This window comes from Streptomyces sp. NPDC058691, from assembly GCF_042714775.1.
GTDB lineage: Bacteria > Actinomycetota > Actinomycetes > Streptomycetales > Streptomycetaceae > Actinacidiphila.
This window is the reverse complement of record NZ_JBHXSO010000007.1, coordinates 1-107,705: the sequence shown is the minus strand read 5'-3', so window position 1 is coordinate 107,705 and position 107,705 is coordinate 1. Positions and strand designations below refer to the sequence as shown.

General features: G+C 71.5%; 97 protein-coding genes, 1 tRNA gene and 1 pseudogene. 41 read left to right on the top strand and 58 right to left on the bottom strand.

All coding sequences use genetic code 11. The annotated features are described in order from the left end of the window. Positions 1–125: 125 nt before the first annotated feature. The 5 genes from ACFWVC_RS07430 to ACFWVC_RS07410 all read right to left on the bottom strand — a co-directional run bounded on the left by ACFWVC_RS07430 (position 126) and on the right by ACFWVC_RS07410 (position 3,465). Positions 126–758, bottom strand: coding sequence for a DUF4253 domain-containing protein (locus ACFWVC_RS07430; RefSeq protein WP_384279926.1), 633 nt, complete (start codon positions 756–758; stop codon positions 126–128). 72 nt (positions 759–830) lie between these two features. Next, positions 831–1,517: a hypothetical protein gene (locus tag ACFWVC_RS07425; protein ID WP_384279922.1), complete on the bottom strand. Its 687-nt coding sequence runs from the start codon at positions 1,515–1,517 to the stop codon at positions 831–833. Between the two features lie 155 nt (positions 1,518–1,672). After that, positions 1,673–2,404: a hypothetical protein gene (locus tag ACFWVC_RS07420; RefSeq protein ID WP_384279918.1), complete on the bottom strand. Its 732-nt coding sequence runs from the start codon at positions 2,402–2,404 to the stop codon at positions 1,673–1,675. Positions 2,405–2,589: 185 nt separating this feature from the next. Then, the gene (locus ACFWVC_RS07415) at positions 2,590–3,219 is read right to left on the bottom strand and encodes a class I SAM-dependent methyltransferase (protein WP_384279914.1); all 630 of its coding nucleotides are present in this window, start codon (positions 3,217–3,219) and stop codon (positions 2,590–2,592) included. A 72-nt stretch (positions 3,220–3,291) separates the two neighbouring features. Beyond that, positions 3,292–3,465, bottom strand: coding sequence for a hypothetical protein (locus ACFWVC_RS07410; RefSeq protein ID WP_384279911.1), 174 nt, complete (start codon positions 3,463–3,465; stop codon positions 3,292–3,294). A 240-nt stretch (positions 3,466–3,705) separates the two neighbouring features. Here ACFWVC_RS07410 and ACFWVC_RS07405 point away from each other — a divergent pair, with 240 nt between their 5' ends. Beyond that, complete coding sequence (locus tag ACFWVC_RS07405) at positions 3,706–4,284, top strand: hypothetical protein (protein WP_384279908.1); 579 nt, start codon at positions 3,706–3,708, stop codon at positions 4,282–4,284. Positions 4,285–4,952: 668 nt separating this feature from the next. Here ACFWVC_RS07405 and ACFWVC_RS07400 read toward each other — a convergent pair. Next, positions 4,953–6,407 (bottom strand): MFS transporter, encoded by a 1,455-nt coding sequence (locus ACFWVC_RS07400; protein WP_384279905.1) that lies wholly within the window; start codon positions 6,405–6,407, stop codon positions 4,953–4,955. A 160-nt stretch (positions 6,408–6,567) separates the two neighbouring features. Here ACFWVC_RS07400 and ACFWVC_RS07395 point away from each other — a divergent pair, with 160 nt between their 5' ends. From ACFWVC_RS07395 to ACFWVC_RS07380, 4 genes are all read left to right on the top strand, one after another. After that, positions 6,568–7,008, top strand: a complete 441-nt coding sequence (locus ACFWVC_RS07395; protein ID WP_384279900.1) for a MarR family winged helix-turn-helix transcriptional regulator — start codon at positions 6,568–6,570, stop codon at positions 7,006–7,008. A 464-nt stretch (positions 7,009–7,472) separates the two neighbouring features. After that, positions 7,473–8,489, top strand: coding sequence for an SDR family NAD(P)-dependent oxidoreductase (locus ACFWVC_RS07390; protein WP_384279896.1), 1,017 nt, complete (start codon positions 7,473–7,475; stop codon positions 8,487–8,489). Between the two features lie 138 nt (positions 8,490–8,627). Continuing rightward, positions 8,628–9,194, top strand: a complete 567-nt coding sequence (locus tag ACFWVC_RS07385; RefSeq protein ID WP_384279894.1) for a TetR/AcrR family transcriptional regulator — start codon at positions 8,628–8,630, stop codon at positions 9,192–9,194. Positions 9,195–9,306: 112 nt separating this feature from the next. Further along, positions 9,307–9,900: a TetR/AcrR family transcriptional regulator gene (locus ACFWVC_RS07380; protein ID WP_384279891.1), complete on the top strand. Its 594-nt coding sequence runs from the start codon at positions 9,307–9,309 to the stop codon at positions 9,898–9,900. Positions 9,901–9,918: 18 nt separating this feature from the next. On the opposite strand, the gene ACFWVC_RS07375 is transcribed toward ACFWVC_RS07380, so the two are convergent. From ACFWVC_RS07375 to ACFWVC_RS07365, 3 genes are read right to left on the bottom strand one after another with little or no spacing between them, the layout of a single operon-like run. Beyond that, positions 9,919–11,154, bottom strand: a complete 1,236-nt coding sequence (locus ACFWVC_RS07375) for an acyltransferase (RefSeq protein WP_384279887.1) — start codon at positions 11,152–11,154, stop codon at positions 9,919–9,921. Continuing rightward, positions 11,151–13,319, bottom strand: coding sequence for a bifunctional polysaccharide deacetylase/glycosyltransferase family 2 protein (locus tag ACFWVC_RS07370; RefSeq protein WP_384279882.1), 2,169 nt, complete (start codon positions 13,317–13,319; stop codon positions 11,151–11,153). Before ACFWVC_RS07370 ends, ACFWVC_RS07375 begins: the two co-directional genes overlap by 4 nt. A gap of 45 nt (positions 13,320–13,364) precedes the next feature. Continuing rightward, positions 13,365–13,703, bottom strand: coding sequence for a hypothetical protein (locus ACFWVC_RS07365; RefSeq protein WP_384279877.1), 339 nt, complete (start codon positions 13,701–13,703; stop codon positions 13,365–13,367). 218 nt (positions 13,704–13,921) lie between these two features. Between ACFWVC_RS07365 and ACFWVC_RS07360 the strand changes: the two genes are divergently transcribed. From ACFWVC_RS07360 to ACFWVC_RS07345, 4 genes are all read left to right on the top strand, one after another. Beyond that, positions 13,922–14,923, top strand: a complete 1,002-nt coding sequence (locus tag ACFWVC_RS07360) for a glycoside hydrolase family 26 protein (RefSeq protein WP_384279875.1) — start codon at positions 13,922–13,924, stop codon at positions 14,921–14,923. Between the two features lie 285 nt (positions 14,924–15,208). Further along, positions 15,209–16,696: a PQQ-binding-like beta-propeller repeat protein gene (locus tag ACFWVC_RS07355; RefSeq protein ID WP_384279873.1), complete on the top strand. Its 1,488-nt coding sequence runs from the start codon at positions 15,209–15,211 to the stop codon at positions 16,694–16,696. A gap of 91 nt (positions 16,697–16,787) precedes the next feature. Continuing rightward, positions 16,788–17,651: a class I SAM-dependent methyltransferase gene (locus ACFWVC_RS07350; RefSeq protein WP_384279871.1), complete on the top strand. Its 864-nt coding sequence runs from the start codon at positions 16,788–16,790 to the stop codon at positions 17,649–17,651. A 144-nt stretch (positions 17,652–17,795) separates the two neighbouring features. Further along, a complete protein-coding gene (locus ACFWVC_RS07345) occupies positions 17,796–19,133 on the top strand; it encodes an MFS transporter (RefSeq protein WP_384279869.1) in 1,338 nt (445 codons plus the stop codon). A gap of 58 nt (positions 19,134–19,191) precedes the next feature. Here ACFWVC_RS07345 and ACFWVC_RS07340 read toward each other — a convergent pair whose 3' ends face one another. Next, complete coding sequence (locus tag ACFWVC_RS07340) at positions 19,192–21,180, bottom strand: DUF1996 domain-containing protein (RefSeq protein WP_384280128.1); 1,989 nt, start codon at positions 21,178–21,180, stop codon at positions 19,192–19,194. A gap of 236 nt (positions 21,181–21,416) precedes the next feature. Here ACFWVC_RS07340 and ACFWVC_RS07335 point away from each other — a divergent pair, with 236 nt between their 5' ends. Further along, positions 21,417–21,776: a hypothetical protein gene (locus ACFWVC_RS07335; RefSeq protein WP_384279866.1), complete on the top strand. Its 360-nt coding sequence runs from the start codon at positions 21,417–21,419 to the stop codon at positions 21,774–21,776. A 33-nt stretch (positions 21,777–21,809) separates the two neighbouring features. On the opposite strand, the gene ACFWVC_RS07330 is transcribed toward ACFWVC_RS07335, so the two are convergent. Then, positions 21,810–22,823 (bottom strand): alcohol dehydrogenase, encoded by a 1,014-nt coding sequence (locus ACFWVC_RS07330; RefSeq protein ID WP_384280126.1) that lies wholly within the window; start codon positions 22,821–22,823, stop codon positions 21,810–21,812. 218 nt (positions 22,824–23,041) lie between these two features. Here ACFWVC_RS07330 and ACFWVC_RS07325 point away from each other — a divergent pair, with 218 nt between their 5' ends. Then, on the top strand, positions 23,042–23,431 hold the full coding sequence (locus tag ACFWVC_RS07325; protein WP_384279864.1) for a hypothetical protein: 390 nt from the start codon (positions 23,042–23,044) through the stop codon (positions 23,429–23,431). On the opposite strand, the gene ACFWVC_RS07320 is transcribed toward ACFWVC_RS07325, so the two are convergent. The 4 genes from ACFWVC_RS07320 to ACFWVC_RS07305 all read right to left on the bottom strand — a co-directional run bounded on the left by ACFWVC_RS07320 (position 23,432) and on the right by ACFWVC_RS07305 (position 25,650). After that, positions 23,432–23,851, bottom strand: coding sequence for a hypothetical protein (locus tag ACFWVC_RS07320; RefSeq protein ID WP_384279862.1), 420 nt, complete (start codon positions 23,849–23,851; stop codon positions 23,432–23,434). A 65-nt stretch (positions 23,852–23,916) separates the two neighbouring features. Next, positions 23,917–24,342 (bottom strand): organic hydroperoxide resistance protein, encoded by a 426-nt coding sequence (locus ACFWVC_RS07315; RefSeq protein WP_384279860.1) that lies wholly within the window; start codon positions 24,340–24,342, stop codon positions 23,917–23,919. Positions 24,343–24,546: 204 nt separating this feature from the next. Further along, a complete protein-coding gene (locus tag ACFWVC_RS07310) occupies positions 24,547–24,960 on the bottom strand; it encodes an SRPBCC family protein (RefSeq protein WP_384279858.1) in 414 nt (137 codons plus the stop codon). A gap of 66 nt (positions 24,961–25,026) precedes the next feature. Next, a complete protein-coding gene (locus ACFWVC_RS07305; RefSeq protein WP_384279855.1) occupies positions 25,027–25,650 on the bottom strand; it encodes a flavodoxin family protein in 624 nt (207 codons plus the stop codon). Positions 25,651–25,830: 180 nt separating this feature from the next. Here ACFWVC_RS07305 and ACFWVC_RS07300 point away from each other — a divergent pair, with 180 nt between their 5' ends. Beyond that, positions 25,831–26,685, top strand: coding sequence for an MBL fold metallo-hydrolase (locus tag ACFWVC_RS07300; protein ID WP_384279853.1), 855 nt, complete (start codon positions 25,831–25,833; stop codon positions 26,683–26,685). A gap of 21 nt (positions 26,686–26,706) precedes the next feature. On the opposite strand, the gene ACFWVC_RS07295 is transcribed toward ACFWVC_RS07300, so the two are convergent. Further along, entirely contained in the window at positions 26,707–27,342 is a 636-nt protein-coding gene (locus tag ACFWVC_RS07295) for a CGNR zinc finger domain-containing protein (protein ID WP_384279851.1), read from the bottom strand. Between the two features lie 111 nt (positions 27,343–27,453). Next, positions 27,454–28,443: a zinc-binding alcohol dehydrogenase family protein gene (locus ACFWVC_RS07290; RefSeq protein ID WP_384279849.1), complete on the bottom strand. Its 990-nt coding sequence runs from the start codon at positions 28,441–28,443 to the stop codon at positions 27,454–27,456. Between the two features lie 162 nt (positions 28,444–28,605). Between ACFWVC_RS07290 and ACFWVC_RS07285 the strand changes: the two genes are divergently transcribed. Both ACFWVC_RS07285 and ACFWVC_RS07280 read left to right on the top strand, forming a co-directional pair. Next, positions 28,606–29,238 carry a TetR/AcrR family transcriptional regulator gene (locus tag ACFWVC_RS07285; RefSeq protein WP_384279847.1) on the top strand — a complete coding sequence of 211 codons (633 nt, stop codon included), beginning with the start codon at positions 28,606–28,608 and terminating at the stop codon, positions 29,236–29,238. A gap of 308 nt (positions 29,239–29,546) precedes the next feature. Next, positions 29,547–30,368: an SDR family NAD(P)-dependent oxidoreductase gene (locus ACFWVC_RS07280; protein ID WP_384279845.1), complete on the top strand. Its 822-nt coding sequence runs from the start codon at positions 29,547–29,549 to the stop codon at positions 30,366–30,368. 109 nt (positions 30,369–30,477) lie between these two features. Here the strand turns inward: ACFWVC_RS07280 and ACFWVC_RS07275 are convergent, their stop codons facing one another. Together ACFWVC_RS07275 and ACFWVC_RS07270 are read right to left on the bottom strand one after the other, a co-directional pair. After that, entirely contained in the window at positions 30,478–31,068 is a 591-nt protein-coding gene (locus tag ACFWVC_RS07275; protein WP_384279843.1) for a flavodoxin family protein, read from the bottom strand. Positions 31,069–31,516: 448 nt separating this feature from the next. Next, the gene (locus ACFWVC_RS07270) at positions 31,517–31,780 is read right to left on the bottom strand and encodes a hypothetical protein (RefSeq protein ID WP_384279841.1); all 264 of its coding nucleotides are present in this window, start codon (positions 31,778–31,780) and stop codon (positions 31,517–31,519) included. Positions 31,781–32,048: 268 nt separating this feature from the next. Between ACFWVC_RS07270 and ACFWVC_RS07265 the strand changes: the two genes are divergently transcribed. Next, complete coding sequence (locus ACFWVC_RS07265) at positions 32,049–32,291, top strand: DUF5302 domain-containing protein (protein WP_384279837.1); 243 nt, start codon at positions 32,049–32,051, stop codon at positions 32,289–32,291. 170 nt (positions 32,292–32,461) lie between these two features. Here ACFWVC_RS07265 and ACFWVC_RS07260 read toward each other — a convergent pair whose 3' ends face one another. Both ACFWVC_RS07260 and ACFWVC_RS07255 read right to left on the bottom strand, forming a co-directional pair. Then, complete coding sequence (locus tag ACFWVC_RS07260) at positions 32,462–32,593, bottom strand: hypothetical protein (RefSeq protein ID WP_384279834.1); 132 nt, start codon at positions 32,591–32,593, stop codon at positions 32,462–32,464. 285 nt (positions 32,594–32,878) lie between these two features. Then, positions 32,879–32,953: transfer RNA gene (locus tag ACFWVC_RS07255), tRNA-Thr, on the bottom strand. A gap of 109 nt (positions 32,954–33,062) precedes the next feature. On the opposite strand from ACFWVC_RS07255, the gene ACFWVC_RS07250 reads away from it, so the two are divergent. Both ACFWVC_RS07250 and ACFWVC_RS07245 read left to right on the top strand, forming a co-directional pair. Next, positions 33,063–33,233, top strand: coding sequence for a hypothetical protein (locus ACFWVC_RS07250; protein ID WP_384279831.1), 171 nt, complete (start codon positions 33,063–33,065; stop codon positions 33,231–33,233). A gap of 227 nt (positions 33,234–33,460) precedes the next feature. Continuing rightward, on the top strand, positions 33,461–34,246 hold the full coding sequence (locus ACFWVC_RS07245) for a hypothetical protein (protein ID WP_384279827.1): 786 nt from the start codon (positions 33,461–33,463) through the stop codon (positions 34,244–34,246). A 69-nt stretch (positions 34,247–34,315) separates the two neighbouring features. On the opposite strand, the gene ACFWVC_RS07240 is transcribed toward ACFWVC_RS07245, so the two are convergent. Next, positions 34,316–35,239, bottom strand: coding sequence for an SDR family oxidoreductase (locus ACFWVC_RS07240; RefSeq protein WP_384279825.1), 924 nt, complete (start codon positions 35,237–35,239; stop codon positions 34,316–34,318). Between the two features lie 86 nt (positions 35,240–35,325). Between ACFWVC_RS07240 and ACFWVC_RS07235 the strand changes: the two genes are divergently transcribed. Further along, positions 35,326–35,892, top strand: a complete 567-nt coding sequence (locus tag ACFWVC_RS07235) for a TetR/AcrR family transcriptional regulator (RefSeq protein WP_384279823.1) — start codon at positions 35,326–35,328, stop codon at positions 35,890–35,892. A 149-nt stretch (positions 35,893–36,041) separates the two neighbouring features. Continuing rightward, positions 36,042–38,078, top strand: a complete 2,037-nt coding sequence (locus ACFWVC_RS07230; RefSeq protein WP_384279819.1) for a S9 family peptidase — start codon at positions 36,042–36,044, stop codon at positions 38,076–38,078. A gap of 46 nt (positions 38,079–38,124) precedes the next feature. On the opposite strand, the gene ACFWVC_RS07225 is transcribed toward ACFWVC_RS07230, so the two are convergent. Then, positions 38,125–38,841 (bottom strand): tetratricopeptide repeat protein, encoded by a 717-nt coding sequence (locus tag ACFWVC_RS07225; RefSeq protein WP_384279815.1) that lies wholly within the window; start codon positions 38,839–38,841, stop codon positions 38,125–38,127. Positions 38,842–38,943: 102 nt separating this feature from the next. Between ACFWVC_RS07225 and ACFWVC_RS07220 the strand changes: the two genes are divergently transcribed. Continuing rightward, a complete protein-coding gene (locus ACFWVC_RS07220; protein WP_384279811.1) occupies positions 38,944–39,558 on the top strand; it encodes a hypothetical protein in 615 nt (204 codons plus the stop codon). Positions 39,559–39,747: 189 nt separating this feature from the next. Then, on the top strand, positions 39,748–40,500 hold the full coding sequence (locus ACFWVC_RS07215; protein WP_384280124.1) for a hypothetical protein: 753 nt from the start codon (positions 39,748–39,750) through the stop codon (positions 40,498–40,500). On the opposite strand, the gene ACFWVC_RS07210 is transcribed toward ACFWVC_RS07215, so the two are convergent. The 8 genes from ACFWVC_RS07210 to ACFWVC_RS07175 form a co-directional block, all read right to left on the bottom strand. After that, on the bottom strand, positions 40,484–41,836 hold the full coding sequence (locus ACFWVC_RS07210) for an aldehyde dehydrogenase family protein (RefSeq protein WP_384279807.1): 1,353 nt from the start codon (positions 41,834–41,836) through the stop codon (positions 40,484–40,486). The genes ACFWVC_RS07215 and ACFWVC_RS07210 overlap by 17 nt on opposite strands. A gap of 28 nt (positions 41,837–41,864) precedes the next feature. Then, positions 41,865–43,631, bottom strand: coding sequence for an asparagine synthetase B family protein (locus ACFWVC_RS07205; protein WP_384279803.1), 1,767 nt, complete (start codon positions 43,629–43,631; stop codon positions 41,865–41,867). A 63-nt stretch (positions 43,632–43,694) separates the two neighbouring features. Then, positions 43,695–44,219: a hypothetical protein gene (locus ACFWVC_RS07200; protein WP_384279800.1), complete on the bottom strand. Its 525-nt coding sequence runs from the start codon at positions 44,217–44,219 to the stop codon at positions 43,695–43,697. Between the two features lie 64 nt (positions 44,220–44,283). Then, positions 44,284–45,129: a hypothetical protein gene (locus ACFWVC_RS07195; protein ID WP_384279796.1), complete on the bottom strand. Its 846-nt coding sequence runs from the start codon at positions 45,127–45,129 to the stop codon at positions 44,284–44,286. Between the two features lies 1 nt (position 45,130). Next, entirely contained in the window at positions 45,131–46,237 is a 1,107-nt protein-coding gene (locus ACFWVC_RS07190) for a hypothetical protein (RefSeq protein ID WP_384279792.1), read from the bottom strand. Next, positions 46,234–47,295, bottom strand: coding sequence for a hypothetical protein (locus tag ACFWVC_RS07185; RefSeq protein ID WP_384279789.1), 1,062 nt, complete (start codon positions 47,293–47,295; stop codon positions 46,234–46,236). Before ACFWVC_RS07185 ends, ACFWVC_RS07190 begins: the two co-directional genes overlap by 4 nt. Next, on the bottom strand, positions 47,292–47,954 hold the full coding sequence (locus ACFWVC_RS07180) for a cupin domain-containing protein (protein ID WP_384279786.1): 663 nt from the start codon (positions 47,952–47,954) through the stop codon (positions 47,292–47,294). Before ACFWVC_RS07180 ends, ACFWVC_RS07185 begins: the two co-directional genes overlap by 4 nt. Before the next feature lie 293 nt (positions 47,955–48,247). Continuing rightward, positions 48,248–49,045, bottom strand: coding sequence for an inositol monophosphatase family protein (locus ACFWVC_RS07175; RefSeq protein WP_384279781.1), 798 nt, complete (start codon positions 49,043–49,045; stop codon positions 48,248–48,250). 140 nt (positions 49,046–49,185) lie between these two features. Here ACFWVC_RS07175 and ACFWVC_RS07170 point away from each other — a divergent pair, with 140 nt between their 5' ends. Next, positions 49,186–50,814, top strand: coding sequence for a hypothetical protein (locus tag ACFWVC_RS07170; RefSeq protein WP_384279777.1), 1,629 nt, complete (start codon positions 49,186–49,188; stop codon positions 50,812–50,814). Between the two features lie 91 nt (positions 50,815–50,905). Here the strand turns inward: ACFWVC_RS07170 and ACFWVC_RS07165 are convergent, their stop codons facing one another. Next, positions 50,906–53,917: an AAA family ATPase gene (locus ACFWVC_RS07165; RefSeq protein WP_384279774.1), complete on the bottom strand. Its 3,012-nt coding sequence runs from the start codon at positions 53,915–53,917 to the stop codon at positions 50,906–50,908. Positions 53,918–54,179: 262 nt separating this feature from the next. On the opposite strand from ACFWVC_RS07165, the gene ACFWVC_RS07160 reads away from it, so the two are divergent. After that, positions 54,180–55,166 carry an endonuclease/exonuclease/phosphatase family protein gene (locus ACFWVC_RS07160; protein ID WP_384279771.1) on the top strand — a complete coding sequence of 329 codons (987 nt, stop codon included), beginning with the start codon at positions 54,180–54,182 and terminating at the stop codon, positions 55,164–55,166. On the opposite strand, the gene ACFWVC_RS07155 is transcribed toward ACFWVC_RS07160, so the two are convergent. Further along, positions 55,153–55,758 (bottom strand): TetR family transcriptional regulator, encoded by a 606-nt coding sequence (locus ACFWVC_RS07155; RefSeq protein ID WP_384279766.1) that lies wholly within the window; start codon positions 55,756–55,758, stop codon positions 55,153–55,155. The two genes, ACFWVC_RS07160 and ACFWVC_RS07155, sit on opposite strands and share 14 nt — an antisense overlap. Before the next feature lie 135 nt (positions 55,759–55,893). On the opposite strand from ACFWVC_RS07155, the gene ACFWVC_RS07150 reads away from it, so the two are divergent. After that, positions 55,894–56,901 (top strand): aldo/keto reductase, encoded by a 1,008-nt coding sequence (locus ACFWVC_RS07150; RefSeq protein WP_384279761.1) that lies wholly within the window; start codon positions 55,894–55,896, stop codon positions 56,899–56,901. A gap of 61 nt (positions 56,902–56,962) precedes the next feature. Here ACFWVC_RS07150 and ACFWVC_RS07145 read toward each other — a convergent pair whose 3' ends face one another. Beyond that, positions 56,963–57,496 carry a kinase gene (locus ACFWVC_RS07145; protein WP_384280123.1) on the bottom strand — a complete coding sequence of 178 codons (534 nt, stop codon included), beginning with the start codon at positions 57,494–57,496 and terminating at the stop codon, positions 56,963–56,965. 154 nt (positions 57,497–57,650) lie between these two features. Next, a complete protein-coding gene (locus tag ACFWVC_RS07140; protein WP_384279757.1) occupies positions 57,651–58,937 on the bottom strand; it encodes an MFS transporter in 1,287 nt (428 codons plus the stop codon). A gap of 289 nt (positions 58,938–59,226) precedes the next feature. Here ACFWVC_RS07140 and ACFWVC_RS07135 point away from each other — a divergent pair, with 289 nt between their 5' ends. From ACFWVC_RS07135 to ACFWVC_RS07110, 6 genes are all read left to right on the top strand, one after another. Then, positions 59,227–60,231 (top strand): LacI family DNA-binding transcriptional regulator, encoded by a 1,005-nt coding sequence (locus tag ACFWVC_RS07135; RefSeq protein ID WP_384279754.1) that lies wholly within the window; start codon positions 59,227–59,229, stop codon positions 60,229–60,231. Positions 60,232–60,509: 278 nt separating this feature from the next. After that, positions 60,510–61,856: an ABC transporter substrate-binding protein gene (locus tag ACFWVC_RS07130; protein ID WP_384279749.1), complete on the top strand. Its 1,347-nt coding sequence runs from the start codon at positions 60,510–60,512 to the stop codon at positions 61,854–61,856. 7 nt (positions 61,857–61,863) lie between these two features. Next, positions 61,864–62,811 (top strand): carbohydrate ABC transporter permease, encoded by a 948-nt coding sequence (locus tag ACFWVC_RS07125; RefSeq protein ID WP_384279744.1) that lies wholly within the window; start codon positions 61,864–61,866, stop codon positions 62,809–62,811. After that, entirely contained in the window at positions 62,808–63,665 is an 858-nt protein-coding gene (locus ACFWVC_RS07120) for a carbohydrate ABC transporter permease (protein ID WP_384279738.1), read from the top strand. Before ACFWVC_RS07125 ends, ACFWVC_RS07120 begins: the two co-directional genes overlap by 4 nt. 58 nt (positions 63,666–63,723) lie before the next feature. Continuing rightward, entirely contained in the window at positions 63,724–66,462 is a 2,739-nt protein-coding gene (locus tag ACFWVC_RS07115; RefSeq protein ID WP_384279733.1) for an alpha-mannosidase, read from the top strand. A gap of 216 nt (positions 66,463–66,678) precedes the next feature. Beyond that, the gene (locus ACFWVC_RS07110) at positions 66,679–69,687 is read left to right on the top strand and encodes a glycoside hydrolase family 2 TIM barrel-domain containing protein (protein ID WP_384279729.1); all 3,009 of its coding nucleotides are present in this window, start codon (positions 66,679–66,681) and stop codon (positions 69,685–69,687) included. Positions 69,688–69,766: 79 nt separating this feature from the next. Here ACFWVC_RS07110 and ACFWVC_RS07105 read toward each other — a convergent pair whose 3' ends face one another. After that, positions 69,767–71,056: an MFS transporter gene (locus tag ACFWVC_RS07105; protein ID WP_384279724.1), complete on the bottom strand. Its 1,290-nt coding sequence runs from the start codon at positions 71,054–71,056 to the stop codon at positions 69,767–69,769. 257 nt (positions 71,057–71,313) lie between these two features. Between ACFWVC_RS07105 and ACFWVC_RS07100 the strand changes: the two genes are divergently transcribed. Then, the gene (locus ACFWVC_RS07100) at positions 71,314–72,510 is read left to right on the top strand and encodes an alpha/beta hydrolase family protein (protein ID WP_384279720.1); all 1,197 of its coding nucleotides are present in this window, start codon (positions 71,314–71,316) and stop codon (positions 72,508–72,510) included. Between the two features lie 320 nt (positions 72,511–72,830). Here the strand turns inward: ACFWVC_RS07100 and ACFWVC_RS07095 are convergent, their stop codons facing one another. Together ACFWVC_RS07095 and ACFWVC_RS07090 are read right to left on the bottom strand one after the other, a co-directional pair. Then, positions 72,831–73,271, bottom strand: a complete 441-nt coding sequence (locus ACFWVC_RS07095) for a protein phosphatase (RefSeq protein ID WP_384280122.1) — start codon at positions 73,269–73,271, stop codon at positions 72,831–72,833. Between the two features lie 426 nt (positions 73,272–73,697). Further along, positions 73,698–74,422, bottom strand: a pseudogene (locus tag ACFWVC_RS07090) (FAD binding domain-containing protein). Positions 74,423–74,709: 287 nt separating this feature from the next. Here ACFWVC_RS07090 and ACFWVC_RS07085 point away from each other — a divergent pair. The 3 genes from ACFWVC_RS07085 to ACFWVC_RS07075 all read left to right on the top strand — a co-directional run bounded on the left by ACFWVC_RS07085 (position 74,710) and on the right by ACFWVC_RS07075 (position 79,497). Further along, positions 74,710–75,270: an NADPH-dependent FMN reductase gene (locus ACFWVC_RS07085; RefSeq protein ID WP_384280120.1), complete on the top strand. Its 561-nt coding sequence runs from the start codon at positions 74,710–74,712 to the stop codon at positions 75,268–75,270. 153 nt (positions 75,271–75,423) lie between these two features. Further along, positions 75,424–77,001, top strand: a complete 1,578-nt coding sequence (locus tag ACFWVC_RS07080; protein ID WP_384279715.1) for a serine/threonine-protein kinase — start codon at positions 75,424–75,426, stop codon at positions 76,999–77,001. A 168-nt stretch (positions 77,002–77,169) separates the two neighbouring features. Next, positions 77,170–79,497, top strand: coding sequence for a SpoIIE family protein phosphatase (locus tag ACFWVC_RS07075; RefSeq protein WP_384279713.1), 2,328 nt, complete (start codon positions 77,170–77,172; stop codon positions 79,495–79,497). A gap of 14 nt (positions 79,498–79,511) precedes the next feature. Here the strand turns inward: ACFWVC_RS07075 and ACFWVC_RS07070 are convergent, their stop codons facing one another. Then, complete coding sequence (locus ACFWVC_RS07070) at positions 79,512–80,048, bottom strand: winged helix-turn-helix transcriptional regulator (protein ID WP_384279708.1); 537 nt, start codon at positions 80,046–80,048, stop codon at positions 79,512–79,514. 81 nt (positions 80,049–80,129) lie between these two features. Here ACFWVC_RS07070 and ACFWVC_RS07065 point away from each other — a divergent pair, with 81 nt between their 5' ends. Then, complete coding sequence (locus ACFWVC_RS07065; protein WP_384279703.1) at positions 80,130–81,287, top strand: methyltransferase; 1,158 nt, start codon at positions 80,130–80,132, stop codon at positions 81,285–81,287. A 295-nt stretch (positions 81,288–81,582) separates the two neighbouring features. On the opposite strand, the gene ACFWVC_RS07060 is transcribed toward ACFWVC_RS07065, so the two are convergent. Next, positions 81,583–82,077, bottom strand: coding sequence for a hypothetical protein (locus ACFWVC_RS07060; RefSeq protein WP_384279699.1), 495 nt, complete (start codon positions 82,075–82,077; stop codon positions 81,583–81,585). Between the two features lie 534 nt (positions 82,078–82,611). On the opposite strand from ACFWVC_RS07060, the gene ACFWVC_RS07055 reads away from it, so the two are divergent. The 3 genes from ACFWVC_RS07055 to ACFWVC_RS07045 all read left to right on the top strand — a co-directional run bounded on the left by ACFWVC_RS07055 (position 82,612) and on the right by ACFWVC_RS07045 (position 84,201). Further along, complete coding sequence (locus ACFWVC_RS07055; RefSeq protein WP_384279694.1) at positions 82,612–82,986, top strand: hypothetical protein; 375 nt, start codon at positions 82,612–82,614, stop codon at positions 82,984–82,986. Between the two features lie 198 nt (positions 82,987–83,184). Continuing rightward, positions 83,185–83,565 (top strand): ArsR/SmtB family transcription factor, encoded by a 381-nt coding sequence (locus tag ACFWVC_RS07050; protein WP_384279689.1) that lies wholly within the window; start codon positions 83,185–83,187, stop codon positions 83,563–83,565. A 210-nt stretch (positions 83,566–83,775) separates the two neighbouring features. Then, positions 83,776–84,201: a hypothetical protein gene (locus ACFWVC_RS07045; protein ID WP_384279685.1), complete on the top strand. Its 426-nt coding sequence runs from the start codon at positions 83,776–83,778 to the stop codon at positions 84,199–84,201. An 88-nt stretch (positions 84,202–84,289) separates the two neighbouring features. On the opposite strand, the gene ACFWVC_RS07040 is transcribed toward ACFWVC_RS07045, so the two are convergent. Next, a complete protein-coding gene (locus tag ACFWVC_RS07040; protein ID WP_384279680.1) occupies positions 84,290–84,496 on the bottom strand; it encodes a cold-shock protein in 207 nt (68 codons plus the stop codon). A gap of 304 nt (positions 84,497–84,800) precedes the next feature. Here ACFWVC_RS07040 and ACFWVC_RS07035 point away from each other — a divergent pair, with 304 nt between their 5' ends. Further along, entirely contained in the window at positions 84,801–85,049 is a 249-nt protein-coding gene (locus ACFWVC_RS07035; RefSeq protein ID WP_384279675.1) for an SCO5918 family protein, read from the top strand. 51 nt (positions 85,050–85,100) lie between these two features. Here ACFWVC_RS07035 and ACFWVC_RS07030 read toward each other — a convergent pair whose 3' ends face one another. The 3 genes from ACFWVC_RS07030 to ACFWVC_RS07020 form a co-directional block, all read right to left on the bottom strand. Beyond that, positions 85,101–85,346 carry a hypothetical protein gene (locus tag ACFWVC_RS07030; protein ID WP_384279671.1) on the bottom strand — a complete coding sequence of 82 codons (246 nt, stop codon included), beginning with the start codon at positions 85,344–85,346 and terminating at the stop codon, positions 85,101–85,103. Positions 85,347–85,509: 163 nt separating this feature from the next. Next, the gene (locus ACFWVC_RS07025) at positions 85,510–86,082 is read right to left on the bottom strand and encodes a TetR/AcrR family transcriptional regulator (RefSeq protein WP_384279666.1); all 573 of its coding nucleotides are present in this window, start codon (positions 86,080–86,082) and stop codon (positions 85,510–85,512) included. A gap of 121 nt (positions 86,083–86,203) precedes the next feature. Next, positions 86,204–87,169: an SDR family NAD(P)-dependent oxidoreductase gene (locus ACFWVC_RS07020; RefSeq protein WP_384279663.1), complete on the bottom strand. Its 966-nt coding sequence runs from the start codon at positions 87,167–87,169 to the stop codon at positions 86,204–86,206. 473 nt (positions 87,170–87,642) lie between these two features. Between ACFWVC_RS07020 and ACFWVC_RS07015 the strand changes: the two genes are divergently transcribed. Further along, positions 87,643–89,379 carry an MFS transporter gene (locus ACFWVC_RS07015; protein WP_384279660.1) on the top strand — a complete coding sequence of 579 codons (1,737 nt, stop codon included), beginning with the start codon at positions 87,643–87,645 and terminating at the stop codon, positions 89,377–89,379. Positions 89,380–89,450: 71 nt separating this feature from the next. On the opposite strand, the gene ACFWVC_RS07010 is transcribed toward ACFWVC_RS07015, so the two are convergent. The 7 genes from ACFWVC_RS07010 to ACFWVC_RS06980 all read right to left on the bottom strand — a co-directional run bounded on the left by ACFWVC_RS07010 (position 89,451) and on the right by ACFWVC_RS06980 (position 98,006). Further along, positions 89,451–90,074 (bottom strand): TetR/AcrR family transcriptional regulator, encoded by a 624-nt coding sequence (locus ACFWVC_RS07010; RefSeq protein ID WP_384279657.1) that lies wholly within the window; start codon positions 90,072–90,074, stop codon positions 89,451–89,453. Next, the gene (locus ACFWVC_RS07005; protein ID WP_384279653.1) at positions 90,071–90,742 is read right to left on the bottom strand and encodes a hemerythrin domain-containing protein; all 672 of its coding nucleotides are present in this window, start codon (positions 90,740–90,742) and stop codon (positions 90,071–90,073) included. Before ACFWVC_RS07005 ends, ACFWVC_RS07010 begins: the two co-directional genes overlap by 4 nt. A 188-nt stretch (positions 90,743–90,930) precedes the next feature. Beyond that, on the bottom strand, positions 90,931–92,190 hold the full coding sequence (locus ACFWVC_RS07000; protein WP_384279648.1) for a VWA-like domain-containing protein: 1,260 nt from the start codon (positions 92,188–92,190) through the stop codon (positions 90,931–90,933). Next, positions 92,187–93,449 carry an AAA family ATPase gene (locus ACFWVC_RS06995; RefSeq protein ID WP_384279646.1) on the bottom strand — a complete coding sequence of 421 codons (1,263 nt, stop codon included), beginning with the start codon at positions 93,447–93,449 and terminating at the stop codon, positions 92,187–92,189. Before ACFWVC_RS06995 ends, ACFWVC_RS07000 begins: the two co-directional genes overlap by 4 nt. A gap of 64 nt (positions 93,450–93,513) precedes the next feature. Beyond that, positions 93,514–94,866, bottom strand: a complete 1,353-nt coding sequence (locus ACFWVC_RS06990) for a hypothetical protein (protein ID WP_384279644.1) — start codon at positions 94,864–94,866, stop codon at positions 93,514–93,516. Positions 94,867–94,997: 131 nt separating this feature from the next. Then, positions 94,998–96,563 carry a hypothetical protein gene (locus ACFWVC_RS06985; protein ID WP_384279642.1) on the bottom strand — a complete coding sequence of 522 codons (1,566 nt, stop codon included), beginning with the start codon at positions 96,561–96,563 and terminating at the stop codon, positions 94,998–95,000. A 252-nt stretch (positions 96,564–96,815) separates the two neighbouring features. Further along, positions 96,816–98,006 (bottom strand): MFS transporter, encoded by a 1,191-nt coding sequence (locus ACFWVC_RS06980; protein ID WP_384279640.1) that lies wholly within the window; start codon positions 98,004–98,006, stop codon positions 96,816–96,818. A gap of 73 nt (positions 98,007–98,079) precedes the next feature. Here ACFWVC_RS06980 and ACFWVC_RS06975 point away from each other — a divergent pair, with 73 nt between their 5' ends. After that, on the top strand, positions 98,080–99,054 hold the full coding sequence (locus tag ACFWVC_RS06975; RefSeq protein WP_384279638.1) for a transcriptional regulator: 975 nt from the start codon (positions 98,080–98,082) through the stop codon (positions 99,052–99,054). A gap of 24 nt (positions 99,055–99,078) precedes the next feature. Here ACFWVC_RS06975 and ACFWVC_RS06970 read toward each other — a convergent pair whose 3' ends face one another. The 7 genes from ACFWVC_RS06970 to ACFWVC_RS06940 form a co-directional block, all read right to left on the bottom strand. Further along, positions 99,079–100,710, bottom strand: a complete 1,632-nt coding sequence (locus tag ACFWVC_RS06970) for a glycoside hydrolase family 13 protein (RefSeq protein ID WP_384279635.1) — start codon at positions 100,708–100,710, stop codon at positions 99,079–99,081. Continuing rightward, positions 100,707–101,924 carry a Gfo/Idh/MocA family oxidoreductase gene (locus tag ACFWVC_RS06965; protein ID WP_384279633.1) on the bottom strand — a complete coding sequence of 406 codons (1,218 nt, stop codon included), beginning with the start codon at positions 101,922–101,924 and terminating at the stop codon, positions 100,707–100,709. Before ACFWVC_RS06965 ends, ACFWVC_RS06970 begins: the two co-directional genes overlap by 4 nt. Further along, positions 101,921–102,937: a glycosidase gene (locus ACFWVC_RS06960; RefSeq protein ID WP_384280118.1), complete on the bottom strand. Its 1,017-nt coding sequence runs from the start codon at positions 102,935–102,937 to the stop codon at positions 101,921–101,923. The genes ACFWVC_RS06965 and ACFWVC_RS06960 overlap by 4 nt, the downstream gene beginning before the upstream one ends. Positions 102,938–103,015: 78 nt before the next feature. Then, positions 103,016–103,915, bottom strand: a complete 900-nt coding sequence (locus ACFWVC_RS06955) for a carbohydrate ABC transporter permease (protein ID WP_384279630.1) — start codon at positions 103,913–103,915, stop codon at positions 103,016–103,018. A gap of 1 nt (position 103,916) precedes the next feature. Continuing rightward, the gene (locus ACFWVC_RS06950) at positions 103,917–104,876 is read right to left on the bottom strand and encodes a carbohydrate ABC transporter permease (protein WP_384279625.1); all 960 of its coding nucleotides are present in this window, start codon (positions 104,874–104,876) and stop codon (positions 103,917–103,919) included. A 9-nt stretch (positions 104,877–104,885) separates the two neighbouring features. Beyond that, the gene (locus ACFWVC_RS06945; RefSeq protein ID WP_384279622.1) at positions 104,886–106,160 is read right to left on the bottom strand and encodes an extracellular solute-binding protein; all 1,275 of its coding nucleotides are present in this window, start codon (positions 106,158–106,160) and stop codon (positions 104,886–104,888) included. A gap of 127 nt (positions 106,161–106,287) precedes the next feature. Beyond that, positions 106,288–107,319: a LacI family DNA-binding transcriptional regulator gene (locus tag ACFWVC_RS06940; RefSeq protein WP_384279618.1), complete on the bottom strand. Its 1,032-nt coding sequence runs from the start codon at positions 107,317–107,319 to the stop codon at positions 106,288–106,290. Positions 107,320–107,705: the final 386 nt, after the last annotated feature.

The window sequence follows — 107,705 nt, the reverse complement described above, 5'->3', positions numbered from 1 at the left end:
GGCCCGCCGTTACGCCCTTTGGGTTTGACCGGTCAAACCCCACCAGGCCCCCCCGTACGCCGCGGGGGCGGCCGCCGCGGCCGCGTACCACCTGCCGGCGGGGGCGGCGGCCCTCGCGCGAAGGCCTAATCCCACCAGAAGGACCACACCTGCTTGCCCAGGATCTGGTTCGCCGCGTAGGCGCCGAGGGTCTCGTCCCAGCCCTGGGTGATGTTGTCGGGTGCGAACGCGAAGTGCTCGGCGGCTATGGCCTCGGCTTCGGCCATCGTCGTTACGGGTGCCGCCACAGAGACGGTCACGCGATCGTCCTCAAGACCGATCAGCCGGATACCGAAGCGTTCCTCCCAGGACCGCAGGACTGTGCACATCTCCGCCATGTCAAAGGGCCAACAGCCCTCCAGGCCGCGCTCTTCGGCCAGGGCGGGCAGATCCGCACCGCGGTACGCCCGCTCCAGGAGGGCCATCTCCCGCTCGCCCTCGTCATCGTCATCGGCCTCGTCATCGGCCTGCTCCATCAGGCCGGCCAGTGCCCGCTCCGCCAATTGCCCGGCATCCGCCCAAGGGCCGGCCGGCGCCGCCGCCAGTCCGGGCCACTGGGTGCCGAAGGGGAAGACGACCTCTTCGAACCGGGCGGGCTCGCCGAAGGTCTCGACGACCTCGTCCCTGCCGGGGTGGCCCTCACCGGCATGCGCGATCTCCTCTTGGGCGTACCTCTCCCAGCTCTCGCCCAGAATCCGGTCCGCTGTCCGCTCGTGCACCACACGTTCCCCACCTTGTCTTGTCTGTGAAATCGTCCACGGAGGGCGCGCTCTCCGAAGTCGCCCCCTCCCTCAGCCGGACAGCGCCTCGGTCAGCTTCTCGAGCTGGGCATCGACGATCCGCCGGGGCACGTCTGTGGGTTTGTTCCTCACACCGGCGAGGTTGGAGGCGAACGTCGTGACCGTCGTTCCGTTCCGGACGAGTAGGTAGGAGAAGACGACGGAATTCGCGGGGCTGATGTCGTTGGCGGGCATGTTCAGCGTCATCCGGTACGAGAGGGCGTCGTCCCCCAGGGAAGGAACCGGCAGCTTCTGAATGTGCGAGTACGTCCAGCCGCTGATGGTCGAGGTCAACGCGAACGCTGTGCACGTGTCCAGCGCACCGCGCAGCTCCGTCATGACCTTGACCGAGTCCTGCTCCCTGTAGGAATTGAGCGCCACTACCGTGGTCTTGTGGTCACGCTGCGTGCTGCCTACCAATTTCGCGACCTGCCAGACGGGCTGGTACCTGCCGACGTACCCGATCATGTCGTTCAGCGGCTTGCACTCCGCGGGGTCGGGAGCCAGCTGGCTCACCATCGGCTGTCCGGCTCCGACCTCGCCCACGACGGGCGAGACCTCGAATCCGTCGAGATCCCCCGGCGCCAGGGCGATCCGCTCCAGCTCCTTTTGTCCCCACACCTTCACGGGCGCCGCAGTCGGCTTCCCGGCAGGTGCGGCATCCGTGGCGCCCCCGTGCCCGCAGCCGGCAGCGGCCACAGCCAGTACGCACCCGGCTACCGCTGCCCGCGACATCCTTGCACCCACGTTCCCCACCCGGTTCCCATGACGTGCCGACGCAGCGCGGCAGTCGCGCGGCACCGGCGATTGACAACGGATCTTGATTCGCCCCCCAGGGCGTGGCTCACGGCACTTCAGGCGCTCGCCGGAGCGGCGACCGGTTCGGGCTCGCCGAACCGGGAGAGCGTGACGACATTGTTCAGCGGGGTCCTGCCGGCCACGACGACGCTGCGTTCAAAGCGCACGACGCGGCCCTGAGCCGTCACCCAGATCTCGCAGTCGAAGGAACGGGTGTGGGACGCGACCAACTCGTGGTGGAAATCCGGGTCCATCGTCGCCAGCTGGTCGGCCAGGATCGTTCCCGCGAGCCGGTGGACGGCCACGCCGGCAGTGCGCTCGAGGCCCTTGTCGGCTCCCGGGCGTGCGGCCAGCAGCTCGGCGTAGCCGGAGAGGTTGCCGAGCGGAAGACGACCATTGACGGCCCCCGGCAGGGCTTTCCACCTCCCCGGGCGGCCGTCGGAGCCCTGGAGCCTGACGTACGCGTGCTCCCCGGTGTAAAGCGCCTCCGACTCACCGTAGCGGGCGTTGCGCACAGTGAGGTGTCCGGTCACCGGACCGTTGAGGTTCAGCCGGCCTCGGGAGACAACGGACGGTAGGCCGTTCCCGGTGGACTTCAAGGTCACGGCGGCCGAGTAGCGCGCCGGGTCGGCGTGGGCCAGCGCGTCGGCAACGTCGAAGTCCGCGACGGACGGGCGGGAGGCGGCTTCCTCGTCCTGCCGGCAACCGGACAGCCCGAAGAGGCCGGCCAGGAGAATGGCACCGGCAGTGGCAGCAAGGACGGAGCGGGGAATTCTGGGCTGCTGCATGACGGATGCGTGCTCTCCTGCGGGCGGTTGCTGTCGGCGGGCGGACTCTACCTGCAACGGTCCCGGCCTCGCGAACAAGATTCACTCCGGTTCAACCGCACACACACGGAGCTTTGGTGTGCGGTACGGCCGGCCCTTCCGACGCCGTGCGGCCTCCCCGCCGTGATCGGCGTCGGCCGCACGCTCTATTGGCGGCGGGCCAGCAAGTGGGCGTCGAGGAAGCCCCGCTCGGAGGCCGGGTCGTGGACCAGTCTCGCGAGCGTGAAGAGCCCCGCCCCGGCCAGCAACTCGGCGAACCGGTCCACCGGCCAGCTGTAGGCGGGCGTCACCTTGTGGTCGAAGCGGACCGGATCCGGTCCGTCGGTCGCGTAGAACGAGACCAGGAGCAGGCCCCCTTGTGCCAGGACACGCACCTGCTCGGCGAGCAGCGCGGGCAATTCCTCCGGCGGGGTATGGATCATCGAGTAGTGGGACAGCACGCCGCCGAGGGAGCGGTCCTCGACCGGCAGGGCCTCCATCCGCGCCTCGTCGAACCGCAGCGCCGGATGGGCCCGCCGGGCGTGGTCGACCATGGCCGGGGAGAGGTCGAGGCCGAAGGCTTCCAGCCCCAAGTCGTGCAGCATGGACGTCACGTGGCCCGGCCCGCACCCGACGTCGGCCGCCCGCAGGTTCCCCGTCCCACGCACCAGCTCGGCGAAGGTGACGACCATGGACCGCGCGAACGGCCGCGTCTCCAGCCCATCGGCGAACATCGACGCGTACAGCTCGACGACCCCGTCGTAGGCCGCCCTTGTCTCGTCCTGGTGTCCCATCACGGGGATGAAGCTAACACCCGCGCCGTTCGCGGCCGTAGCGGCCGCACACCACACACCGTTGTCATCACACTGTCAGTGCTTGAAGGTGTCTTTCGCGCCCTCCTTCGCACTCCGCATCCTGCCCCGCGCTTCGAGGGCCGCGCCCTTCGACGCGAGGGTGTTCTTGTGCATCGCGTGGGCCCCCTTCCGCACGATCTTGCCGACGACCTGTTCGGCCTGGGCCTTGACTTTCTCTCCCGCGCTCATCTCGGCACCTCCGCGGACTCTCACTGGCCCCGTGCCCGTGAGGCAGGCGGTAAAACCACCCCGCGATCACCCCTGCGCAAAGGACGGCACCCCCCGATGCGACACTCTGCGGGCCAGGCGGCCCAGGAGGGCCGGACGGCAGAGGGAGACCCGTTGAGACTCGTCCCGTTGGCGACTGCCGCGACAGCCGTCACGCTGCTTTCCTCCTGCACCACGCAGGGGCAGGAGCAACCCCGTTCGATGGCTGTGCAGAGCCACTCCCCGGCACCCGCGAGCGCCCCCAGGTGCGCGGCCGACTCGTACACGTGGTCAAAGGTCACGTACCGGAAGGTCCTGGCAGGTGTGTCGGAGCCCCAGGAGGTCGAGATACCCGCCCACGGATCTGCGAAGCTCCGGCTCGAAACCCAGCCGGTACGTGACCTCGTGGCCAGGGTGACGGCTGGGACGGTGGAGGCCGGGGTGAATCCCAGGGATGCCGTCACTTCTCTAGAGGAGAAGACCGGGGAGGTCCTGGCCCTGGTCGGCGTCGGGAACCGGTTCAGAATCCAGAAGCAGGAAACACACTGGACCATGGAGGTCCTCAACGAGACCGCCGTTCCCGACCGGGGCCGCTTCCTGCACGCGGTCGTGGCACAGGAGGTGGCGGCCACGTTCTCCGCCGCCTGCCCCGGAGGAGTCGTGCGCGGCACACTCACGACCTGGGCGGAGGTCGGCATGGGGGCCGAGATCAAGTGCGGGTTCACCAAGTATTTGAAAGGGGCGACCAAAGAGGCCGAGCACAGGGCCTGCGCCTCTGAGAGATCGTCTCAACTGGCTTGATCACTAAGCTGGCGGCCGTGATGAGTACGACATGACCCCGGGCGAGACAGTCAGCCACGACGTCGAGGTCTGACGTCAAGCGTCACCTGACGCCAATCCGCCCCGTAAGGCCTCAACCGAGACCCGACAGCGGCTGCTCGTGTCCTGCCGCTGTTTGGAGCCTCTACTCTTTCCGAATGCTGGTTCGCGGTGCCGCCTTCGCCCGGCGGAGACCTGGCCTGGCAGCGGCCTGGTGCCTGACATTGCTTGTCGTGCCGGGCCTTACCTGGTGCGCCACTCGACCTGTTGTACCGCCGTGCATCTTGTCCGTCTCGGGACCGGCGGGTTGGGAAAACGGGCGGCTGACCGGCACGGCGAAGCAACTGCTGGAGCCGCAATACCAGCAGTCCTTGGCATCCGGACGCTGCAAGCCGCCTGCTGCCCGATGGCGCGATTGGGTGGACTGATCGGGGGCGACAGGCTCGTGCGTCATTCCGTGGCCGACTACCTTCTCGGTGGAGACGGCAGGGTCGACGTCCTGGAAGTTCACTGAACCGCGGTCACTGTAGGAGTCCTTGGGCGTCAACGGTCGCCGGCCATCCCATGGACAGCCGCAAAACGCGATGGTTCCGCCCGCCCGCGCGTGGACGCGCGTGGGCGGGCGGAACCGTGCCGTGCCGTAGGGCGGTTCAGGACTCGAGGGCGGCCTGCTGGGGCACGGGGGCCGGCGTGGCCTCCGCGTCTCCGGACGCCTTGCGGGCGGCCGGGATGGCGACGGCGATGAGAGCGGAGACGAGGGCGATCCCGCAGCCGATCAGCAGTCCGGTATGGAAGCCGCTCTCGGAGGTGAAGGTGTAGCCGCCCGCGGTCGTGGTCATGTGGGACAGGACCACGCCGATCACCGCGGCACCCACCGAGGTGCCGAGCGAGCGCATGAGGGCGTTGAAGCCATTGGCGGCGGCGGTCTCCGAGACCGGGACCGAGCTCATGATCAGGGCGGGCATGGAGCCGTAGGCCAGGCCCACGCCGCTGTTGACGACCATGATGGCGAGCATGAGGCCCCACGCGGTACCCGTCAGCACCAGGGACAGCCCGTAACCGGCGGCGAGCACCAACGCGCCGCTGATCAGGGTGAACTTGGGGCCGCGGGCATTGGTCAGTTTGCCGCCGAGCGGGGAGACGATCATCATCATGATGCCGCCGGGCAGCAGCCACAGGCCCGCCGCGAGCATCGACTGGCCGAGGCCGTAGCCGGTCGCCTTGGGGAACTGCAGCAGCTGCGGGACGACCAGCATTCCGGCGTACATGCCGAAGCCGACGAAAACCGAGGCGACGTTCGTCAGCAGCACCCGGGGGCGCGCCGTGGTCCGCAGGTCGACCAGCGGGTCGCGGGTGCGCAGCTCCCACCAGCCCCAGGTGACCAGCAGGATGACGGCGGCGGCGAGCAGGCCGAGGGTGGTGGCCGAACCCCAGCCCCAGTCGGCGCCCTTGGAGACCGCCAGCAGCAGGCAGACCAGGCCCGCGCCGAGACCGAGGGCGCCGGGGATGTCGAAGCGCTGGCCCTTGGCGCCGGCGGGGACCTCGGGGATGAAGAAGTAGATCAGTACGGCGACGACGACGGCCAGGCCGGCGGAGCCCCAGAAGAGCACGCGCCAGTCGGCGTACTGGGCGATGGCCGCGGCGATCGGCAGACCGAGGCCACCGCCGATACCCATGGACGCGCTGACCAGGGCGATGGACGAGCTGAGCTTCTCGGCGGGGACGACGTCGCGGAGCAGGGCGATGCCCAGCGGCACCATGCCCATGCCCATGCCCTGCAGCCCGCGCCCGACGATCATGGGGACGACGGAGGAGGAGAGGGCGCAGACCACGGACCCCGCGACCAGCGGCACCGAGCACACCAGCAGCATGCGCCGCTTGCCGACCAGGTCACCGAGGCGCCCGAAGACCGGCACGCAGACGGCCGCCACGAGCAGAGTGGCGGTGATCACCCAGGCGGCGTTCGAGCCGGAGGTGTGCAGGATCTGCGGCAGCTCGGCGAGGAGCGGGGTGACCAGGGTCTGCATGATCGCGGCCGTGATGCCGGCCAGTGCCAGCGTGGCGACCACACCACCCGCGCGGGCTGTGGGTTGGGGGGCATTCACGATGGCACTCCTCGCACGAATGTCGGACGCTCAGGACATGCATCGTACATAGGAAGTGCATCGCACACATGATGTGGCTGGTGCACGCGCTGTGAGAGGATGGATACGGGTCCCGAACAGGCACACCGGCGGCCCGGCGAACGGCAGGAGGCTGAAGCACATGGGCAGGCCCACCCACGAGGTCGAGTACGAGCAGATGCTGCTCAGCCGGCACGAACTCCTGCGCCACAGGGACAGTTCCCTGGAGCGCAGCGCGTACATCCTGCTCAGCCGGATCCGGGTCCAGGGGCCCATGTCGATCGGCGAACTGAGCGACGCCTTCGCGCTCGACGCGTCCACTCTCAACCGGCAGACGGCCGCCGCGATGCGCGCCGGGCTCGTGGAGCGCATCCCGGACCCCGAGGGCGGGATGGCCCGCAAGTTCCGCATCACCGACAAGGGCGCCCGCATGCTCGACGAGGAGCGCGACAGCATCATCGGCGGCCTGGGCAAGGTCATGGCCGACTGGCCGGACGAGGACATCGCCGCCTTCGCCGCTTATCTGAGGCGCTTCAACACCGACATCGAGCGTCTCGGCGGGCGCCCCTGGCCGCGCCCGTGAACCTGACGGAGCACGGCATTCCCGCACCGCGGCAGGGGCCCGGCCGCCGGAAATCCTGAGGAGAGCGATTCGCACCGGGGAAACCCGCCGCGAACCCCCTGCCGCAGCGCCGCCGCACGGCCCATGCGCGTGTGACGCGCATCGGCATCCAGATCACCACGGCCAGCCGAACTTTCACGCATACCAGGCTCCACACCCCTCCCCGTCCTCGTCGTCGATCGCGGCGCGGCCATCCGCGCACGCTCCGGCCCCGCCCCCAGCCCCGTCCCGGACATGGGCGATTGCCAACCGGAGGGGCCTCCGGTACGTTGGGCAAGGCGAAGCGGAGCCCCCTCCGGAATGGAGCGCGCGCCCGCGCCCGCGTCTGCGTCTGCGTCCGCATCCACGCCCGAGCCGACAGCCCGGCCGCCCGCGCACCCACCGACACATCGAGAAAGCGACAGCCCGCACCAGGAGTGCCGACCATGCCCACGCCCCAAACACCCCTCACCGGCAATCCGTTCGACGCCGCTTCCACCGCCGAGGACGTCGCCGAAGGGATCGACCTGACCGGCAGGACCGCGATCGTCACCGGCGGCCACTCCGGCATCGGGCTGGAGACCACGCGCGTCCTGAGCCTGGCCGGCGCCGAGGTGGTCGTACCGGTCCGCTTCCCCGAAAGGGCCGCCGTGGCGCTGCGGGGTGTGCCACGGGTGCGGATCGAGCGGCTGGATCTCGCCGACCCCGCCTCCGTCGACGCCTTCGCCGGGGCGTTCCTCGGACTCGGACGACCGCTGCACATCCTGGTCAACAGTGCCGGGATCATGGGCATACCTCTGTCCCGTGACGCCCGGGGCCACGAACTGCACTTCGCCACCAACCACTTGGGGCACTATCAGCTCACCGCCCGGCTGTGGCCCGCCCTGGTCCGGGCAGGGGGCGCACGAGTGGTCGCCGTGTCGGCCGCGGCCCACCGCTACTCCCCCGTCGACTTCGCCGACCCCCACTTCGAACGCCGCGAGTACCAGCCGATGCTCGGCTACGGCCAGTCCAAGACGGCCAACATCCTCTTCGCCCGCAGGCTCGACGAACTCGGCACCGACGACGGCGTGCGCGCCTTCTCCGTTCACCCGGGCTCGATCCTGGGCACCAACCTCAGCGGCTTCGCCACACCCGAGTCCCTTCGGGGGCTGGGGCTCATCGACGACGAAGGCAACCCGGTCATCGACCCGTACGCCGGCAAGAAGAACGTCGAGCAGGGGGCCTCGACCACCGTCTGGTGCGCCGTCAGCCCCCGGCTCGACGGAATGGGCGGCGTCTACTGCCTCGACAACGACATCGCCCCCGTCGCCGCGCCGAGCGAGCACGACCCGCGGCAGCACGGCGCCCGGCCGGTGCCGCCCACCGGGGTGTCCCCGCACGCCGTGGACCCGGAGGCCGCGATCCGTCTGTGGCACCTCAGCCGCGACCTGACCGGGACCGATACGGCCCGCCTCCAGTGAGCGGGACGAGCTCGGCAACGGCCGGTGCCCGCTACGGCAAGGTGTGCGAAAATGAACCGGAGGGGTCTCCGGTTGCCGCCCGCCGGACATGACGGAGGGCCTGCGTCAAGCCCCCACACAGAACGGATCTCCCCCGCCGTGACTCCGCGACAGACCCGCTCCGACGCCATCGCCAACCGGGACCGCATCCTCACCGTCGCGCGGGAGGCCTTCGCCGACGCGCACGACACCTCCCTCACGGCGATCGCGAAGCAGGCCGGCATCGGGATCGGCACGCTCTACCGGCACTTCCCGACCCGGGAGGCGCTCATCGTCGAGCTGTACCGCCACGACATCCAGCAGGTCATCGACCGCGCCCCAGCCCTGCTCGCGACCCTCCCTCCACTGGAAGCGCTGCGCGCCTGGTTCGAGGAGGTCGCCCGCTACGGCCGGCTGAAGTACGGAATCGCCGAAGTCATCCACGCCGTGACCGACGGAGGACTCGACGACCCCTTCTACGACCCCTTCGTCCACGCCATCGGCACCCTGCTCGACGCCGGCGCGGCCGAGGGAACCCTCAAGTCCGGCCTCGACCCGGAAGACGTGCTGTTCCAGCTCAGCGTGCTGTGGAAGATCAACCCTGCCAAGAACACCGAAGCACGCGCGTCGCGCATTCTCGACCTCATCGTCGACGGCCTGCGCACCCCGTCGGCAGGCGCCCGCTGACGGCCACTGGCCTCCCCTTCCGTGCTTGCGGACGGCGCGGCGCAAGCCCGGCCGGGCCGAAATCCACAAACGAGTCAAGCCGTCTCATAAGCCGGACTCATAGAATGTGCCCGTGAGCAACCCGACCGACCCCCGCGCCGCGCGCAGCCGGGCAGCGATCCTGGTCGCCGCCCGCTCGTTGCTGCTCGACGAGGGCCCCGCCGCGATCACCCATCAACGCGTGGCCCAGAAGGCCGGCGTCGGCCGCGCCACCGTGTACCGGCACTGGGCACAGCCGGGGCACCTGCTCCATGACGCCATGACGGGCATCGAGATGCCGTTCTTCCACGAGCCGGAGACACCGGTCCGCCCGTGGCTGCGATCCCACCTCCAACGGCTCGCCGACGCGCTGACCACACCCCAGATCGCCGGCGTCCTGCTCACCCTGATGCAGGGGGCGCTGCGGGATCCCGCCATCGCCGTACAACGCGACGAGTGCTACGAGGACATCAGCGGAAAGCTCAGGACCGCGCTGGCACTGGCCGTGGCGAACCGGGAGATCGAGTTGTCCGCCGACCCCCACGACCTCTCGACACTGCTCGTCGGCCCGATCCTCTACCACACCACGATGCAGGCCAGAGCCGTCTCCCCACAGCTGATCGAGCAGCTCATCGACAGCCTGGGAGAGTGGCACGAGGACCCCGCTCCCCGAGCGGCCCGGCCCTGAGGTCTGTGAGCGGCGTCCCTACCCCCGGCGCCGCCGCCCCCGGGCCTTGCGGGGGTAGGGGAAGAGCCGCGGGCGGCGCCGGGCGGCCACGTCCTCGACCCAGCCGAAGAGAAGGATCGCGAGAGCGATCAGCGGGATGGCGACGATCAGCGGGAACCACTGGCTCCGCAGCAGCCACTGCATGTGGCCGTAGAAGAAGTCGTTGCTCCACAGCGGATCGATCAGCGGCTCGCAGAGCACCAGCGCGACGCAGTGCCACAGGTAGACGGTGACGGCCCGCGAGTTGAGGAGGCTGATCAGCCCGTTGAACCGCTCCAGGGGTTTCGGCCACTGCTCCCAGGAGGGGCTGAGGTGGAGCAGCAGGAGCACGCAGCCGAAGGACCAGATCGCCTGCGCCAGCGGAACCGCTTCGAGGTCGGCGCCGATCCGGGGGTCGTCCACCGGCTGTCGCTGCAGCCACCAGTATCCGGCGACAAGGACGAACGGGGCGAGGGAGGGGACGACGTACTGCGGGATGCGCCGCAGCAGCCCCTCGTGGTGGGCCATGCCCAGCAGCCAGCACGCGCCGAAGGTGGTGAAGTCGGTGGCGGTCTCCATGATCCGGCCGGACTGGTCGATCAGGCCGGAGTTGAGGAGGGCCGACAGCGCCAGCGGGGTCAGCAGCGTGACCCAGGGCAGCCGGCGCATCGCCTTGAGCATGAGCGGCGACAGCAGTACGAACCAGAGGTAGGCACGCAGGTACCAGAGCGGGACGGTGATCTGCTCGGCCCAGGTCGTGGGCAGGTGGCCGCCGAAGCCGTGCAGCGAGTCCGCGAAGGGCGGGGTGCTCAACGGCAGGATCCAGAAGGCCAGTTCGCCCCACCACCGGTTGGGGTGGCCGCTCGCGTGCGGACCCCAGCCGTCGATGATCATGGCGGACACCACGACCGCGCCGAACAGCCACATCGGCGGCAGCAGACGCCGCACCCGGCTGCGGATGACGCTCAGCGCCGGACGGCTGAGCGACCGCGCCATCAGCGAACCCGCCAGCGCGAACATCACGCCCATGGAGGGGAAGACCAGGGGCAGCCAGGTCCAGCTGAAGTTGTGGTAGATCACCACCCGGACCAGGGCCAGGGCGCGCAGCAGGTCGAGGTAGCGGTCCCGGCCCGGCTTCGCGGGCGCCTGCGCGATCTCGGGAAGGTGGGGGACGCGCAGCGTCAGGGTCTTCGAGGAGTCGCCGACGTCCGCGGCCCCGAGGTCGACGGTGCTCACGTGGTCATCTCCGAGGTGGTGACGTCAAGGCCGACCTCTCCGGTGCGCCGCAGCTTCTGCCAGCGCAGCCGGCCGCCGGTCAGGGCGGTTATCCAGGACTGGAGCAGGACCATGTACATGAGCACGCGATAGACCACCTGCTGTACGGGCAGGGTGATCAGGTGCCAGGCCTTCTCGCGGTCGAGGTGGAAGGACCACCAGGCGCAGAAGCCCTGGAGGGTCAGCACCGCGAGCCAGGCGCCCAGGCTCTTGTACGGGTCGACGAAGAACACCCCGTACACCATCGCGATGTCGATGGCCGGCGCGAGCAGCGGCGTGAGCACCATGAACAGCGCGACGAACGGAAGGCCGACGCGCCCGAAGCGGCCGGCGGCGCCGCGTTCCAGCACCGCGTGGCGGTGCTTCCACATCGCCTGCATGGTGCCGTAGCTCCAGCGGTAACGCTGGGACCACAGCTGGCTCATGCTGCCGGGCGCCTCGGTCCAGGCACGGGCGTTCTCGACGTAGACGATCTTCCATCCGCCCCGGTGCAGGGCCATGGTCACGTCGGTGTCCTCGGCGAGCGTGTCGTCGCTCATGCCGCCCACCTCGTCCAGGGCGCTCACGCGGAACGCCCCGACCGCTCCGGGGATGGTCGGCATGCAGCCGAGCACGTCGTACATGCGCCGGTCGAGGTTGAAGCCCATGACGTACTCGATGTGCTGCCAGGCGCCGATCAGGGTGTCCCGGTTGCCGACCTTGGCGTTGCCGGCCACCGCGCCGATGCGGGGGTCGGCGAAGGGCTGTACCAGCTCGCGGACGGTGCCGGGTTCGAAGACGGTGTCGCCGTCCATCATCACGACGAGGTCGTTCGACGCCGCGGCCACACCCGTGTTGAGGGCCGCGGGCTTGCCGCTGTTCGGCTGGCGGATCAGCCGGACCATCGGCAGGTCCATGCTCTCCACGATGGCCGCCGTGTCATCGGTCGACCCGTCGTCGACGACGATGACCTCGAGCGGATGGTCACTTCTGGCCAGCGAGAGCAGGGTGTTGGTGATGCACTCCTGCTCGTTGTACGCGGGGACGATCACGGTCACCCGTTCGGTCACGGCCGGTCCCCAGGAGAATCCGGGCTTCCGCGTCCGCCGCACGTGGATGAGCGAGAGCACCAGCATCAGCGCGAAGCGGGCGAAGACCAGAACCCCGACGACGGCGAGGAGTACGACCAGGAAGGGCATCACCCGCATCGAGAAGGCGGTGCACCACAGGAACGCCTTGCCGGCCCACAGGTCGTAGCCGGTGACCGGGGTGTTCGCGGGGGCCGTTCCCAGCGCCTCGCTGATGGTCTTGAACTGGTATCCCTCGGCCTTGAGTTTGTCGATGATGATCGGGAGCGCGGCCAGCGTCTGCGACCGGTCGCCGCCGGCATCGTGCAGCAGGATCATCTCGCCCTGGCCGGCCAGGTCCGGCAGGGCCGCCTTGACGATGGCGTTCACACCGGGACGCTTCCAGTCGTCGGTGTCCTTGTCGATGAAGGCCGTCAGGTAGCCGTGCGCGCCGACGTCCTTGGTCACCGGCCAGGACCAGTCGTCGAGCGCGTCGGCGGTGGACGAGTAGGGCGGGCGGAAGAGGGTGGAGTGGATTCCGGCGACGCCCGCCAGGGCGAGCTGGGTCTCACCGAGCTCCCAGGTGAGCCGTGTCCCGGAGTGGAGCGCGAGGTCGGGGTGGGTGAAGGTGTGCAGACCGATCTCGTGGCCGCCGGCCACGATCTTGCGGATCAGCGCGGGGTTGTGGGTGGTCATCGACCCGGTGACGAAGAAGTCCGCACGGACGTGGTGTTGCTTGAGCACGGCGAGGATCCTGGGTGTCCACTGGGTGGACGGGCCGTCGTCGAAACTGAGCACGACGGTCTTGTCGGGGATCGAGTAGCTGACCGGCTTGTCGTTCCTGGCGCCGCGCGCGTCGACGAGCGGACCGCCCACCAGCACGCTGCGGGGCACCGCGTCCTTGTCGACGGAGACCGCGATGCGCTCGTCGTGGAACACCTCGTTGCCGGCCATCCCGCGGAGCACCAGCAGCGCCAGCAGCGTCGCCAGAACGGTCACCGGCAGGAAGAAGCGCAGCGGGGGTGCGGCGAGCCGGCGTGGCCGCAGAAGGGACTGCCGTTGGCGCTGGTGGCGTGACATGGATTTCCTGGTGTGTCGCGTGCTGCGGTCGGGACGTCGTGGCTGTCACGGAGTCGGGGTGGGGGCCCCGGAGGGGGTCGCCGCCTCACCAGGAGCGCCGGTGGGGACGCCGGTGGGGACGCCGGTCATGGGCGTGGCTCCCAGCGGCGCGGCAGGGGGCGGTGCGTTGACGTACTGGCCGGGTTCCGCGGTGTCCGCGGTGGACGGGATCGAGAAGGCCGGCGCGTGCGACTGGGTGCCGACCAGGCCGGAGATCATGGCCAGTACGAAGCCGACGAGGACGACGCCCAGCAGCCAGCCGAGGCCGCGCAGGCGCCGGCCGCGACGCCCCGTGCGGTCCACGAAGACAGGCGAGGTCTCGGCCTTGGTGAGCGTGCTGGTCAACGGGAGACCTCGGGCTTTCGGTGAACGCGTCGCCGCGGAATCGGTCGATGCAGAACCTAGTCCAACCACCCGGCGAATAGCGGACTATATGTTCGATTTGCCGGATCCCTCGCCCAACTATGTGATCGCACCGAGATGAAAGTGTGTAGATCCTACTCACGTCTCCTACACTCCCGGAGGTCAAGCCCATTGCCGCCTGCCGGATCGGATCGCCTCGTATGCCCAGCCCTCACCGCTTCGGCCGTCTGGTGACCGCCGTGGCGCTCGCGGTCGGCGTCTCGGTCCTCGCGTGCGCGTGCGAAGGACAGGCCGCCGGCGGAGCGTCCCCCAGCGCCCGGGCGACGCGCTTCGACGTCTCGTCCCTGCGGCACCATCCGACCGGCCGCATGCTGGGGGTCGTCGACGACAAGTCCCCCTGGCAGTACGGCATCGTCACCACATTCACGCGGCAGGCCGGGCGCGCCCCCGACATCCGCGAGTACTACGGTTCCTGGGGCGAGGACTTCGACACCGAGGGCAACGCCTTCCTGTGGCAGCACGGACAGCTCCCGATGCTGGAGTTGACCCCCTCGGACACCCCCCTGGCCGATATCGCCCAGGGCGCGGACGACGCCTACCTCCGCCGCTTCGCCCGCCAGATCGCCGCCTACGACGGCCCGCTCGCCCTGTCCTTCGCCGGTGAGATGAACAGCCCCTGGAACTCCTGGGGGCCCGGCCACGCCACCGCCGCCGACTTCGTCGCGGCCTGGCGGCACATCCACGACGTCGTCCGGAAGGCCGGCGCGGAGAACGTGATCTGGGTGTGGAGCCCGCATGTGGTGGACTCGGGCTCCCCGACGCGACTTCGCCCGTACTACCCGGGTGACGCCTACGTCGACTGGGCCGGCCTCATCGGCTACTACGGGCCGGTCGACGGCACCGCGTTCTCCAGCCTGTTCACGCCGACGCTCCGCGAGATCGCGCGCTTCTCGGACCGTCCCGTGCTGATCACGGAGACCGGTGTGGCCGAGAGCGGCCGCAAAGAGGCCCAGATCCGCGACCTGTTCGTGGAAGCCGCGAAAGCGGACGTCATCGGACTGGTCTGGTACGACCAGCGCAAGAACTGGCCCGGCAGTTCCCTCCCGATGGACTGGCGGATCGACACATCGGTGGGCGCCCAGGCCGCCTTCCGCGTCGAGTCGGAGCGCGCCGGCTTCGGCCACCCACTCAAGGACGACTGAGCCAAGAGGCGGACCGGTCGGGCGAACGCGCGACCGGCACGCCTCCGCGATGACGCGTCCGGGCAGCCGAGGCCCGGCGCGAGGACCGAGCAGAGCGGAAGTACGCGGATGACGACGGATGGGCCGCCGGGACAGGGCGTTCCGCGCGAATACCCGGGCCGGGGTTCCCGGCCGCCCGGACAGGGCGAGCCCCAGCCCGAGCCATGGCAGGCATGGCCGGCCTGGTCCGCCGAACCGCGGTCCGGCAACTCCCGCCACGTGTCAGGGGATACGTACGCAGAAGGCGTGGCGAACACCGTCCCGCACATTCCGGAACACCCCTGGCCCGACCCGGAGCCCGCGCCGGACGCCCGCGAACCGTTCCCGGCATGGACCGGCGGCTCCGGGGCTCGGGCGGACGAGTGGGCGCAGGTCCCCGAATGGGCGCAGCCCTCCCCCGGGGCCGTCGCCCCGCGGTCCGCGGCCGCCCCGGCCCCGGTCTCGGTCTCGGCCCCGGTCCCGGTCCAACAGGCAGCGCCCCTGCCCGTGCCCGTACGCACCCAGCCGGCGCGCGGGCCCCGCAAGGGCAGGCGCGTGGCCGGCGTCGCCCTCACGCTCGCCGTCCTCGTGGCCGGCGGCGCCACCGCCGTCGCGCTGGAACGCAAGGACGCTCCCCCTGTCGCGTCCCGGCAGCTCACCCAGGTGTGGCAGGTGTCCGCGCCGGCCGCCGACGACACCTTGATCGGGAGCTGGGTCACCCGGAAACTGCTGATCCGGGCGAGCACCCACGGCGGCGTCCGGGCCTACCACCTGTCCGACGGCAGCCAGGCGTGGAAGGCGGCCCTTCCCGAGCCGGCGGCCACCGTGCCCTGCGCCATGTCACCCACGATCTCCACGGACGGGATCGGGACGATCGCGTTCGGCACGGACGGCAACTCCTGCACCTCACTTGCGGGCATCGACGCGGCCACCGGCCGGATCCTGTGGAGCAGCCCGCTGGTCGACCGGGGGCACCGCACGCCGACCGCCGCCCAGACGTATCTCCAGGGCGAGGTCGCCACGATAGTGAGCGGGAACTTCCTCGGCGGCCTCGACGTCCGCACCGGTCGCCCCGTCTGGGGCTACCGCGCCCGGGGCCACTACTGCAATGTCCGCGCCTCGGGCAGCGCCGGCGTCGTGGTCGTGGACGACTACTGCGCCGACCGCACCGACAAGTTCACCCTCCGCGCCTACGACGGCAAGACCGGAAAACTGCTCTGGGCCCTCCCCCAGCGCACGCACACCGATGTGCTCCACGCCTTCTCCGGCTCCCCGCTCATCGCTTCCCTGCACACGCCGGACGAGGACAGCACGCGGGTCTTCACCGCGTCGGGTGGCAGCCGCAAGCTGGCCGTGGGCAACTCCCAGACGCTTCCCGGGAACGACACGGACGCCGACCACTCCGCCCGGCTCGCCGGAGACGTCCTGGTCACCCCGGCGCTGGCCGCGGACCACCTGGAGGTCGACGCGTTCGACGTCACCACCGGCGCCAGGCTCTGGACCCTGCCCTCGGCCGCGCTCGCCACCGCGGTGGCGGGGGACGACTCCGTGTACGCGGTGTCCTCCTCCGGATCCCCGCAACTGGTCCGGCTGGAACCGCGCACGGGCCACGTCACGCCCGTCGCGACCTTGCCGTCCGGGGTCGTCGGCTCCGACGCCCTCCACACGGGCACCGTGTACGTGCTGCCGGACGACGGCGGAGTGCTGGAACTCGGCGCGCAGGGCAAGAGCGGCGGGGCGCGGATGTACCGCTGATCCCGGACCGCACGAACCGTGACAACGGGCAAGCCAGTGCAATCATCGAGAGCTGAGCTGTTCCGGAGCGCGGTGAAGGCGGTGGACGAACGTGACACCGGCCGGCTGGGAGTGGGACGAGACGCTGTTCTCGGGCGCCGCCCCCTACTACCGCCGCGGGCGGCTTCCGTACGCTCCCGGGCTGGTGGACACGCTTGCGGAGGTGCTCACGCCCGGCGGAGACGGGCGCCTCATCGACGTGGGGTGCGGACCGGGCACTCTCGCCCTGAGCCTGGCGCATCTCTTCGGCGAGACCGTCGGCGTCGACCCGGACCCCGGGATGATCGCCGAGGCCGAGCGCGGTGCCGCCGGACTCGGAGTGAGTGACAGGACGCTGTGGATACGGGCCCGGGCCGAGGAACTGCCCGCGGGACTGGGCACGTTCACCGTCGCGACCTTCGGCCGGTCCTTCCACTGGATGGACCGGGTCCTGGTGGCGGTGACCATCCGGGACATGCTCCGGCCCGGCGGGGTGCTGGCGCACGTCTCCGACGCGAAAACCGAGTCCTGGCCGATCGACGGCCTCCCCTATCCGGCCGTGCCCTACGCGGCCGTCGGCGAACTGGTCAGGCACTACCTCGGTCCGGTCCGGCGCGCGGGCCGGGGGACGCTCCCACAGGGAACGCCCGGCGACGAGGCCGCGGTCCTCACCCGCGCGGGATTCTCGGGACCGCGGCGCCACCTCGTCCTCGGCGGGCAGGCACTGGAACGCACCCGCGACGACGTCGTCGCGTGGGTCTTCTCCATGTCGTACTCCGCGCCGCACCTGTTCGGCCCGAGCCGGGACGACTTCGAGAACGACCTGCGACGGCTGTTGCGGGAGGCCTCCGACTCGGGCCGGTTCAGCGAACGCCGACCGGGCACCGAAGTCTTCGTCTGGCGGAAGGGCGCAGCGCCGACCGAGGTGCCCCTTTGACTTTGAGGATGACTGCCATCATCCTGAAATTCGGATGATTCACATCATCCAGGCCGTCCCGGTCCTGAACGGGCTCCGGCCCGAACAGCACGCCGCTGCCTGCCTTGGCAGACGCCCCACCAGCCAGGAGAGCACCCCCACACCATGAGCCACGCAACCACCGCGCGTCACGCCGCCCACAAGCCCCGGCGACACGGCCCGGGACCGCTCGCGTCCCTCGCCCTGCTCGCCTCGATCGTCGTGTCGCTGCTGGCCGCGTCCAGCGCCCCCACCCCGCTCTACGCCGTCTACCAGCGGCACTGGGGCTTCTCGCCGATCACCACGACCGTCGTCTTCGGGGTGTACGCGCTCGCCGTGCTGGTCTCGCTCCTGGTCTTCGGCAGGATCTCCGACCACATCGGCCGCCGGCCGGTCCTGCTGGCGGCACTGGCCGCGCAGGTCGTGGCGATGACGGTCTTCGCCACCGCCGGCGGGGTGGGCGCACTGCTGGCCGCCCGTGCCGTCCAGGGCGTGGGCACCGGCGCGGCGCTGGGCGCGATCGGCGCCGGGATGCTCGACATCGACCGGAACCGGGGCGGCTTCCTCAACTCTTTCGCGCCCGCGGTGGGCACCGCCGGCGGGGCCCTGCTGTCCGGGCTGATCGTGCAGTACCTGCCCGCCCCCACGCACCTCGTGTACCTCGTCCTGCTGGGCGTGTTCGCGTTGCAGGCCCTCGGCGTGCTCGCGCTGCGCGAGACGGCGAGCCGCACACCGGGCGCGCGAGCCGCCCTGGTCCCCGAGATCAGGCTGCCCAAGGCCGCCCGTACCCCGGTGGCGATCGCCGCCCCCGTGCTGTTCGCGGTGTGGTCGCTCACCGGCTTCTACGGCGCGCTGGGCCCGGCCGTCATACGGTCCCTGGTGCACTCCACCTCCGTGGTGTGGGGCGGGCTGCCGCTGTTCGTGCTGGCCGGTTCCGCGGGCCTGGCCGTCCTGGCGCTGCGTGCGGCCGCCACCCGCACGATGATGTTCCTCGGCATCGGAGCACTGGTCGCCGGCCTGGCGATCACCCTGGTGTCCCTCGGCTCCGGCACCGGCGGCACGCCCGCCGCGACCGGGTTCTTCGTCGGCACCGCCATCGCCGGTTTCGGCTTCGGCAGCGGCTTCCAGGGCGGCCTGCGGATGGTCGTCCCGCACACCGCACCGCATGAGCGGGCCGGTGTCCTGTCCCTGCTGTACGTGGTGTCCTATCTGGGACTCGGGGTTCCCGCCGTCATCGCGGGCGAGCTGATCGTGCACGGCGGCGGCCTCCTGCAGACCGTCCGCGAATACGGCACCGCCGTCGTCCTGCTCGCCCTCGTCGCGCTGACCGGCCTGCTGCTCAGCGGGCGCCGCACGCAGCCGGCGGCGGTGATCCCCGCGCAGGCCGGACCGGCACCGCGGGCCACGCCCGCGCCGGAGGTCGTCCGCGCGGGGCTGCCGGGGCTGACGCGGCGGTCCCCCTGACGGCCGGGCGATGTGCCGGCCGCCAGGGGGATCCTGCCCGTGGCTCTCGAGTGCGCCGTTACCGGGAACCGCGCTTGACGCTGCGCAGCAGGACGAATCCCGCGATCGCGAGTACTGCTCCGAGCGCGGCGGGCCACAGGTTGGCGCCGGTGTCGGCCAGCCCGCCGCCGATCTCCTGTTGGCCCGCCTGCCCGGCCGGGCTCGGGGCCACCACGGCGGCGGGAGTCTCCTCGGCCGTGCCCGCGCCCGACTGGTGGTCGTGGTGGTGCTCCTCGGGGACCACGGCTGCCGGGTCGTCCGTCGCGCCCTGGGTCGCCGGCTGCGGCGTCGGATCGGCCTTGGGCGTCACGGTGCCCGGGACGGCGGGTGCGTCGTCCCCGGGCTGCCCGTCCTCCGGAGCGCCCGCCGAGGGCTCGGCGCCCTGGCCGTCGTCCCCGGGGTCGCCGGGTTCCTGGCCGCCGTCACCGCCGGTCGCGTCACCGGGGGCGTCCGTCGGCGCGTCCGACGCCGTCGGCTGCTCTGTCGGCTGCTCCGTCGGCTGGTCCGAGGGCTCCTGCGACGCCGTGGGCTGGTCCGTCGGCTCGTCCGAAGGCTCTTCCGAGGGCTGCCCGCCGGCGCCGCAGGTGCGGCCCTCGTTGATGCAGTCGGCCGCTTCTCGCATCAGCTTCTCGTCGAAGATGTTGATGAAGTCGCCGTGGTCCGTGACCGGCTTGTGCAGATTCTCCGGGAACGAGTCCACCGCGAACAACGGGACCGTGCGCCCGCCGTCCGCCAGGCTCGGCGCGTCGACGTCGTAGACGATGCGCTGGACCAGTTGCGGGATGGCGACGAATCCCTGGGGGCAGTTGCCCGCGGGGTCGGCGAACGCCACATGCGTACGGTGGTTGGCGCTGTCGACGTTCCGTCCGTCCCAGCAGCTCTGGAACCTGAAGGTCCGCACCACGTCACTGCCGCTGGGGCACAGCGGGTACTTGTCCTTCAGCTGCCGGTCCTCGAGACCCGTGCAGCTCCACGACGCGTTGGCGTTCGCGGGGCCGTTGACGAACGCCTTGGCGTCACCGGTGATGATGCGCAGCAGGCGCGGCATGGGCGTGACCTTGGTGAGCGGGTTGCCCACGAAGGTGAGCGTGACCTGCTTGGGCGTGACGATCTGACCCGCGTTGCCCTCGGTGCCACCGCCCGGGGCGTCGGCGTCCCGTTCCTTGGTGCCGTTCTGCAGGCGCAGCACGGGCCAGTAGTACGAGGACTTGTCGCCCTTGTCCTGGCAGCTGCTGTCGGCCTTCGCCAGGTCGTCGATGGTGGCGAGGCCGTTGTTGGCCTGGTTGCCGACGTAGTCGTGGAAGTGGTGGGCGCCGTTGGTCACCCCGGGCGCCACGATGATGTTGTCGGAGTTGAACAGGCCGCCCGCGTTCACTCCGCAGGCGGTCACGAACGTGCCCGGCGAGGCGTCCGACGGCCGCGGGGTGCGCGGGGCGTCCGACGGCACGCTCATGATGTCGGCGAAGTCCGCCGCGACCGGGCCGTTGCCGCCCTGGCCGCCACCGCCCTGGCCGCCCTGCCCCGGGGCCCCTTGGCTGTTCTGGCCGCCGGCCGGTGCGGTCGGCGCGGCCGACTGCCCGTCGGCCGGCGGGCTCTGGCCCTCCGCGGCGCGCAGGCTGCACTCCGCGAGGCCGTCGACGCCCTGGGGGCGGTCCCCCTCCCGGTCGATGGCCTCCAGGATCCGCGCGATCGTCGCGGCCCGCTTGTCCTTCAGCGGGCCCAGGATGGCGTTGTCGGTGAAGGCGGGGTCCTGCTGCTGGGCCGCCGACGATTCCTTCAGCCGCTGGTAGGCCTCGGCGATCTGCCCGTCCAGAGCGGCGAGTTCCTTGTCGACGCTCTCCTTCGCACCCTCCGGCACGGAGGTCAGCGCATTGCCCACGTCCGGGCAGTCGACCGTGACGGCCTGCCACCCCGGAGAGGCCGCTTGCGTGTCCGGAGCGCCGGTCGCGTCTCCCTCGGTCGCGGAGGCGAAGACATTCGCCGTGACCAGTACCCCGCCTCCCAGCATCAGGGCGACGGCCACGAAAGTGCCGCTCCGCGTACCGGTAGCGCGTCTGCGCGTGTTGCGTCCCAAGGAAATCCTCCTGCGCCCGATGATGACGGCCTGACACAGCAAGCCACCGCCTCATACGCAGACGACCCCACTGGCGTTCAATCGCCCCGGAAATAAACGCAAGTTGGCCGGAGAAACACGCGCTCCACGGCGTCGGGACCACCCGAGCACGGCACGGCACGCCGGGCCGCATGAGTGCGAGGATCGGCACCATGGCGACCCCGAGCTATATCGACTGCTGCGCCGAACCCGGGCTCGACTGGGTGCTGACGCTGCATCAGTCAACGCACGACCAGGAAACCTTGCTGCGGTGCACGGCCTGCCGGGCCTTCTGGTTCCACCGTTTCCACGAGTACGCCGACTGGGCGGGCGGGAACGACGACCTGACGAGCTGGTACAGCCGGCTCACCGCCACGGAGGGCGAACGGCTCCGGGACAGCGCGAACCCGTCGGGCGAGGACCTGTCATTCCTGCGCACCCGGCCGAGCTGGATGGACGACGCTCAGGGAATCCACCAGGTCGAGGGCGCTCCCGACCGGCCGTACAGCTGACGGCGGCGCCGCCCGGGCGGGCGGCGGGGCGGCTCAGGGGACGATGACCATGCGGAAGCGCGCGGCACCGGACATCATGCGTCCGAACGCCTCGTTGACCTCCTCCAGCGGCACCGTCTCGGTCATCGGGCGGACCCCGGCGAGCGCGCTGAAGTTCATGGCGTGCTCGACGTCGCGCGAGGTGCCGGAAGGGTGCCCGACGACCGAACGGGACGTCAGGATCAGCTGGGCCGGGGTGATCGGCATCGGTTCGGGGGCGATACCGATGACGATCAGCTCCCCGCCGGGCCGGAGCCCGTCGACTCCCGCCGCCATCGCCTGCGAGTTGGAGGCCGTGGCGAGAACGACCGTCGCACCGCCGAGCGCCTGCAGGGCCTTGGCCGTGTCGGTGGAGGAGCTGTCGATGTAGTGGTGCGCGCCGAGTTCCACGGCCAGGTCCCGCTTGTCCTTGCCACGCGCGACGGCCACGGTCTCGAAGCCCGACTTCGCCGCGTACTGGATCGCCAGATGGCCCAGCCCGCCGATGCCGATCACGGCGACCACGTCGCCGGGCCGGGCGATGCTCTTCCTGAAGGCGTTGTACGTGGTGACGCCCGCGCAGCCGAGCGGCGCGGCGTCGACGGCCGTCAGGCCCTCGGGGATCCGGGCCAGCGCGTTGACCGGCGCCACCATGTGGGTGGCGTAGCCACCGTCGTAGGCCCAGCCGGGCACCTGGAGATTCCGGCAGTCGATGAAGTCGCCCTCGCGGCACGGCACGCAGTGTCCGCAGTGACCGCCGAACCAGCCGACCTCCACACGGTCGCCGACCGCCCAGTGCCGCACGCCCTCACCGAGGGCGTCGATGCGCCCGGCCACCTCGTGGCCCGCGACGAGCGGGAAGGAGACGCCGGGGTAGGCGTTGTGGACGAAACCGGCGTCGGAGTGGCAGACGCCCGACGCCTCGACGGCGATCCGGACGTGGCCGGGGCCGGACTCCGGGAGTTCGCGCTCGACGATTTCGAATGGTCCGCCCGGTTCGGAGACCTGGGCCACCCGCATGGAGTTCATCGCCCGTCCGGTGTGTGAGGGGTGCGGCACGCAAGGCGTCGTTCCCGCTCATCGTGGCACGGGGGTCCCGCTCGCGCGCGCCGGGCGCGGGCCCTCCCGGACGTCCGCGCCGACGTCGTCCCGGCCCGCCGGCCCGCTCCCCCGGCGCCCCGCCTTGCGCGCCGGCACGGCGCGTGGCAGCCTGCCCCGCCGAGGGACGGAGCCCGGGAGGCCGAGCCATGACCGACGAGACCGTTTACGTGAGGTTCCAGGCGACGGTGCCGAACGCGCGCGGCCGATATCCGGGACTCTTCGCCCTGGCGAACGGCCTGGGGCGCAGCGGCGTCCTCAGCGCGGAGGACCACCGGTTCTGGCGGGAGAACAACGCCTGGTACGAAGCCAACTTCACGGATCCGAGCACCGTGGACCCCACCGTGTACGACCGGGCGATCAACCCCGGAGCGGCTGCCTGGTTCAAACACACGGCAGGAGAACTGCTCGACCGTGCGACCGGCTACCTGGAACTCCTCGCGAGGCACGCGGTGGCGTGCGAGCGACTCGAGTCGTCACGCCCGGGGCGCATCATCTATGAGGACGACCATCAGATCGTGGTCGTCCCGCACAGCTGATCACTCGGCCTTCAGCGGTTGCCGGTAGGACTTGCGCAGGGACGAGGCGGCGAGCGGGAGCAGCCCGGCGAGCAACTTGCCCTTGAGTGTGCCGGGTTCGCGGGTGAGTTCGACGTCGACCCGTGTGCCGTCACCTTCCGGGGTCAGCTGGAAGACCCATCCGCCGCCGGGCCCGAAGACCTTCGACTCGTGCGTGGTGATGGTGACTCTTCCTCTTGCGGCGTCCCACTCGTAGCGCGCGCGTTCCCACGCGGAAGTGGTTCCTTCGGTCACTTCGGCCCACGTGTCGCCGATGGCGTGGATCGTGACGGCGTCGATCGTCGGCCAGTTCTCGGCGCGCGAGGGGCCGAAGTCCGTCAGCACCGCCATCGCGTCGGCGGGGCTGAGCGAGGAGACGAGATGGAAACGCGCGACTGACATGTGGGTGTCCCTTTCCTGGAAGGCGATTGCTCTCGGCCGACGGCCGGCTGCTCGGTGCGGGCGGGTCAGACCGCGGTGGCGTGGATGGTGACGGGGATGTTGCCGCGGGTGGCCTTGGAGTAGGGGCAGGTCTGGTGGGCACCCTCGGCGAGGGCGGTGGCGGTCTCCTGGTCGACACCGCCGATTTCGAGGTTGAGCACGGCGGCGAGACCGAACGCGCCGGCGTCGTCCTGGGCGAGGGTGATCTCGGTGGTGATGGCGGTGCTGGTCAGCTTGATCTTGCGCTGTGCGGCCACAAGGCGGAGAGCGCCGAGGAAGCAGGAGCCCCAGCCGGCGGCGAAGAGCTGCTCGGGGTTGGTGGCGTCACCGGCCCCGCCCAGCTCCTTCGGGAGGGACAGGGTGCTCTGCAGGAGGCCGTCGTCGGACTGGACACGGCCGCCGTTGCGGCCCTCGCCGGTCACGTTCACAACAGCGGTGTAGTTGATCGCCATGATCTGTCTCCATCTTGTCGCCGGGAGGAGCCTGAGCGTCACCCGTTCAGGCGGTGATGCGATCTTTGCAGTGTCGTGCGCCACCTGTCAAACAGGTGACGGACGGAAATCGCCCGACAGGCCCGGAAACGCCGGACGCGCCGTCCGGGGCGATTCCCGGACGGCGCGTCACATCGGGCGGGCAGGGACCTCACCGCCCCCCCCTCAGGCACCGAGGAGGACGAAGACCCGGTCCAGGCAGGCCTGGTAGAAGCCGCTCATGGCCGCCTGCGCGGCATCCTCGGGGACGCCCGGCGCGGGGTCGAAGGAGGCCGTCCATTCGATCGCCGACCGTCCAGGACCGGTCTCGACGACCGTGATGCGGGCTTTGAAGTCGCGGACGGGAACCGGACCGGGGTCATCGAAGCGGTAGTGGTGGAACCGCTGCCCCTCCTCCAGCAGCCTTTCCACGAGCGTGGCTCCGTCGTCCAGGGTGACGGTGCGTGTGCGGCGCCCGTCGTCCCTGACGGTGGCGGCCACGCCGGGCATCCACCGGTCCACGGCATAGAAGTCCCCGATGAGGTCCCACACGGCGGACGCGGCCGCCTCGTAGTCCTGCTTCTGGGTGAACGTCGTCATGATCCTGCTCTCGATTCTCGGAAAGGCACGGGCGACGGCCGTCTCCGCCGCGCCGGGCGGCGGTCGTCAGGCGTTGACGCCGGCCGAACCGGCCAGAACGGCGCGGCCCGCGACGAACGCCGCGACCTGCCCCGCGACGCGTGCGCCGAGGTGTTCCGCGGTGGCGATGTCCGAGCCGTGGACCGCGTCGGGTCCACCGTCCAGCGGGGTCGACGCGCCCGCGCCGATCCAGAAGCCGAGCCGGTTGAGGTCGTGCTCGTCGGCCTCCAGGGCGTTCCAGCCGGGGGCGAGGCCCAGGGTCACCCAGATCATGCGGTGCTGCGCCGCGAAGGCGGCGAGGAAGGTGAGCGTGTTCAGCTTGTCGCCGCTCTTGGAGCCCGAGTTGGTGAAGCCGGCGGCGATCTTGTCGGCCCAGTCGCCGGCGACGAACCGCTTGCCGGTGGCCTCCGCGAACTTGTGGAACTCGGCGGACGCGCCGCCCATGTAGGTGGGCGATCCGAAGATCACGGCATCGGCGGCGTCGAGTTCGCTCCACTGCTCGTCGGTGATGGTGTCCACCGCGACGAACGAGACCTGCGCACCGGCCTTCTCGGCACCGCGCCGGACCGCCTCGGCGAGGACGGCGGTGTGGCCGTAGCCGGAGTGGTAAGCGACTGCGACGCGCGGCCGAGGGGGGACGTACTGGGACATCGAGAATTCCTAGCCTTGATGAATGTCTGGTTTCCAAAGTAGACCACACCTTCACCAGTGACCTAATCACCGATGTAGATCAAGCATCGATCAGCATCCCCGAGCTCCCGCCACGACCGATCCGCCGGACTTCGACATAATCAAAGTGCGAATGCTTATGACGTCAGGAGGAGAGGAAGTATGAACAAGGCTCTGTCCTATGAGGTGTCGGTCGCGCCGCAGATCCCCCAGTCGGGGCGCGGTCCGCTTCCCGACGGCAGTCGCCGGATGTGGTCCCCGATCTCCTCCACGCTGATCAGCGGCGAGCGTGAAGCGGTGCTCGTCGACCCGCCCATGACGAGCGAGCAGGCCGCGGCCGTCGGCGACTGGATCGCGGCGTCGGGCAAGCGGCTGGCGGCGATCTACGTGACCCATGGGCACGGGGACCACTGGTTCGGGGCCATCCCCCTCGTGGACCGCTTCCCGGACACCGAGGTGCAGGCGACGCCCGGCACCATCGCCCTCATGGCCGCGCAGGCGGCGCCGGCGTTCCGGAAGTCGTTCTGGGACCTGGTGTTCCCCGGGCAGATCCCGCAGGGGATGGTGGACGCGATCCCTGTCGGCGCGGAAGGCTTCGAACTGGAGGGCCACCGCCTGGTGCCGATCGAGGTCGGCCACACCGACACCGACGCGACGACCATGCTGCACGTGCCGGATCTCGGTCTGCTCCTGGCCGGCGACGCCGTCTACAACGGCGTCCACCCGTATCTCACCGAGTCCGGCGGGCTCGCCGGCATCGACAGCTGGCTGGCCGCCCTCGACACCGCCGAACGCCTCGCCCCCCGCGCCGTGGTGGCCGGCCACAAGGACCCTCGGTCGCCGGACGCGCCCCGGCAGATCGCGGAGACCCGCCGATACCTTCAGGACGCGCGCCGGCTGCTCCCGGAGGCGGGCGGCGCCCAGGAGTTCTTCGACGCGATGCTCGCGCTGCACCCGGACCGCATCAACTCCGGCGCGCTGTGGGGTGCGGCCGTCACGCTCTTCCCCACGCGGTGAGTGCCGGGCCGCCTCGGCGGCTCACTGCGCCGAGGACAGCCCGCGCTCCTTCAGACGGGCCCGATAGGCCCGCACGTTCTGGGTGTTGCCGCAGGTCGACACATCGTGCCAGACCCGTGAGCAGTTCTTGGAACGGTCGTAGAACGCGCCGCGGCAGCGGGGGTTGGCGCACACCTTCAGCCGGCGCAGCGTCCCGCCGTAGGAGGCGGCCACCAATTGGATCAAGGTGTACGAGCGCACGGCCTCGACACCGGCCCCCTGCGGACGCAGCCGCGCGCCTCCCGCGCCCAAAGTGACGGCGGCCGTCGTCTCGATGGAGGGGACGGAGACGGCGACGGCCCCCGAGGGCGGCCCCTCGGGGGGATGGGCGGACAGCACCGTACGCAGGTCGTCGCGCAGCGACAGGACGTGCCGGAGGCCGTCGGCGTCCAGGTCGTCCGGCGCCGCGGGGGCACCGGGGTCGACCTGGTGGAGGACGGCGAAGGACGAGTCGAGCCACTGCCGCGCCGACTCGACAGAATCCAGCAGGTCCGCCTGGCGCGGCTTGCCCAGGCTCGCCGTGTTCAGCAGGTCCTGGACGAATCCCAGACCGCCCGGAGCGTTGCTCTCCGCGTCCTCGTAGCGGGCGGAGGCGGGCCATCGGACCGCTGTGGTCATCTCGTCCTCCTCCTTGCTTCCGCGGACGGCGGATGTAAGAGCCTATCGCCTTCACCTCTGGCAACACAGGGGGGCTTCCGCGTCCGCGCCGCTCGCGAGGTGTCGCGGGCCTCACATGCCGAGGAGTACCCGGCCGAAGGGTCCTCCCTCGATGAGGTGGCGCTGGGCCTCGGCGGCCTGCTCCAGGGGGAAGACGCGGTCGACAAGGGGATTGATCTCCTTGCGGGCGACCATGTCCAGCAGTTTCACGTTGGCCGCGTTGATCTGCTCCTGGGTGAACATCGCGAACTGGAAGCCGCGCACATGGGCGGCCTTCCAGATCAGGTCGGTGACGTTGATGTCGGCCTGCATTCCGCCCGAGTAGCCGATGCTGATCAAGGTTCCGCCCCTGGCGAGCGCGCCGAGTGCCTGGCCGGTGATCGGTCCGGCCACGCCGTCGAGGACGACGTCGACGCCCTTGCCGCCGGTGAGCCGCGCGACACCGTCACGCAGCGACTCGCGGGTGAGGTCGACGACCTCGTATCCCGCGGCCCGGCTCAGCTCGGCCTTGGCCGTGGTGGTGGCGGTGGTGATCGCGAGGGACGCGCCGAGCCGCCTGGCGATCTCGACGCCGCCCTGACCGACCGCGCCGCCGCTCCCGGGGGCGAGCACGGTGTTACCCGGCTGGAACCCGGCCAGTTCGGTGAGTGCGAGGTAGGCGGTGAGGTAGCCGGCGCCCGCGGACAGCGCCACCGCGCCGGTGTCGTCGATTCCGTCGGGAACGGTCAGCAGGTGAGCGGGCTCGGTCACGATGTAGTCGGCCCAGGTGCCGTCGGCGTCCATGCCGTAGCGGCCACCGCTGATCATCACCCGGGTACCGGCCGCCGGGCCGAGGGCGCCGGGCTCCTCGACCGTTCCCACGCCGATGCTCCCCGGCGTGACAGGGAAGGGCTTGACCGCGCCGGGCGGCAGCTTGCCCCAGCGCACGGTGTTGTCCAGCGGGTGGATGCCGGCCATCGCCAGCCGGACCAGCACCTGCCCGTCCCGGGGCACGGGCCTGGGGACCTCGGCCAGGTGCAACACGTCGTAGTCACCGAACCGGTCGTACTGGACAGCTCGCATCGTCGTGGCCTTCCGCAATGTCTGAACGTGGTGGGGCGAGCGCCGGCCCGGCACGGCGGTGGCACCGCATGGTGAGACACCACCGAGCCAGGTAAAGCGATCGCTTTCCTCGACGCTAATACGGCCGGACTGCGAAGTAAAGCGACTGCTATACTTCAGTCCGTGGAGACCGAGAACAGCGCGTCCGGAACCCGGCGCCGCGGCGGCCGGGGCGCACGTGAGCGCATCCTGCGGGCGGCCGCGAAGCTGTTCTACGAAGAGGGCATCCACGCCACCGGCGTCGCACGCCTGGTGGAGACCGCCGAGGTCTCCACGCGCACCTTCTACCAGCACTTTCCCACCAAGACAGCGCTGGTGGAGGAGTACCTGCGCGACTACGAGACCGGGCTGGCGCAACGGATCGAACAGCACCTGACCCGGGAGGGGCTCACCCCCAAGGACCAGTTGCTGGCCCTGTTCACCATGGTCGCCGACGCGGCCCAGGGCTCTGCGGGAACCGTGAGCACCCGTGGCTGCCCGCTCCACAACGCCGCCGTCGAAGCCGCGGGGAGCATGCCCGACGTGCGGGAACTGGTCCAGCACAACAAGCAGGGCATCGCCCGCCAGCTCACCGAGATCGCCGCCCGCGCCGGTGCCGCCGCTCCGGAGCAACTGGGCCGCCACCTGGTCGTTCTCCTCGAGGGTGCCACCGCGCTGTCGACCTCCCTCGACAGCCCCCAGCCGCGCCACGACGCCCTTGAGGCCGCCCGCGTCCTGGTCGATCTCGCCCTTCCGGAGACACGACCCGCCGACTGACGGCACGGCAGTGCCCCGCGGTGCGGCATGGGGTATTTTCCCGATGCCCCGAACCCCCCGTTACTGGCAGGCTCCTCAGCGTTACCGCCTGCTCGTTCAGAGGCACGTCCACGGCACGTCCAGGGCGTCGATCACGACTCCGGACGGCCGACAACCGTTCGTCGCAAAGGATGCACGTGTACGCACCGGAACGAGAGTCAGCGGCCGGGACCCGACGCGGGAGGATGAGGCCGCCCAGACGAGACAGCACTCTTCGTCTGCGACACCGTCCGGCCGGGGGGCTCGACCTCACCGGCCGGCGATTGACGGTGATCGGTGGAACGAACGGGCTGGGACGCGCCGTCGCCGCTCAGGCCGTCGCCCAAGGTGTACGGGTCACCGTGGTCGGCCGCACGCTCCGGGAGACCCCCTCGGCGCGGCTGTCGTTCGTTCAGGCCGACCTGTCCTCCATGCGGGAGGCCGTGGAAGTGGGGCGCGAACTGCAAGTCGGGGACTGCGACGTCCTGTTGTTCACCACGGGGACCTTCGCCGCCAGGACTCGTGAGGAGACTCCCGAAGGCGTGGAGCGGGACTTGGCCGTCAGTTTCCTCAGCCGCCTGGCCATCCTGCGGGAACTCGCGAGCCGCCTCGGCACCTCCCGGCCCGACCGGTCGTTCCGGCCTCGCGTCTTCGTCATGGGCTCGCCGGGCTGGGGTGAACTCGGAACGGTCGCCGACCTCAACTCCGAGCGCGGCTACAAGACCATGAAGGCGCACGGCAACACTCTTGCCGGAAATGAAGCCCTCGTTGTGGCAGGCGAGCGCCGCTTCCCGGGCCCCGCGTACTTCGGGTTGGCACCAGGCGTGGTCAGGTCCGGCATCCGGGCCAACGTACTCGGCGAGGGCAGCGCGGCCCACCGGCTGACCGAGACCCTGATCGGCATCCTCGCGCAGTCACCGGACACCTACGCCCGGCGGACGCTGCCTGTGCTGTTCACACCTGACCTGGAAGGCCGCAACGGTTACATGTTCGGGGCCAAGGGCACGCCGATCCGGCCGTCACGAGGCTTCGACGCGGAACACGCACAGTGTTTCCTGGCGGAATCCGAGGCCCTCCTGCAGCGGGCACTGGAATCCGCTCTCCCTCGCTGACACCCCGCACCGGCGAGCCCCGGCCGCACGGCCGCCGTCACGGGCCGTGAACGCACCGCTGCGTGCGTTCACGGCCCGGACAGCGCGCCGCCGCGGGTTGAGCCTGGGCTCAGACGCCGACAGCCGCTCGTCCGGCGGCGTGGATGCGGGCCTGCTCGGCGATGCGGCGGCCGAGGTGCTCAGCGGTGGCTATGTCGGCCTTGTGGACTTCCTCGGGACCGTGGTCGGTGTGGGTCTGAGCGCCCGCGCCGAGGTAGAAACCGAGCCGGTTGAGGTCGTTCTCGGAGGCGGTGGAGCTGTTCCAGCCCGGGTGCAGGCCGAGGTTGACCCAGGTCATGCCGTGCTGGGCCGCCAGGACGGTGAAGTACTGGAGTGTGTGGAGCTTGTCGCCGCTCTTGGCGCCGGAGTTGCTGAACCCGGCGGCGAGCTTGTCCTTCCACGAGTGGACGAACCAGCGCTTGGAGGTGGCCTCGGCGAACTGGTGGAAGGCACCGGAAGCCGTGCCCATGTAGGTCGGCGAACCGAAGACGATCGCGTCGGAGGCGTCGAGCAGCGCCCACTGCTCGTCGGTGATCTCGTCGACCTTGATCAGGTGGACGACGCCACCGGCCCTGACCACGCCGTCACGTACGGCCTCGGCAAGGACGGTGGTGTGGCCGTAACCGGAGTGGTAGGCGATCGCTACGACGGGATTGGTCATGAAGATTCTCCTCCAGGCGGTGTGTCCGACCGGCTCCTTCCGGGAGCCGGAAGGCCGACGACCGTCCGGCGTGGCGGCTCGGGCAGTCGGCCTTCCCACTGCCGACCGCGCAACCTCTGACGCTGTGACGCCACGGGGCGACGTGTGAGAATGCACACTCCCGCGGCGACGATGACGCGGGCCATGTCGAGGCCGCCGAACTCGACGGTGGAGAGCCGATGGTCGGTGATCCAGGCCTGTTGCGACACGCCGCCTTCGGGAGTCGCGGCTTCTGCTGGCAGAGCGCGGCCCACACGCGTTCGCCGACGCGGCGGCGGGTGATGGCGTGGTGCTCGACATCGAAGCGTTCCGGCCACAGGGGTTCGCCCAGTTTACGGCCGAGCCGGTCGGTGTCGCTGTCGGCGAGCGCGGGAAGATCGATGATCCCTGGTCGCAGGCCACCAGAGAATCAAGACCATGACCGCGCGATGCGGGCCGCGTCCTCGTCGGAGACTTCGACCCACGTGGCGGCGACTTGCTCCCGGCCGAGCTGCTTGGCGGCAGCCCAGGTGTGGGTGCCGCGGTTGACGACGATGGCCTTGTACTGGCCGTGGATGCGCAGCGACTCGTCGATGTCGTCGGTGCGCGGATTGCGGTAGTACGCCACGAGGTCGTCGATCGGCACGGCCGGCGGCAGTGGCGACTCGGGGATGCGGGCAGGCGCAGCACTCACAGCGGAGTCCTTCGTGTTCCGAAGTCCGGCCCTGGGAGCGGGTCGATGGAGTCCAAGGTCAGCCCGGGAGTTCGAAGCCGACCGCGCCGCACGCGTGACGAGCAGGTTCGCCGTCGGTGGCTGATCAGAGAGGGTTCGCACCGCGTCATTTGGGCGCCGGAACATTCGAGCTCCGGTGACGAGTCGCGCCGACCGGCGCGGAGCCGCCTGAGCGAGGCGCCCCGCATGACAAGCTGTGCTTCCCACTGCCCGAGTCCAGGAGGTCACCATGACTACAGCGTCTCCATCGCAAGAAGGTTCCGAGCCGGCTGACGCCGAGAGCCCTGCCCTGGCGCCGGACGAGGACGGCCAGTATGACCTGAAGGCCAAGTTTCGGGAGGCCCTCGCGCGCAAACGCGGCACGCAGGCGGAGGCCACGGCCCTCGCTGCGAACACCGACGCGTCGAAGGTCCGCGGCGCGCACGGCCCCTCTGCCAGCCAGCGGTCATTCCGACGCAAGAGCGGTGGCTGAGAGGTCGTTTCGGTGGCGTTACGCGGCCTTCAGCCACTGGATGCTCACCACCGCGCCCACCGCCTGAATCCACCCGACGGCCGGCTACGTCGGCATCACACCAACACGCTGCCAGTGGGAGTTGGCGGTGGCGGGGCCGGCGGCCGCTGTGTGCTGCTGCTGGTTGCGGGTCAGGTGCTGATGGCGTCGTTGCCGGTGTCGTCGTCGGGTATGCACAGCACTGCTGTGTGGGTACGGATGCGGCGGTACTTCTGCTCGATCGTGTGCCCGTCCCACTGGGCCCGCGCGTCTTCGGCGGGCACCCGCTGGACGTGGTCGAACAGCGCCGGGGCGTATCGGGCGAAGGACAGGAGGCGGAGCAGGAGCAGGGAAAGGATGCCTCGAAGCAGGCGAGGCGGCGGGTCAAGCGGCGAATCTTCGGGGCTGGGGCGGCCTGACGGGACGCCGTGTGGCCCGCTGTCCCACATGCGGGGCACACCGTGGCCACACGGAGCCGGCTTTTCGCCTCACAACGAATGTGGTTCAGACCACGCGTCGATCAAGGAAACGACGAAGGGCGTCAGAAGTACTGACCTGGCCCTTCGTCATGGAGCCGCCTTCGGGATTCGAACCCGAGACCTACGCATTACGAGTGCGGCCGCGGCAGCGTTGGCCAGGCGCGCGGTCGTTGAGGTGTGGCGGGACGGCCGCGGCTTTCGGCAAGTGCTCGGTGCCCTCCGGCCCGAGGCCCCGCCAACGCGGTTCCGGCCCCCGGCGGGCAGCGGGACCCGCGTGGTTTTCGAGCTGGACCCGGGCTACTTCGGTTCCGATGCGGCCATCAGCGACAACCTGGGTTCGCTGGACCTGCATGCTCCGCACTGCGAAGAGCCCGGCGGACCGGGGCACATCGTCATCCTCGACAAGCGCGGCAGTGGGCACCCGGCCGAGTGGCATCACCGTTAGGACTGCGCGGCCGAGGAGCGGGGCAGACGTCGCGGGAGCGTGGCGGCGAGCGCTGCCGTCAACGGGACACCACCGAGCGCGGCAGGGCGCACGCAGTGTGCCACCACCAGGGCCACCAATGGCCTCACCGGCACACGTTCGGGGTCGCTGCGGTACAACACCCGGCATTTCGGGGAACGAATGGGTACCATCCGGCAACAACACCGGAATGAGGAGAGCGGGCTGTCGTGTCCAAAGAATCCAATGAGCCGGGCATCACCACGATCCAGGACCGGGCGGCCGCGCGCGCCGCGCGCATCGCAGCCGACCTGGACGGCAACGCTCGCGAACAGGAAAGCGTCCGCGCTCAGATCAGCGAGCTGCAGGACCACTTGACCAAACTGGGCCGTGAGCACGAGTGGCTGACCCAGTTGCAGAGCACCGAGCCCGCCGAGGGCGGCGCGACGCCCCAGCGGCGGGAGGTGACCCGCACGGAGGCGAAGACGCCCGCGTCACCCACCGTTGCCGGGACACCGAAGACACCGAAGACGCCCAAGGCAACGGAGGTGACGGAGGCGACGGCGCCAACCAAGGCAACGACAACGGCAAAGGCGCCGGCGGAGACGGTCGCCGAGCCCGCGGTCCCCCGCCCCCGTGGAGGCCGCAAGAAGGCACCCGTCCAGACCGGCACGCGCGAGCGCAGGAAGACCGGGGCCCGTACCCGCAAGCCGGAGGCCGGGCCGACGCTGGTCGGTCTCCTCGAGGAGATCCTGTCGACGAGCCATGAACCGCGCATGGTCAGCGAGATCGTCAACATCCTGACCGAACAGCACCCCGACCGCGTGGCCAAGACCCAGGTGGTCCGGAACACGTTGGAGGCGCTGGTCGCCAAGGGCCTCGCCGAACGCGCCCGGAAACAGGGCTCCGTGTTCTACACCCCCGTCAGCCCCGCGAAGAACGCGGGCGACGGCAACGGCCCCGCGGCGGCGACCAAGCCCGAAAAGGCCGTCGAGCCCGAGCCGGCAACCGCCTGAGAGCGCGGTGGGACGGGGCAGGACCCCGGAGCAGGCGCCTCCGGGGTCCCTGGCACCCGGCCCGGCCGGTCAGGCGCCGGTGACGGGCGGGTGGAAGTAGTGGCCCTTGTCGAGGTCTTCGAGGAGACCGGGGTGGGCCGGCTCCCAGTCGAGCAGTTCGCGGGTCAGGGTGTTGGAGGCCGGGACGTCGAAGGCGAGGAAGGCGCCCAGCCAGGAAAAGTGCCCGGCCGCCGCTTCCGGGGCCACGGACGTGACCGGGACGTCGAGTTGACGGCCGATCACCTCGGCGACGTCGCGGATCGGCACGCCCTCCTCCGCGACGCCGTGCAGCACCGAGCCGGCCGGGGCCTTCTCGGCCGCCAGGCGGAACAGCCGTGCGGCGTCGAGGCGGTGGACGGCCGGCCAGCGGTTGGCGCCGTCGCCGATGTAGCCGGACACGCCCTTGTCGCGGGCGATGGCGACCAGGGTCGCCATGAATCCGTTGTCGCCTTCGCCGTGGCAGGTCGGGGACAGCCGCACCACGGATGAGCGCACGCCGCGCGAGGCGAGTGCCAGCGCGGCCTGGGCCGTGGTCGCCCGGATCGACACCGGCGAGCCGTCGATCGTGGGCATGTCGCGCTCGGTCGCCACGTGCCCCGGCGCGAGGCCGGCCACGCCGGAGGCGAGGACGAAGGGGCGGTCGGTGCCGGCCAGCGCGTCGCCGAAGGTGTCGACGGCGCGGCGATCGGCCTCGCCCGCGTCCTGGAAGCCGCCGGAGAAGGCGATGTCGTGCTTGAAGGCGAGGTGGATCACCCCGTCCGACGCGGCGGCCGCATCCCGCAGGACGTCGAGGTCGTCGATGGTGCCGGGCAGTACCTCCGCCCCGGCCGCGGTGAGGGCGGCGGCGGAGGCGTCGGAGCGGGCGAGCCCGACGACCTGATGCCCCGCGTCGATGAGCTCGGGAACGACGGCGGAGCCGATCCAGCCGGACGCGCCGGTCACGAATATGCGCATGGGAGGAACCCCAGACTGTTGATGTCAGTTGCTGTCATCGACGTTAGCACCTGATGTCAGCCACTGTCATCGCGTAGGATCCACGCATGGGTAGATGGGAGCCGGACTCGCGCGGACGCCTGGCGAGAGCCGCGCTGGAGCTCTACAGCGAGCGCGGATACGAGCAGACCACCGTGGCGGAGATCGCCAAACGGGCCGGCCTCACGGAGCGCACGTTCTTTCGGCACTACGCCGACAAGCGCGAGGTGCTCTTCGACGGCTCCGGCACGTTGCAGGAGCTTTTCGTCGAAGCGGTCGTCGGCGCTCCGGAAGCCGCGCCGCCGATCGACGCGGTGGCGGCGGGGCTCGAGGCGGTCTCCACGATGTTCGACGGCCGCCGGGAGCACTCCCGGCTGCGGCAGGCCGTCATCGCGGCGAACCCCGAACTCCAGGAGCGCGAGCTGATCAAGCTCGCGTCGATGGCGGCCTCGCTCACCGAGGCCCTGCACCGGCGCGGCGTCGCGAGGTCGACCGCGAGCCTGACCGCCGAGGCGGGGATCGCCGTCTTCAAGGTGGGCTTCGAGCGCTGGATCGCGGCGGCCGAGGAACGCGGGATGTCGCAGCTGATGCGGGAATCGCTGGACGAGCTCAAGGCCGTGACCGCGGGCGGCTGAGGCGGACGGCCCCCGGCGGCGGCGCGCCGCCGTGCGCTGCCGATCGCGCCGCCGGCCCCACCCGCCGCACCCCTCTCATCAGGCCAAGCTTCGTTCCGTGCCCGGCAAAGGACTGGTGCGGGCCCGCCCGGAGACGCAGGATGATCCCCATGCCTGAATCCACTGCTTTCCACGACCTGGCGGCGTTCATCGCGCTGCCCCGGGTCTCCTCGCTGGCCCTGTCACCGGACGGAACCCGTCTGGTGACGGTGGTTCAGGAACTGTCCGCCGACCGCACCCGATTCGTCGGCGCCCTGTGGGAGGTCGACCCGTCCGGGGAGCGCCCGGCCCGGCGGCTCACCCGCTCCGGGCGCGGCGAGTCCGCCCCCGCGTTCCTGCCCGACGGCACCCTGCTCTTCCTCTCCTCCCGCCCGGTCGCCGATCCCGGTGAGGGCGCGGACGACAAGCAGGAGGCAGCCCTGTGGAGCCTGCCGGCGGGCGGCGGCGAGGCGTCGCAGTTGCTCGTCAGGCCCGGCGGGATCGACGGTTACGCGACCGCCGCCGCGGCGTCCCGGATCGCCCTGGCGGCCGGTCTGCTCCCCGGCGCCGCCGATGCCGAGCAGGACGAGCGGCTGCGCGAGGCCCGCCGCAAGGCCAAGGTCTCGGCGATCCTGCACGAGTCGGTGCCGGTGCGGTACTGGGACCACGACCTGGGTCCCGCCGTCCCCCATGTGTTCACCGTCCCGGACGCCGGCGCCGGGCAGCCTGCCATGGTGGACTGCGGCGCCCGCCGGGTGGCCGGCTCCGAGGACATCGCGGTCTCCCCCGACGGCTCACTGGTCGCCTACACGGCGGCCGTCGGCACACTCCCCGACGAGATCCGCCATGCCGTCGTGGTCGTGGACGCCGCCACGGGCAAGCAGCTGCGGGTACTGGAGTCCCCCGACGCCGAGTTCGACGCTCCGGCCTTCACCCCGGACAGCCGCCGGCTGGTCTGCGTCCGCGAGCGCCGGATCACCTTTGACAGCCCCGGTGACGTCACGCTGTGGCTGGCCGACGCGACCGACGACCAGGACCCCGGCCGCGATCTGCTGCCCGCCTTCGAGCAGTGGCCGGGTGCTCCGGTCGTCTCCCCGGTGCCCGGCGAGGACGGTACGCCGGTGGTCTGGTTCACCGCCGACGAGGCCGGACACGCACCCGTCTTCCGGCTCTCCACCGGCAGCGGCGAGCTGGTCAGGCTCACCGCGTCCGGCGCGTACGCCGACGTGGTGGTGAGCCCGGACGGCGGCACCCTGTACGCGTTGCGCTCGGCCGTGGACAGCCCGCCCGCCCCCGTGCGCCTCGACGCCGCGACGCCCGGGCAGCAGCCGGTGACGCTGCCGTGCCCCGGGCAGGTGGCCGCACTGCCCGGCAGCCTCACCGAGGTGCACACCACCGCCGAGGACGGGACGGCGCTGCGCGCCTGGCTGGTGCTGCCGCACGACGCCCGCCCCGACGCCCCGGCGCCTCTGCTGCTGTGGGTGCACGGCGGCCCGCAGACCAGCTGGAACGCCTGGCACTGGCGCTGGAGCCCCTGGGTGGCCGCGGCCGCCGGCTACGCGGTCCTGCTGCCCGACCCGGCCCTGTCCACCGGCTACGGGCAGCACATGCACGAGCGCGGCTGGGCACACTGGGGCGGTGCCTCGTACCAGGACGTGCTGGCGCTCACCGACGCCGCTCTGCGGCGGGACGACCTGGACGCCGGGCGCACCGCGATGATGGGCGGCTCGTACGGCGGCTACATGGCCAACTGGATCGCCACGCACACCGACCGCTTCAAGGCGATCGTCACCCACGCGAGTCTGTGGAACATGTACAGCTTCGCGCAGGTCACCGACTTCCCGGCGTACTGGATGCGCCGCCAGGGCGACCCGTTGGAGCGCACGGAGCGGTACGAGCTGGAGTCCCCGCACCTGCGGGCGGCGAACATCACCACGCCCATGCTGGTGATCCACGGCGACAAGGACTACCGCGTGCCGATCGGCGAGGGCCTGGCCCTCTGGAACGACCTGGCGCGGTTCGAAGTCCCGGCGAAGTTCCTGTACTTCCCCGACGAGGGGCACTGGATCACCAAGCCGAACAACATCCGCCTGTGGTACGCCACCGTCCTGGGCTTCCTGGCACACCATGTGCTGGGTGAGCAGTGGCAGCGCCCCGACCTCGTCTGACACCCACGCCGCCGGGGCCCGGTGCGACCGGGCCCCGGCGGCGCCGTCAGTACGAAGGGTCACCCGGCTGCCGGGGGTTCACCGTGTCGCGCCGTTGTTCCAGCCGCTGCGTCTGCTGAGCCGCCCGGATCTCGCGGAGGAACGCCGCGCTCTGGAAGGTCATCAGCGAGTTCAGCGCGTGCTGTTCCCTCGCGGGGTTGGCAAGGCACAGCTCGTAGAAGTGGGCGGCTCGCCGCAGATCCGCGTACGACGTCCGGTACAGGTCGGCCACGCGGTACTGCGCGTACGGGTGGCCGGCCTCCGCGGCCGGCAGGAAGCACTCCAGCGCGTGGTCCACCGGGGCCCGTTCGAGCCGCACCAGGCGCTCCAGGTACAACTCGCCCAGCGCGAGCATCGCCTCGGGTTCGCCGAGTGCGGTCGCGCGCCGGTACCAGTCGGCGGCCGCGTCGTAGGACTGCCCGATCCCGGCCTCGGGGCAGCCCCGCTGGTACAGGCTGCCCAGGTAGTACGCCGCCCTGGGCGATCCGGGACTTCGGCGCAGCCAGGGAACGGCCTGGGCGTAGTCCCCCTGTACGAAGCGGACATGTCCCAGCAACTCCCCGGCGGCCGAGTGGCCTTCGGCCGCCGCGGGCTCCAGGAAGAAGCCGGCGGCCGGGCGGTACTGGCCGCTGTCCCAGCAGTACCGGCCGATCCGGTAGAACTCCTCGGCCGTGACGGGCTCCCGCCCGTCCGCGGTGAAGTCGACACCGTTCCAGAGCACCATGCCGCAGGCCCCCCAGTCTCCCTGTCCCGCTTGTCCCCCTGCCCCTGCACGCTACCCCGGTACAGCCGTGCGATGGCGGGGGCGCGGGCGGGTCATGGACGCATGACGCACATACGAAGGGCCCTGCCACTCCTGCTCCTCCTGCCGGCGGTGGTGACGTCGGCCGCCTGCGGGACGGAGTCGGCGAACCGCCCCGAACTCGAGGCCCGGGCCCGGGCGCTGGGCATCGAACGGGGGATGGTGTACGTGACCGACGTACCCGGATACACCCTGGCGAACCAGTCCGTCGGTGTGATCGGCGATCACGGCTACGGGGCCTCCTACTTCTCGCCCAGCAGCGGGAGCATCGAGATGCGGGTGGACGAGCGCAGGGGCGACCCCGTCGCGTGCACCGACCCGGACACCCGGCCCGAGGCCGAGCGGGGGTCGTGCGAGCGTGACGGCGAGAGCTGGTACCGCGCGACGGATGCCGGCCACGAGTACGTGTTCCAGGACGGCGGACGGGTGATCCGGCTGAGCGGGGACCGGGCGGGCGTCACCCGTGACGCCCTCCGTCAAGCGGCGGAGAACGCTCATCAGGCGGACGACCGCGAACTCGCCGACGTCCTGCCGACGACCGGCGCCGGGCCCGGACCCGTCGAGCGCGGCGATCTGCCGGCGAACGGCGACGTGGCACCGCAGGACCCGTTCGAGATCACCGCGGGAACCAGCGGCTGAGGGAGGACGCGCGCGGAACCCGATACGGACGAGGTACGTCTCAGGGACATCGCGGGAATCCCCGCACCACGTCCGGGGGGCGTCATGAGATCGTTCACGTTGTTGGGAGTGCTCTGCCTGGTCACCATCGGGTCGGCAGGGTGCGGGATCGAATCAGCGGGCGGCGGAGCGGACACGGCCGCCCCTCGCATGCGGCAGGTGGCCGACGCCTGGAAGGACACGAAGGCGGCCGACGCCTGGCGGGAGGGCTACTACCCGCTGGAGGACGTCGTCCGGCTGCCGGACGGCGCCTTCCACAACAAGGCGGACAAACAGGCCTACCTGCAACGGAACTTCACCCTGCGCGGCGCGCTGCCCGGCGGCGCCGCCCGGCACGGACGGATCCGGTGGACGAGCGGGGAGTCGCTTGCTGCCACGGTCATGACGGCGCGGCAGGCGTACGAGACCCTGGACAGCGGCGACGGCGGCCCCGGCGGCGACCCGCTGACCGTGACGAAGGCCGTCTTCGGCACGATGACCCTGAGCACCAGCCGGGGCCCGGCCCGGGTCCCCGCCTGGCGGTTCACCCTCGACGGCTACGACACACCGCTCCAGCACGTGGCGGTCAGCCCCTCGAAGCCTCCGCGGGCACCGGTCGAATCCCTGTCCCAGTCGCAGGACACCGGCGGCCTGTGGCCTTTGCACGGGCTCAAATCGGTGGCCGGGGACGGCCGGTCCGTCACCGTGGGGGCGGAGCACGGCTCCTGTGACGACGGCCCGGCCGTCGATGTCCTGGAGACCGGCGACAGCGTGGTGCTGGCCGGCCGCGTGCGTGGCGCCAACGACGGCCCGTGCAACTCGATGTTGCTCGTCGACCCCGTGACGGTGAAGCTGGACCGCCCGCTCGGCGGCCGGCTGCTCCTCGACGCGTTCACCGGCGCACCGGTCACGATGGCGCGCTGAGCCGGGCGGTCACCGTCTTGGGGCGCTGGTACTCGTGCAGGGCCAGCGTGCTGAGGTCCGTGCCGTGACCCGAGGCGCCGCGGCCGCCGTGCGGGAGTTCGGCGGTCTGCACGAGATGGCAGTTGAGCCAGACCTCGCCGGCGTTCAGCCGGCCGGCGAGGTCGAGTCCGGCGGCCAGGTCGCGGGTCCATACGCTCGCCGCCAGCGCCTGCGGTACTCCGTGCGCCAGCGCCACGGCCGCGTCCAGGTCTTCGGCCCGCTGCACGGTGAGCAGCGGGCCGAAGACCTCCTCCACCACCGCCGGATCGTCGTCGGGGAGGTCGGCCAGGATCCGGGCGGGGCGCCAGAAGCCGTTCTCCTCGCCGGGCCGCGGGGCGATGCCGGCCGCGACGTTCCGCCCGGCGGAGGATGCCTTGACGATGCCGTCGTAACGGGCCAGCTGGTCGGGGTTGTTGAGCGGCCCGAAGTCCCGTCCGGCCAGGCATTCCCGTGCCGCGGACGACAGTTGCTCCACCGCCTCCTCGTAGTTCTCGCGCAAGGTGATGACCCGCGCGGGGGCGGCGCAGCTCTGTCCGGCGTTGTAGGTGCAGGCACGCGCGAGTTCCGCCCAGGTGCCGGCGGGCGCGTCGGGCAGCACGAGCGCGGGGGCGTTGCCGCCGAGTTCGAGGCTGACGCGGCGCCCCGCGGCACGTGCCGCCACATCGGCCCCGGCCGCCGCGCTGCCGGTGAAGGCGACCATGTCGACGCCGGCCCCGACCAGCAGCCGGCCGGTCTGCCGGTCGCCGGGAACGGCGGTGAGGACGCCGGGGCCCAGTGCCTCGGCGGCGTGCTCCGCGAGGAGTTCGAGGGTGTCGGGAGTGGTCTCGGCGGGTTTGGCGACCACCGTGTTGCCCGCCGCCAGCGCGGGCGCGCACCGCCAGGCGGCCATCATCAGCGGATAGTTCCAGGGCACGACGACACCCACGACGCCGAGGGGTTCCCAGCGCACCCAGCTCTCGTGGCCGTCCACCAGCCGTCCGGCGGCGGGTGCGGACTGGGCGCGGACGGCGGAGGCGTAGAACCGGAAGAGGTCGGCGACCTGCTCCACCTCTCCCGCCGTCTCGGAGTCCGGTTTGCCGGTCCCGGCGGCCTCCCGCGCGACGTAGGAATGCGCGTGCTCCTCCACCAGCGCGGCCAGCCGTTCCAGCCGGCGGGACCGTTCCCTGGGGGTGAGCGCGCGCCAGCCGGGCAGGGCCGCGCGGGCGGCGTCGACCGCGGACCGCACCTCCGGCTCACGGGCCAGCGGGGAGGTGCCCCGGACCCGGCCGGTGCGGGGGTCGATGAGGGTGGTGTTCACAGTGCGCCTGCCTCCGTCGTCGATCCGTTCACAGTCCGTACGCCCGCAGCCACAGCTCCAGCGTGAGCACCAGCCACAGCTTGCCGCCCTGCCGGGGCAGCAGCGTTCCCTCGCCGCGCATCCAGGTGCGTACGGTGTCGGGCCGGAACAGGCCCCGTTGCCGGGCGGCGCGGCCGAGCAGCAGATCACCGCCCAGTTCGCGCAGCGGCCCGCTCAGCCATTGCTGCACCGGCACCCGCATGCCGCTCTTGGGCCGGTCCACGACGGTGGCGGGAAGCAGGTCCCTTACGGCTTCCTTGAGTACCCATTTCTCCGCCGTGCCCCGGAGTTTGAGCTCGGGCGTGGTGGCGAAGGCATGGTCGATCACCCGCCGGTCGAAGAGCGGGGCACGGCCCTGGAGGCCCTGCGAGGCGGTGAGCCGTTCGACCTTGGTGAGGATGTGGTGGGCGCCCTTGGTGCGCAGATTGCAGTGGAGCAGCTGGTTGAGGAGGTGGGTCATCCGGTCCGGGCCGGTCAGGTAGGGCTCGACGAAGCGTTGCGGGGCGGGTGCGGTCTCCAGGGCGGACAGCGCGTCGGCGGTCAGCAGGTCAGGGAGGTCGGTCCAGCACTTGCGGTACGAACGCAGGTAGGCCGTCGCCCGGTCCTCGTACCAGGGTGCCTCGCGCGCTCCCGGAGCCCCGGCGTGCATCTCCTGGACCAGCATCGGGAGGTTCTTCGGCCCGCCGAACACCGGGTCCCCGCCTTCCCCGTTGAGGACGGTGCCGAGCCCGTCCCCCGCGACGGCCTCGGCGAGCAGCAGGTTCGGCACGGTCAGTGGGTCGCCGACCGGGCTGTCGAGCAGGGCGGCCGTGTCGGCGAGCCGTGCGGCGACCGCCGTGCCGGAGACCGTCAGCACCCGGTGCCGGGTGTGGCAGTGGGCGGCGACGAGACCCGAGTAGCCCAGTTCGTTGGGGAGTTCGTCGCCGAAGCTGATGGAGTAGGTGTGGACGGCCCGGCCGTGCAGCTTCGCGGCGAGAGCGGTGACGAGCGAGCTGTCTACCCCGCCGGAGAGCAGGACGCCGACCGCCTCCGCCTCGGGCAGCCGCCGTGCCGTGGCCTCTTCGAGCAGGGTGCGCAGGGTCAGGACGTGGTCGCCGGGTCCAGCCGGTTCGTCGAGCCGCTCCCGGGGTTCCCAGTGGACCGTCTCGGTCACCGTCCCGTCGGCCGCCAGGCGCAGCACCCGGCCGGGGAGGACCTCGCGCACGCCTTCCAGCAGCGTCTCGTCGCCGGGCAGATAGGCGAAGGTGAGGAAGGAGCGTACGGCGGACAGGTTCATGCGGGTGCCCAGCGCCGGCCAGCGGCGCAGGGTGCGCAGTGAGGTGGAGGCCGCCCAGGCACCGGCGGCGCGGGCGTAGAAGACGGTGCGGGCGCCGACATGGTCGCGGATCAGCACGAGGTCGGCACCGTCGAGGACGGCGAGCGCGAACATGCCCTCGGCCAGCGCGACGCCCCGTTCGCCGAGCCGGGCCCAGCAGCGCAGCAGCAGCTCGCCGTCACCGGCGCCGGGTGGGGCGGGTGCGCCGTCGGCGGCGAGGGCGGCGAGGAGTTCGGCGCGGTTGTGCAGGGTCACCTCGCCGACGGCGCGCATGCCGTGTGCTTCGAACGGGCCCTCGGCGTGGCCGGGTTCACCCCGCACGAGGGCCAGCCCCGGCGCGATCGCCGGGGAGCCCATCGCCGCGAGGTGAGCGTCGGCCGCACCGGGCCGGCCGTCGGTGTATTCGGTTCCCGACGCGAGACAGACGCAGAAGCGCGCCATCGGTTGGTCCTTTCCTGCTGCCGCGTGGCGGTGCGGGCTACCGGGGCCGCATCGGCCGCGGGCTCAGCCGAAGTCGTCGTCGCTCCAGCCCCCGCCGTCGTCACCCCAGTGCCCGTCGCCCCAGTCGCCTCCGTCCCCTCCGTCGCCTCCGTCCCCTCCGCCGCCCTCTGAGCCGGACGAGCTCTGCGCCTGCCGGCGGAGCTCCTCTTCCTCCTCCGGTGTGAGGTGGAGCGGCGGAAGGTGGGCGGCGGTGACGGCCAGTCCGGTGACACCGAGGCCGACGAGGATCGCCCCCATCCGGCCGCTGAAGGACGTCCGGTTGACCATGAGGGTGTCGCCGTTTCCCCACAGGGTCCGGCCGTAGCCGATGTCCCGCCCGTAGGTCACCGTGCCGTCGGGGAGCACGCGCTTGACGATCCTGTCGCCCAGCATCTCGTCGGTGCCCCTGTAGCCGTACTCGTCCTGCCAGTGCACCTTTCCGTCCGCGCCGCGACGACGCCATTCCTGCCGGCCGTCCTCGTAGGTGCGGTGGACGCTGCGGTCGGCCAGCAGGTCGTCGGTGTAGCCGATTTCGCGTGGGCGGATCATGCGCTGCGGTCCTTCGGTCTGCGGTGTCCGGGCATGCGGTCCTCGGGTCGGGTTCGGGGTCGGTTCATGCGTCGGGCCAGGTCAGGAAACCGGCGGTCCGCAGTTCGCGCAGCTCGCCCCAGACGGAGTGACGGGGCGGCCGCGGCCCGCGGGTGAGCCGCAGTACGGCGCGCAGGAGCCGGGCCGGGGGCACCGCGGCGACTTCGGCGAACCGGCCCGCGGCCAGCCAGCCGGCCTCCGCGGGCCTCAGCCCCGGCGGCAGCGGTCCGAGCGGCACCGGGCCGGGCCTTCGCCCGGACACCAGCCGCAGCGCCTGGGCGTGCCGGGGCACCAGCCCGAGCGAGGCGACCCGGACGGACGCCGCGCCCATCGCCTCGCGCACCCGGGCGGGCAGGGCGATCCCGGCGGGGCTCGCGTCGTGCAGGACGTGCACCGTGGCGCCTTCGGCCCGCTCCAGCGCCGACACGAGCCGGGAGTCGAGCGGCAGATCGTCCTCGGCGCTCAGGACGGGACAGCCGGCCTCCAGGTGCACCTGGTTGGCCAGCAGCATCCGGGCGATGGAACGGTCCTGGCAGATCAGCAGCCGGGGCAGTCCGTAGGCGTACAGGTCCGGCTCGCGTCCCGGTCCGCCGATGGTCGCGCCGGCAGTGGCGGGGGCGGGGGTGGGGAGCAGTCCTGCGGGCTCGATGCCGCGCAGCACCTCGGTGAACCGGGAGAGCCGCAGGGGCGGGGCCGGGCTGTACGGGATACGCCGCACCGGCGCGGGCGTCGGGCGCAGGACGCGGCAGGTCTCGTAGTACAGCTGCCGCTCGGTGAAGCGCAGGCCCCCGGGCGCCGCGGCACGCCGTGCGGCGACGGTGAGCGCCCGTTCCAGCAGCAGCCGGCCGGTCCGGCCCATGGACTCCGGCATGTCAGCTCCCGTCATTCGGCGCCGGTTCTGCGGGCTGCGGCCAGCTCATGAAGCCGACCTCGGCGGCGTCCCGCCGCTCCCTGTCCGTCGTGCTGCGGGCCTCCTGCACGGCCCGCACGATCGCCGACTCCAGCAGGGCGGGGGGAACCGCGGCGAGAGGGCTCTCCCAGCCCTTCACCAGCCATGCGGCTTCCGCCGCCGCGACGCGGGTCAGCTCCCGCAGCCAGTCCGCCTCCCCCCAGCGCACGTCGGCGGGCGGTTCCTTGTAGAGCCTCACGGCCTTGTCGTTGCCGAGGACCGCCCGCACCGGCAGGCCCGCGTCGACGACCACCCGCCCGGGGTGGTTCGCCCGGACGTCGGCGACCAGTTGGAGGCCTCTCGCGCTCGCGTCGTGCAGCACCACCACGGGCCCGGTCGCGGACAGGTCCTCGAGCCCGGCGGCGAGGGCCAGGTCCAGCCCGTCCGCGAGTCCGTTGATCTCCACGAAGACGCGGACGGCGTGGTCCGGGCAGAGCAGCTCGACGGCCTCCGCCGCCGGGCCCCCGCCGGTGTCCCGGTCCGTGCCGGCGGGAGTCTCCCGGTACTGCCGATCGTCCACGATCCCGGGCGGCAGGCTGCCGTACACCTCCACCCACCGCCCGCACATCATGGCCCGGAAGCTGCCGGGTTCGGGCGTCAGAGAGGACCCGGCGGGATGTCCGGGCCGGTAGGGATCGCCCTTCGCCACCGCGTACAGCAGGGCGGCCGCACAGGCACCCGCGAACCAGATGAGGCCGCCCAGGGCCAGGCGGTGCACAAAGGCGGCCAGTACCACGAGCCCGATGACGAGGACCACGCCGACGAAGCGCGCGATCCACTGCGGGCGTCCGCGCGGCGGGACGGCCGTCCAGCTCGTGTTGGCGGTCCGGGCCAGGTAACCGAGCTGGGTGAGGGTGACCCGCCGGCGGCCTCCGTCGGTGGCGCTCCGGGCGACGCGCCGGATGCGCGCGTCGTGCATGCCCCGGCCGTTGACCTTGGGGTCCAGGGCGAACGCGCGCCCGCAGCGCGAGCACACGCCGCCCGTGCGTTCCTTGCCCAGCAGGGAGGCCCGGCAGTGGGGACAGATCATCCGCTCTCCTCGGGCCAGGTCATGAAGCCGGCGGCAGCGGCCCGCTGCCACTGCGGATCGACCGCCGCGCCGGCCCGTTCCACGGCCCGGGCGACGACGGCCAGCAGTTTGGCGGGCGGCACCGCGACGAGCGGGAACCCCCAGCCCCGGCGCAGCCACTTCAGTTGGCGGGGGCTGAACCTCCCGCTCTCCATGAGCGCCTGCATGACGTGCGGCGCGGGCCGCTTCCCTCGCATGGGTACGGCGCGCGAGGGACCGTCCACGGCGCTGAGCGGCAGGCCGATGTCGATGACCCACCGCCCCGGCAGCGCGGTGCGGATGAGGTCGGCGAGCAGCAGGCCGTGGGCGTCGGCGTCGTGGAGCACCAGTACGGGCCGGGGACCGGTTTCACCGGGCGGGGTGGACACCTGCTCGGGGTCGGTGGCGAGGGTGAGCCCGTAGCGGCTGGTCAGGCCCACCGCGTCGAGGAAGACGGCGATGGAGCGGTCGGGGCAGACGAGGACGAGTCCGCGCGAGGGTGGTTCCCCGGGTGCCCGGCGGTGCTCCTCGCGGGCGCCCGGGGCGAACGGATAGCGGCTCTCGTCGATCACCCCGATGGGCAGCGCGCCGTAGACGCTCCGCCATTCCCGCAGCGGACCGCTGAGGAAGGCGTCCCGGCTGAGCCGTGACCGGCCCCGCCCCACTCCCCTCACGCGCGCGACCACGAAGCCGAACGCCGCGAGCAGCGACAGACCGCCGATGACCCGGTAGGGGACCAAGCCCGCTTCCAGCCCGACGAACCCGACGACGATGCCGACGAGCGCCAGCATGACGGCGCAGCCCAGCGAGCCCTTGGTGCCCCGCAGTGACTTGCGGGACGCGGCGTACCACAACTGCCCCGGCACGCAGGGTACTTTGCCCTCCTCGGTGAGACGCAGGACGAGCCGGCGGATCCGGAGGTCGCTGAGTCGCAGCGGGTTGGTCTTGGGGTCCAGGGCGTAGGTACGCCCGCACTTGCTGCAGACGTTGCCCGGCCGCTCCTTGCGCAGCAGCGACTGCTCGCAGTGCGGACAGATCACCGGCGGCCCTCCAGTCCCTGTGCGAGCCGGCGCAGGCGGGCGGCCAGACGTTCCCTACCGGTGGTCGCGGCCGGCCCGCGCAGCCGCTGGGCCCGCTCGATGTCGCGCAGCGCACCGGCGAGGACGCGGTAGTCGGTGGGGGCTAGGGTGCCCGTGTGCGCGCCGGGCGACGTCGTGGTGCGGCATGACGGCTCGGCCGCCCTGCGCTCCGCTTCGGGGGCGGTGATCGCGTAGTCCTCGTGATCGATGCCGTAGCCGGTGTTGGCGGCCAGGATGGTCAGCGCGGTGCTGTCCCGGTTGGCGAAGGAGTGCGGCATCATCTCCGGAATCCGGATCAACTCGCCTGGGGCGAGCAGCACTTCGAAGGCCCGGGCGCGCTCGGTGTCGTACAGGCCGCAGGCCGCGTATCCGAGGCTGAGGACGAAGTGCTCCCCGCCGTGCGCGTGCGGGGTGAAGGCGCTCCGCGGGCCGACGATGCCGAGTTTGACGGTGGCGTTGGAGGGACGCTCGGGGGACGTGGCGGCGTCCCCGATGAGGTAGTGGGCGAACTGCCCGTCGTCGATGAACGGCAGGAGGTCACGCCCTGGTCCGAGCTCCCGGGCACCGTCCCGGTCGGCGAGGACGACGGAGCCGTCGGACCGCGGCCGGTACAGCCGCACGCCGCCCGGCAGTTCCCCCGATTGCCGTCGAACGTCCGCTGCGTTCGATATATCTGACACAGCGTCACGCATGCTGCCGAACAAGCGCGCCTCCCCCAGGTGCCACTCACTTCCGCATGGGCATGGTAGGCCGCCGATCAGGAAGTGACGAGGTTGCGCACGGAGCCAACGGCGGACGCAGGGGCGAACGATGAGTGAACGAGACCCTGGTGACAGGGGTACGGTTCACCAGGCCCCGGCAAAGTGGGCGCCGCGCGGGCGGGCGCGGAATCGGCGTGCCGTGAAGACCGGCCCTAGTTGCGGCTGTCGATCATCGACATCAGCAGCCCGTGGGTCTCGGCGTCGGCGGCCACCACGAGTCCGCGTCCGGCCTGCCCGGCCGGGGCGCCGTCGATCCCCGTGACCACGCAGCCGGCGGCGCGGCACACGGCGATGCCCGCGGCGAAGTGCACGCTCCCGGACAGGTCGCCGCCATCGGTGACGTACGCGGCGCGCTTGCCGGCGGCGACCCAGGCCAGCGCCAGCGTCGTGGACACGACCCGCGGCCGGAACCGCTCGGCGAACACGGGGTGGGCCGGCAGGTCCACGGCCCGGAATCCGGGCGCGCTCGGAAACGGCGGATCCAGGTTGACGTCGACCAGCCCGGTCGCGGCCGTGGGCGCCAACCGCGTGTCGGCGCCGTCGTGCCGCACCCAGGCGGTCTCGCCGTCGGTGAAGAAGACCTCACCGCTGAACGGGTCGGCCACCGCGGCGGCGCCGTCGCGCAGCGCCACGTTGACCGCCACCAGCATGTTGCCGACGGCGTAGTTGAGCGTGCCGCACAGGGGATCGACCAGCCACTGACGCGCGGCGCCGGCCGCGCCCTGCCGGCCGCCCTCCTCACCGAGCACCGCGTCCCCGGGCCGGGCGGAGCGGATGACGCCGAGGATCGCCTGCTCCGCCGCCACGTCGGCGGCGGTGGCGAAGTCCCCCGCGCCCTTGTCGATGCGGGTGAGCCGCCGGCCGTACATGCCGCGCACCACGTCCGCGCCGGCACACGCCGCGGCGATCGCGACCTCCGCATCGTCCGGGTTCGCCTGCGAGTCGATCACGACCCGCAGGCTACCGGGCCTACCGGACTCCCTGCGGTCATCGGCCCGATTCCGCCCTCGAACCCACTGTCGAGGCGGGACTGTCGTCCGTACACTGACAAGTTGAAGGCATTCGGGCATTGTCGACGGGGGGAACCGCCATGTCCGAGGAACAGCAGGGCAATCCGTACGGCAACCCCTACGGCAATCCGTACGGCAACCCGCACCACAACCCGCCCAGCAATCCGTACGGGTTCGTGATCCCGCCCATGCCCTCCGCCCCGCCGCCCCCGCCCTCCGTGCCACCGGACGGACTCCGGGCCTTGGCCGTGGCCCTGCTCAACCTCAGTGGTCTCGGCCTCGGTTACGCCCTGGTGCGGCGCTGGGGCCTGATGGTCGCGTGCTGGCTCGCCACCGGCGTCCTGCTCCTGGTGGCGCTGCCGGCCGACCCTGACGGCGCGCCCTCGGGGGTGGTCGTCGCCTACCTCGTCCTCCTCGCGCTCGCGGCGATCCACGGCGCGTTCGCCGGGCTGCGGACCCGGCTGGTGTGGCCCACGGGATCCCCACTGGCGATCGCGCTCGGCCTGGTGCTGCTGGCCGTGCCGGCCGGGGGCGTCGTGCTGTACGACATGGCGCGCGACGAGGCCACCGAGCAGATGCTCCTGGACCGGCTCGACCAGGCCGACCGGCTCGTCCGGGCCGGGGAGGACCGGCCCTTCGGCACGGCGGAGGCCGGCTACCGCAAGGCCCTGCGCGTCTACCGCGACCTCGGAGCCGACCACCCGGACTCCCGGGCCGCCGGCAAGGTGCCCGACCGGCTGAAGACGTACTACGCGACGATCGGCTCCCCCTATGAGCAGAAGGACTACTGCGGCGCGATCCCGGGGCTGACCTACCTGCGCACGGTCCCGGCCACCGTGCAAAAGCGCGAACTCGGCACGCTGGCCGAGTGGCCCGACGACCGTCTGGCCACCTCGCTCTACGAGTGCGGCGCGCAGGGAATGGCCACGGACGCCACCGGCTGGACGGGGCTCTTCGGTGACCTCCTGACCACCTTCCCCGACTCGGCGCAGGCGGCGAAGGTCGCACCGGCCGTGGGCTCGGCCGTCACCAAGGCCGCGAAGGCCGTGCGGGGCTCGGACCCCTGCAAGGCCGTGGAGCGGCTGCGCGCCCTCGGCACCCAGGTGGGGGACCTGAACGGCGGCAAGGCGGACGTGGCCGAAGCCATCTCCAGGCACGCCGACCGGGCCGGGAGGACCGCCGACTCGGGCACGTACACCTGCGGGGTCGACCAGTACAAGGACGGCGACTTCGACGAGGCGCAGCAGACGATGAACAAGTTCGTCGCCGACAACAAGAGGGACAAGCGCCGGGCGCTGGCCCGCAAGTTCGCGATAGCGGCGGAGGTCGCGAGCGAGGTGCCCGCGGCGGGCAAGCGCCTGCCCACCCTGGCTTCCGGCGGAAGCATCTCCGTCACGATCAAGAACGACAGCCCGCACCCCGTCACGGTCTACTACACCGGCCCGGTGACCGGAAGCCTCACGCTCGGCGCCTGCGGCAGCTGCACCACGTACTCCCTGCTGGAGCCCAGTCTGCTGGGGTTCAAGCCCTGCCGGAACACTTCGCGGAACTACCCGCAGCGGACCATCAGGCTGCCCGTCGGCACCACGTACTTCCTGCACAAGCCCAATGCGGGCGTCGGCACGACTCCCGCGACCGACACCGTCAAGCTCAGCCCCGGCTACATCTACACCGAGTGCGCCTACACGACGAAGGCTTTCGGCTTCTGACCGCGGCTTCTGACCGCGGCTTCTGACCGCGGCTTCTGACCGCGGCTTCTGACGGGCCGTCACCGGTGCGCGGTTCCCGCCCCCGCCCGTGTCACAAGGGTGTGGAGAGCCCGTGCCGGTAGGCGATGGCCGCGGCTTCGGTGCGGCCGGAGGCGCCGAGCTTGGCGAGGATGCTGGAGACGTGGGTGCTCGTGGTCTTCTGCGAGATGAACAGCTCTTCGGCGATGCGGCGGTTGGTGTAGCCGAGGGCCACCAGCTCCAGCACCTCGGACTCGCGCGGGGTGAGCCCGAAGGAGGGCGGCCCGCCGGCGCGTGCGGTCGCGGTCTCCTCTTGTCTCGGGAGACCGACCGGGCCCGTCAACCGCCCGATGTCGGAGAGGAGAAGGCCGGCGCCGAGCCGGGTGGCGAGGGCATGCGCGCGGGTCAGCCGGTCGTGTGCCTCGGCCTGCCGTTGCCGGTCGGCGAGCAGGGCGCGCCCCTCGCCGAGAAGGGCCCAGGCCGACTCGTAGGCGCGTTCGGTCTGCTCGAAGGCGGCGACGGCGGCGGACCACGGGCCCGGGTCGTCGTCTCCCTCCGCATGCCGCAACTCGGCCTCCAGCAAGTGCGCGTAGGCGAGCGAGACCGGCAGGACGGCCTGCTGCCGTGCGGCGGCGCGGCGCAGTGCGGCGAGGACCTCGGGAGAGCCCCCGGCGGACGTGGAGCGGCGCGCCGCGCCCTCGATGGCCGCGGCGGTGCAGAGCATGGGCAGCGACCAGCGGACGGGACCGTCCGTCAGGCCGGCCTCCTCGGCACGCAGGAACTCCGCACGGGCATCGGCGAGACGGCCCTGCCGTGCCGCGATCTCCATCGTGCAATGGCCGAGTGCGACGAGGAACTGTGTCTGGAGTTTCTCGGTGCCCCGCAGTTCTTCCGCGGCGTCCAGTTGCGCCGCGGCGGCATCCACCTCTCCGCGCAGCAGCAGCACGACCGCGCGGCGTGCCGCGAACGTCCAGCGGGGCAGGCGGGCGCGGGCCAGGGCGGCCGCTTCGTCGAGTGCCGTGCCGGCCTCCGCCCAGCGGCCCAGGGAGAAGAGGCTGAACGACCGGTTGGAGTGGACCCATGCCTCGCGGTCGGTCAGGCCGAGCGACCGGCACAGCGCGATGCCGTGGTCGGCGGCCGCCAGGGCCTCCGTCGAGCGGCCCATCCCCTCCAGGACCGACGGCAGGTTCTGGTTCACGCGGCCCACGATGGTGAGTTCGCCCAGTTCCTCGGCCCGCCGCCGGACGGCGTACAGCTCGTCGACGACGCTGCCGCAGGTGTCGGTGCCGGCGTCCAGCAGGCAGCGGGTGAGGCGGGCGTGCAGCGCCAGTTCCTCGGCACCGGCGCGGGTCGCGTACTCCACGGCCTCTTCGGCGTCGGCGCGGCTGGCGGGCCCGGGGCGGTGCATGGCGCCCCAGTTGGCGACGCGTACCAGGACCTCGGCCCCGACGACCGACGGCGGCAGTGCCGCGACCAGTTTCCGCGCGGTCTGCACCTCCTGCCAGCCGTCTCCGCGGCTCAGCCCTTCGACGAGTCGCGAACGCTGCGTCCAGAACCACGCGGCGTACAGCGGGTACTCCCCCTTCGCCGCCGAGAGGTCCCGCAGCGCGGTGTCGACCAGGCACAGCGCCTTCTCGAAGTCACCGCTGTGCATGGCCGCGAAGGTGGCGGTGGCGAGCAGGTGCTGATGGCAGGGCGCCTCATCGCCGTCCGCACCCGGCCCGCCGCACGGGTACGTCTCCGGGAACCGCAGCGCGGGCAGGGCCGCACGGGCCTGCGCCGGCACCCGGTCCCACAGGAGCAGGGCACGATCCAGCAGCCACAGCTGATCCGCGTAGGCACACCGTTCCCGTGCCTCCTCGGCCGCCGCGACACTCATGTGCAACGCCTTCACGTCGTCTTGGGCCGCGTGCCAGTGCCGGGCGAGGCGGCCGGTCAGCTCCTCGGCCCGGACGAGTGAGGGGTCCGCCTCAAGCGCCTCGCCGTACCGACGGTTGATCAGGGCCTGCTCGCCGGGCAGCAGCGTCGCACCGACCGCTTCCCGCACCAGCGAGTGCCGGAACCGGTAGTTGGTGCCGTTCGGTTCGGGGACGAGGATCTGGGCCAGCACCGCTGCGCGCAGCGCGTCGATCAGTACGTCCTCGGGCAGGCCCGCCACGGCCTTCAGCAACGGGTACTCGATCACGGCACCGCCCTGGGCGGCCGTGCGCACGACCCGCTGGCTCTCCTCGGGCAGCGACTCCAGCCGGGTCAGCAGTACGTCCCGCAGATCCTCCAGCCCGGTGCCGACGTGGTCGCGGTGGGCGCGGGCGAGCTCCTCGACGAAGAAGGCGTTGCCGTCGGAGCGGGCGAAGATGTCGTCGACGACACCCGGGTCCGGCGGGGCCCCGAGGATGCCCGTGAGCTGCCCGGTCACCTCGCCGCGGGTGAACCGGGACAGATCCACGCGGCACACCGACCGGAGCCGGTCCAGCTCCGCGAGCAGCGGGCGCAGCGGGTGCCCGCGACGGACGTCGTCGGATCGGTAGGTCCCCACGATCAGGAGCTTGCCGGTGCGGCGGGTGCGGAACAGGAAGCCCAGCAGATCGCGGGTGGACGCGTCCGCCCAGTGCAGGTCCTCGATGACCAGCACCACCGGCCGCTCCGACGCCAGGCGCTCCAGGATGCGGGTGATCAGGGCGAACAGCCGCGTCACGTCGTTGTCCCGGTGCACGGCGGGTGCCGGGAGGTCCGAGTCCGGCAGGACCCGCGCGAGCAGGGCCTCCTGGCCGGCGCTCGCCGCGCGCACCTCGTCCTGGAACCGCCGCCACAGGGTCCGCAGCACCTCGGAGAACGGCGCGAAGGGGAAGCCGTCGCCCCCGGCCTCGATGCACCCGCCGGACGCGACGACGGCCTGCCCGGGCTCGAGCGCCCTCAGCAGTTCCTCGACCAGCCGCGTCTTGCCGACACCCGCCTCTCCGCGCAGGAGCACGGCCTGGGAGTCACCGCCCTCCGCGGCACGGGCGGCCCGCACCAACTCGGCCAGCTCGACCTCCCGGCCCACGAAGACGGGGCTGACGGGGGTGCGTGCCGTGGTGGGGTTCATCCAGTCCATGTGGGGTGGTGATCGTGCCTGCGACGTGCCGGGGACGGCGCGGCGCGAGTGCGAACCGCGGGGGTCGTGCGGGGCGTGAGAGTCGTGAGGGTCGTCCTGTCCTGTCCCCCTCACGATACCAATGGCCCGGCCGGGCTTCGGCGGCCCCGGATGCGCGTCCCGCGCGGCAACTGATCCGCCCGGCGGCTCGTCCTGAGGGGTGAGATCACGAGGACGGGCGACCACAGTGGAACCGGCACGGGCGGACGAAGCCATGACATCGACGGTGAAGGCGGCAGGGGACGCGAACGGGGCGGCCGGCAGCCGGTCGGCCTGGGCACGGGGGCGAGTGGTCGCCGTGCTCGGGATACTGCTGGGCGGCCTGCTGATCGGTCATCGAGCCGTCCCCAACTCCGCAGGAAACCTGGGCAGTCTGCTGGAGTCGTTCCTGCCATGGCTCGGCCTGGGGGTCGTGGTGCTCCTCTGTGCGGCGCTGCTGCGCCGTTCGGCGACCGCGCTGGTGGCCCTGTCGCTGCCGACGGCCGCCTGGACCTGCCTGTTCGGCGGGCTGCTCCTGCCCGGGGCGACGTCCGGCGCGCACGACCTGGTCGTGGTGCAGCACAACGTCAGCGACGAGAACGCCGACCCGGCGGCCACCGCCACGGCCCTGGCCGGCGCCGAGCCCGATCTCATCGCGCTGGAGGAGCTGACGCCCCCGGCGCTTCCGGCCTACGAGAGGGCCCTCGCCCACGAATACCCGCACCACGCGGTCCGGGGCACCGTCGGGCTCTGGTCGAAGCATCCGCTGACCGGCACGCGAGCGCTGGACATCAAACCCCAGGGGATCACCGAGGACTGGAATCGCGGTCTGCGGACGGTGGTCGGCACACCGCGGGGCCGGATCGCGGTGTACGTCGCGCATCTGCCCTCGGTCCGCCTCCGCGCGAGCGGCCTCGCGTCCTCCTGGCGTGATGAGAGTGCGGGCCTGCTGGGCAAGGCCGTCGCCGACGAGGAACTCAGCGAGGCCGTCCTGCTCGGCGACCTCAACGGCACGGTCGACGACCGTGAACTGGCGCCACTGACAACGCGGATGAACGTCGCGGAACGGGGCTTCGCCCTCAGCTATCCGGCCGCCTTCCCGATGGCCCGCATCGACCAGGTCATGGCCCGCGCGGGAACCGTCGGCCACATCCGCACCCTGCCGGCCACCGGCAGCGACCACCTGCCGGTCCTCGCCCGCGTCACGTTCACTCGGCCGTAGGGCCTCCCGCGGGGGCGCCCGGCGCGTTCGCCACCGCGTCGAGTGCGGCGTGCAGATAGGGGATCAGCCGCTCCACGTCGGGGCTGTTGAGCGCGGTGTGGCCCAGTACGAGACGGCTGAGCAGGACGCCCGAGCAGATGGCGACCAGTACGGCGGCGCGGCCGGTGGCGTCGTCGTCGCCGGGCAGTGCCGCGGCCAGCCGGCGCTGGTAGTTGCGTTCGATGCTGTCCCGCATGATGGCCGACGCCCGCGGGTTGGAGGCGGACCGCAGGGTGAGCAGCAGGCCGTCGGACGCGGCTTTGTCCATGCCGGTGAGCAGCGCCCGGGCCGCGTCCGCGTTGTGCTCGGGCGTCATCATGAGGGACTTCTCGTAGGCCAGGTCGACGACCTCGGCGAACAGTCCCTCCTTCGAGCCGAAGTAGCGGCTGATCAACCGGGTGTCCACGTCGGCCGCGCGGGCGATCTCGCGCACGCCCGCGCCGTCGTAGCCGCGCTCGGTGAACACCTCGCGGGCGGCGCGGAGGATGGCCGCCCGGGTCGCCGCGGCGTCCCTGCGGCGGACGGCGGCAGGGGGCTGGTCGTCCAAGGTCATGGTGACCAGATTACGAGGTCGTCCCCGCCCGCGCGGGACCCGCACTTCACATGTCCGCACCTGTGGACTTATAATGTCCACAGTCGTGGACATACCTGTCCGCGGCACGCCCGACACGTACGACGAAGGTTGCGCATGTCCATTCCCCAGCGCCCCCTCGGCTCCGGCGGCCTGACCGTCGGCGCCATCGGCTACGGAGCGATGAGCTTCGGCCGCCCCTACGGACAGAGCGAGGAGCACGCCACCGGCGGCAGCGCCGACGCCCTGATCGGCCGCGCCGTCGAGCTCGGCGTCACCCTCATCGACACCGCCGACATCTACGCCGGCAGCGAGGAGATCATCGGAAAAGCCATCGCCGGACGCCGCGACCAGGTGACCGTCGCGACCAAGTTCGGCATCGTGCGGCCGGTGACCGCCGACGGACCGCCGGTCATCAGCGGCCGGCCCGAGTACGTCCGCGAGCGCATCGAACGCTCCCTGACCAGGCTCGGCACCGACCACGTCGACCTGTACTACCAGCACCGCGTCGACCCCGACGTCCCCATCGAGGAGACCGTCGGCGCCATGGCCGCGCTCGTGGCGGAGGGCAAGGTCCGCCACCTCGGCCTGAGCGAGGCCGCGCCCGACACGATCCGCCGCGCCCACGCCGTGCACCCGATCAGCGCGGTCCAGACCGAGTGGTCGCTGTGGTCCCGCGACATCGAGCACGAGGTCTTCCCGCTCTGCCGCGAACTGGGCATCGGCGTCGTCCCCTACAGCCCGCTGGGGCGCGGCATGCTCACCGGACGGATCACCTCGCGCGAGGACCTGCCCGCCGACGACTACCGCCGCAAGATGCCCCGCTTCTCACAGGATGCCTTCAACGCGAACCTCGCCGCCGTCGAGACCGTACGGGAGATCGCCGGGGCCCACGACGCCGCACCCGGCCAGGTCGCCCTCGCGTGGCTCCTCGCCAAGGCCCCCGGAGTCGTCCCGATCCCCGGCACCCTGCACGTCTCCCGCCTGGAGGAGAACACCGCGGCCGCCGGACTCAGCCTCGCCGACGAGGAGATCGCCCGCCTCGACGCCCTCCCGGTCACCGGCGAGCGCGAGACCGAGATGGGCCACAACTGGTCCTACGGCGTCACGCCTCCCCGGAGCTGACGCCGGTCCGCCGCCTCCCGGTCCCGGCCGCCGCGCGGCGGCCGGGACCCGGGCCCCACCGTCAGGCCTCGAGCGCGGGAAGACCGGCCAGGCCGCTGTCGAGCATGATGCGCTCGACGGTGGCGTCGAGGGCGCTGCCGGCGTCGACGACGGTCTCGACGCCGCCGGGCAGGAGGTCGAGCGGCCGGTACCAGGACCGCAGCATGTCCGTCGGCACGTCGGCGGCGATCGGCTTGGTCGCGTGCCGGGCGAGCGTCTCCTCGAACGGGACGTCGAAGTAGTAGCCGTGGGTCGGGCCACGATGCTCGTCGCGGAGCCGGGCGAGCATGGCGCCGTAATGATCGGCGTAGAGGATGCCTTCGAGGACGACGTGGAACCCGACGTCCAGTGCGTAACGGGCCGTCAGGTCGATCAGCCCGATGTTCGCCGCGCCGGGCCGGTCGCGGTCGCGCAGGACGACCCGGCGCAGGTTGTCCTGCCCGACCAGGGCCACGCCCCGGCCGAACCTCTCACGAATGCCGGCCGCGACGCTCGACTTCCCCGAGGCGCTGTTGCCGCGCAGGATCACGAGCCGGGTCTCTTCGGTGCCCACCATCACGACGGTCACGCTAGCGGCAGGCACCGACACCTCCCCTCAGCGCGCGCCGGTCCTGGCGGGGTTCACCCGCCGTGCAACATCCTTTCGAGTGGCGTCGGTTCCTCGTTCGGGTCGGTGACGACCGGGGCCGGCGTCACCGCCGGCCCCGGCCTCAGCCGGCCGCGCCCGCGGACTCGGCGGCGGCGCCGCCGGGTTCACGCCAGGTGATCGAGCCCGCCCGCGGCGCCTGTCGCACGGCCCGGTTGGCCGTGGTGAGGACGGCCAGCGCGAGGAGCCATGCCCCGCAGACCCAGACCAGGGGCTTGGCGCCCAGCGTGGTGATGAGCACGCCGCCCGCGAGTGTGCCGACCGACAGGGCCCCCGTGGTCAGCGTCGCGGTCGCACTGGTCGTCCGGCCCCGCAACTCATCCGGGGTGATGCTCAATTGATGGGTCGTCATGGCCACCGTGTACACCGGTGCCACCAGTGACTCGGCGGCCGCGACCGCCGCCAGCAGCATCGGGTGAGGCGCCAGCGCGTACAGCGGGAACATCAGCGCCTCCAACCACAGCATCACGATGGCGATCCGGCCCAGCGGGAAGCGCCGCGTGACCCGGTCCGCCACCAGCGCCCCCGCCATCGCGCCGACGGCCGCGCCGCCGAAGACGACGCCGATCCACACCGCCGAGGAGCCGAGCTGCTGCGCGAGCGTGATGATCAGCAGATAGCCGGCGCCGTAACGCACCTTGTCGGCGGCCGACACGAGGGTGAGGAAACGGATGACGGGCCGGCGCCAGAGCCAGCCGAGCCCCTCCCGGATCTCGGTGGTGAGCCGGGCCGCGGGCCGCGCGCTCCGCCGGTCCGTCTGGAACCGGACGCGCATCAGCCGCAGCGACGCGGCGGACACCGCGAAGGAGACCGCGTTGACGGCGAACGGCACGGTCCGTCCGGCGGCGTAGAGCGCACCGGCGAGCGGGGCCCCGAATACGCCGACCGCGCCGACCGCGGACTGCTGGTAGCCCAGTGCGGTGGACAGCTCCCGGGGATCGACCACATTGGGCAGCGCCGCGGTGCTCGCGACCTGGAAGAGCGTGCTCAGGACCCCGGTGAGCAGGGCCGTCGCGTACAGCTGCGGCATGGTCAGCCGGTCCAGCCACAGCGCGACGGCGACACCCGCCGTGAGCACGGTCCGGCCGAGTTCGCACACGATCATGGTGAGCCTGCGGTCCCCCCGGTCGACGAGCGCGCCCGCGACCAGTCCGAACGCCAGGAAGGAGAGGGTGCCGAGGCCGAGGACGAATCCGGCCTGGGCGGCCGACCCGGTGAGGGCCAGCACGATCAGCGGCAGGGCCATGAAGTGAGCCTGGTCACCGATGGCGGATATCAGCTGGCCGCTCAGCAGCAGCGAGAAGTCCCGGTTCCGCAGCAGGCCGAAACCACGATGGGTGTAGATGGTCATTACGCTCCGTAACAGCTCTAGGGCACAAGGGTGGCGTCGAAGCTGGTGCCCGAGCTAGGAGACACGGGGCGTGATGGCCATGCGCGGACCGTACCGAGGGCACGGTCGGGGCCGCAATCGAATTCGCCGCGCGCGGCGAGCACGGGCGTCATGCGCGGCGAGCGCGAACGTTCACGTGCACGGAGTCCGAGGTCACACCCCCCGAGCGCGTATCGCCTCGCCATGTGCGGGACAGGCATACTCGGGCCCTGCGGGAGCATCGGCACCCGCTGTCAGCGGGAGGTGCGCGATGGTGTCGTCGTCGGGGACGGAGCCGCGGCGGGTCACGATCCATGACGTCGCCCGGTCCGCCGGGGTGTCGCGGCAGACCGTGTCGCGGGCGCTGAACGACAAGGACGAGATCGAGGGTTCCACCAAACAGCGCGTGCTCGACGCCGCCCGCGCGCTCGGCTACCGGCCGAGCCGGTTCGCCCGCGGGCTGGTACGGCAGGACACCACGACCATCGGGCTGGTGATCCCGGACCTGCTCAACCCGTTCTTCACCGAGGTCGCCGCCGCCGCGCTGGAGGCGGCACGCGCCCGCGGCTGGCACGTCGTGGTCTACGACACGGCCGACCGCCCCGAGGAGGAACTCGGCACCCTGCAGGTGATCGGCGCGCAGGTCGACGCGGTCGTCGGCTACTTCAGCTGCTCCGAGGACACCCTGGAGCGTTTCACCCGGGGCGTCCCGGTGGTGCTGATCGGCCGGCCGCACCACACGGCGCGGTTCACCTCGATCCGAATCGACGGTGAGCAGGGCGTGCACGCCGCGGTCGCGCATCTGGTCGCCCAGGGCCACACGCGGATCGGCATGCTCGACCACGGCGGCCGCACCGAGCCGAGTATCCGCCGGGACTGGTTCACGGCGGCCGCGGCGGCGTACGGGGTCGACGCCGGCATGGTGGTCGGCGCCGACCAGTCGGCCGACGGCGGCGGAGCGGCGCTGGGGACACTGCTCGCCGCCCATCCGGACGTCACCGCGGTCTTCACCTTCAACGACATCATCGCGATCGGCGCCCTGCGCGAGGCCCGCCGGCTCGGCAGGAGCGTCCCGCGGGATCTCGCCGTGATCGGCTTCGACGGCCTGCAGCTCGGCGCGCTCGTCGAACCCCCGCTGTCCAGTGTCGCCCTCGACACACGAAGACTCGGCGCGCTCGCGATCGACCAGGCCGCCCGGCTGCTGACCGGCCTCGACCCGCTGGACGCGGACGCCCTGGTCGTGCGGGCGGAACTTCGGCTGGGCGGGTCCGCGTAACTTGCCCGACATGTGTGTGACCGAATGTCTTGACACCCGACCGCGCCGGAGCGCACACTCTCGAACAATTCAGAACGTTCCCGTGAGCGTTCACGTGAACGCTCACGGGAACGCTCACGAGCACAGAATGCCTGGCTTGCTGATTTCCGCCACGGCGTCCGGCAGTTGCACCGCCGGCACCGTTGCGACCTGTCCCTTCCAGCCAGAAGGCATCCCGCCTGAGGTGTCAACGTCGACCCGTCTAGCGTCGTCGCTAGTCGTTCTCTGGTAAGGAAATAATGAGCACCACAGTCACGCGCATCCGCCTCGCGGCCATCGCCGCCGTCGCCGCGACCGCCAGTGTCGCCGTACTCGCCGGGTGTTCCTCGTCGCCCGAGCCGAAGGCTGATGCGGCCGCAGGCTCCTGCGAGCCGGCGAAGGGCAAGGTCACCCTCCAGTACTGGAACACCGTTCCGGGCATGGACCAGGTCGTCGCCCTCTGGAACAAGAAGAACCCGGACATCCAGGTTCAGATGAAGAACATCTCCAACGACCAGTACGGCACCATCGGCAACGCCCTCAAGGCGGGCAAGGCGCCGGAGCTCGCCCAGGTCGGCTACGACGAACTGCCGTTCCTGCGCACCCAGAACGCCTTCGTGGACGCCTCGGCCTGCAAGGACGCCACGGCGGCCAAGTCGAAGTTCGTGCCGTGGACCTGGTCGCAGACCAGCTTCGGTGACACCGGCGTGTTCGCCTTCCCGCAGGACACCGGCCCGATGGCCCTCTACGTGCGCAGCGACATCTTCAAGCAGCACAACATCGCGATACCGAAGACCTGGGACGAGTACGCGGCGGACGCGGCGAAGCTGCACAAGGCGGACCCGAACCTCGACATCACGTTCTTCGACCCGAACAACGCCGAGTGGTTCAACGGGCTCCTCTGGCAGAACAACGCCGAGATGTACTCGTACGCCGGCGACAAGTGGCACGTCACCGTCGCGTCCGACGAGAGCAAGCAGGTCGCCGACTACTGGCAGAAGCTGGTCGACGACAAGCTCGTCCGCACCGACCTCGCGCACGGCTCGACGCAGATGTACGCCGCGTACCAGAAGAACCAGATCGCCAGCTACATCGGCGCCGCCTGGGGCTACAGCATGTTCCGCGACAACCTGCCCAAGCAGGCCGGCAAGTGGTCGATCGTCCCGATGCCGACCTGGGGCTCGAACCCCGCGTCCGGCGACTGGGGCGGCTCCACCGTCGCGTTCATGAAGGGCAACACGCACCTGTACGAGTCGGTCAAGTTCAACGACTGGCTGAACAGCGACCCCGAGGCCCTCGCGCTGGAGAACAAGCTGGGCGGGCTCTACCCGGCGGCCACCGCCGGCGCGCAGCTTCCCGCGCTCTCTGAGGGTGTGCCGTACTACAACAACGAGAAGATCTTCGACGTCTTCGCCGAGTCGTCCAAGAACATCGACACCAAGTTCTCCTGGGGTCCCACCCAGAAGACGGTGAACCTGGCGCTCCAGGACTCGTTGGCCAAGGCGGCAGCCGGTGACGGCAAGCTCAACGACGCGCTCGCGGCCGCCCAGGCCGCCGCGCTGAAGTCGATGAAGGATCAGGCGATCCCGGCTGTCGCGGGCAAGTGACCGCGGCATGACTGATATCGCAACCCGCGCGACGCGCGTGGTGGCGGCCAGAGGGGGCCGCCGTCGTCTCAACGGCGGCGGCCCCCGGGCGGGCACCATCATCGCGTTCCTCACCCCGTTCTTCCTGCCGTTCGTGCTGTTCTACCTGGTACCGGTCGGCTACGCGCTCTGGCAGAGCTTCCTGGTCGTGCGCCGCACCGGGGGCCAGTACGGCACGTCGTACACGACCTTCGGCGGCTTCGAGCAGTACGTGCAGGTCTTCCAGAACACGGAGTTCTGGTCCAGCATCGGGCGCATCGGGCTGTTCGGCATCGTGCAGGTGCCGGTCATGCTGTTCGTCGCCCTGATCATGGCGCTGCTGCTCGACACCCCGCTGCTGAAGCTCAAGTCGTTCTTCCGCATCACGGCGTTCATGCCGTACGCGGTGCCCGGCGTCATCGCCGCGATCATGTGGTCGTACCTGTACTCTCCGCAGCTCAGCCCTCTCGTGGACGCGCTGAAGGGGATCGGCCTCCAGCCCGACTTCCTCGGTCCGGGCGCCGTGCTGTGGTCGGCGGCGAACATCTCCACCTGGCTGTGGACCGGCTACAACATGCTGATCATGTACTCGGCACTGCAGTCGATCCCGCAGGAGCTCTACGAAGCCGCCAAGCTCGACGGCGCGAGCAACTGGGCGATCGCCTGGAAGATCAAGGTCCCGATCATCGCCCCGTCGATCATCCTGACCACGGTGTTCTCGATCATCGGCACTCTGCAGCTCTACGCCGAGCCGGCCGTGCTGCGCCAGATCTCCTCGAACATCTCCAGCACGTACACGCCGAACATGCTCGCCTACGCGGTGGCCTCCGGGAACAACTACCAGCAGGCTGCGGCGATCTCCGTGGTCATCGCCCTCATCACCTTCGTCTTGAGCTTCGGGTTCATGCGACTCACCTCGAAGAAGGCGGGACTGTGAGCAACCAGACCCTGATCCGTGAAAGCCGCGTCAGCCGCACGGCCGTCATGGCGTTGATGTTCCTCCTGGCGATCTACTTCCTGCTGCCGATCTACTTCCTGATCGTCGCGGCGACGAAGCCGCAGGGTGACCTCGCCTCCACCAACGGGCTGGCGTTCTCGCACTTCGACCTGTTCAGCAACCTGCACATCCTGTTCAGCCGCAGCGACGGCATCTTCGCGCGCTGGGCGCTGAACAGCGTGATCTACGCGGTGCTGGGCGCGGCGGTCGGAACCCTGATCTCCGCCCTGTGCGGCTACGCGCTCGCCAAGTTCAGGTTCCGGGGCCGGGAGTTCCTGTTCTCCGTCATCCTCGGCGGCGTCCTGGTTCCCAGCACCGCGCTCGCGCTCCCGCTGTTCCTGCTGTTCTCGGCGACCGGCCTCGTCAACACCTACCTCGCGGTGTTCCTGCCCAGCATCGTCAGCCCGTTCGGCGTCTACCTGGCCCGCATCTTCACCGCTGCCGCCGTCCCCGAGGAGATCCTGGAGTCGGCGCGCCTGGACGGCGCGGGCGAGTTCCGCACGTTCTTCTCGGTGGCCATCAAGCTCATGGCGCCGTCGCTGGTGACCATCTTCCTTTTCCAGTTCGTCGCCATCTGGAACAACTTCTTCCTGCCGATGGTGATGCTGCAGAAGGAATCGCTCTTCCCGATCACCCTCGGCCTCTACCAGTGGAACGGGCAGACCGCCCGCGCCCCTCTGCTGCAGGAATCCGTGATCACCGGCTCGCTGGTCTCGATCGTGCCCGTGATCATCGTGTTCATCCTCCTCCAGCGGTTCTGGCGCACCGGGCTCGCCTCCGGCTCCCTGAAGTAGTTCCGCGGCACCGCTCCCCCGCCTTTCCTGTCACCCGCAACAGAAGGTCCCCCGCGCTATGCACAACTCCGCCGACTCCGCCGTTTTCGTCCCCCATTTCCACTGGGACCGCGAATGGTACGAGCCTTTCCAGGTGTTCCGGCACCGGCTTGTCGCCGCTCTCGACACCGTGCTGGAGACGGCCGAGGCGAACCCCGACTTCCGGTTCACCGTCGACGGGCAGATGGCCGCGATCGAGGACTATCTGGAGATGCGGCCGGAGAACCGCGACCGGGTCAAGGCCCTGGTCGCCGACGGCCGGCTCGCCATCGGGCCGTGGCTCATCCTGCTCGACGAGTTCCTCTGCTCCGGCGAGACCATCGTGCGCAACCTGCAGATGGGCTGGGCGGCGGCGGCGGAGCTCGGCGGCTCCATGCCGATCGGCTACCTGCCGGACATGTTCGGCCACGTCGCGCAGATGCCGCAGATCCTGGCGCGTGCCGGCATCGAGCACGCGGCGCTGTGGCGCGGGGTCCCCGGCTCCGTCGACGGCCACGCCTTCCGCTGGCGCGCTCCCGACGGCTCCGAGGTGCGCACCGAGTTCCTCTTCGACGGCTACGACAACGGCCTCGACGTGCTGCTGGTGCCCGACCAGATCAGGCGCGCGCTCGGCGAGTACGCGGAGATGACGGCCGGGCGCTGGGGCAACGACCCGGTGCTCGCCATGGCCGGCACCGACCACAACGCGCCCGACCCGCAACTGGCGGCCTGGCTGCGGCGCGCTTCCAGCGACGAGCGCGCCATCACCATCGCCACGCTCGACGAGTACATCCGCGAGCACGTGCGCGACGAGGTCTCCGCCGTCGTCACCGGCGAGCTGCGCAGCCATGTGCGCGGCAACATCCTGCCGGGCGTGCTGTCCGTGCGGCTCGCGCTCAAGCAGCGGATGGCCGTCGCCGAGCGCACCATCGACCACGCCGAGCGGGTGAACGCGCTGTGGTCCCGGCGGGACGACTCGCCGTTCCTCTCGCTCGCGTGGCACAAGATCATCGAGTCGTCCGCGCACGACTCGGTCGTCGGCTCCGGCACCGACGAGACCTCCGACCAGGTCGAGTCACGTCTGGCCGAGGCCGCGCAGGCCGCCCGCGCGGTCCGGGACGCGGCCCTCGCCGAGCCCGCCGCCCTGATGCCGAGCGACGGCCACCTGGTCGCCAACCCGCTTCCGTTCCCGCGTACGGCCCTGGCCGAGGTGGACGTCGTGGCCCCGCCCGAGGGCACCCGTCTGGTCGCGACCGCCGCCGACGGCTCGGTGCACCCCGTGCAGTTGATCTCCCAGGCCCCGACCGTGCTCAGCGACGAGCTCATGGACGCCTCGCAGCTCGAGCGTGTGCTGCGCCGCATCCACCGCCGCGAGCTCTTCGGCCGGCTGATCGACCACTACGAGCTCACCGCGGGCTCGCTCGTCTTCCACCTCGCCGAGGTCCCGACCAGCGGACCGTTCGACCTGCTGATCCTGCGCAAGGAGGTCGCCGCGGCGGCCGCCGCGCATCCCGGTGAGTGGCGGGTGCTGACGCTGGAGGAGGCACGCGCGACCGCGCTGGTGCCGGTACACGTCCCGGCCTCCGGGCTCGCCGGCTTCCGCGTCGCGCCGAGCGAGCGGCCCGCCCCGCAGCCGACGGCGTACGCCCCGGCCACGGCGACGGCCCGCACGCTGGCCAACGGCCTGGTCGAGGTGGCGGTCGCCGCCGACGGCACCCTGGACGTGACCGGAGCCGACGGCACCGTGCTGAGCGGAGTCGGCCGCCTCGTCGACGGCGGTGACCGCGGCGACAGCTACAACTACGCTCCCCCGGCGCAGGACGTGCTCGTCTCCGAGCCGGCGGACGTCACCGTCGAACTCCTGGAGGACGGCCCGCTGCGTTCGCGGATCCGTGTCACCCGTGTCTACGAGTGGCCCGCCGAGCTCTCCTCCGAGCGCGACATCCGCAGCGCGCGGACCGTGCCGACCCCGGTGGAGACCCTCGTGGAGGTGCGCGCGGGCGAGCCGTTCGTGCGCGTCTCGACCTCGTTCCTGAACCAGTCCGCCGACCACCGGCTGCGCTTCCACGTGCCGCTGCCGCAGCCGGCGGCCACCTCCGCCTCCGCCGGGCAGTTCGCCGTCACCGAGCGCGGGCTCACCTCCGAGGGCGGCTGGGGCGAGTACCCGATCCCGACCTTCCCCGCTACCGCGTTCGTGTCCGCCGGCGCCGCCAACGTCCTGCTCGACCACTCCAGCGAGTACGAACTCGTCGGCGACGGCTCCGAACTCGCCATCACCCTCCTGCGCGCGATCGGTTCGATCAGCGTCAACATCCACCCGCTGCGCGACGAGCCCGCCGCCAGCGAGATCCCGGTGCCCGGCGCGCAGGACCTCGGTGTGCGCATCGAGAACCGCTTCGCCGTCGTGCCCTCGGCGACCGGCTGGCAGGGTGCCGACGCGGTCGCTCTCGCCGAGGAGTTCCGCAACGACGTACTGGTCACCCGGGGCACCGCCGCCGCCGGGGGCCAGCTGCCCCCCGACGCCACCGGCCTGCGGGTCGACGGCAAGGACGTCCTCGTCTCCAGCATCCGCCGCGTCGCCGGCGACGATCGCGGCGCCGGCACCGAGGTGCGCCTGGTGGCGATGAGCGACACGGGGGCGGCCGCCCGCGTGACCGGCGCCTTCACCGAGGCCACCACGGTCGACCTGCTGGGACGGCCGCTGTCCACGACGCAGGCCGAGGGCGAGCTCGAACTCCCCCTCGGTCCCTGGGAGATCCGGACGGTCGTGGTCCGGTAGGCAGACGCCAAGCGCACGCGCAGGACGAAGTCACGGTGTCCGGCGGATCCGTGATCCACGGCACGGGCGAACGCCCCTGAGTTCGCCCCACTTCCCAGAGCCGGCCCGCATCGCACGACGCCGGGTGACCGGGGCCATCGGGCCCCGGTCACCCCGGTCGGCGCACCCCGTCCGGCGTTCGGATCCTCTTTGTGAGCAAGAAAGAGTTGTTACCTCGTGCCCTCCCCCATTTCCGCGTACGTTTCGGACCTCGCTCCCGGGCGTGGCGCGCTGCGCCCGGCGCGCTCGTGGCTGCACTCCGACGCCCCTTCCCTTTCGCTGAACGGGCCTTGGCGTTTCCGTCTGTCGCCGACGGTGCCGGTGACGGCGGACTTCGCGGCCGAAGGCTTCGACGACGGCGGCTGGGACAGCATCCCGGTGCCCTCCCACTGGGTGCTCCAGGGTGACGGTGCCTACGGCCGGCCGATCTACACGAACGTGCAGTACCCGTTCCCGATCGACCCGCCCCACGTCCCGGACGAGAACCCCACCGGCGACTACCGGCGCAACTTCGAGATGCCCGCCGACTGGTCGCGGGCCGAGCGCGTCGTGCTGCGCTTCGACGGCGTCGAGTCGCTCTTCACGCTGTGGGTGAACGGGAACGAGATCGGCGGCGCCAGTGGCAGCCGGCTCGCCCACGAGTTCGACGTGACCTCGTCCGTCCGCCCGGGCGACAACATCGTCGCCGTGCGCGTGCACCAGTGGTCGGCGGCCAGCTACGTCGAGGACCAGGACCAGTGGTGGCTGCCCGGCATCTTCCGTGACGTCACCCTCGTCGCACGCCCTGTGGGCGGCATCGAGGACGTCTGGCTGCGCACCGGGTTCGACGGCGGACGCGGACGGGTCGAGACGGAGATCACCGCCGAGGCGGCGGCGTTCCCGGTGACCCTGCGCCTTCCCGAACTCGGCATCGAGAAGGTCTGGGCGACGGCGGCCGACGTGACCGCGTTCGGCGTCGACGGCGTGGAGCCCTGGTCGGCCGAGCAGCCGCGCCTGTACGACGCGACCGTCTCGACGGCCGCGGAGACCATCGCCCTGCGCGTGGGGTTCCGCACGGTCGAGATCCGCGGCGACCGGTTCCTGGTCAACGGCCGCCGCGTCGTGTTCCACGGGATGAACCGCCACGAGACCCACCCCGAGCGCGGCCGCGTCTTCGACGAGGCGCACGCCCGCGAGGACCTGGCGCGCATGAAGCGGTTCAACGTGAACGCGATCCGCACCAGCCACTACCCGCCGCACCCGCGGCTGCTCGACCTCGCCGACGAACTCGGGTTCTGGGTCGTGCTCGAATGCGACCTGGAGACGCACGGCTTCGACAAGCTCGGCTGGGTCGGCAATCCCAGCGACGACCCGGCGTGGCGCGAGGCCTACCTCGACCGCATGCAGCGCACCCTCGAGCGGGACAAGAACCACCCCAGCATCGTGATGTGGTCGCTCGGCAACGAAGCGGGCACCGGCGCCAACCTCGCGGCGATGTCCGCGTGGGTCCACGCCCGCGACGCCGAACGCCCCGTGCACTACGAGGGCGACCACACCGGCGAGTACACCGACGTCTACTCGCGCATGTACGCCACGGTGCCCGAGACCGAGCAGATCGGCACCGACGGCTCGGCGGCGCCGCTGCTGAACTGCTCGCCCGCACAGGGCGCCCGGCAGCGCACCAAGCCGTTCCTGCTCTGCGAGTACGCCCACGCGATGGGCAACGGACCGGGCGCGCTCGACCAGTACGAGGCGCTGGTGCACCGGCACCCGCGGCTGCACGGCGGCTTCGTCTGGGAGTGGCGCGACCACGGCATCGCGACGACGGCCCCGGACGGTACGCCGTACCACGCGTACGGCGGTGACTTCGGCGAGGTCGTGCACGACGGCAACTTCGTCATGGACGGCATGGTGCTCAGCGACGACGTGCCGACGCCGGGCCTCCACGAGTACAAGGCGGTCGTGCAGCCGGTCCGCTTCACCTTCGACGGGTTGCACACCTTCGACCTGCTCGACGGCGACCACGTCGCGATCACCAACCTCCGGCACTCGGCCGACACTTCCGACCTGCGCTTCATCTGGCGGGTCGAGCACGACGGGACGCCCGTTGACTCCGGCGTCCTGGAGGTGCCCGTGATCGCGGCGGGCGAGTCGGCACGCGTGCCGCTGCCGCCGGTCGCGGTGGCGCGGGACGCGGAGACGTGGCTCACCCTCGACGCGGTGCTGGCGACCGGAACCGTGTGGGCACCCGAAGGGCACGTGGTCGCGACCGCCCAGCTGGACCGTTCCACGCGGCGTCCCGCGCCCGCGGTCCGGCCCCGGACCGATTGGCTGCCGGGCGACGGAACGCTGGCGCTCGGCGTCGCGGAGTTCGAGGGCGGGTCCCTCGTGCGCCTCGCCGGCCGCGCCGTGGCGGGTCCGCGGCTGGAGCTGTTCCGCGCCCCCACCGACAACGACCAGGGCACGTCCGGAGAGAACGAGGAGAGCGACAGCGACATCGCCGGGATCTCCCATGCCGACCTGTGGCGCCGCGACGGTCTCGACCGGCTGACCTCGCGGCTGGTGTCCGTGGAGCACGCGGACGGCGCGCTGCGCACCGTCGCCAAGGTCTCCGCGGCGGACTCCGCCCTGTCGGTGACGGTGGAGTCCGTCTGGTCTGTGGTCGAGGGCGGCGAACTCGAACTGCGCGTGGAGATCGAGCCCTCGCGCGGCTGGTCGACGGTGTGGCCGCGGATCGGGATCCGTTTCGACCTGCCCGACGGCACGACTCCCGTCGACGGCGCGAACTGGTTCGGGCTCGGCCCGCTGGAGTCCTACCCGGACAGCATGCGAGCGGCGCGCACCGGCCGGTTCTCGTCCACCGTCCGCGACCTGTCCGTCGACTACGCGCGACCCCAGGAGACGGGGCACCGTTCCCAGTTGCGCGAGCTGACGCTGACGAGCGCGGGCGACGAGGTGCTGCGCATCACGGCGGTCCCGGACACACGCGGACGCCGCCCCGGCTTCACGCTCAGCCGCCACACCCCGCAGCAGATCGCGCGGGCCGCCCACCCCTTCGAACTGCCGGATTCGACGACGAGCCACCTGTTCGTCGACGCGGCGCAGCACGGACTGGGCTCCCGGGCCTGCGGACCTGACGTATGGTCCGAGTTCGCGCTCCGCCCCGAATCCCGCACGATCAGGCTCCGCATAGCGGCAGGTTCGTGATCGAGAGGAAATGAAGGGGCGCCCGTGCGAAGCGGGCGCCCCTTCATCCGTTCCACGGACATGTCCGCACCGCGACCAGCTAGGCGGTGTCGATCAGTGGGGCCTCGTCGGGCCGGCCATGTGCGGCGCGGGTCGTGTCGTGGCTCGTGAGGCGGGTGCGCTCCGCCCAGGCGGCCACCGGTGGGCCTGCCGCCCCCAGAGCCGCGAAGAACACGCCGAGCAGCAGCCAGCCGGCGTGTCCGAGTCCGAGGACCGCCGTCGTGAGGACCACCGGGGCCAGGGCCTGTCCGGCGTCGAAGCCGAGGCCGAAGAGACCCTGGTACTGCCCCTGGGCATGGTCGGGGGCGAGACCGAAGCCGAGCGCGAAGCCGGCCGAGGACTCCCATACCTCTCCGAGACTGTGCACGCAGACGGCGAGGATGGCGAGCCCTGGCGCCACCCAGGCCGGAACGTCCGCGGTCAGGGCCATCACGGGGCAGCTGACCAGGAAGAGCAGCCCGGCGATGCGGAACGCCCGGCCGCCCTGGCGCGGTGTCTCCACCCGGGAGCCGATCCTGCTCTGGAGCAGCACGCACACCCCGCTGTTGACCGCGTAGACCGCCGCCACGGTCCAGCGGGGCGCGTCGGTGTGGGCGGACAGCCAGATCGGCAGGAGCAGGGAGACGGTCTGGTACTGCAGGCCCATGGCCCCGTAGAGCGCGGCGAAGGACACGAACGGCCGGTCGGACAGGACGGCCCAGCGGTGGTGCTCCTCGGGCCGGGGCAGCGGCCGGTAGTCCGGGACGCCGATCAGGGCGATCAGACCTGCGCAGGCGAAGCTGGCGGCGTTGGCGAGGATGAGCGCGGTGTATGCCGGGCGGGTGTCGACCGAGACGGCGAAGGCGGCGCCGAGGGTGCCCAGGACCACGCCGAGATTGACGAACGTGCGGAGCTTCGCCCTGAACACCGCCGGGCGCTCGCCGCCGGCACGGGCGATGAGCGCACCACCCGCGGCGCCGCTCGCCGTCGCCGCCAGCCGGTCCAGGGTGGCGATGAGCGTGAACGTGACCCAGCTGTGGATGAATACGAATGCGGCCATCGTCGCGGCCTGCATCGCGAGGGACGTCAGCCAGACCGTGCGCGGCCCGTACCGGTCGGCCAGATTCCCGGCCGGGATCCCGGCCAGCAGCCCGGTCAGCCCGGCGATCGTGAGGCCGGCACCGACCTGTGCGGCGGGCAGGTGCACGACCAGCGTGAAGTAGAGCACCGCGGCGGCGTTGAACAGCCCGTTGCCCACCCGGCTCACGAAGCTCGCGACGATGAGAGCGCGCTGCGGACCACCTGGCACCAGCAAGCCGGACATCCGCCGCCTGGCACCCTTCGCGATCATGCCGAGCAGGCTAGCAGCGCCCCCTCCGGCACCCTCCGAGCGGATGGGAACGTCGCTCCTGCTCGTCGGCCTCTTGCCCCGGGTGCGGGCGACATACGTGCGGGATAGTGTTTTAGGCGCGAGGTCGGGTTCGATCCGATTCGGTCGAATACTCCGGAGACGCGCCAATGCGACGCCTCCGTCGATGGTCACGACCCAGTCGCAAGCGCTGACGCACCGACCTGCGATCGCTGCACGCCCCAGGGAGGAACGGAAGCATGGCGTTCATGTTCAAGGACGAAGCCTTCATGTTCGAGACGCTGCGTGCCGCCGGATTCGCCGGGGACGCCGGCGCCGACATCGGCGAAGTCATCGTCACCACGGCGCAGATCCCCGAGGGCGACGAGGACGCGTGGACCGCGTCCTGGAAGGCGACCGCCGAACGCACCGCCGAGCGGGGCGAGATCTCACTGCGGGCCGGTGACCCGGTCAGCGCGCGCGAGGCGTTCCTGCGCGCGTCGAGCTACTACCGGTCGGCCGAGTTCTACCGGCGCAAGGATCCGCTGAACGATCCCCAAGTCCTCGAACTGTCACGGCTGTCCAAGGACTACCTCGTCAAGGCCGGAGCCCTGCTGGACGGACCGTTCCGCGAGGTGACCATCCCGTACGAGGACGGCGAGATGCCCGCCTACCTGTTCCTCGTCGACGACAGCGGAGAACCGCGGCCGACCATTGTCTACACCAACGGCTTCGACTCCACCCGCGAGGAGGGCTACTTCGTCATCGGCGCGGCGGCGCTGCGCCGCGGCTACAACTTCCTTGCCTACGACGGCCCGGGCCAGGGCTGGATGATCCGCGAGAAGAAGGTGCCGTACCGGCCGGACTGGGAGAACGTCCTGGGCCCGGTGGTCGACTACGCCCTGACCGTGCCCGAGATCGACAGCGACAGGATCGTGCACTTCGGCTACAGCCTGGGCGGATACCTCGTCGCGCGCTACGCGGCTCTCGACCACCGGTCGGCGGCGATCGTGTGCAACGACGGCATGACGTCCTTCTACGCGTCGTATCCGCCGATCCCCGATGCCACGCTGCACCTCATCGAGGAGGGGCGGGACGCCGAGGCGATCCCGCAGCTCGAGGCGATGACCAAGGAGGACACCAATGCCCGCTGGGGCCTGCAGAACGGTGTCTGGGTCAACGGGGTCGGGAACTTCGCCGAGTACGTCCGCAGCACCGCCGATTACACGCTGACCCCGGACGACATCCACAAGATCGAGACCCCCGTCCTGATCCTCGAGGGCGAGGACGACAAGGTCTTCGCCGGCCAGGCGGACAAGGTCGCCGCGGAGTTGCGCGCACCGCATGAGCACGTCGTGATGCGCGACGCGGACGGCGCGGGTCAGCACTGCCACGAAGGGGCGATGTTCCTGCTCCACCAGACGGTCTTCAACTACCTGGCCAAGACACTCCGTTAGACGGTCCGCCCGGTCGGTTCGGCTGGTCGGTTCGGCTGGTCGGCCCGGCCGGACGGTTCGGCCACGGAGCACCTGCCCGGCTCGGAGATCCGCGAGTTCGCAATCCCACGTTCTCCATCGGGCAGGTGCTCGCGTGCCCGTTCAGCGGGGCGTCACACCTCGACGAGTCGGGCCGCCGGGACGGTGGTGGCGGCAGTGGCGCGACGGTGCCCAGTACCCAGGTGGAGGCGGTGGCCTCCTTGGGCGGGAGCTTGGGCAGGTCGTCCTCGGGAAGCCGCCGCTGGGCCGGACGCGGGCGAACAGCCGAAGGGAACGGCCGGTCACAGGTCCTGGAAGCGCCGCACGAACCGCCGTTGCCAGGGGGTCTCCACCGCGCGGCGGTCATAGTGCCGGCGGACGAACGCCACGGCCCGGTCGGGCGGCACTCCGTCGAGGACCGCCATGCACGCAAGAGCCGTCCCCGTACGGCCGTACCCACCGCCGCAGGCGATCTCGACACGTTCGTATACCGCGCGGTTCAGGGCCTCTTGGAAGTGCTCCCGCGCTTCCCTGCGATCCCGCGGCAGCCGGAAGTCGGGCCAGCGCAACCACCGTGCCTCCCACGCGGTCGGCGGAGGCCGCGTGCCGAGCAGATACACGGCGAACGACGGCACCGGCCCCGGCGGCAGAGGCCGGCGCAGACCCCGTCCCCGCACCAACGCACCGGACGGAAACCTCACGACCCCGCCGCCCGCCGGGTCCCAGCCCTCGCTCTCCGCCACCCCCGCACTGTAACGACCGCCCCTGAGGAACGACCGGCACACCGGCCACCGGAAACGGCGTCGCGCACGGTCGCCGGCTCCGGTTAGTCTCGCCCGATGGAGCTCGGCCATCCTCTTGTTCGCGATGTCTTCCCGGATCTCGTCACCGAACTGATCGCGCTCCTCGATGACGAGGGAGAGCGAGAACTCGCCATCTGCGCCCACGATCTCCGCCTGGTAGGCGATTGCGGCTGCGGTGACGACTTCTGCCAGAGCATCCGGACGGCGGAGCACCCGCAGGGTCAGCCGTACGGCGCCGGGCATCGGTGCGTGCCGCTCTTGGCCTCCACAGGCATGCTGGTGCTGGACGTCGTGGACAACCGGATCGTGTACGTGGAGATACTCGACCGGCCACCCATGGGGCGCCAGGGTGCGGCGGTCGCGGCCTCAGCTGTCGGCGAGCCCGGTGACGATGCCGGAGACCTGCCGGCGGATCACATCCCGGGCCGTGGGGTGCAGTGAGCCGATGTCCGTGGGTTCCAGTGCGTGGAGGGCCTGTTCGGCGTCGGTGTCGCACGGGACGGTCGCGCTGAGGACGTCGTAGCCGTCGCGGACGGCGACACGAAGACTGGTTCGCCCGGCGGTGTCGGCGTGCACCGCGGTGGCCACGACGAGGGGCGGCGGTCCGCCCGCCTCGGCGGGCTGCTTGTGGTAGCCGCTGACCATCGGTTCGCGCCAGCGGATGCCGAGCAGGAGGTGGTGCTTGGTCAGGGCGTCCGACAGGTCGGTCTCATAGGTCCCGTCCGGTTCCAGGGTGACGGCACGGGCACCGAGGACGAGTGCGGCGGGCAGGAGGCAGCGCAGGGCGCTGCCGACGAGGTTGCCGCCGACGGTGGCGGTCCGGCGTACCGCTCCGGTGCCCACACTCGCGGCCGCCCGTCGCAGTGCCTCCGGCACGCGGTCGTCGATCCGGTGCAGCACCACGGCCGCGCCCAGCGCCTCCCGCTCGATCGCATTGGCCTCGGGCAGTTCCCGCAGGGACATGGCGTGCTCGGGGAAGCCGTCCCGCTGCCAGCCGGCCCACACCAGCGTCGCCCCGCCGATGGGCACTGCGTTCCGTGCCATGCACTCCTCTGGGCTTCGGACACGGACGTGGGCAGATGCACCAGCACGGCAGTCGACCTGCTTTCCTGGGGAACCGGAGGCGGAAGGAGATCGCCTCGCCCGTCCGATCGTCCGGGTGGCACATTCTTCCCTGACATGCGGGAGCCCGTACAGGGCACGGCAGTTGAGCCCGGCACAAGCCCCCCGCGGGGCCCCGTGACCGGCGTCTCATCGTCCCGAGCACCCATGTACTTGACGTGACAATCAAATGGCACGTACTTTCTTTTCGCAAGCATCTACTTGATGAGGCAAGCACATGTTCAAGCTGTTCAAGACGAAGGAAACTGAGGCGCCCATGACCAGGATCGGCATCATCCTCGGCAGCACCCGCCCGGGCCGCAACGGCGAGGCCGTGGCCCGCTGGGTCCACGACATCGCCGCGCAGCGCACCGACGCCGAGTTCGAACTCGTGGACCTGGTGGACTACAAGCTGCCGCTGCTCGACGAGGCCTACCCGGCGGCCATGGGCCAGTACTCCCAGCCGCACACCCACGCCTGGGCGCAGAAGGTCGCCTCCTTCGACGGCTTCGTCATCGTCACCCCGGAGTACAACCACTCCGTGCCCGGCGCGCTGAAGAACGCCATCGACTTCCTGCACGCGGAGTGGGTCGACAAGTCCGTCGGCTTCGTCAGCTACGGCTCGACCGGCGGCACCCGCGCCGTGGAGCACCTGCGCCAGATCGCCGGCGAGCTCCAGATGGCCGACGTCCGCTCCCAGGTCGCCCTCTCGCTCTTCACCGACTTCGAGAACTTCAGCATCTTCAAGCCCGCCGACGGCCAGCGCGACACCCTCGCCACCACGGTCGACCAGGTCGTCAGGTGGGCCAAGGCGCTCGCCCCCCTGCGCGCCAGCTGACACCGGCCCGCCACTGTGCGGACGACGTGCCGCCAGAGCACACTCCGGCCGTCGGCGCTCTTGCTGCCGGCGGCCGGGGTGCCCGATGCTCATACCCCCAGGGCCACAGTGGTCGCGCGGCGGCAGATGCGCCCCGGTACCCAAGGGGGTTCGATGAGAACTGAGCGGGTGACCCCGGTGTTCCAGCCGCTGGCGCCCGGTGATCCGGCCACCGTCGCGGGGTACCGGATCGCTGCCCGGCTGGGCGAGGGGGGCATGGGGACGGTCTATCTGTCGTACACACCCGGCGGGCGCCCGGTCGCCATCAAGGTGATCCGGCCGGAACTGGCCGGGGACCCCGAGTTCCGCCGCCGGTTCCAACTGGAGGTCCAGGCCGCACAGCAGGTGCAGGGCCTGTACACCGCGCCGGTCATCGACAGCGACACCGACGGGGAGCGCCCTTGGCTCGCCACGGCATACGTGGCGGGACCCTCCCTGCAGGCGGCTGTCGGCAGGCACGGGCCGTTCCCGGTGCCGGCGGTGGCGCTGACCGTCGCCGGGATCGCCGAGGCGCTGCAGGCCATCCACGGGGTCGGCATCGTGCACCGCGACCTCAAACCGTCCAACGTGCTGCTGTCCGTGGACGGCCCGCGGGTCATCGACTTCGGCATCGCCCGGGCCGCCGACGCGACCTCGCTGACCCGCAGCGGCGCCATCGTCGGCACCCCCGCCTTCATGACCCCCGAACAGGCATCCGGCGCCCCGTGCCTGCCCCCGACCGACGTCTTCGCCCTCGGCCAGGTCGCCGTCTACGCCGCCACCGGCCGGCCCGCCTTCGGCGAGGGCACCCCGCACGCCGCCCTCTACCGCATCGTCCACGCGGAGCCCCAGCTCTCCGACATGCCCGGCGAGCTCGCCGAGCTGGCGCGGCTGTGCCTCAAGAAGGATCCCTCCGCCCGCCCCACCCCCGCCGAGGTCATCGACATCTGCCGTCAGGTGTCACCGCGGACGGAATTACGCCGCCCCGAGGGCTGGCTCCCACCGGCCGTCGCGGCCGACATCGGCCGCCACACCACGATGCCCGCCCCGCCGCGCTCGCCCGTTCCGCGCCAGGGTCCCAGACCGGGCGTCGTCGTGGCCGTCATCGCCGGCCTGGTGGCGGCCTGCGTCGCCGCGCTCCTTCTGTACGGGAGAACCATGGACCGGTCCGGCGATCCGAGCGGGGGCGGCAAGCCCGGCCGGACCGCCGCGAGCGGTGGCGGCGGCAACTCGAACACCCCCAGCACGCCGCCCAGCACCTCCCCCAGCGACAGCGAGCCGACCTCGGCAGCGGACCCGCCGTCCAAGTCCTACAAGGCGGTCGACATCGCCGACGGATACACCGTCTATCTGTCGGAGTCCCCGCCCAAGCCCCAGCGGGCGAAATCAGGCCCGCACTACGAGGGAGACTTCGGCTACTACACCGACGGGGTCACCCAGACCTGGGGCTTCGCCACTCCCGAAGGCAACACACTGGTGCTGCTCACGAGCGGGCAGACCGGATCGCTGGCCACCTGCCTTTCCGCCACCCGGTACACCCAGCAGATCGCTCGGGAGAACGCGGTCAAGGGCAGCCGGATCTGCGTCATCACCGCCGCCGGGCACGTCGCGCTCGCCACCGTGCGCGGCTACTCCCCGGAGCAGGCGGACAACTACTACGCCACCGTCGACCTGACGGTCTGGCAGGACGCGGTGACGCCTCCCGAGGACTGAGGATCCTTCGACCGGGACCCTGCGCCCTGCGCCTCTGGCCCCGGGCGGACGGAGCACCCCCAAGAAAGCCCAGGTGGGAAGCGCACTGAGCCGATCGGTGTAGCTGTCGGGCGGGCGGGCCTGCCGTCGGCGGGGGACGGGCAGGGATGGAGGCGGAGGTGCTTTCGCATGCCCAGCGGTGACGTGCTCGTGCTCGTCGATGAGGGTGGCCGGGTGGTCGAGTGGCGGCCCGCGGCCGAGGAGCTGTTCGGGTGGTCCGCCCAGGAGGCCGTCGGGCGGTCCGTGACCGCGCTCATGAACGAGATCCCCGGGGCCGCCGGCGACCGGTCACCGCGCGATGGGCTCCCGAACGCACCCGGGGTGCTGGTCAAGCCGGTGCTACTGGGCACCTCCGTGGCCTGGCAGGTGCTCTCGGCGGGGGACGCCGAGGCGGAGCAGGACGTGACGCAGCAGGACGTGGCGGTCCTCAATGCCTTGTTCACGCACTCGCCTGTGGCCCTGCACGTCCTCGACGACCGGCTGCGCGTGGTCCGCGTGAGCGCCGCCGGACGCGGGCTGCGTTCCGTCCCCGCGGAACACCTCATGGGCAGGCACTTCACCGAGGTGTGCGGATTCGACGTCCCGCAGGCGGAAGCCGTCGTGGCGCAAGGGGTCCTCGACAGCGGGGAGCCGGTGGTGGACCGGCTCGTCCGGGGCGTCAGGCCGTCGGAGAGGGAAAGACGCCCCGTCCGCTCCGTCTCCTACTTCCGGCTGGAGGACGCCCACGGCGATGTGCTCGGCCTGGTGGCATCGGCGGTGGACGTCACGGAGCGGGAGAACGCGCGGAGCCGCCTGGCGTTCCTGGACAGGGTCCGTGCCCAGGTGGGGCATCTGCTGAACGTGGCCGCCGTCTGCCAGGAAGTCGTCGAGGTGGTGGTGCCCGCCTTCGCGAGCGTCGCCGTCGTCGAAGTTGTCGACGACGTCGTCCGGGGAGAGGAACCTCCCGCCGTCCCCGCCCGCCAGGACATCCCGCTGCGCCGGGCGGCCTTCAAGGGGGTCGTCTCGGGACACCCGGTCGGGGACGTGCGCGCCCTGCCGTCCGGCACGCCGTTCTCCCACGTCCTGTCCGACATGCGGCCGCGCCTCGTCCGGATCGACGAGGACAGCCGGTGGCTGGACATCGACCCGGCCCGCGGCGATGCCATCAGGCGATCGCTCAGCCGGTCCTTGATCGTGGCGCCGCTGGAGTTGCGCGGCCAAGTGCTGGGCGTGGTCAGCTTCTACCGCCAGAAGCACGAGGACCCCTTCGAGGAGGCCGACGTCCAAGTGGCGTCCGCGGTGTGCGCGCACGCCGCGCTGTGCATCAACAACGCCCGTCAGTACATGCGCGAGTGGATCATCGCGTCGACCGTCCAGCACAGGCTTCTCCCCCAGCGAACCGTCGTACCGGGCACCATGGAGATCGCGCCCCTGCACCTTCGCGATCCGGAGGAGGCGGGCGCGTGGTTCGACGCGATTCCGCTGCCCGGCGCGCGCACCGCGCTGGTCGTCGGCGACGTGGCGGGGCAGGGAATGACCGCGGCGATCATCATGGGACTGCTCCGCACGGCCGTGCACACCCTCGCCGCCCTGGACCTCGAGCCCGACGAGTTGCTGGCCCGCCTGAGCGACACCGCGACACGTCTCGCCGCCGCGTATGCCACTCTGCCTCCGTTCGACCCCAGCTACCACGGTCCCCTCACCGCCGGCTGTCTCATCGCGATCTACGACCCGGTGGATCTCACCTGTACGGTCGCCCGCGCCGGCCTGCCGGAACCGGTCGTCGTCCTCCCCGACGGCAGCACGTCAGGACTGTCCGTCCCGCCCGGCCCCCTGCTCACCGGGCCGGGCAGGGCCCCGTTCCCGGCGGCCACCGTCAGCCTCCCCGAAGGGAGCACTCTGGCCATGGGCACGGCCGCGCTCGCGGACCAGGTCCTGACACCGGCCGGCCGGTTGCGCCCGCTCCTGAACGGCGCGCACGCACGGCCCCTGCGCGACCTGCACGACGGCATCGCCTCCGCGGCCAGGGACGAGCACCCCGCCGGCGAGACACTGATCCTGCTCGCCCGGACGAAGGCGCTGCCAGCGGAACGGGTGCTGACCCTCCCGTTGCCGGCGGGCGCCGAGGCCGCGCCCGTCGCCCGCGCGGCGACGCGCCGGCAGCTGGAGGTCTGGGGCGTGGACGAGGAGACGGCGTTCACCGCCGAGCTCGTCGTCAGCGAGTTCGTCGGCAACGCGGTCCGCTACGGCGCTCCACCGCTGCGTCTGCGCCTGATCCTGGACCGGATGCTGACCTGCGAGGTCGGCGACGCCGCGCCCAGCTCACCGCGGGTGAAACACGCGCGCACCATCGACGAGACGGGCCGGGGGCTGTTCATCATCGCGAGCCTCGCCGACCAATGGGGCACCCGTCACCACGCGCGGGGAAAGACGGTCTGGGCAGAGCTGCCGACGAGGCCGGCGGCGCCGGCCACGTAGTCCGGCGGATGGTGTCAGCTGTCCGGCCCGGTGGACCGGCGGGATCGCCCGGCACGTGCCTCACGGCGGCGGGGCGTGTCGACCGGCACGGCGGTCTCGATGGGGTCGGCCGCGCGCGACCGGACCACGAGCATGTCGCCGGAGTTCAGCGCCCTGCCGTCCTCGGCCGTGAGCGTCAGCGGCTGCGGCTCCTGCCCGGTACGGGCGTCGACGACGCGGGTCATCAGCTCGTCGTCCTCGAAGAGGTGCTTCTGCCCCCACTGCCGCAACGCCGCCAGCACCGTGTGAAAGTCACGGCCCTTCTCGGTCAGCACGTACTCGTGCGAATTCCCGAGCCCCGACTCGCGGACCTCGAAGATCCCCACCGCCACCAGCTTCTGCAACCGGGCGGTCAGCACGTTGGTGGCCAGCCCGATGCTCTTGCTGAAGTCCGTGAACCGCGTGACACCGTGCATCGCGTCCCGGAGGATCTGCAGCGTCCAGGTGTCACCGACCTCGAACAACGACCGGTCGATCGGGCAGGCCGAATCCCCCAGATCACTACGCTTCACGGCGACTCCCCTCACGGCTCACTTGCAATTGTAGAGCAAGGGTGGCGGTCGCCGGTACTGTGGCCCGTACGCTGAGGGGCGATGAACCTCTTCAGCACGCCGTGGGGCGCACTCGAACTGACCCGCTTCCCGGCGGACCCGCGGGAGTCGCTGCGGGCATGGGACGCCGCGGACGACTACCTGCTGCGGCACCTCGCGGAGACCGGAACGGACCTGACGGGCGAGATCGCCGTGCTCGGGGACCGCTGGGGGGCGCTGGCGACGGCGCTGGCCGCCCACCGTCCGACGCAGATCACGGACTCCCACCTCGGGCAGCAGGCCACCGCGGCGAACCTGCGGCGCAACGCGCCGCAGGCGCAGACACGGGTACGGATGCTGACCACGCGGGACGACCCGCCCGCCCGCATCGACGTACTGCTGGTCAGGGTGCCCAAGAGCCTGGCCCTGCTGGAGGACCAGCTGCACCGGCTGGCGCCCGTGCTGCACGCCGGGACCGTCGTGGTGGGCGCGGGCATGGTCACCGAGATCCACACCTCGACGCTGAAACTCTTCGAACGGATCGTAGGGCCGACGCGCACCTCGCCGGCGGTCCGCAAGGCCCGGCTGATCTTCAGCACGCCCGATCCCGCGGCGGACCGCGGGCCGAACCCGTGGCCGCTGCGGTACGCGCTGCCCGACGACCTCGGCGCGCTGTCCGGCCGCACCGTCACCAACCACGCGGGCGTCTTCTGCGCCGACCACCTCGACATCGGCACCCGCTTCCTCCTCCGGCACCTGCCGGCCCGGCAGGGCCCCGACAGCGTGATCGACCTGGGCTGCGGCAACGGGGTCGTCGGTACCGCGGTGGCGCTCGCCAACCCCGACGCCGAGGTGCTGTTCGTCGACGAGTCGCACCAGGCCGTGGCGTCCGCCGAGGCCACGTTCCGCGACAACCTGGGGCCCGCAGCGAAGGCCGGCTTCCTCGTCGGCGACGCCGCGGACGTCCTGACGGCGATCCCGCCCGGCGGCGCCGACCTGGTGCTCAACAACCCGCCGTTCCACTCCCACCAGTCGGTGACCGACACGACCGCCCGCCGTATGTTCCACACCGCCCGGGCCGCGCTCCGCCCCGGCGGCGAGCTGCTGGTGATCGGCAACCGGCACCTGGGCTACCACGTGCGCTTGCGGCGCCTCTTCGGCAACTGCGACGTCGTCGCTTCCGACCCGAAGTTCGTGATCCTGCGGGCCGTCAAGGGCTGACCGCGAGGCCCCGGCCGATCGGGCCGGGGCGTATTTCCCGCAATTCGAGCGGACAACGGAAGCCGTCCGGGAATTCCTCCGGAAAAGTCCACTACTTCTTCGTACGAATCACGCGCCGGGCGCATTTTTCAGTACGAACCGGAAATACGCCGTACGCCGGGCCCGATACCGGCTGCCGCAAAGCGTATGTGCGGACTGCCTGTTCGGGCCGGCGGCGAATCCCGCGTGAATCGCGGGTCGCCACCCGGCCCGCGGGCGCCGCGCCCGTACGCACAGGCAGGGCGCCGCCCTCCGCTCACGCGAAGGCGACCTCGTCGAACGAGCAGCCGCCACGGTCAGCCGGCGGCAGGGTGTAACGGGAGGTGAGCTGCGGCGTCCGGCGGAAGTACTGCCGGAAGCCGGATGCCCGGAACCTCAGGTCGAAGGCGTGTCCTTCGACATGCCAGTGCGGCAGGTCCTGCCGGTCGTCGTCCGGTGTCAGCCGGTGCACGGCGTCGATCTCCAGGTCCGGCGACCGGCCCTTGAATCCGAGACCCCCTTCGAGGTCCTGGACGTCGTCGAAGACCAGCGTCGCCGGGGACACCCAGAAGGTGAAGTGCTTCTCCGGCGGGAGCGGTTGCACCCAGCGGACGATGTAGTCGAGGTCGAGCAGGAGGCGTGGCGGGTCCGCGTCGGTCTGCCGCACGTGAAGGCCGTGGACGGTGGCGTAGTGCCACCCCATGTCCTCGAAGTCCGCGTCGCTCCACACGCTCTTCGAAAGACCCGATTCCTGGTGATCATCTGCGCTCATTGCTGCATCCAACCAAATGTCAGCCCGGCGACGACAACGAGGGGACATGGCGACAGGCCGAGGTCCGGGGCGTGTTGGCCAGACTATCGCGGGTGAGCCGGCGGACCACGACGCCGGCCGCACACCGGTGGATCATGGGCCAGGGCGGGCGGGGCCGGTCCGGAGCGGCCGTGCGGACGATGTCCGGCCGGCGACCGGAGACGTGCGCGGTCCGGTCGGCGAGGCCGCCGGCGAAGCCCCGGATGGCCCACACGTTGCCCACGTTCGGGTGGTTCGGCTGCGTCGCGTCCACGGCAGCGGCCCGCGTGGCGGGACCGGACGTGAGGCAGACCTCCGGGTCCCGCCGCACCGGCCGCGCCCAACGGCCCCTGGGGCAGGGGAAGGCGGCGCCGGATCCTACAGCGGCCCGCGCGGCGCCCTGGCCGGGATCGGAGTTCTCCTCCCCGTTCCGCACACGTTCAGTAGCGTCCCCGTCACAGCGCGCCCGGCAGTTCGCATGCCGGGCCACGAGCAGCGAGAGCAGGAGAAGCGACGATGGCGAACATCGAGACCTCCCTCAAGGAGACGATGACGTCGATCGAGGGCAGCGTGGGCGCCGCTCTGGTCGACTACACCAGCGGCATGGCGCTGGGCACCATCGGCGGCGGGAAGGACTTCGACCTGAGCGTCGCCGCCGCGGGCAACACCGATGTGATCCGCGCCAAGACCCGCACCATGAAGGAACTCGGCATCAAGGAGGAAATCGAGGACATCCTGATCACCCTCGGCACCCAGTACCACCTGATCCGGCCCCTGAAGAACCGCGGCGGCAAGGGGCTGTTCCTCTACCTCGTCCTCGACAGCGCCCACGCCAACCTGGCGATGGCCCGCCACCAACTCAGGCGCATCGAGGCCGAACTGGAGATGTAGCGACGACCCTGCCGCCCCGGGCTCCGCATGCCCATGAATTGAAGAATGTTTCAATTGGGCACATCCTGATCCAGAGAAGCGCGCAAATCCATCGGCGTGCGGGCCCCGGGAGCGGAAGGATTGGACTGCAGCGTCGCGTCGGCCGTCTCGGCGGCCGACACTCATCGGCCGTCGAGTCCGGGCAGGAGCTATCACACGATGCAGGTACCGCTGTACCAGGCCAAGGCGGAGTTCTTCCGCATGCTCGGGCACCCCGTGCGCATCCGGGTCCTGGAGCTGCTGCAGGACGGCCCCAAGCCCGTGCGGGACCTGCTGAACGAGATCGAGATCGAGCCCTCCAACCTGTCCCAGCAACTGGGCGTGCTCCGGCGCTCCGGCATCGTGGTGTCGATCCGCGAGGGCTCGACCGTCAGCTACGCCCTCGCCGGGGGTGACGTGGCGGAGCTGCTGCGCGCCGCGCGCCGCATCCTCACCGAACTCCTGGCCGGGCAGAGCGAACTGCTCGCCGAGCTGCGCCAGGCCGACACCGACAGCGGTACCGACCACGCGGGCGACACGGCCGTCCACCGGGCGGGCTGAGCGGAACCGGGGCGGCTCCTCGGCGGACCCGGCTCGCCGAACGACCCGGAACGGTCCCTGGACGACGAGGGGCGTCACCGCGCCCGGGCACGACCGGGCCGTGCGTCCTACGATGGGACGAAAGGCCTCGGGAACCGACCACCATCACATCCGGCGCGCAAGCCGTGCCGTGTGCCGCACCGCGGTTCGCCGGTCGAGGGAGGCAGCACCGTGTCGCGTCGGCCCTTGTCGTGCTTCGTGCTCGCGCTCTCCGCCGCCCTCACGCCGGCGACGGCAGCCGTGGCGAGTACGGACCCCCCGATGTTCCTGGACGACCTGGCCCAACGCCCGTCCGCCATGCCACCGGCCTTCGAGGCGACGAGCACCGTGGCTCTGGAGGGTCTGCGCTGGTCCCATTGGGGGTCCGCGACGGCGACCGGCCGGGGCACGCTGAGGATCAACACCTGCGAGCCCACATGCGCCGACGGCCGCGTCCGCGTACTGCCGGATTCCCAACTCCAGGTGCAGGGCGTGCGGATCGACAACGGCCGCCACTTCTACCGGCAGTACCGGATCCTGAACGCGTCCTTCTCCCCGTCGGACCGCGCACAGTACTCCCGTTGGGCCGGCGCCTACACGCCCGGCGACTTCCGCTAGCGGTTGAGCGGGGCCGAGCGGCCGGGCAAACAGTTCGGGGCCGGCACCTTCGCAGGTGCCGGCCCCGAACCGCGAAACGCTTTCGGCGTCAGCCGACCGGAACGATGTTCTCGGCCTGCGGGCCCTTCTGACCCTGCGTCACGTCGAAGCTCACCTTCTGGCCCTCCTGCAGCTCACGGAAGCCCTGGGTGGCGATGTTCGAGTAGTGGGCGAAGACGTCAGCGCCGCCACCGTCCTGCTCGATGAAGCCGAAACCCTTTTCCGCGTTGAACCACTTCACGGTGCCAGTTGCCATGATGAAACATCTCCTTCGGGAGCAGTACACCAAATCCGCACTGTGCGGACTTTTGTCGCCGCAATGACCCTCCGGAAGGACCGGAAAAACAAAAATGCACCTGTGGGTCACATCCCGTCAGGCGCACATAAAGTTCATGGGTACCAAAACTGCAACGTATCCAACCTAACACAGGATTCACGCCTGGAGCGGGAGGCGCGACGAGGAAGGTTGGTGTCGGTTCACGTCCCCGCCCTGTCGTTCTGAGCCTCGCAATGTGCAAGGCTGGTTGTGCCAGCTCATCCGTCCACCGTGTGGAGACCCAGTGCGCTGCATCATCGCCGGTTACCCCTTCGACCTCACCGCAAGCGAGGTGCAACGGGCCATGAGCGGCATCGCTCCTGAGCCTGTCTCCGGCGAGTGCGTCCTCATCGACCAGCGCTCCTACCCCGTCAAGCAGGTGGGGGCGGTGATCACCCGCCAGGACCGGCGGGACTTCACCGCCGCGGAGGTCACCCGGGCCATGAAGCGCCTCGGATTCACCTGCCACCCCGCTCCCCCCGCCGACGCCTGAGCGCGAGCACTCTCGCCGGAGCCGCCACCGGAACCGGGACCGAGGGCCATGTCAGCCGCCCGCCGACGGGGGAACGGCCAGCCACGGCTGGAATCCGCCGCCGGGGAGTTCGGGCGTCTGGGCGGTGTTCACCGTGAGGTGGAGCCGGGTGCCCTGACCGTTGGGACCCGCGGGGTAGCTGCGCTGTTCCGAGCTGGCGAACCAGGCACGGAGCACTTCCGCCACTTGGCGCGCCACTTCCGGGGAGGCCGCGGTGATGCGGACCTCGGCGAGGTGGGGGGCCGTCGTCGCGGCCATCACGCCGCCTTCCAGCCCGGCGACAGCCGGGCGGTCGTGTTCCCGACGACGACGCCAACGCTGATGCCAACGCACGAAATGCCCTCGGTAAGATCACTCTACTCCTCATACATGACCACCGGCGGCGGGCCGCCGGCGAGGGCGTGCCGAGCGGGGAGCAGCGTCACCCAGGGTGGGGCAGCAGCCGGTCGGTCATGGCGGCGACCGCGGAGACGACCGCCGCACGGTGCCGGTCACGCCGGGCCGCCTCGTCGCCCTCGGCCGGGTCGCGGATTCCGCGGGGCGTGAAGTACCAGGACTGCGCGGCGGACAGAGCGATCATCAACGCGTCCATGCCGGCTTCCAGGTCCGCGCCACATGCGTCGGCGACGGCCTGGGCCTTGGTCACATGGGCTTCCCGTTCCGCGGCTGACGCCTGGGGCCGCTCAAGCGCCTTCCACTGGGTCAGCCGGATCAGGTCCGGGTCGTCGGTGAAGGCGTCGAAGAGCGCACCGGCGTACGCGGCGAGGTCGCCGGGGGTGAACGGGACGACGTCGGCCAGCACCCGCAGGCGCGCTTCCAGCACGGCGTCGAAGAGTTCGTCCTTGGAACCGAAGTAGGCGTAGATGGCCTGCTTGTTGGCCGGCGCGGCCTTGGCGATCCGGTCGACTCGCGCGCCGGCGAGCCCGTGCGCGACGAATTCGCCATAGGCGGCCTCGATGAGGCGCGCACGCGTAGCGGCAGAGTCGTAGACCATGACGACAGCCTAGGAGAGCCGGGCCTGGTCGCGGTGACGGGCTTGCGCGCGTGCCGCCCGGGCACTAGGGGACCTCCGAGCAGCCCGCTCCGTCCGGATGATCGGGAGGACCGGCCGGCTCTCAGATTCCGAGTGCCAGTGCCTTCGTGACCTCGTCCCACAGGCGGTCGGCGGCCGTCTCGTCGATGGCCCAGGCGGCGACACCGTTCTTGCCCGGCGCGGGCTCGGGCTGCGGAGCTGCCACCTGGCAGTCCTCGAAGTAGCGGCCCGTCACGCCTGCCACGAGCGGCGAGGCGGCCAGCAGTACGGAGGTGGCGGCGCCCTGCTGCGGCGTCTTCCAGCCGGGCGGCACCTGGAGCTTCCGGCCCGCTTCGTCGGTCGCGCCCACGAAACGGAGCTGATCCTCGCTGAGGTGGCGCTGGAGGTTGGTCATGATGCCGCCGGGGTGTAGCGCGTTGGCGGTGATGTCGCCGGCCGCCCAGCGGCGGGCCAGGGCGACGGTGAACAGGATCGCGGCCGACTTGGACTGGCCGTAGGCCGTCCACGCCTCGTAGGGGCGGTGGGTGAAGTGGATGTCGTCGAAGTCGACGGGGGCCATGAGATGGGCGGAGGAACTGACCGTGACCACGCGGGCCCCGCCCGCCGCGCGCAGGGCGTCGTGCAGACCGAGAGTGAGGGCGGCGTGGCCGAGGACGTTGACGGCGTACTGCTTCTCCCAGCCCTGCTCGGTGCGGCTGAGCTCGGGCAGCGCCATGATGCCGGCGTTGTTCACCAGGATGTGCAGGGGGCCGCCCCAGCTCTCGGCGAGGGCACGGGCGGAGCCGGGGTCCGCCAGATCCACATGGGCGACGTGGACGTTGCGGCTGCCGGTCTGCTGCCGGATGCGGTCGGCGGCGCGTTCACCGCCGTGAACATCGCGTACGGCCAAGGTCACCTCCGCGCCGGCTCCGGCGAGAGCGAGCGCGGTTTCGAGGCCGATGCCCGACGCACCGCCGGTGACGACCGCACGCTTGCCGGTCAGGTCCACGTCGTGGACGACCTCCGTCGCCGTCGACAGGGCTCCGAAGGGAATGCGGGAGGAAGGCAAGGAACGTGAAGAAGGTGAAGAAGGTGACACGGGTGCTCCAGGGATTCCGGAAGAGGTCGGACGGGCAATTGAATCCATCCGGTTGGTTGGAACGATACCCCTCCCTCCCCCAAAACCAACCAGGCGGTTGGATCTCCGGGGGATGTCCGGGTCCCCGAGCGTCACCGGGGAGGACGCGCCCCGCGCGCGGCCCCGGCAGAGCCGGGCAAGGCTGAGGGCGAGCAGAGGGCCACGGTGCGGAACCCGCCGCAGCCCCATGCCTGGGTCGGCCCCCGCCACGGCACGGTGGCGGGGGCCGGCAACCCGCGGGGCCCGGCGCACCGCCCGCCCGAGAGGCCTCCGGAACCTCACCGGCCCCCCGGTTCGCACTTTCATCCCTCGTGCCGGAATAGTTGCCTCGACATACGGGTTTGCACGAGATGTGGCGTGATGCACGCCGCCGTGTCCTCTTCCCGGCCCGGAGGCCCCACTCAATGACCCTCACGACGACCGAACAGCCCACGCGGAGAACCACCGCGGCCGTCGTCCCCGTTCTCGCCTTCGCAGGCATCGTTGTCGCGGTCATGCAGACGCTGCTGGTCCCCGTCATCAAGGACCTGCCGCAACTGCTGCACACCGCTCCCAGCAACGCCACCTGGGTCCTGACCTCGACCCTGCTCTCCGGTGCCGTGGCCACACCGATCATGGGCCGCCTCGGCGATCTCTACGGCAAGCGCCGTCTGCTGATCACCAGCCTCGCGATCATGGTGGTCGGCGCCGTGATCAGCGCCGTCACCAGTGATCTGCTCACGATGATCGTGGGCCGCACGCTGCAGGGCTTCGCCATGGGCGCGATCCCGCTCGGCATCGGGCTGATGCGCGACATGCTGCCGCGCGAGCGACTCGGCTCGGCGATGGCCCTGATGAGCTCCTCGATCGGTGTCGGCGGCGGCCTCGCGCTGCCCGGCGCCGCCCTGATCGCCCAGCACACCGACTGGCACGCCCTCTTCTACGCCGCCGCCGCTCTGGGCGTGCTCGCGATCGCGCTCACCCTGATCGTCGTGCCCGAGTCCCCGATGCGCGCGAAGGGCTCCTTCGACCTGCCCGGCGCGATCGGCCTGGCCATCGGGCTGGTCCTGTTCCTGCTGCCGATCACCAAGGGCAGCGACTGGGGCTGGTCCTCCGGCACCACGCTCGGCCTGTTCGGCGCGGCCGTCGTGATCCTGCTGCTGTGGGGCCTGATGGAGCTGCGGTTGAAGGCACCGCTGGTCGACCTGCGCACCACCGCGCGCCGCGAAGTGCTGCTCACCAACCTCGCCTCGATCATGGTCGGCGTCAGCTTCTACGTGGTCTCGCTGGTCCTGCCCCAGCTGCTCCAGCTGCCGGCAGCCACCGGCTACGGCCTCGGCCAGTCGATGGTGGTCGCGGGCCTGTGCGTGGCCCCCCTGGGTCTGACGATGATGCTGACGGCCCCCGTATACGCCCGGCTCTCCGCCCGTTTCGGCCCGAAGGTCACCCTGATCATCGGCATGCTGATCATCGGGCTCGGCTACGGTGGCGGCCTCGGGCTGATGAGTGCCGCCTGGCAGACCGTGATCACGGCGGTGGTCCTGGGCGCCGGCATCGGGCTGGCGTACTCGTCCCTGCCCGCGCTGATCGTCGGCGCCGTCCCGGCTTCCGAGACGGGCGCCGCCAACGGCCTGAACACCCTGATGCGGTCCATCGGCACGTCGGTGTCGAGCGCCGTGATCGGCATGGTGCTCGCCAACACCGCGGACCACGCGAACGGCCTCGCCATCCCGACCATGCACGGTTTCCGCGTGTCGTTCCTCATCGCCACCGGCGCGGTCGCCATCGGCGTCCTCCTCGCCCTGGGACTGCCGGGACGGCGGGCGGCCACGGTGCAGCTGCGGGCGAGCAGCGAGGAAGCGGCCGGCCTGGCGAACGCCGAGGAGGCCCTGCGGGGCTTCCGCGGCCGGGTGCTGGCGGCAGGCGGAACGCCCGTCGCCCGTGCCAAGGTCACGCTGATCGACCGCCGCGGCCGCCAGGCGGGCGCGACGATCTCGGGCGACGACGGGACGTACACCCTCACCGTCCCGGCCGAGGGCCACTACGTCCTGGCCGCACGCGCCGCCGGGCACGGCCCGCTGGCCTCCTCGGCGACCCACCCGGGACACGCGCGCCTGGTGGACCTGGACCTGTCACTGCCCGGCGAGACGGTCAGCGCCTGAGTCCGAGCCCGGGCACGGGCCCGGGCAGCGACGGCGGCCGGTGTGCACTGTGCACCCGGCCGCCTTCCGCGTCACAGGGGACGCAGCGCCGAGCGGGCCAGGTGCGTCAGGCCGTCGCGCATCCGGTCCTCGCCCAGTTCCGGGAGCAGGGCGCTGATGTGCACGGCGGACAGATTCGCGAGCAGGGCGTGAGCGCAGGTCTCCGGATCGGCCGAGGCGTCGAGCAGGGTCATGAGGTGGCGGTGCCAGAAGCGGTAGGCGTCGGCCCGGTGGCGCGAGCCGGTGGTCGCGGTCTCGTGGAGGCGCGCCAGAGCGAGGTGCCGCAGCAGATGGTCGAAGCAGGCGTCGACGAACGCGGCGAGGCGGTCGCCGGCGGCGGCCCCCGGGCCCAGCGGCGGCGGCCCGTGCAGGACGGCGTCCCGCAGGTCGTGCTCACGCTCGGCCAGCAGCGCCGCGGCGAGTCCGGCCCGGTCGCCGAAGCGGCGGAACACGGTGCCCTTTCCGACGCCCGCGGCCGCCGCCACCTGGTCCATCGACACGCCGTCCACGCCGTACTCGGCGAACAGCCCGGCCGCGGCGTCGAGTATCGCGGCGCGGTTGCGCGCGGCGTCCGCCCGTTCGCGGGGAGGCCGGGGCCCGGCAGCCCCGCCGGCCCCGCCACCGGCCGCGGTGTTCGGATCCGGGTGGGCGGTCAACTGCCCACGCGCGGCGGGGTCGAGGTGCCGTGCACGCGTTTGGCGTGGCTGGCGTACAGCCGGGGCCCCACGATCGGCATGATCATGCGGGCCGCGAAGGGGGCGTGCGCGAGCACCGCCTTGACGACCTCGGGGTCGCCCTCGTACATCACCATGCCGAAGGCGAGCGGCAGGTCCTTCTTCGGGCTCTTTTCCATGCCGTGCTCCCCGAGGAGCTTCCACTCCGCGGCGGTGATGTACTTCTCCGCCAGGGGCAGGATCTCCTTCTCCTCCAGGGCCATGTGCTCCAGCAGCGCGCCGAGCAGCCGCTCGAAGGCGTCCGCGAGCTCCTCGCCGCCCTGAGCGGTGGAGCGCCAGCCGCGCAGCAGGTCCGTCACCTCGTCGAGGGCGCGCTCGATCACATGGTGCTGCCCCTCCATCGTGGGCACGATGGCCGCGGTCTCCTGCCCGCCCCGCTCCAGGAGGCGCGGCCACACGACCGCGTCCTCGCCTTCGTGGTGAAGGTGCAGGATCAGGCACACCTTGTCGGCGTGGGCCGCCACGACCTCGGCACGCTTGGTGTCACCCGTGGCGACGTCCCGCACGAGCTGCGGAAGCAGCCGGAACTCCCTCCGCATCATGGTGTGCGCCATATACATGTCACGCACATCGGCCATCGGCTCGTTCACTGCCTGACTCACTCGAACCTCGCTCTGAGCATGTGGATCCTTCGAGCGATGCTGTCAGGACGCGGCCCCGCGGCCATCGGGAGGATTGCGTATCCTGCGCCGGCCTCCGCACCGGCATCGCCGCCGCCGGGCGGCGGGCATGGGGAGAAGTCCCGACCTCGCCCCACTCGGCGCACCTGGCCGCCGGGCTAACCGATCTCCACCACGCGCGCCCAGTCCGGCGGTGTGTCCGGCACCCAGTACGGATCGTCCTCGTTCACGGACGTGCGCCGTCGGGGGAACAGTCCCACCACCGTGCGGGACGGCGGGCGCCTTTCCGGCCAGGGGGTCTGACCATCCGTCAGAACGACGACGACGTCCGGACGCGGGCGCGCGCGCAGCGCCGTGGCGAAGCCGGTCCGCAGGTCCGTGCCCCCACCGCCCACCAGCGGAATGCCCTCGGCGCGGCACAGCGGGTGCGCGATGTGGGCCGACGCGTCGCACGGCACGACGGTGACCATGTCGCGGCGGCCGCCGACGGCCCGGGAGATGGCGGCGACCTCGAGGAGGGCGCTGCCGAGTTCGGTGTCGCTGACCGAGCCGGAGGTGTCGATGACGACGGAGACCCGCGGCGGCCTGCGGCGCAGGCTCGGCAGTACGACCCCGGGCACACCGGCGGAGCGACGGGACGGGCGGCCGTAGGTGTAGTCCTCCCCCACGCCGGGGCCGGAGGCCGCCGAGCGGACGGCCGCCCCCAGCAACTCCCGCCACGGCTGCGGCGGGTGGAAGGCCTGCTCCGCCCACCGTTGCCATCCTCTGGGAGCACTGCCCGGCCGGCCGGTGATGCCCTGCGCGACGCGGAACCGTACCGCGTCCCGTTCCTGTGCGCTGAGGCCGTGTGCGCCGTCCGGCCCCAGGTCCCAGGAGCGGTCGAGTCCGTCGGCGCCGCTGCCGCAGTCCAGCCAGACCATGCCCTGGGTACGCGGTCCGAGCCCGAACCGGGGCAGGTAGTCCTCCATGAGTTCGCCCTCGGGCAGGTCCAACGAGGCGGGCACGACGGCGCCTTCGGGCCGCACCAGGCCGTCGCCGTAGATGTCGTCGTTGATCTCGCAGTCGGCGGCGATGTTCATCCGCAGCCGTTCGCCCGGGCCGGTCAGGCCGCGCTCCTTCGCGACGCGGTCACTGCGACCGTGGTGGTCGCGCAGGAGGTGGGAGACCTCGTGCACCCACACCCCGGCCAGTTCCTCCACGGGGGTCCGGTCGACGAACGCGGGCGAGACATAGCACCGCCAGTGCCGGTCGACGGCCATCGTCGGCACCCGCGGCGACTCCACGGTGTGCAGGGCGAACAGCGCCGTCGCCAGGTAGGGCCGGGCGCGGGCGGCGTGCAGCCGGGCGGCGAAGAGCTTCTCGCGGTCCAGGGCACCGGGGGTGGTGGGTGCGGGCGCCAGTGCGTCGTACGTCGTCATCGCCCGGCCTTCACTGCGGCCGCGGCGCGAGCGGCGGCCTGGTCCGCCCGGCGGGACAACGCCACCGTTCCGGCGAGTCGTTCGATGGCGGCGGGCACGTCCCAGTCCTGCCGGCGCAGCGTGGCGAGGGTGGTCGCGGGGACGACCACCAGGTCCGGGGCCCCGGTCTCCAGCGCCAGGACCAGGAGCGCCCAGGCCGCGTCCCAACGGGACTTCTCCGGGCGCCTGCGGACGGCGTCGACCACGCCGTCGAGCACGGCCTGGCGCAGATCGCCCCGTTCCGGCAGGTCGGCGGCGGCGGGATCGGCGAGCAGGTCCTCGGGGTCCGGGAGGTCCATCCGGTCCAGGCTCGCCAGCAGTTCCAGCCCCGGGCCATCCCCTACCGCTCCTCTGACCAGGAGGGACAGCACGTCACGGGAGACGCCGGCCGCGGTCGCGAAGGCGATGAGGTGCAAGGTCATCTCCCAACTGCGGGGCGACGGCCAGGCGCCGCCGCGGCGCGTCTCGCTGGTGGGCAGCTTGTGCACGAGGCCGGGGCGGGCGGCCAGGAGCCCGCACACCGCGCGGCGGGCGAAGTCCACGGCCTCCGGCAGCCGTCGGGGGTCGAGCCGCGGCAGGGTCGCCCGGGGCCACGTCCCGCCGAGGCCGCGGACCACCACCTCGGGGTCGTGGGTCCACTGGAGGTGGACGAACCGGTTGGCCAGGGGCGGGCTCAGTTCCCAGCCGTCCGCCGCCGAGGAGCGCGGATTGGCGGCGGCCACGATCCTTACCCCTGGCGGCAGTCGGAGCGCGCCGATCCGTCGCTCCAGCACCAGGCGGAGCAAGGCGGCCTGGACGGCCGGCGGCGCGGTGGACAGTTCGTCGAGGAACAGCAGTCCCCGGCCCGCCCGCACCAGCCGAACGGCCCAGTCCGGCGGCGCCATCGGGACGCCGTGCACCGCGGGATCGTCCCCGACGACCGGCAGGCCCGAGAAGTCGGACGGCTCGTGCACGCTGGCGATCACCGTGGTCAGCGGGAGGTCGAGGGCGGCGGCGAGCTGCGTCAGCGCCGCGCTCTTGCCGATGCCCGGCTCGCCCCAGAGCAGCACGGGCAGGTCGGCGGCGACGGCCAGGGTCAGGGCCTCCAATTGCGGGTCGGGGCGCGGTTCCGTGGTCGTGTCGCGCAGCAGGTCCAGCAGCGCGCCTGCGACGTCGAGCCGGGTGGGGCCGTCCGGGCCGGCGGGCATGTCGGTCGCGGGCGGCAGGGCTGTGGTGGGCATGGGTGATCACCTGTGGGTTCGTGAAGTGAAGGGTCATGGAAGGACGGGGATTGCGGACCCCGGGTCAGTGGAAGATCGCGGTCCGGGGGCGGCGGCCGTCACGGTGACGGCGCCTGTCCGGGACACGGCGGGGTCCGGGGTCGGCCAGGCCCGCCCGGAACAGCCCGTGGACGATGCGCCGTTCGGCGGCCGTCTCCAGTTCGTCCCGCAACGCGCCGTCTCGGAGCAAGGCTTCGGGTCCGAGCAGGCCCTCGACGACCGCCAGCGCACCGGCGGTGTCACCGTGGTCCAGGCGCTCGCGGACGCCTGGGAGGCAGTCCGGACGGCGGTGTGCCTCGTCGATCGCCTGCAGGCAGGGAAGCGGGGTACCGGTCAGTGCTGCCAGTAGCTCCTCCCTGCGGATCTCGTCCGGGCCGTGGTCCAGTGGGGCCAGGACCCCGTCGGCCAGGCCGATCCGGTGCCGGGCTCCGCGGCATTCCACGAAGCGCGATTGCCCTGCCGGGTCGGTGAGCCCGCCGGAGGCGGGCGGCACGTGACCCGGCACGAGGGCGGCGGCGACCAGCGGATGCAGCCGGTCGGCCGTGATCGCGCCGGCCCGCAGCAGCTCCAGGTCGGGGGGCACCCAGGTCGCCGCGTCGGGCAGCACCGGCAGCCGGGCGGCGCGGTCGTCCGCGGGCAGCCGCGAGATGCGCGACGCGGGCGGACCGGGCCCGTCACCGGTCGGGGCCAGGTCCACGAGCAGCCGTTCCCGCGAGCCCAGTCTGACGACGACGGGACCGCTACGGCGCCCCTCGGCGCGGAGCACGATCTCCGCCTCGGCAGGCCATCGGTCGACAGCGCGGCGCGGTCCCGGAGGTCGGTCGTCGGCGGGCGGACCGCCGGCTCCCGACCGGGTCCGCAATTCGTCCGCCCTGCGGGCGTCCCACAGGTGCCGGTGCAGGTCGAGGCGGAACCGGCGGTGCGGACGGGGATGCGGGTGGGGGTGGGCACTCGCCGCGGCCCGGCTTCCGTCCCACAGTGCGAGGCTGATGCGCTGACCGGCATCCGCCCAGGCCGGAGGCGTCCGCACCACGAGGTGCACGGCACGCCCGCCGTCCTGGTACCGGGCCAGGGCGATCGTCAGCCCCGGCCGCAACAGCCCGTCGGGAGCGATCCTCGGCATGTGCCAGCGCAACAGATCGGGAGCCAGTTGGCGCAGATCCGCCCGGATCCGGGCGGCGAACTGCCCGCCATGAGTACGCGCCAGCGCGCGCAGATCGAGATCGACATCGACGCCCGCGGCGGCGCACGCGCCTGCCCAGTCCCCCGCACGGCGGCGGACGGTCGCGGCGTCGATCATGGACGGCGGCACGGCGTACTCACGCACGCGCAGCCACAACGAAACACGGGAATCCTCGTACGCGTTCTGAGTGAGCATCAGCACTCACCTTGCGCGGACGGGACCCCCGATCTGTGCGAGGAGTAGGTCGTCATCGCGGGGAGCATAGCGCCCGCCACCAGGGTCCGCCAGGTGTTTTGAACCCGTGCCCCCGCGCCGGGCGGCTGGTGTCAGACGAGGAACTCGGCCAGTGGGAACGAGCGATGGCGACGTGGTGGGACCAGATAGTTCTGCCGGTGGGTCGTGTGGAGGACCGAGTTGATGCCGGCGTGGGGGCTGCGCGGTGCGACAGGGAGGGTCCGGTCGGGATAGTGGCCGTCCATCGAGAGCCGGACGATATTGAAGATCTCCGTCGTCGGCTGGAACTGGATGAAGTGCAACCCTGCCGCCGGCGTCTTGCTGTAGTGGTCCGCCGCCGGATCGGAGGTGTAGTGGAACGGATTGTCCAGGGTGTCGAAATCGCCGCGCACCGGGATGGTCGTCCCCGAGGGGTAGGCCTTCCCGTAGTTGCTGGTCATCGCCGACGTGGTGCTGTCCACCTCCGACATGCTCCCCGTGTGGCCGTAGGCGCGGTACCGCTTGACCCCTTGCGCCACTTGGGCCTCGGTCTGGCCCGGCGGCTGGAGGGCGAGCGTACCCGGCGCGGGCGCGGGCGAGAGGCCGGGATGGAGCATCGCCTGGACGCGGTCCGCGTACTGGGGGAAGTTCTTTTCGTACCAGGTCACCAGATCTTGGAACAGGTGCGAGAGATGCATGGTGGTCCCCTGTTTGAAGTAACCATTGGGCCACTGATCGGTGAGGCCTGGCAGGGTCTCCAGATTGGCGATGACGCCGGGTCCCATATTCGAGTCCAGGGTGGTGGCGAAGCCGAGGAAGCCCTGCGCCTGCCGGGGAATCGACTTCGCACCGGGGATGTCGGCCGCCAGCGCCAGTTTGCTCGGCAGGCCCTGCTGCCCGTAGAAACCGCCCCCGGAGAAGCCCCGGCGGATACTCGTCACCTTGAACAGGCTGCCCGCCCGGTTTCCTCCGGGCCCGAAAATGGCGTTCTGGGCTGCCTTGATATTGGCGAGCGAATCACTGCGGAGCAGCACGGCCACGTCATTCTGTTCCATGCGGACCGGCCCGAAGCCAGGCGGGGACTGGTCGCTGGGGAACGTCCTGGCCTCCTGCAGCGCATATACCGTACGGCCCTCCGTCTTGGAGGTCGCCAAATCGACCGGCAGATATGCCGGGTAACGGGTTCCCGCCTTGAAGAAGCCCGACGTCTTGCCCAGGGTCGGGATGTAGTGGTGGAAATAGGGAAGTCCCCAGGCCACCGTGACGGCCACTCCTGTGGGCGTGGAAGGAAATTCGCCTTCCACATCCATGAGGACGGACTCGAGGTGGTGCTGCGCCTCCCGCAACGCCTTGGCGTTCGCCGGCACATTCAGCCTCGCGGTGATGACATGGTTGTGCAGGGCCGGAACCCGGACCGCGATCGTGCCCTTGCGGCTCTTCACGCCCGAGCCGTCGACCATGACCACCGGCTCGTTCTGCAGGATGTATTGCTCCTGGATCGGCGGGCTGTCGGCGGAAACGGGCCGGGACGGTGGCTTCGCAATGGAGTCGACCATCTCATAGATGCCGGCGGATGCCAGAGCGGCACCGAGGGTGCCGGCCGTCCCCTGAAGAATGCGTCGCCTGGTCAAGTTCGCGCGAGGCTGCCCCGCGGGCCCATTCTCGTTGCTGTCTTCCATGAAAAGCGTTCCCCCACTGTGGAGTAGGTGCCCGAGTGGTCAGGGGTTGAAATGAACTCCCCCATAGGGGTCTGCTCGCCATGCGGGCTTCGCGGCGCCGATACGGCCTTGCGCACACGCCACCGGACGGCGATGACGGTGGGTGTGCCGGCTCATTGCCATCGGCATTGGCCTCGCTTTCGCGATATAAACACACACGGCCCGGGCCGGTGAAGCCGACACGCGGCCTGCGCCATTGCCGGATGCCGTGCCTCACGGCACGACGGTGTGCGCGGTGGCCGGGGCCGGGGCCGGGCGGAGGCCGGGGGCGAGGAGGAGGGTGACCGTGACGGAGGCGGCGGCCAGGGCCGTCATCGCGGTGGCCGGGGAGGTGTGCTGGGCGATCGTGCCGGCGAGGACCGCGCCGAGGCCCTGCCAGGCGAGCATGCCGGAGGAGTGCAGGCCGAGGGCATGGCCGCTGAGTTCGTCCGGGGTGAGGGACATCAGGCGTTCCTGGAGCACCAGGCTCGCCGCGTAGCCGACCGAGGCGAGGGCGACGACGGCGGCCGCGAGGGGCAGTGCGGGGTGGAAGGCGAAGAGCAGGTAGGGGGCGGCGAGGAGCAGCCGGAGAGCGGCGCCCGCACGCTCGCGCCACCGTGGGGGGAGGAACCGGCCGGCCAGCGTGTCGCCCACGAGCATGCCGCACGCGGCGGAGGCGAGCAGCACTCCCGCGTGAGCGGGCGCGTAGGGCACGAAGAGCGATTCGCAGCCGACGATGAGGCCATTGGGCACCCAGAGGGCGAGGTACACGGTACGGCGGGGCCGGGCGGACCACAGCAGGACGTTGGTCCGCCAGGTCTCCGCGGGCGACGGGCGACCGCTCGCGCGCGGCGCTCTGGCGGCGAGGCCGAAACGGGCGGCGGTGGAGGCCGCGAGGTACAGGGCGGCGCCGACGAGCAGGACACCGCGTGGCGACAGGGCGGACAGCAGGAGGCCGCCCACGGCGAAGCCGCAGATCTGCATGGTGCCGGTCGACATGTTGAGCACGGAACGGCCCAGCAGGAAGCCGCCCTTGGGAAGGATCTGGTGGAGCAAGCCGTAGCGGACCCCGCCGCCCACGGAGGCCACCAGACCCTCGGCGGGCAGGATGACGAAGACGGCCCACAGGGGCAGACCGGGGATGGCCAGGGCGGCGGTGCCGAGGGCGAAGAACAGGGACACCCCGCTCAGCGCGGCCCGCGGCGGCAGGCGGTCCGCCGCGGACAGCAGCATCGTCGCCCCGGCGACCTGCGCGAGGGAGGGGCCGAACATGGCGACGGCGGAGAGCAGCGGGGAGCGGGTCGCGTCGTAGACCAGGGTGCTCAGGGCCAGTCCGCTCACCGTCTGCGCCGCCACCTGGCCGGTGGACATGAGAAACAGCGGTGTGAACTCCGGTGTGCGGAAGAGGTCTTGGTAGGTGCGCATGAACCGGAGTCTCGATGGCGGCGAGCCGGGCGTTTAATGTTTCGCGCGGACGCGAAACGACAGGGGGCGCAAGGTGGGCTGGTGGCTGGTCAACACCGAGACGCTGGTGGGCAGCCGCTTCGTCGTCTCCCCGCTGGCCGAGGCCATCGCGAGCCTGCAACTCCTGGAACGGGGCACCGCCGCGCACCCCGGCGAGCGGGCCTGGCTCGACGCCCATCTGCCCGCGTACCGGGAGCGGCTGGCCGGGGACCCGGTGACCGCTCTGCTCGTGCGCACCGCGCTGGGGGGCACCTGGAACGCCGACTTCCTGACGCCCACACCCACCGGTGAGGGCAGCCCCGGTTTCGAGGAGGAGTTGTCCCGGATCCGGGACACCCCTCCGGACCTCGCCCTCGGGCATCTGGCGGTGTCGGCCGGCGGCGGCCCGCTCCCCCGGATGCTGCGCCGGCAGGATCTGCCGGGGCGCGCCGCGGACATCGTCGCGTGGGTGTGGACGCACACCGTCCTGCCGGACTGGCAGCGGCGCCGGCGCGTCATCGAGGCGGACATCGTCGCGCGCACGGCGCAGTTGAGCCGCGGCGGCTGGGTCGAGGCGCTGGACGCGATGCGTCCGGGCATGCGCTGGCTCGGCAAGGGCCGGTTGCAGATCAACACGCGCGACTACCCGCCGCGCGACCTGTCCGGGGCCCGGCTGATGTTCGTTCCCGTGACCCCGGTCGCCGGCTGGGTCTCGTGGGACGAGCCGCGGCGGTACGCCGTGGTGTACCCGTGCTCGGGGACCCTCGCCGAGACGGGTCGGCAGCGGGTCCCCGAGGCACTGGGCGCGCTGCTCGGTCCCGCGCGGGCGGCGGTCCTCGTGCTCCTGGACACTCCGAAGAGCACGACGCAGTTGGTCGCCCTCACCGGCCAGGGACTGGGGTCGGTGGGGCGCCATCTGAAGGTGCTGCTCGACGCCCGGCTGGTGCGGCGGCGGCGCGCGGGCCGTTCTGTCCTCTATTACCGGACGGAGACCGGCGACGCCCTCGTCACGGCCCAGCAGGACGGCTGAGCGGGCTGAGCCGGCTGCGTGGAGTTACGACGAGCGGCGCAGCCAGACCGTGGTGTCCGCGGGCACCGTACGGCCCTGCAGCGGGGCGCTGGCCAGCAGGATGTCGTCACCGGGCGCGAGGGGAACGGGGTCGGGGCCGTAATTGGTCAGGCAGCGCAGTCCCGGTCCGCGGTCGAAGGCGAACCACGAGCCGTCCTCCGGGCCCTCCAGGGCGGGGACCGCGTCCGCCGGGGCGTGCGCGGCGTGCCGCAGACGGAGCGCGGAACGGTAGAGGGCGAGCATCGAGGCGGAGTCGTCCTCCTGGGCGCGGACGGTGAGGTCCGCCCAGTCGCCGGGCTGCGGGAACCAGCAGTCGTCCGCGGGGGCGGTGCTGAATCCGTACGGCGCGGCAGGGCCTTCCCAGGGCAGCGGGACCCGGCAGCCGTCACGGCCGCGTTCGCGGTGGCCGGAACGCTCCCAGAGCGGGTCGCGGAGCCGGTCGTCCGGCACATGGGCCTGGGGCAGGCCCAGTTCCTCGCCCTGGTAGAGGTAGGCGGCGCCGGGCAGCGCGAGCATCAGCAGCGCCGCGGCGCGGGCGCGGCGCAGCCCGAGGGGGCCGCCGCCGTACCGGGTGACCGGCCGGATCGCGTCGTGGCTGGAGGCGACCCAGGTGACCGGGGCACCGACGGCGCGCATGGACGCCACCGAGCGCTCGATGACCCCGCGCATCTCCGTCCCGTCCCAAGGGCATTCGAGGAACGCGAAGTTGAAGGCCTGCTGCATCTCGCCGGGGCTGACGTAGCGGGCCAGCCGGGCGGGGTCGAAGACGGCGGCCTCGGCGACCATCACGCGCTGCCCGGGAGGGACGGCTCCGGGCGGCGCCGGGTGGGTGTCCAGGAGCCGGCGCCAGGTGCGGAACAGCGGGTGCAGTTCATCCTGGTCGTAGTACGGCATCAGGTGGTTGCGCAGGATGTCCTGGTGCTGGCCGGGTCCGGCGTCGGGGAGGCCGGGGGCCTTGAAGAGGGTGTGGGCGACGTCCACGCGGAAGCCGTCGACGCCCCGGTCGAGCCAGTGCCGCAGGATCCGCTCGAAGTCGGCGACGACCTCGGGGTGCCGCCAGTCGAGGTCGGGCTGCTCGGGTGCGTGCAGGTGCAGATACCACTCCCCCGGGCCGCCCTCCGGTGCGGGGACGCGGGTCCACGCGGGGCCGCCGAACGCCGACTGCCAGTCGTTGGGCGGGAGTTCGCCGTGCTCGCCGCGCCCGGGGCGGAACAGGTAGCGGCTTCTGGCCGCGGAGCCCGGCGCGGAGGCCAGCGCCTGCCGGAACCAGGGGTGCGCGTCGGAGGTGTGGTTGGGCACGAGGTCGATGAGGACGCGCAGGCCCAGGGCGTGGGCGCGGGCGACGAACGCGTCGAAGTCGGCCTCGGTGCCCAGGTCCGGGGCGACGGCGGTGTGGTCGGCGATGTCGTAGCCGCCGTCGGCCAGCGGGGAGGGGTAGAACGGGGTGATCCACACCGCGTCCACGCCGAGCCGGCGCAGGTGGTCCAGGCGTGCGGTCGCGCCGGGGAGATCGCCGACGCCGTCGCCGTTGCCGTCGGCGAAGGAGCGCGGGTAGATCTCGTAGCAGACCGCGTCCCGCCACCAGGGCGTGCCGGACTCCGGTTCGGGGGTGCTCACAGGGTCCTCCCGAAGGTCGGCGGAGCGGGGACGGGTACGGTGCGGCCGGTCTCCGCGGACCGCGTGGCCGCCTCCGCGACGGCGACCGCGGACCTACCGGACGCCGCGTCGGCCACCGGGGTGCCCCCGTCGGCCGCGCAGCGCACCAGGTCGGCGAAGGCCGCGCGCACGCTCTCGGCGTACACATGCTGCTTGCGTGCCTCGCCGCCCAGGTCGACCACGCAGGTCACCCGGTGCGGTACGGAGCGCGTCACGCCGCGCCCTCGGGCGGGCTCGGCGGAGCCCGCGTCGCGCTCCACGAAGACGGCGATCCGCTCCTCGCCGTGCGGCCGCAGGCCGGGGACGGCCAGCAGGTCGGCGGCGCGGCCGGGGAGTTGCTCCCAGCGGCGGGCGCCGTCCTCGTCCGTCCAGGCGGTGACGGTGGCGTACGTCGGTATCCAGCCGGTGACGCGGGCCTCGGCGAAGCCGTAGTCCAGGCGCATCAACTGGCGTTCGGCACGGTGGGCGTGGGTGAAGGAGTGGGTGTGGGTGGCGACGGCGCCGCCGGGGTGGGTGGCGGTGGCGACCACGATGTCGATGACGCCCGCCGGATCGCCGCCGTCCCTGCGGACGGCCGTGCCCTGGACGGCGACGGGGTCGCTGCCCATGAGGGCGCGCGCGGCGTCGAAGAAGTGCACGCCGTGCTCGATGTGGATGCCGCCGCTGTGGGCGGGGTCCCAGAACCAGTGGCCGGGGTCCAGGGCCTCGTCGGCGGCGTCGTTCTCGAAGGCGAACCGCACCAGCGGGTCCAGGATCCCTTCCTCGCGCAGCCGCCCGAGCATGCGCAGGACGGGGTTGTAGCGCAGGACGTGGTCGACGACGAGCACACCGGTGGAGCGGCCGGCCTCCGCCTCCACGCGCAGCGCGTCGTCGAGGGTGGTGGCCATCGGCTTCTCGCTGAAGACGTGCCGCCCCGCGCGCAGCGCGCCGACCGCCAGGTCCGCGTGTGTGGCGGGCGGGGTGGCCAGTGCCACCACGTCCACCCCGGGGAACGCCGCCAGTGCGTCCGCGTCCGAACAGACGGCGGCGCCGTGCCGCCGCGCGAGGGCGGCGGCACGGTCGCGGTCGGGGTCGGCGCACGCGACGATCCGTACGTCCGGAAGGCCGGCGATCGCGTCCAGCAGATAGGCGCCGAAGGCACCGCAGCCGGCGAGGCCGACACCGAGGGCGGTCATTGCACGTGGTCCAGGCGGGCGACGCCGATGTGGGCGTCGGCCATGCCGTAGAAGACGTAGCGGACGCCGTCGATCTCCTCGATCGCGGTCGGGAAGACCACGTTGGGCACGGTGCCGGAGCGCTCCTCCTCGGTCTCGGGCTCCATCAGCGGCTCGTCGGTGCGGGCCAGGATGCGCGCCGGGTCCTGCGGGTCGAGGATCATCGCGCCCGCGGCGTAACTGACCTTCTGCTGCTGGGCGAACGGGTCGTCGATGCTGCCGGACACACCGTGGTGGATGAGCAGCCAGCCCTCCTCGACACGGATCGGGGCCGGGCCCGCGCCGATCTTGAGCTCCTCCCAGGGGTGCTCGGACAGCGCGACGAGGCGGTGGTCGCGGGGGCGGGCCAGGGCGCTGAGGTCCTTCTCGACCTCGGCGACGGGGACGTAGGAGATCCAGATGCCGGGGCGCTCGTCGGTCACGCCGGCGGGCAGGTGCACGCCCTCGCCGGGCCGGAACCAGCCGAGGTCCCACATCGGGCGGTGCAGCATGGCGAACGCCGGCTCGCCGTCCGGGCCCGGCACGGGCTCGGGGAAGTGCACGACGTCCTTGTTCGGGAAGAGGTTGAGGTCGGTGTCGAGGTCGGCCTGGTAGGCGAACTGGATCGGGCCGAGGCGCTCCCAGGAGACCAGGTCCTTCGACACGGCCAGCGCCGGCTTGGGCCCGAGGGGGCCGTAGGCGACGTACGACATGACGTGCAGGCCGAGGGCCTCGATCCACGTCGTGCGGGGGTCCTCGACACCCGCGTTGTTCTTGCCGCGCTCCCAGCCCGCGTCGGGGGCCAGGACGACGCCGCGGCGCTCGACGCCGGTGGGCACACCGTCCTCGACGACGACCTCGGCGAGGCCGACACGGGAGATGTTGCCCTCCGCGACGAGACGGGGCAGCAGGTGCAGGGTGCCGTCGGGGGTGCGGCCGGAGGCGGGGTTGAGCACGCCCTCGGCCTCGTTCGTCTCTCCGGCCAGCGGGGACATCACGACGCCGACGCGGGTGAGGCGGTAGGGGACGGAGGTGGAGCCGGTGGTGCCGGTGGTGCGGTCGTTCACAGGGGTTCAGCCCTTCGTGGCGGAATCGATGTCGGTGGAGGTGAAGCGGCTCTGGAAGACGAGGTAGAGGGCCACCGCGGGCGCGGCCAGCACACACGCGCCGGCGAGGATCGCGCCGAACGGGTTGGCGGCGGCGGAGGAGACGGTGCTGATGTAGTTGGCCAGGGACACCGCCAGCGGCTGCATGCTCTGCTCCTTGGTGACCAGGAACGGCCACAGGAACTCGTTCCACGGCCCGGTGAAGCTGAGCAGCACCACCGAGGCGATCGCCGGCTTGCACAGCGGGATCGCGATCCGGAGCAGGATCTGCAGTTCGCTCGCGCCGTCGATGCGGGCGGCCTCGAACATCGCCTGCGGCAGTTGCAGGAAGAACTGCCGGAAGATGAAGACCGCGCTGGTGTTGATGGCGAACGGCAGGATCATGCCGAGGTAGGAGTCCGCCAGTCCGTAGTCCCGCACGATCAGCACGTACAGCGGGATCATGAGCAGTTGGAACGGGACGACCTGCACCAGCAGCACCAGGGCGAAGGTGGTGCCCTTGCCCCGGAAGTGCAGCCGGGCCAGCGCGTAGCCCGCCAGCAGGCCGAAGACGGTGGTGCAGATGATGACGCCGCCGGTGAAGATCCCCGAGTTGATCAGGGAACGGCCCAGCGAGATCGCCGAGTTGATCTCGGCGTAGTTGTGCAGGGAGAGGTTCCCCGGGCGGGGGAAGGCCCCGGCCGGGCTGCTGTCGGGCTCGCGCTGAAGGGAGCCGATGAGCATGTAGTAGAAGGGGAAGAGGAAGGCGAACGCCCCGAGGAGGAGTGCCAGCCGCGACAGGATGCGGCGCGCGCGGGTGTGCGTGTGCCTGTGCGGCGTGTGACGCACCGGAGCGTGCAGCAGCGTGGGGGCGTGGACGTCGGCCATGTCAGTCCCTCTCCAGCACGCGGCGGTAGATCAGGGAGATGGCGGTGATCAGCACGACGAGGATCACGCCGATCGCCGCGGCCTCGTCCGGGTGGCCCTGCTGCAGACCGCGCTGGTACATCAGCAGCACGGGCGAGGTGGTGGCGCCGTCCGGGCCGCCGCCGCTGGTCAGCAGATACGGCTCGGTGAACAGGTTCGCACCCGTCACCGTCGCCATGACCAGCACCAGCAGGGTCGCGGTGCGCACCGCCGGGACGGTGATGGACCAGAACATCCGCACCTTGCCCGCGCCGTCGAGCGCGGCCGACTCGTAGAGCTCACCGGGCACGTTCTGCAGTGCCGACAGGTAGAGCACGATGAAGAAGCCCAGTTGCTTCCAGGCCACGAACACCGCGATCGTCGGCATCGCCAGGTGCGAGTTGACCAGCCACGACGGGCTGGGGGCCAGCGGCCCGAGTGCCTGGTTCACCAGGCCGTTGGAGTTGAAGAGGAACAGCCACACCCCGACGACCGCGACGCTGGCGGTGATGTACGGGACGTAGTAGGCCGTGCGGAAGAACGCGCGCCCCCGCAGCTTGGAGTTGAGGGCCGTGGCGAGCACGAGGGACGCCCCCACCGTCAGCGGCACGTTGATGACCAGGAAGATCGCGATGTTGAGGAAGGAGTGCCACACCGCCGGGTCGGTCAGGACGGTGGTGTAGTTGGCGAGCCCTACGAAGGGGCGGTCCACCTGGGCGCCCGGCGCGGCGAAGAAGTAGTCGTGGAAGGACATCCACACCGCGAAGCCGAGCGGGTACAGGAAGATCGCGGCCAGGTAGAGCACGTACGGGGAGACGAAGGCGATGCCGATCGGGTGCCGGCCGGCGAACCGCAGCCCGGGACGCGGCCCGCGGCCGGCCCTGGGGCGCGCCCCGGGCCGGGCCGGCCCGGGGCGGACGAGGTCACTGTGCGTGGAGGACATGGCGCCGGCTCACTGCTTCGCCAGGCCGTCGACCTTGCCGGCCGCCTCGCTGAGGGCGCTGCTCACATCGCCCTTCCCGAAGATGACGGACTTGGTGTAGGCGTCGCGGAACGTCTGCCAGATCTCGACGGAGTTCGGCACGTTCGGGGCCTCGACGGTGTGGTCGGCCTGCTCGGCGAAGGTCTTGTACTCGGGGTGCGAGGCGAAGTAGTCGGGGTACGCGGCCGCGAGGTCCTGGCGCATCGGCATCTGGCCGGTGGCCTCCAGCAGCTTGCCGTCCTGCTCCTTGCTGGTGGCGAACTTCAGGACGTCCCAGGCCGTGCCCTTGTTCTGGCAGGCGGTGAACATGCCGATGGACTTCTCGTCGCTGAAGGTGCCCTTGGCGGCGGTGCCGGTGGCGGTGGGCACCGGCACGGCGCCCCACTTGACCTTGTCGCCGTAGACGGAGACCGCCCACGGGCCGACGATCGCCATGGCGGCCTTGCCGTCGGCGAAGGAGTCGCCGTTGTACTGCTCGTTGGGCGCCAGGTGGTCCGCGTACATGGTCTTCCAGAACTCGGCGGCCTTGACGCCGTCCGGCGAGGCGAACTGGGCCTTGCCGTCCTCGACGAGCTGCTTGCCGGTCTGGGCCGCGAAGAGCGGGTAGAAGTCGAACCAGGACTGGTAGAACTCGGAGGTGGGCGCGGGCCAGATGGCGGCGTGCGCACCGCCCTTGACCAGGGCGCGCGAGGTGTTCAGGAAGTCCTGGTAGGAGGCGAGCTTGGGGTGCTCGGGGTCGAGGCCGGCCTTCTTGAACAGCTGCTTGTTGTAGAAGATCATGACGGGGTTGCTCTTCCAGGGCATCTGGTAGTGCTTGCCGTCGGGCGAGGCGTACTGGGAGAGCCGCTCGCCGGTCCGCTCCTGGAGGTACTTCTCGCCGCCCGGGAAGTCGTCGAGGGCCACCAGGCCGCCCTGCTTCTGGAAGCCGGGAACGGCGGCGGGGGCGGTGTTCAGGATCAGGCAGGGTGCGTTGCCCGCCGTGATGGCCGCGCCGATGACCTCCTCGGAGCTCTTGCCCGCCGGTATCTCCTGCGCCTTCACCTGCTCCTTGGGATGGGCGGCGTTCCAGTCGGCGACCATGCTCTTGCCCCAGGCGACCTCCTGGGCGTTGTTGGAGTACCAGACGGTGATCGGCCCGTGGGCGTCGCCGCCGGCGGAGCCGGAGCCGGAGCCGCCACTGCCGCACGCCGCGAGCGGCACGGTCAGGGCGACGGCGGAGAGTACTCCGAGGAGGGTCTTCTTCATTGCGGTGTGCTCCATCTTCTCAAATGGGGACGAAATGGCTGTTCCGAGGCGTCGTCCGGCCACGGTGACGGCCTTCCAAGAGCGAAAGAAGTCGTGGGCCGCGCGGTGCGCGGTCAGGGGTGCGAGGTCAGGGGTGCGCTCTCGCGGTGGGCGCCGGGCCCGTGGAATCGCGCAGCATGAGCGCGGCGGGATCCAGTTCCACGTACGGGGTCGCGCCGGTCTCGATCGTCTCGATCAGGGCGAGCGCGGCGGCGCGGCCCCAACGGGCGGCGTCGGCACGGCCGGTGGTGAGCGAGGGCCGGGTCCAGGAGGCCAGCGGGACGTCGTCGAAGCCGACCACCGACAGGTCCTCGGGCAGCCGCAGGCCCGCCTCCTGAGCGACCGCCATACCGGCGGTCGCCGACAGGTCGTTGGCGTACACGATGGCGGTGGGCCGGTCGGCGCGGGCGATCAGCGCCTGCGTCGCCAGCGCCCCGCCCTCGGCGGTGAACCCGCCGGGGAGCACGGGGCACGGCGGCAGGCCCGCCTCGGCGAGGGCGTCCTGGCAGGCCCTGAGGCGTCGCTGGGCGTGCAGGTACTCGTCGGGGCCGGCGACGTAGGCGATGTGCCGGTGGCCCAGTTCCACCAGGTGACGTATGGCACCGGCGACCACGGGGCGGTCGTCCAGGTTCACCGTGGCCAGGCCCTCGATGCCGCCGTCGGCGCCCACGGCGACGCCGGGCAGCCCGAGCTCCCGCAGCAGCGCCGGCCTGGGATCGTCCACGCGGAGGTCGGTGAGGAACACCCCGTCCACGCGCTGGTCGTTCACCAGACGGCGGTAGGTGTCCATCTCGCGCTCGGGGCGGCTCACATGCAGCATCAGGCCGTCGCCGGAGTCGGCTATGACCGACTCGATGCCGGCCATGAAAGCGGGGAAGAAGGGGTCGTTGCCGATCAGGTCCGGCTCACGGGTCAGCACCAGCCCCACCGCCCGCGCCCGGCCCGTCGACAGCGCTCGGGCGCTGCGGCTCGGCGTCCAGCCGAGCTTCTCGACGGCCGCCCGGACCCGCTGCTGGGTCGCGGCGGCGACTCCCGGGCGGTCGTTGAGGACGAACGAGACCGTGGCCCGGGACACGCCGGCCAGCGCGGCGACATCGGCGATGGTGGGGCGTCTGGCCATGGCGAACTCTCCGGGTACGGCTGCGTTGGGAGCCACCACGGCATCGCGGGCTCCGTCGGGCGGCGTACGTCGAGGCACGCCGTCCGGCGGCACCATCGACGCCGGAAGCAGCACGTTCTGCCGCTCGCATACCGGCGCAATCAACGCGAAGCGATTGCTTCATCTGCCGTTTGAACCGGTTTAAACGAGCGATGTGAGGATCCTTGACCGCGATGGCTCCACAAGTCAAGAACTTGTATGGAAAAGCACGGCGATACGCCGTGCATGTCCGAGAAAGTCCCCAATGTCCATATCCCGATGGACTCCGCGGATCCCACCCGGCGTGATCCCCGAACATCTCCCAAAAGGGATGAAAAAGGGCGGGCGGTCCGCATCCCTCGGAGGGA

Coding starts and splice junctions, on each gene's coding strand:
- ACFWVC_RS07420 (WP_384279918.1), bottom strand. CDS start 2,404: ATGCAGCAGCCCAGAATTCCCCGCTCCGTCCTTGCTGCCACTGCCGGT.
- ACFWVC_RS07410 (WP_384279911.1), bottom strand. CDS start 3,465: ATGAGCGCGGGAGAGAAAGTCAAGGCCCAGGCCGAACAGGTCGTCGGC.
- ACFWVC_RS07405 (WP_384279908.1), top strand. CDS start 3,706: ATGGCTGTGCAGAGCCACTCCCCGGCACCCGCGAGCGCCCCCAGGTGC.
- ACFWVC_RS07395 (WP_384279900.1), top strand. CDS start 6,568: ATGGGCAGGCCCACCCACGAGGTCGAGTACGAGCAGATGCTGCTCAGC.
- ACFWVC_RS07390 (WP_384279896.1), top strand. CDS start 7,473: ATGCCCACGCCCCAAACACCCCTCACCGGCAATCCGTTCGACGCCGCT.
- ACFWVC_RS07370 (WP_384279882.1), bottom strand. CDS start 13,319: ATGTCACGCCACCAGCGCCAACGGCAGTCCCTTCTGCGGCCACGCCGG.
- ACFWVC_RS07360 (WP_384279875.1), top strand. CDS start 13,922: ATGCCCAGCCCTCACCGCTTCGGCCGTCTGGTGACCGCCGTGGCGCTC.
- ACFWVC_RS07345 (WP_384279869.1), top strand. CDS start 17,796: ATGAGCCACGCAACCACCGCGCGTCACGCCGCCCACAAGCCCCGGCGA.
- ACFWVC_RS07340 (WP_384280128.1), bottom strand. CDS start 21,180: ATGCTGGGAGGCGGGGTACTGGTCACGGCGAATGTCTTCGCCTCCGCG.
- ACFWVC_RS07335 (WP_384279866.1), top strand. CDS start 21,417: ATGAGTGCGAGGATCGGCACCATGGCGACCCCGAGCTATATCGACTGC.
- ACFWVC_RS07330 (WP_384280126.1), bottom strand. CDS start 22,823: ATGAACTCCATGCGGGTGGCCCAGGTCTCCGAACCGGGCGGACCATTC.
- ACFWVC_RS07325 (WP_384279864.1), top strand. CDS start 23,042: ATGACCGACGAGACCGTTTACGTGAGGTTCCAGGCGACGGTGCCGAAC.
- ACFWVC_RS07320 (WP_384279862.1), bottom strand. CDS start 23,851: ATGTCAGTCGCGCGTTTCCATCTCGTCTCCTCGCTCAGCCCCGCCGAC.
- ACFWVC_RS07315 (WP_384279860.1), bottom strand. CDS start 24,342: ATGGCGATCAACTACACCGCTGTTGTGAACGTGACCGGCGAGGGCCGC.
- ACFWVC_RS07310 (WP_384279858.1), bottom strand. CDS start 24,960: ATGACGACGTTCACCCAGAAGCAGGACTACGAGGCGGCCGCGTCCGCC.
- ACFWVC_RS07305 (WP_384279855.1), bottom strand. CDS start 25,650: ATGTCCCAGTACGTCCCCCCTCGGCCGCGCGTCGCAGTCGCTTACCAC.
- ACFWVC_RS07300 (WP_384279853.1), top strand. CDS start 25,831: ATGAACAAGGCTCTGTCCTATGAGGTGTCGGTCGCGCCGCAGATCCCC.
- ACFWVC_RS07295 (WP_384279851.1), bottom strand. CDS start 27,342: ATGACCACAGCGGTCCGATGGCCCGCCTCCGCCCGCTACGAGGACGCG.
- ACFWVC_RS07290 (WP_384279849.1), bottom strand. CDS start 28,443: ATGCGAGCTGTCCAGTACGACCGGTTCGGTGACTACGACGTGTTGCAC.
- ACFWVC_RS07275 (WP_384279843.1), bottom strand. CDS start 31,068: ATGACCAATCCCGTCGTAGCGATCGCCTACCACTCCGGTTACGGCCAC.
- ACFWVC_RS07265 (WP_384279837.1), top strand. CDS start 32,049: ATGACTACAGCGTCTCCATCGCAAGAAGGTTCCGAGCCGGCTGACGCC.
- ACFWVC_RS07240 (WP_384279825.1), bottom strand. CDS start 35,239: ATGCGCATATTCGTGACCGGCGCGTCCGGCTGGATCGGCTCCGCCGTC.
- ACFWVC_RS07235 (WP_384279823.1), top strand. CDS start 35,326: ATGGGTAGATGGGAGCCGGACTCGCGCGGACGCCTGGCGAGAGCCGCG.
- ACFWVC_RS07230 (WP_384279819.1), top strand. CDS start 36,042: ATGCCTGAATCCACTGCTTTCCACGACCTGGCGGCGTTCATCGCGCTG.
- ACFWVC_RS07225 (WP_384279815.1), bottom strand. CDS start 38,841: ATGGTGCTCTGGAACGGTGTCGACTTCACCGCGGACGGGCGGGAGCCC.
- ACFWVC_RS07220 (WP_384279811.1), top strand. CDS start 38,944: ATGACGCACATACGAAGGGCCCTGCCACTCCTGCTCCTCCTGCCGGCG.
- ACFWVC_RS07215 (WP_384280124.1), top strand. CDS start 39,748: ATGCGGCAGGTGGCCGACGCCTGGAAGGACACGAAGGCGGCCGACGCC.
- ACFWVC_RS07205 (WP_384279803.1), bottom strand. CDS start 43,631: ATGGCGCGCTTCTGCGTCTGTCTCGCGTCGGGAACCGAATACACCGAC.
- ACFWVC_RS07200 (WP_384279800.1), bottom strand. CDS start 44,219: ATGATCCGCCCACGCGAAATCGGCTACACCGACGACCTGCTGGCCGAC.
- ACFWVC_RS07195 (WP_384279796.1), bottom strand. CDS start 45,129: ATGCCGGAGTCCATGGGCCGGACCGGCCGGCTGCTGCTGGAACGGGCG.
- ACFWVC_RS07190 (WP_384279792.1), bottom strand. CDS start 46,237: ATGATCTGTCCCCACTGCCGGGCCTCCCTGCTGGGCAAGGAACGCACG.
- ACFWVC_RS07170 (WP_384279777.1), top strand. CDS start 49,186: ATGTCCGAGGAACAGCAGGGCAATCCGTACGGCAACCCCTACGGCAAT.
- ACFWVC_RS07165 (WP_384279774.1), bottom strand. CDS start 53,917: ATGAACCCCACCACGGCACGCACCCCCGTCAGCCCCGTCTTCGTGGGC.
- ACFWVC_RS07160 (WP_384279771.1), top strand. CDS start 54,180: ATGACATCGACGGTGAAGGCGGCAGGGGACGCGAACGGGGCGGCCGGC.
- ACFWVC_RS07155 (WP_384279766.1), bottom strand. CDS start 55,758: ATGACCTTGGACGACCAGCCCCCTGCCGCCGTCCGCCGCAGGGACGCC.
- ACFWVC_RS07150 (WP_384279761.1), top strand. CDS start 55,894: ATGTCCATTCCCCAGCGCCCCCTCGGCTCCGGCGGCCTGACCGTCGGC.
- ACFWVC_RS07145 (WP_384280123.1), bottom strand. CDS start 57,496: ATGGTGGGCACCGAAGAGACCCGGCTCGTGATCCTGCGCGGCAACAGC.
- ACFWVC_RS07140 (WP_384279757.1), bottom strand. CDS start 58,937: ATGACCATCTACACCCATCGTGGTTTCGGCCTGCTGCGGAACCGGGAC.
- ACFWVC_RS07135 (WP_384279754.1), top strand. CDS start 59,227: ATGGTGTCGTCGTCGGGGACGGAGCCGCGGCGGGTCACGATCCATGAC.
- ACFWVC_RS07130 (WP_384279749.1), top strand. CDS start 60,510: ATGAGCACCACAGTCACGCGCATCCGCCTCGCGGCCATCGCCGCCGTC.
- ACFWVC_RS07125 (WP_384279744.1), top strand. CDS start 61,864: ATGACTGATATCGCAACCCGCGCGACGCGCGTGGTGGCGGCCAGAGGG.
- ACFWVC_RS07115 (WP_384279733.1), top strand. CDS start 63,724: ATGCACAACTCCGCCGACTCCGCCGTTTTCGTCCCCCATTTCCACTGG.
- ACFWVC_RS07105 (WP_384279724.1), bottom strand. CDS start 71,056: ATGATCGCGAAGGGTGCCAGGCGGCGGATGTCCGGCTTGCTGGTGCCA.
- ACFWVC_RS07100 (WP_384279720.1), top strand. CDS start 71,314: ATGGCGTTCATGTTCAAGGACGAAGCCTTCATGTTCGAGACGCTGCGT.
- ACFWVC_RS07085 (WP_384280120.1), top strand. CDS start 74,710: ATGACCAGGATCGGCATCATCCTCGGCAGCACCCGCCCGGGCCGCAAC.
- ACFWVC_RS07080 (WP_384279715.1), top strand. CDS start 75,424: ATGAGAACTGAGCGGGTGACCCCGGTGTTCCAGCCGCTGGCGCCCGGT.
- ACFWVC_RS07075 (WP_384279713.1), top strand. CDS start 77,170: ATGCCCAGCGGTGACGTGCTCGTGCTCGTCGATGAGGGTGGCCGGGTG.
- ACFWVC_RS07065 (WP_384279703.1), top strand. CDS start 80,130: ATGAACCTCTTCAGCACGCCGTGGGGCGCACTCGAACTGACCCGCTTC.
- ACFWVC_RS07060 (WP_384279699.1), bottom strand. CDS start 82,077: ATGAGCGCAGATGATCACCAGGAATCGGGTCTTTCGAAGAGCGTGTGG.
- ACFWVC_RS07055 (WP_384279694.1), top strand. CDS start 82,612: ATGGCGAACATCGAGACCTCCCTCAAGGAGACGATGACGTCGATCGAG.
- ACFWVC_RS07050 (WP_384279689.1), top strand. CDS start 83,185: ATGCAGGTACCGCTGTACCAGGCCAAGGCGGAGTTCTTCCGCATGCTC.
- ACFWVC_RS07040 (WP_384279680.1), bottom strand. CDS start 84,496: ATGGCAACTGGCACCGTGAAGTGGTTCAACGCGGAAAAGGGTTTCGGC.
- ACFWVC_RS07030 (WP_384279671.1), bottom strand. CDS start 85,346: ATGGCCGCGACGACGGCCCCCCACCTCGCCGAGGTCCGCATCACCGCG.
- ACFWVC_RS07025 (WP_384279666.1), bottom strand. CDS start 86,082: ATGGTCTACGACTCTGCCGCTACGCGTGCGCGCCTCATCGAGGCCGCC.
- ACFWVC_RS07015 (WP_384279660.1), top strand. CDS start 87,643: ATGACCCTCACGACGACCGAACAGCCCACGCGGAGAACCACCGCGGCC.
- ACFWVC_RS07000 (WP_384279648.1), bottom strand. CDS start 92,190: ATGACGACGTACGACGCACTGGCGCCCGCACCCACCACCCCCGGTGCC.
- ACFWVC_RS06995 (WP_384279646.1), bottom strand. CDS start 93,449: ATGCCCACCACAGCCCTGCCGCCCGCGACCGACATGCCCGCCGGCCCG.
- ACFWVC_RS06990 (WP_384279644.1), bottom strand. CDS start 94,866: ATGCTCACTCAGAACGCGTACGAGGATTCCCGTGTTTCGTTGTGGCTG.
- ACFWVC_RS06985 (WP_384279642.1), bottom strand. CDS start 96,563: ATGGAAGACAGCAACGAGAATGGGCCCGCGGGGCAGCCTCGCGCGAAC.
- ACFWVC_RS06980 (WP_384279640.1), bottom strand. CDS start 98,006: ATGCGCACCTACCAAGACCTCTTCCGCACACCGGAGTTCACACCGCTG.
- ACFWVC_RS06965 (WP_384279633.1), bottom strand. CDS start 101,924: ATGACCGCCCTCGGTGTCGGCCTCGCCGGCTGCGGTGCCTTCGGCGCC.
- ACFWVC_RS06960 (WP_384280118.1), bottom strand. CDS start 102,937: ATGTCCCCGCTGGCCGGAGAGACGAACGAGGCCGAGGGCGTGCTCAAC.
- ACFWVC_RS06955 (WP_384279630.1), bottom strand. CDS start 103,915: ATGGCCGACGTCCACGCCCCCACGCTGCTGCACGCTCCGGTGCGTCAC.
- ACFWVC_RS06950 (WP_384279625.1), bottom strand. CDS start 104,876: ATGTCCTCCACGCACAGTGACCTCGTCCGCCCCGGGCCGGCCCGGCCC.
- ACFWVC_RS06945 (WP_384279622.1), bottom strand. CDS start 106,160: ATGAAGAAGACCCTCCTCGGAGTACTCTCCGCCGTCGCCCTGACCGTG.
- ACFWVC_RS06940 (WP_384279618.1), bottom strand. CDS start 107,319: ATGGCCAGACGCCCCACCATCGCCGATGTCGCCGCGCTGGCCGGCGTG.